The organism is Pseudomonas sp. GW822-FHT07A10 (assembly GCF_058798795.1).
The window spans coordinates 173,015-288,357 of sequence record NZ_JBXAKV010000001.1 but is presented as its reverse complement, the minus strand read 5'-3'; the positions used below and the strand labels follow the sequence as shown (position 1 = coordinate 288,357).

The 115,343-nt window shown below is 56.6% G+C and carries 95 protein-coding genes and 2 pseudogenes (2 of these 97 running past the window's edge); 48 read left to right on the top strand and 49 right to left on the bottom strand.

The genetic code is table 11. The features are described 5' to 3' along the window. The 4 genes in view from AC1RL4_RS01215 to AC1RL4_RS01200 are tightly spaced (at most 14 nt apart) and all read left to right on the top strand, a layout consistent with a single transcriptional unit that may run on beyond the window. A protein-coding gene (locus AC1RL4_RS01215; RefSeq protein ID WP_493118922.1) for an AAA family ATPase crosses the window boundary here: on the top strand, positions 1-181 show its final stretch. The gene continues 1,652 nt to the left of window position 1, outside the view; the window shows 181 of its 1,833 coding nt (coding positions 1,653-1,833); its start codon lies off the left edge, out of view; it ends in the stop codon at positions 179-181. Positions 182-183: 2 nt separating this feature from the next. Continuing rightward, positions 184-828 carry a 4Fe-4S single cluster domain-containing protein gene (locus AC1RL4_RS01210; RefSeq protein ID WP_493118920.1) on the top strand — a complete coding sequence of 215 codons (645 nt, stop codon included), beginning with the start codon at positions 184-186 and terminating at the stop codon, positions 826-828. Between the two features lie 14 nt (positions 829-842). After that, on the top strand, positions 843-7,151 hold the full coding sequence (locus AC1RL4_RS01205) for an AAA domain-containing protein (RefSeq protein WP_493118918.1): 6,309 nt from the start codon (positions 843-845) through the stop codon (positions 7,149-7,151). Then, positions 7,148-8,503 carry a hypothetical protein gene (locus tag AC1RL4_RS01200; protein WP_493118916.1) on the top strand — a complete coding sequence of 452 codons (1,356 nt, stop codon included), beginning with the start codon at positions 7,148-7,150 and terminating at the stop codon, positions 8,501-8,503. The genes AC1RL4_RS01205 and AC1RL4_RS01200 overlap by 4 nt, the downstream gene beginning before the upstream one ends. Before the next feature lie 235 nt (positions 8,504-8,738). Here the strand turns inward: AC1RL4_RS01200 and AC1RL4_RS01195 are convergent. From AC1RL4_RS01195 to AC1RL4_RS01175, 5 genes and pseudogenes are all read right to left on the bottom strand, one after another. Further along, positions 8,739-9,005, bottom strand: a pseudogene (locus AC1RL4_RS01195) (Arm DNA-binding domain-containing protein); the annotation flags it as partial. A gap of 733 nt (positions 9,006-9,738) precedes the next feature. Further along, entirely contained in the window at positions 9,739-11,157 is a 1,419-nt protein-coding gene (locus AC1RL4_RS01190) for an efflux transporter outer membrane subunit (RefSeq protein ID WP_461771745.1), read from the bottom strand. Continuing rightward, on the bottom strand, positions 11,157-14,348 hold the full coding sequence (locus tag AC1RL4_RS01185; RefSeq protein ID WP_461771746.1) for an efflux RND transporter permease subunit: 3,192 nt from the start codon (positions 14,346-14,348) through the stop codon (positions 11,157-11,159). The genes AC1RL4_RS01190 and AC1RL4_RS01185 overlap by 1 nt, the downstream gene beginning before the upstream one ends. Positions 14,349-14,359: 11 nt before the next feature. Then, the gene (mexE, locus tag AC1RL4_RS01180) at positions 14,360-15,604 is read right to left on the bottom strand and encodes a multidrug efflux RND transporter periplasmic adaptor subunit MexE (protein WP_461771747.1); all 1,245 of its coding nucleotides are present in this window, start codon (positions 15,602-15,604) and stop codon (positions 14,360-14,362) included. 128 nt (positions 15,605-15,732) lie between these two features. Next, on the bottom strand, positions 15,733-16,011 hold the full coding sequence (locus tag AC1RL4_RS01175) for a LysR family transcriptional regulator (RefSeq protein WP_008075261.1): 279 nt from the start codon (positions 16,009-16,011) through the stop codon (positions 15,733-15,735). A gap of 172 nt (positions 16,012-16,183) precedes the next feature. Between AC1RL4_RS01175 and AC1RL4_RS01170 the strand changes: the two genes are divergently transcribed. Beyond that, positions 16,184-16,762, top strand: coding sequence for a TetR/AcrR family transcriptional regulator (locus AC1RL4_RS01170; RefSeq protein WP_008075259.1), 579 nt, complete (start codon positions 16,184-16,186; stop codon positions 16,760-16,762). Between the two features lie 271 nt (positions 16,763-17,033). Here the strand turns inward: AC1RL4_RS01170 and AC1RL4_RS01165 are convergent, their stop codons facing one another. Then, complete coding sequence (locus tag AC1RL4_RS01165; RefSeq protein ID WP_461771748.1) at positions 17,034-18,062, bottom strand: GlxA family transcriptional regulator; 1,029 nt, start codon at positions 18,060-18,062, stop codon at positions 17,034-17,036. Positions 18,063-18,233: 171 nt separating this feature from the next. On the opposite strand from AC1RL4_RS01165, the gene AC1RL4_RS01160 reads away from it, so the two are divergent. Then, on the top strand, positions 18,234-18,842 hold the full coding sequence (locus AC1RL4_RS01160; protein WP_063321045.1) for an SCO family protein: 609 nt from the start codon (positions 18,234-18,236) through the stop codon (positions 18,840-18,842). Positions 18,843-18,917: 75 nt separating this feature from the next. On the opposite strand, the gene AC1RL4_RS01155 is transcribed toward AC1RL4_RS01160, so the two are convergent. Further along, on the bottom strand, positions 18,918-19,898 hold the full coding sequence (locus AC1RL4_RS01155) for a GlxA family transcriptional regulator (protein WP_008075254.1): 981 nt from the start codon (positions 19,896-19,898) through the stop codon (positions 18,918-18,920). A 102-nt stretch (positions 19,899-20,000) separates the two neighbouring features. Between AC1RL4_RS01155 and AC1RL4_RS01150 the strand changes: the two genes are divergently transcribed. Together AC1RL4_RS01150 and AC1RL4_RS01145 are read left to right on the top strand one after the other, a co-directional pair. Beyond that, positions 20,001-20,669 carry a DUF1326 domain-containing protein gene (locus AC1RL4_RS01150; RefSeq protein ID WP_461771749.1) on the top strand — a complete coding sequence of 223 codons (669 nt, stop codon included), beginning with the start codon at positions 20,001-20,003 and terminating at the stop codon, positions 20,667-20,669. Next, positions 20,666-21,499 carry a DUF2182 domain-containing protein gene (locus AC1RL4_RS01145; protein WP_008075252.1) on the top strand — a complete coding sequence of 278 codons (834 nt, stop codon included), beginning with the start codon at positions 20,666-20,668 and terminating at the stop codon, positions 21,497-21,499. Before AC1RL4_RS01150 ends, AC1RL4_RS01145 begins: the two co-directional genes overlap by 4 nt. Positions 21,500-21,580: 81 nt before the next feature. Here the strand turns inward: AC1RL4_RS01145 and AC1RL4_RS01140 are convergent, their stop codons facing one another. Then, the gene (locus AC1RL4_RS01140) at positions 21,581-22,627 is read right to left on the bottom strand and encodes a GlxA family transcriptional regulator (RefSeq protein ID WP_429571112.1); all 1,047 of its coding nucleotides are present in this window, start codon (positions 22,625-22,627) and stop codon (positions 21,581-21,583) included. Positions 22,628-22,730: 103 nt separating this feature from the next. On the opposite strand from AC1RL4_RS01140, the gene AC1RL4_RS01135 reads away from it, so the two are divergent. The 8 genes from AC1RL4_RS01135 to AC1RL4_RS01100 all read left to right on the top strand — a co-directional run bounded on the left by AC1RL4_RS01135 (position 22,731) and on the right by AC1RL4_RS01100 (position 30,281). Next, entirely contained in the window at positions 22,731-23,372 is a 642-nt protein-coding gene (locus AC1RL4_RS01135) for an HD domain-containing protein (protein WP_024777177.1), read from the top strand. Between the two features lie 109 nt (positions 23,373-23,481). Continuing rightward, positions 23,482-24,363: an NmrA family NAD(P)-binding protein gene (locus AC1RL4_RS01130; RefSeq protein WP_461771750.1), complete on the top strand. Its 882-nt coding sequence runs from the start codon at positions 23,482-23,484 to the stop codon at positions 24,361-24,363. A 208-nt stretch (positions 24,364-24,571) separates the two neighbouring features. Continuing rightward, on the top strand, positions 24,572-25,333 hold the full coding sequence (locus tag AC1RL4_RS01125) for an SDR family oxidoreductase (RefSeq protein WP_461771751.1): 762 nt from the start codon (positions 24,572-24,574) through the stop codon (positions 25,331-25,333). Between the two features lie 79 nt (positions 25,334-25,412). After that, complete coding sequence (locus tag AC1RL4_RS01120) at positions 25,413-26,534, top strand: alkene reductase (protein ID WP_461771752.1); 1,122 nt, start codon at positions 25,413-25,415, stop codon at positions 26,532-26,534. 102 nt (positions 26,535-26,636) lie between these two features. Further along, positions 26,637-28,043, top strand: coding sequence for an aldehyde dehydrogenase family protein (locus AC1RL4_RS01115; protein WP_461771753.1), 1,407 nt, complete (start codon positions 26,637-26,639; stop codon positions 28,041-28,043). Positions 28,044-28,121: 78 nt separating this feature from the next. Continuing rightward, positions 28,122-28,718 (top strand): SIS domain-containing protein, encoded by a 597-nt coding sequence (locus tag AC1RL4_RS01110; RefSeq protein WP_008071439.1) that lies wholly within the window; start codon positions 28,122-28,124, stop codon positions 28,716-28,718. A gap of 22 nt (positions 28,719-28,740) precedes the next feature. Next, positions 28,741-29,352 carry a LysR family transcriptional regulator gene (locus AC1RL4_RS01105; protein ID WP_461771754.1) on the top strand — a complete coding sequence of 204 codons (612 nt, stop codon included), beginning with the start codon at positions 28,741-28,743 and terminating at the stop codon, positions 29,350-29,352. Between the two features lie 308 nt (positions 29,353-29,660). Then, a complete protein-coding gene (locus AC1RL4_RS01100) occupies positions 29,661-30,281 on the top strand; it encodes a glutathione S-transferase family protein (RefSeq protein ID WP_461771755.1) in 621 nt (206 codons plus the stop codon). Positions 30,282-30,722: 441 nt separating this feature from the next. Here the strand turns inward: AC1RL4_RS01100 and AC1RL4_RS01095 are convergent, their stop codons facing one another. Continuing rightward, positions 30,723-31,760 (bottom strand): GlxA family transcriptional regulator, encoded by a 1,038-nt coding sequence (locus AC1RL4_RS01095; protein ID WP_024777169.1) that lies wholly within the window; start codon positions 31,758-31,760, stop codon positions 30,723-30,725. 463 nt (positions 31,761-32,223) lie between these two features. Here AC1RL4_RS01095 and AC1RL4_RS01090 point away from each other — a divergent pair, with 463 nt between their 5' ends. From AC1RL4_RS01090 to AC1RL4_RS01065, 6 genes are all read left to right on the top strand, one after another. After that, positions 32,224-32,763: a hypothetical protein gene (locus AC1RL4_RS01090; RefSeq protein WP_008433925.1), complete on the top strand. Its 540-nt coding sequence runs from the start codon at positions 32,224-32,226 to the stop codon at positions 32,761-32,763. A 96-nt stretch (positions 32,764-32,859) separates the two neighbouring features. Further along, positions 32,860-33,570, top strand: coding sequence for an SDR family oxidoreductase (locus AC1RL4_RS01085; protein ID WP_461771756.1), 711 nt, complete (start codon positions 32,860-32,862; stop codon positions 33,568-33,570). 1,816 nt (positions 33,571-35,386) lie between these two features. Next, entirely contained in the window at positions 35,387-36,688 is a 1,302-nt protein-coding gene (locus AC1RL4_RS01080) for an MFS transporter (protein ID WP_493118909.1), read from the top strand. A gap of 156 nt (positions 36,689-36,844) precedes the next feature. Beyond that, positions 36,845-37,447, top strand: a complete 603-nt coding sequence (locus tag AC1RL4_RS01075) for an SCO family protein (protein WP_461771757.1) — start codon at positions 36,845-36,847, stop codon at positions 37,445-37,447. After that, positions 37,447-37,935, top strand: a complete 489-nt coding sequence (locus AC1RL4_RS01070; protein ID WP_461771758.1) for a copper chaperone PCu(A)C — start codon at positions 37,447-37,449, stop codon at positions 37,933-37,935. Before AC1RL4_RS01075 ends, AC1RL4_RS01070 begins: the two co-directional genes overlap by 1 nt. A 312-nt stretch (positions 37,936-38,247) precedes the next feature. Further along, positions 38,248-38,937, top strand: a complete 690-nt coding sequence (locus tag AC1RL4_RS01065; RefSeq protein ID WP_429571066.1) for a haloacid dehalogenase type II — start codon at positions 38,248-38,250, stop codon at positions 38,935-38,937. Between the two features lie 78 nt (positions 38,938-39,015). Here AC1RL4_RS01065 and AC1RL4_RS01060 read toward each other — a convergent pair whose 3' ends face one another. Together AC1RL4_RS01060 and AC1RL4_RS01055 are read right to left on the bottom strand one after the other, a co-directional pair. Further along, the gene (locus AC1RL4_RS01060; protein WP_008071425.1) at positions 39,016-39,477 is read right to left on the bottom strand and encodes a MarR family winged helix-turn-helix transcriptional regulator; all 462 of its coding nucleotides are present in this window, start codon (positions 39,475-39,477) and stop codon (positions 39,016-39,018) included. Positions 39,478-39,528: 51 nt separating this feature from the next. Further along, on the bottom strand, positions 39,529-40,410 hold the full coding sequence (locus tag AC1RL4_RS01055) for an NmrA family NAD(P)-binding protein (RefSeq protein WP_008071423.1): 882 nt from the start codon (positions 40,408-40,410) through the stop codon (positions 39,529-39,531). Positions 40,411-40,953: 543 nt separating this feature from the next. Here AC1RL4_RS01055 and AC1RL4_RS01050 point away from each other — a divergent pair. Beyond that, positions 40,954-41,757 carry an HD domain-containing protein gene (locus AC1RL4_RS01050; RefSeq protein WP_461771760.1) on the top strand — a complete coding sequence of 268 codons (804 nt, stop codon included), beginning with the start codon at positions 40,954-40,956 and terminating at the stop codon, positions 41,755-41,757. A gap of 511 nt (positions 41,758-42,268) precedes the next feature. Here the strand turns inward: AC1RL4_RS01050 and AC1RL4_RS01045 are convergent. Then, entirely contained in the window at positions 42,269-42,862 is a 594-nt protein-coding gene (locus AC1RL4_RS01045) for a carbonic anhydrase (protein ID WP_193861952.1), read from the bottom strand. A gap of 137 nt (positions 42,863-42,999) precedes the next feature. Here AC1RL4_RS01045 and AC1RL4_RS01040 point away from each other — a divergent pair, with 137 nt between their 5' ends. From AC1RL4_RS01040 to AC1RL4_RS01030, 3 genes are all read left to right on the top strand, one after another. Further along, on the top strand, positions 43,000-43,617 hold the full coding sequence (locus tag AC1RL4_RS01040; RefSeq protein ID WP_461771761.1) for a TetR/AcrR family transcriptional regulator: 618 nt from the start codon (positions 43,000-43,002) through the stop codon (positions 43,615-43,617). A 602-nt stretch (positions 43,618-44,219) separates the two neighbouring features. Continuing rightward, positions 44,220-44,510 carry a type II toxin-antitoxin system ParD family antitoxin gene (locus AC1RL4_RS01035; RefSeq protein ID WP_461771762.1) on the top strand — a complete coding sequence of 97 codons (291 nt, stop codon included), beginning with the start codon at positions 44,220-44,222 and terminating at the stop codon, positions 44,508-44,510. 2 nt (positions 44,511-44,512) lie between these two features. Next, positions 44,513-44,869 carry a type II toxin-antitoxin system RelE/ParE family toxin gene (locus AC1RL4_RS01030; protein ID WP_461771763.1) on the top strand — a complete coding sequence of 119 codons (357 nt, stop codon included), beginning with the start codon at positions 44,513-44,515 and terminating at the stop codon, positions 44,867-44,869. 206 nt (positions 44,870-45,075) lie between these two features. On the opposite strand, the gene AC1RL4_RS01025 is transcribed toward AC1RL4_RS01030, so the two are convergent. The 5 genes and pseudogenes from AC1RL4_RS01025 to AC1RL4_RS01005 all read right to left on the bottom strand — a co-directional run. After that, positions 45,076-45,375 carry an Arm DNA-binding domain-containing protein gene (locus AC1RL4_RS01025; RefSeq protein ID WP_320394168.1) on the bottom strand — a complete coding sequence of 100 codons (300 nt, stop codon included), beginning with the start codon at positions 45,373-45,375 and terminating at the stop codon, positions 45,076-45,078. A gap of 944 nt (positions 45,376-46,319) precedes the next feature. Next, on the bottom strand, positions 46,320-47,438 hold the full coding sequence (locus AC1RL4_RS01020) for a PQQ-dependent sugar dehydrogenase (protein ID WP_304576086.1): 1,119 nt from the start codon (positions 47,436-47,438) through the stop codon (positions 46,320-46,322). A gap of 414 nt (positions 47,439-47,852) precedes the next feature. Continuing rightward, positions 47,853-48,431, bottom strand: coding sequence for a cytochrome b (locus tag AC1RL4_RS01015; RefSeq protein ID WP_095058179.1), 579 nt, complete (start codon positions 48,429-48,431; stop codon positions 47,853-47,855). Beyond that, positions 48,428-49,501, bottom strand: coding sequence for a catalase family peroxidase (locus AC1RL4_RS01010; protein ID WP_048393018.1), 1,074 nt, complete (start codon positions 49,499-49,501; stop codon positions 48,428-48,430). The genes AC1RL4_RS01015 and AC1RL4_RS01010 overlap by 4 nt, the downstream gene beginning before the upstream one ends. Before the next feature lie 516 nt (positions 49,502-50,017). Next, positions 50,018-50,354 (bottom strand): annotated as a pseudogene (locus AC1RL4_RS01005) ((2Fe-2S)-binding protein); the annotation flags it as partial. 969 nt (positions 50,355-51,323) lie between these two features. Between AC1RL4_RS01005 and AC1RL4_RS01000 the strand changes: the two are divergent. The 4 genes from AC1RL4_RS01000 (at position 51,324) to AC1RL4_RS00985 (ending at position 54,978) form a co-directional block, all read left to right on the top strand. Further along, complete coding sequence (locus AC1RL4_RS01000) at positions 51,324-52,298, top strand: alpha/beta hydrolase (protein WP_095058178.1); 975 nt, start codon at positions 51,324-51,326, stop codon at positions 52,296-52,298. 257 nt (positions 52,299-52,555) lie between these two features. Then, a complete protein-coding gene (locus AC1RL4_RS00995; RefSeq protein ID WP_231983783.1) occupies positions 52,556-53,140 on the top strand; it encodes a cyclophilin-like fold protein in 585 nt (194 codons plus the stop codon). Positions 53,141-53,224: 84 nt separating this feature from the next. Next, complete coding sequence (locus tag AC1RL4_RS00990; protein ID WP_304576085.1) at positions 53,225-53,968, top strand: SDR family oxidoreductase; 744 nt, start codon at positions 53,225-53,227, stop codon at positions 53,966-53,968. A 59-nt stretch (positions 53,969-54,027) separates the two neighbouring features. Continuing rightward, complete coding sequence (locus tag AC1RL4_RS00985) at positions 54,028-54,978, top strand: aldo/keto reductase (protein ID WP_048393012.1); 951 nt, start codon at positions 54,028-54,030, stop codon at positions 54,976-54,978. Positions 54,979-55,054: 76 nt separating this feature from the next. Here the strand turns inward: AC1RL4_RS00985 and AC1RL4_RS00980 are convergent, their stop codons facing one another. The 7 genes from AC1RL4_RS00980 to AC1RL4_RS00950 form a co-directional block, all read right to left on the bottom strand. Continuing rightward, positions 55,055-56,191: a metallophosphoesterase gene (locus tag AC1RL4_RS00980; RefSeq protein WP_095058176.1), complete on the bottom strand. Its 1,137-nt coding sequence runs from the start codon at positions 56,189-56,191 to the stop codon at positions 55,055-55,057. Between the two features lie 57 nt (positions 56,192-56,248). After that, positions 56,249-57,592 carry a c-type cytochrome gene (locus AC1RL4_RS00975; protein ID WP_048393010.1) on the bottom strand — a complete coding sequence of 448 codons (1,344 nt, stop codon included), beginning with the start codon at positions 57,590-57,592 and terminating at the stop codon, positions 56,249-56,251. A 13-nt stretch (positions 57,593-57,605) separates the two neighbouring features. Beyond that, positions 57,606-59,864, bottom strand: a complete 2,259-nt coding sequence (locus AC1RL4_RS00970) for a xanthine dehydrogenase family protein molybdopterin-binding subunit (RefSeq protein WP_095973903.1) — start codon at positions 59,862-59,864, stop codon at positions 57,606-57,608. 129 nt (positions 59,865-59,993) lie between these two features. Next, positions 59,994-60,440 (bottom strand): (2Fe-2S)-binding protein, encoded by a 447-nt coding sequence (locus tag AC1RL4_RS00965; protein WP_013692840.1) that lies wholly within the window; start codon positions 60,438-60,440, stop codon positions 59,994-59,996. Between the two features lie 272 nt (positions 60,441-60,712). Continuing rightward, positions 60,713-62,164: an aldehyde dehydrogenase family protein gene (locus AC1RL4_RS00960; protein WP_095973902.1), complete on the bottom strand. Its 1,452-nt coding sequence runs from the start codon at positions 62,162-62,164 to the stop codon at positions 60,713-60,715. 72 nt (positions 62,165-62,236) lie between these two features. Then, positions 62,237-63,877 (bottom strand): GMC family oxidoreductase, encoded by a 1,641-nt coding sequence (locus tag AC1RL4_RS00955; RefSeq protein ID WP_095058174.1) that lies wholly within the window; start codon positions 63,875-63,877, stop codon positions 62,237-62,239. A 16-nt stretch (positions 63,878-63,893) separates the two neighbouring features. Beyond that, positions 63,894-64,568, bottom strand: a complete 675-nt coding sequence (locus AC1RL4_RS00950) for an NADPH-dependent F420 reductase (RefSeq protein WP_048393001.1) — start codon at positions 64,566-64,568, stop codon at positions 63,894-63,896. Between the two features lie 189 nt (positions 64,569-64,757). Here AC1RL4_RS00950 and AC1RL4_RS00945 point away from each other — a divergent pair, with 189 nt between their 5' ends. Then, entirely contained in the window at positions 64,758-65,651 is an 894-nt protein-coding gene (locus AC1RL4_RS00945) for a LysR family transcriptional regulator (RefSeq protein ID WP_048392999.1), read from the top strand. 146 nt (positions 65,652-65,797) lie between these two features. On the opposite strand, the gene AC1RL4_RS00940 is transcribed toward AC1RL4_RS00945, so the two are convergent. The 4 genes from AC1RL4_RS00940 to AC1RL4_RS00925 all read right to left on the bottom strand — a co-directional run bounded on the left by AC1RL4_RS00940 (position 65,798) and on the right by AC1RL4_RS00925 (position 70,095). Further along, positions 65,798-66,775: a ketopantoate reductase family protein gene (locus AC1RL4_RS00940; protein ID WP_095058173.1), complete on the bottom strand. Its 978-nt coding sequence runs from the start codon at positions 66,773-66,775 to the stop codon at positions 65,798-65,800. Positions 66,776-66,896: 121 nt separating this feature from the next. Next, positions 66,897-67,685: an HpcH/HpaI aldolase family protein gene (locus AC1RL4_RS00935; RefSeq protein ID WP_048392996.1), complete on the bottom strand. Its 789-nt coding sequence runs from the start codon at positions 67,683-67,685 to the stop codon at positions 66,897-66,899. Positions 67,686-67,777: 92 nt separating this feature from the next. Continuing rightward, on the bottom strand, positions 67,778-69,229 hold the full coding sequence (locus AC1RL4_RS00930; protein WP_304575838.1) for an aldehyde dehydrogenase family protein: 1,452 nt from the start codon (positions 69,227-69,229) through the stop codon (positions 67,778-67,780). 41 nt (positions 69,230-69,270) lie between these two features. After that, positions 69,271-70,095: an SDR family NAD(P)-dependent oxidoreductase gene (locus AC1RL4_RS00925; RefSeq protein WP_493118898.1), complete on the bottom strand. Its 825-nt coding sequence runs from the start codon at positions 70,093-70,095 to the stop codon at positions 69,271-69,273. A gap of 582 nt (positions 70,096-70,677) precedes the next feature. On the opposite strand from AC1RL4_RS00925, the gene AC1RL4_RS00920 reads away from it, so the two are divergent. Together AC1RL4_RS00920 and AC1RL4_RS00915 are read left to right on the top strand one after the other, a co-directional pair. Then, positions 70,678-71,469 carry a hypothetical protein gene (locus AC1RL4_RS00920; RefSeq protein WP_197679442.1) on the top strand — a complete coding sequence of 264 codons (792 nt, stop codon included), beginning with the start codon at positions 70,678-70,680 and terminating at the stop codon, positions 71,467-71,469. 112 nt (positions 71,470-71,581) lie between these two features. Further along, positions 71,582-73,033 (top strand): NAD-dependent succinate-semialdehyde dehydrogenase, encoded by a 1,452-nt coding sequence (locus tag AC1RL4_RS00915; protein ID WP_197679452.1) that lies wholly within the window; start codon positions 71,582-71,584, stop codon positions 73,031-73,033. Positions 73,034-73,168: 135 nt separating this feature from the next. Here AC1RL4_RS00915 and AC1RL4_RS00910 read toward each other — a convergent pair whose 3' ends face one another. Beyond that, positions 73,169-74,107, bottom strand: a complete 939-nt coding sequence (locus tag AC1RL4_RS00910) for a LysR family transcriptional regulator (protein ID WP_095058170.1) — start codon at positions 74,105-74,107, stop codon at positions 73,169-73,171. Positions 74,108-74,275: 168 nt separating this feature from the next. Here AC1RL4_RS00910 and AC1RL4_RS00905 point away from each other — a divergent pair, with 168 nt between their 5' ends. From AC1RL4_RS00905 to AC1RL4_RS00890, 4 genes are all read left to right on the top strand, one after another. Next, entirely contained in the window at positions 74,276-75,655 is a 1,380-nt protein-coding gene (locus AC1RL4_RS00905) for an MmgE/PrpD family protein (protein WP_315865998.1), read from the top strand. A gap of 91 nt (positions 75,656-75,746) precedes the next feature. After that, positions 75,747-76,511, top strand: a complete 765-nt coding sequence (locus AC1RL4_RS00900; RefSeq protein ID WP_048392982.1) for an SDR family NAD(P)-dependent oxidoreductase — start codon at positions 75,747-75,749, stop codon at positions 76,509-76,511. A 176-nt stretch (positions 76,512-76,687) separates the two neighbouring features. After that, the gene (locus tag AC1RL4_RS00895) at positions 76,688-77,542 is read left to right on the top strand and encodes an MFS transporter (protein WP_304575835.1); all 855 of its coding nucleotides are present in this window, start codon (positions 76,688-76,690) and stop codon (positions 77,540-77,542) included. Further along, positions 77,543-78,439 (top strand): aldehyde dehydrogenase family protein, encoded by an 897-nt coding sequence (locus AC1RL4_RS00890; protein WP_304575834.1) that lies wholly within the window; start codon positions 77,543-77,545, stop codon positions 78,437-78,439. A gap of 93 nt (positions 78,440-78,532) precedes the next feature. Here the strand turns inward: AC1RL4_RS00890 and AC1RL4_RS00885 are convergent, their stop codons facing one another. The 10 genes from AC1RL4_RS00885 to AC1RL4_RS00840 all read right to left on the bottom strand — a co-directional run bounded on the left by AC1RL4_RS00885 (position 78,533) and on the right by AC1RL4_RS00840 (position 90,940). Beyond that, entirely contained in the window at positions 78,533-79,555 is a 1,023-nt protein-coding gene (locus tag AC1RL4_RS00885) for an SMP-30/gluconolactonase/LRE family protein (RefSeq protein ID WP_315865999.1), read from the bottom strand. Positions 79,556-79,685: 130 nt separating this feature from the next. Then, positions 79,686-81,059 (bottom strand): MFS transporter, encoded by a 1,374-nt coding sequence (locus AC1RL4_RS00880; RefSeq protein ID WP_048392973.1) that lies wholly within the window; start codon positions 81,057-81,059, stop codon positions 79,686-79,688. 142 nt (positions 81,060-81,201) lie between these two features. After that, complete coding sequence (locus AC1RL4_RS00875) at positions 81,202-81,945, bottom strand: SDR family NAD(P)-dependent oxidoreductase (RefSeq protein WP_304575832.1); 744 nt, start codon at positions 81,943-81,945, stop codon at positions 81,202-81,204. 84 nt (positions 81,946-82,029) lie between these two features. Further along, on the bottom strand, positions 82,030-83,607 hold the full coding sequence (locus tag AC1RL4_RS00870) for an aldehyde dehydrogenase (protein WP_304575831.1): 1,578 nt from the start codon (positions 83,605-83,607) through the stop codon (positions 82,030-82,032). Between the two features lie 301 nt (positions 83,608-83,908). Continuing rightward, positions 83,909-84,736 carry an IclR family transcriptional regulator gene (locus tag AC1RL4_RS00865; RefSeq protein ID WP_053078266.1) on the bottom strand — a complete coding sequence of 276 codons (828 nt, stop codon included), beginning with the start codon at positions 84,734-84,736 and terminating at the stop codon, positions 83,909-83,911. 254 nt (positions 84,737-84,990) lie between these two features. Next, complete coding sequence (locus AC1RL4_RS00860) at positions 84,991-85,281, bottom strand: putative quinol monooxygenase (protein ID WP_048392967.1); 291 nt, start codon at positions 85,279-85,281, stop codon at positions 84,991-84,993. 55 nt (positions 85,282-85,336) lie between these two features. Continuing rightward, positions 85,337-86,782, bottom strand: coding sequence for an MmgE/PrpD family protein (locus AC1RL4_RS00855; RefSeq protein WP_218232079.1), 1,446 nt, complete (start codon positions 86,780-86,782; stop codon positions 85,337-85,339). 36 nt (positions 86,783-86,818) lie between these two features. Further along, positions 86,819-88,288, bottom strand: a complete 1,470-nt coding sequence (locus tag AC1RL4_RS00850) for an NAD-dependent succinate-semialdehyde dehydrogenase (RefSeq protein WP_048392963.1) — start codon at positions 88,286-88,288, stop codon at positions 86,819-86,821. A gap of 44 nt (positions 88,289-88,332) precedes the next feature. After that, a complete protein-coding gene (locus AC1RL4_RS00845; RefSeq protein WP_048392960.1) occupies positions 88,333-89,970 on the bottom strand; it encodes a GMC family oxidoreductase in 1,638 nt (545 codons plus the stop codon). Positions 89,971-90,091: 121 nt separating this feature from the next. Further along, positions 90,092-90,940 (bottom strand): SMP-30/gluconolactonase/LRE family protein, encoded by an 849-nt coding sequence (locus AC1RL4_RS00840; protein ID WP_048392957.1) that lies wholly within the window; start codon positions 90,938-90,940, stop codon positions 90,092-90,094. Between the two features lie 750 nt (positions 90,941-91,690). Between AC1RL4_RS00840 and AC1RL4_RS00835 the strand changes: the two genes are divergently transcribed. The 4 genes from AC1RL4_RS00835 (at position 91,691) to AC1RL4_RS00820 (ending at position 96,417) form a co-directional block, all read left to right on the top strand. Then, positions 91,691-92,689, top strand: coding sequence for a sugar ABC transporter substrate-binding protein (locus tag AC1RL4_RS00835; RefSeq protein WP_082157790.1), 999 nt, complete (start codon positions 91,691-91,693; stop codon positions 92,687-92,689). 47 nt (positions 92,690-92,736) lie between these two features. Beyond that, positions 92,737-94,269: a sugar ABC transporter ATP-binding protein gene (locus AC1RL4_RS00830; protein WP_048392955.1), complete on the top strand. Its 1,533-nt coding sequence runs from the start codon at positions 92,737-92,739 to the stop codon at positions 94,267-94,269. A gap of 3 nt (positions 94,270-94,272) precedes the next feature. Next, the gene (locus AC1RL4_RS00825; RefSeq protein WP_218232077.1) at positions 94,273-95,535 is read left to right on the top strand and encodes an ABC transporter permease; all 1,263 of its coding nucleotides are present in this window, start codon (positions 94,273-94,275) and stop codon (positions 95,533-95,535) included. Positions 95,536-95,640: 105 nt separating this feature from the next. Beyond that, positions 95,641-96,417 (top strand): glucose 1-dehydrogenase, encoded by a 777-nt coding sequence (locus tag AC1RL4_RS00820; RefSeq protein ID WP_048392950.1) that lies wholly within the window; start codon positions 95,641-95,643, stop codon positions 96,415-96,417. 380 nt (positions 96,418-96,797) lie between these two features. Here the strand turns inward: AC1RL4_RS00820 and AC1RL4_RS00815 are convergent, their stop codons facing one another. Further along, a complete protein-coding gene (locus AC1RL4_RS00815) occupies positions 96,798-97,853 on the bottom strand; it encodes a tartrate dehydrogenase (protein ID WP_048393611.1) in 1,056 nt (351 codons plus the stop codon). A gap of 645 nt (positions 97,854-98,498) precedes the next feature. Here AC1RL4_RS00815 and AC1RL4_RS00810 point away from each other — a divergent pair. After that, positions 98,499-99,692 (top strand): MFS transporter, encoded by a 1,194-nt coding sequence (locus AC1RL4_RS00810; RefSeq protein ID WP_304575828.1) that lies wholly within the window; start codon positions 98,499-98,501, stop codon positions 99,690-99,692. A 38-nt stretch (positions 99,693-99,730) separates the two neighbouring features. On the opposite strand, the gene AC1RL4_RS00805 is transcribed toward AC1RL4_RS00810, so the two are convergent. Continuing rightward, positions 99,731-100,627 carry a LysR family transcriptional regulator gene (locus AC1RL4_RS00805; protein WP_304575827.1) on the bottom strand — a complete coding sequence of 299 codons (897 nt, stop codon included), beginning with the start codon at positions 100,625-100,627 and terminating at the stop codon, positions 99,731-99,733. Between the two features lie 130 nt (positions 100,628-100,757). Here AC1RL4_RS00805 and AC1RL4_RS00800 point away from each other — a divergent pair, with 130 nt between their 5' ends. The 6 genes from AC1RL4_RS00800 (at position 100,758) to AC1RL4_RS00775 (ending at position 107,893) form a co-directional block, all read left to right on the top strand. Continuing rightward, on the top strand, positions 100,758-101,843 hold the full coding sequence (locus AC1RL4_RS00800) for an AbrB family transcriptional regulator (protein WP_095973883.1): 1,086 nt from the start codon (positions 100,758-100,760) through the stop codon (positions 101,841-101,843). A gap of 1,061 nt (positions 101,844-102,904) precedes the next feature. After that, positions 102,905-104,236, top strand: coding sequence for a carbohydrate porin (locus tag AC1RL4_RS00795; protein WP_095973882.1), 1,332 nt, complete (start codon positions 102,905-102,907; stop codon positions 104,234-104,236). A 149-nt stretch (positions 104,237-104,385) separates the two neighbouring features. Further along, positions 104,386-105,285 carry a L(+)-tartrate dehydratase subunit alpha gene (gene ttdA, locus AC1RL4_RS00790; protein ID WP_172898744.1) on the top strand — a complete coding sequence of 300 codons (900 nt, stop codon included), beginning with the start codon at positions 104,386-104,388 and terminating at the stop codon, positions 105,283-105,285. Continuing rightward, complete coding sequence (gene ttdB, locus AC1RL4_RS00785; protein WP_048392943.1) at positions 105,282-105,890, top strand: L(+)-tartrate dehydratase subunit beta; 609 nt, start codon at positions 105,282-105,284, stop codon at positions 105,888-105,890. Before ttdA ends, ttdB begins: the two co-directional genes overlap by 4 nt. A 69-nt stretch (positions 105,891-105,959) precedes the next feature. Next, entirely contained in the window at positions 105,960-106,871 is a 912-nt protein-coding gene (locus AC1RL4_RS00780) for a LysR family transcriptional regulator (protein ID WP_095058162.1), read from the top strand. A 116-nt stretch (positions 106,872-106,987) separates the two neighbouring features. Then, the gene (locus AC1RL4_RS00775) at positions 106,988-107,893 is read left to right on the top strand and encodes a LysR family transcriptional regulator (RefSeq protein WP_095058161.1); all 906 of its coding nucleotides are present in this window, start codon (positions 106,988-106,990) and stop codon (positions 107,891-107,893) included. A gap of 168 nt (positions 107,894-108,061) precedes the next feature. On the opposite strand, the gene AC1RL4_RS00770 is transcribed toward AC1RL4_RS00775, so the two are convergent. The 8 genes from AC1RL4_RS00770 to AC1RL4_RS00735 form a co-directional block, all read right to left on the bottom strand. Next, a complete protein-coding gene (locus AC1RL4_RS00770) occupies positions 108,062-109,090 on the bottom strand; it encodes an alpha/beta hydrolase (protein ID WP_304575826.1) in 1,029 nt (342 codons plus the stop codon). A 498-nt stretch (positions 109,091-109,588) separates the two neighbouring features. Beyond that, positions 109,589-110,077, bottom strand: a complete 489-nt coding sequence (locus AC1RL4_RS00765) for a (R)-mandelonitrile lyase (RefSeq protein WP_304575825.1) — start codon at positions 110,075-110,077, stop codon at positions 109,589-109,591. A gap of 55 nt (positions 110,078-110,132) precedes the next feature. After that, entirely contained in the window at positions 110,133-110,417 is a 285-nt protein-coding gene (locus AC1RL4_RS00760) for a LysR family transcriptional regulator (RefSeq protein ID WP_259194248.1), read from the bottom strand. Continuing rightward, the gene (locus AC1RL4_RS00755) at positions 110,407-110,724 is read right to left on the bottom strand and encodes an antibiotic biosynthesis monooxygenase family protein (protein WP_060743005.1); all 318 of its coding nucleotides are present in this window, start codon (positions 110,722-110,724) and stop codon (positions 110,407-110,409) included. Before AC1RL4_RS00755 ends, AC1RL4_RS00760 begins: the two co-directional genes overlap by 11 nt. 461 nt (positions 110,725-111,185) lie before the next feature. After that, a complete protein-coding gene (locus AC1RL4_RS00750; protein ID WP_315866000.1) occupies positions 111,186-112,346 on the bottom strand; it encodes an MFS transporter in 1,161 nt (386 codons plus the stop codon). 206 nt (positions 112,347-112,552) lie between these two features. Next, on the bottom strand, positions 112,553-114,025 hold the full coding sequence (locus AC1RL4_RS00745; protein WP_095058157.1) for an NAD-dependent succinate-semialdehyde dehydrogenase: 1,473 nt from the start codon (positions 114,023-114,025) through the stop codon (positions 112,553-112,555). Positions 114,026-114,113: 88 nt separating this feature from the next. After that, complete coding sequence (locus tag AC1RL4_RS00740) at positions 114,114-114,293, bottom strand: rubredoxin (RefSeq protein WP_343226763.1); 180 nt, start codon at positions 114,291-114,293, stop codon at positions 114,114-114,116. Positions 114,294-114,468: 175 nt separating this feature from the next. Next, positions 114,469-115,343, bottom strand: partial view of a 3-hydroxyacyl-CoA dehydrogenase NAD-binding domain-containing protein gene (locus AC1RL4_RS00735; RefSeq protein WP_304575823.1) — the 3' end only. The gene runs 1,237 nt beyond the window's last position; 875 of the gene's 2,112 nt are visible here — the last part of the coding sequence; the start codon falls outside the window, past its right edge — the gene reads right to left on this strand; it ends in the stop codon at positions 114,469-114,471.

Below are 115,343 nucleotides of genomic sequence, written 5' to 3'. Positions count from 1 at the left end.
GACACTGCACAACCTCTGTCTGCAGGACCTGTCCAACGGTGGCCGGGGCATCCGCAACCAGTTAGAGGCACGCCTGCTCAATCCCCTGTCGCGGGCGCTGTTCGATCAGGACGCACAACCGGGCGAGCACTTCACGATCACCGAGTTGGACATCACCGGACTGAAGATGGAACGTCGCTGAACATGGACCTTAGCCTGTCGCGCATGCATTTTCCGGTCACTACCCTCGGCCCGGGGCGGCGTATTGGTATCTGGTTCCAGGGTTGCAGCATCCGCTGTCCAGGCTGCATCTCTGCCGATACCTGGGGGCCCGGGCACCGACGCTTGTCGCTTGAGCAACTGATTGAACAGATAACCCCCTGGCTGCACGAGGCCGAAGGAATCACCATTTCCGGAGGGGAACCGTTCGACCAGTTCGACGCCCTGCGATCGCTGCTCGAAGGCCTGCGTCGGCTCAGCGAGCTCGACATCCTGGTCTACAGTGGCTACTCCCTGGAGCAACTCGACGAGCCATTGTTCCAGACCAAGGGCTTGATAGATGCCTTGATCAGCGACCCCTATATCGAAGCACTCAGTCAGACCATGGCCTTGCGCGGCAGCGACAATCAACGCCTGAGCCTGCTCACGCCACTGGGCCGGGCACGCCTGGGTCATTACGAACGCCTGCTCGAACCCACCGACAAGGCGCTCGACTTGATGTTTGACGAACGTGGCAGCGTCTGGATGGCCGGCATCCCACGACGTGACGACCTATGGCGCTTACGCGATCTGCTGCATGAACAAGGCCATCATTTACAGATCAGCGCACACGCGTCGCGACGCCGCTGAGTGGAGCACACCCCATGATACGTTTCTGCCCCAACTGCAAAACCGAACGCGCCCTCCAGGAAATGTTCTGCGAAGGGCTCATTCAGGAACGACCCTGCGGCTGGGACCTCGCCGGCGAACCCATTCATGCCACCGGCTGGCGGCCGCAAGCCGTCTTCACTGAGGAACCCCTCCCGCCGGTCAGTCCGGCCCAGGGGAATGCCCCTGACCTGCTCTGCGAAAATGGTCACCCGATGGTCGATGGCGACCTGATGTGCCTTGAATGTGGCAGCTCACCTGCGCAAGCAACGTCCTACGACGCCCAGCCAGACGGCAGCGAACCAGAGAGCATCCCCCAGACCCTGATCGATGGTTGGCGCCTGATCCGTCAAATCAGCAGCACCGACGGTGTGCGAGAACGATACCTCGCCGAGCACGAGGAAACCGCACAGCAGGCGGTCCTGACCCTGTATCGACCCGGCGCCGAACCGGACCCGGCGATCTATGATGTGATCCGCCGACTGCCACGCGAGCACGTACCCGAAATCATTGCCACCGGCCGTTGGGATGACCGTGCCTATGAGGTCATTGAAGAACTCACCGGCGGGACCCTGGCAGAACTTGGCAGTGTGATCCGCGACAGCGACAGCGTGCACCATGTGGTCAACGAACTGGGCCTGGCGCTGCATGCTTTCAACGAGGCTGGTCTGCGCCATCGTGATCTGCGCCCGGCCAGCCTGCTGGTACGTTCCCGCGAACCGCTGGACCTGGTCATCAGCGGCTTCGGCTCGGCACGCCTGTCCGAGTTCGACCTGGACATCGTGTCGCCACTGGAAACCAGCCGCTACATGGCGCCCGAAGCCATCGCAGGCGGCGTTGCGGCTGCCTCGGACTGGTGGAGCCTGGGCATGATCCTGCTCGAGCAACTGACCCAGGGCGCCTGTTTCGACGGCATCAATGCCAATGCATTTCTTATTCACGTGCTGGCCAACGGAGTACCGATCCCCGACGACCTCGACCCGCGTCTGAACCTGCTGCTGCGAGGTCTGCTGGCACGCGACCGTCATCAACGCTGGCAATGGCCGCAGGTCGAAGGCTGGCTCAACGGCATTGCGGTCGAGGCTCCAGCCTCTTCCGTCCAGCAAACGGACGGTGGTGAAGGCGCCACCCTACTGCTGGGCGAGCGCCGCTTTCACAAGCCCGGCGTATTCGCCCTGGCGGCAGCGCAGGCGGATAACTGGCAACAGGCCCTGGACCATTTGCTGCGCGGTGTGATCGTGACGTGGGCCGAGCAGGTCGGTCTCGCCCCTTCTCTGGTCGCCGGCTTGCGTCAGGTCGTTCAGCACGAGGGGATTGAGGACGACTTCCGTCTGATGCTGGCGCTGAGAATCCTCAATCCGGAAATCCCGTTGATTCATCGTGGTGACATCGTCACACCAGGATGGCTACTGGAGCACCCACTGGAAGGCTATCGCCTGATCAGCGGGTCGGTCCCGGACCTGCTTGAGCAATTGCAGACCGACAACTGGCTGTCGCGTCTCAAATCCCGCGCCGAAAACGTGCGTCAGCGTGCCCTACACCAACACATCGAGTTGGTCGAAGAGCAACTGCGGATATTCCTGCTATCGACCTCACGCGCCAAGCTGTCCACGCAATGGAAAGAGCGCCAACGCCTGTTTCCAGACACCGACCATCCGGGACTGACCTCACTGTCGGAGCGCCGGGTGATCGCCGAAGAAGATCTGATCGTGCTGCTCAGCGCGGCGATCAGTCAGTTCCGTTCGGGGGCCTCGATAGTAGAGGCCGCCGCCGAGCTGGCCAGGACTGTCGATGTCGGTTGGTTCGACTCCGAAGCGGCGACCCAACTGCTGTTGCATTCGCGACTTGAGCTGTACCGCAGTGTCGATGAACGCATCCAAGGCTTTGCCCGTTGTGGCGTGCCGGCAGTGGACGAGTGGGCCGAGCAGTTCCGACTGGAGCGACGTATGCCGTTGGCCCAGGCGCTGGTGTTGCTGGCCATTCCGTCCAGCCATTGGCTGGAACCACAGAAACAGCAGTACGTCTCACAGATCCTCGACTTCTTCGAGAAGAAGGTAGTGACCGCAGTGATGCGCGGGCCACTGGTGCGTATGAGTATCGGCAAGACCACCGCACGGGTCGACATCAATGAACTGAACAGCGAGCGCAGTCCGGCCGCGGCGTTGCTCGATCACCTGCTGCAACGTAATGCCCGGGAAGTGAACCTCGACCCAGAGAGCTTTCAGCTCAACGGCCAGCTGGAATCGCGCCTGCATGCCCTGTACCGTCAAAGCGCGCTGTACAAACGTGACACCGGCATCGACGGTCTGTACCTGGGCTTCCCTTTCCTGCTCAATCGCGACCCTCGCGGCACCACGCGTACGCGGATCATCCCGCTCCTACTGTGGCCAGTGAAACTGCTGCTGGAGCTGGGTGCTCGTGGTCACGCCGCCTTGGCGTTTGACAGTGAGCGTGAGGAAGTGCGGCTCAACCCCGCGCTGGAAAGCGTGCTCGGCGCCGAAACCTGCAAACGCTGGCGCAAGACCGCCGATGAACTGCTCGGCCGCTCGTCAATTCGTTCGGCGGATGTGATGGACGCCTTCGGCATGCTCGCCACCATTCGCTCACGTGCCCTTGGCAACCTGCCCGCCAGCACGGTGGAGATCGCGCCCTACCAAGACGAACTGGACTGCGCGGCGGTGCTGTTTCACGTGACCTTCATGGGGCAAGCCATCGGCGAAGACTTGCGTCAACTGAAAACCCTGTCTCCCGCCGGTACCGGCCTGGAAACGGCGTTGCGCCTCAAGACCGCCGACGAAACCACGCACGGGGCACCTCCAGGCGAGCTGCAACGCTACTTCACTGTGGCCAGCGACCCCTCCCAGGAAGCGGCCGTGATCCAAGCCCGACAAAGCCCGGGACTGCTGGTCGAGGGGCCGCCCGGAACCGGCAAGAGCCAGACCATCGTGAACATGGTCGCGGACGCCATCGGCCGCCAGCGCAGCTTGCTCATCGTCTGTCAGAAGCATGCGGCGCTGGAGGTCGTGTACAAACGCCTGGTCGCCGAAGGCCTCGGCCAACGCATCGTCATGCTCAATGACGTGAACCGAGACCGCGAGCCCGTCATCCGCGGTATTCGCGAACAGCTGGAAAGCCTGTTCACGAACGGCAGCCAGGCGCAGGGCTGGCAGCGCCAGCGCGAACAGGTCGCGGCCCGCATCGAGGCCCTGGAGGGCGAACTCGACCGCTTCCACCAGAGCCTGCATCGCCTGGATGAAAATACCGGCCTCAGTTATCGCAGGCTGCTCGGCGAGTTGATTGAATTGGAATCCGGCCCGGCCCCGCTCGAGTTTCCGGCCCTGCGCCAACGCCTGGCCTCCCTGGACCTCGCTAGCCTGACCCGTTTGGAGGAAAGCTGCGCCCCTCTGATTCGCCTGTGGTTGCCCGCACGCTACGAAGGCAGTCCATTGGCCCAGTTGCAGTCGTTCGCCGCCGACCGGGCGACTTTGCAGGCTTTCACCGACAATCTGCACAGTTTCACCCAAGCCGAACACAACCGTCAGGCCACGCTGCAAGCACACCCTGCCAGCTTCGAAATCGACGACCCGGCGCCGTACCGTAACTGGATAGCGGCCCATGTCGCTGCCCTGCTCGACCTGAAGCAAGAGCAACGTCTGCGCCTTGCGCGGTGGCTACCGCTTTTCCGCAGCCCCGAAGCGGGCCAATCCCCACGGGGAGAGTCGATTCTCGGCGAACTACAGCAACTGGACCAGCAACTCGGCCAACTGGATCAGGACCACTACGCCCCCGCCTTGTCACCGGCCCTCTGCCTGCTCGAAAACAAGGCCCTCAGGCATCTGGATCAAGACTGTACCAAGGTTATGGCTGCCCGGTCCTGGTTGGCGAACATCAATCCGCTGCATCTGCTGCGGCGCAAGCGACTGCGCAACTTCCTTCAGGACCAGGGGGAAAGCCGTGTTAGTGAAGCGCTACCAACCCTACAGGCAGCCATCCGCCTTGAAAGCCAGTGGCGACCATTGCGCGCCGAGCTGAGCACCCTGCACCTGGCGTTGGAACTAGAAGCTGTGAGTCGGCAAGCCCGCCTGGAATTGATCAGCTTCGTGAAGAGCGACATCCGTCACCTGCTGGAAATCCAGGCGCTGGCCATGGCGTTGGCGCAATCGCCTCGCGCCCGGCAGGCCGACGAGGCCGCCCTCGCCGGCGACAAACAACATCTCGAGGCGCTGCTCAGCGATCTCGATGCTTCGCTAATGCGCCATGGCGTTCGCCAATCCAGCCTCGAGCAACTCAAGATACTCGGCGACTGGCTGGGCGAAGAACTGGTGCAGCAGCTGCAGCACGCGATCGAGCACAATCTGAGCAATCAACTATCTCTTGATCGGCTGCATGAAGCGCTGCCCTTTCTGGCCGCCTACCAGACATTCCGCGGGCGCGTTGGTCAGTTGACAGCAGTCGACATGGAGCTGCTCGCATTGCTGCGCCAACGCCAGGGAGAGTTGGACAACATTGCGCCCGAGCAGCTTGAAGCCGCAGTGCGGCGCCTGCTTAACCGCGAAGCTCGACTGGGTTGGAAACACCGCGTCGAGCAAACCAATCCTGAACTGCTGTTCAGCCAGGACGAAGCCCGCGCCAAAGTCGCCAGCCTCGCGCAAGCCGATGCGCAAATGCGGCTGCTCAATCGCGAGCTGCTGGCCAAAGCCATCAACCTCGATCACCTAGGTAATCGCAAGCAATGGGAGGATGTCACCCGCCTGACTGGCAAACGCTCGCGGCGCCTGCGCGAATTCATTGAACTGGGCAGTAACTTAGGCCTGATGAGCCTACGCCCGGTGTGGTTGATGAACCCGGACGTCGCCAGCCGTGTGCTGCCGCTCAAGGCAGGTCTGTTCGATACTGTCATCTACGACGAAGCCTCACAGATGCCGGTTGAGTTCGCCCTGCCGACCCTGTTCCGCGGCCAAGTCACTGTTGTCAGCGGCGATGAGAAGCAAATGCCGCCGACGGCATTCTTTTCCAGTCGCATCGAAAGCGACGAAGCCGAAGTGTTCGACGGCGACGAACCTGACGAAGACGCGGATGAGGAACAGCGTGAAGCGTTCGAAGACACTTGGAACCGTCGCGAGATCAAAGATTGCCCCGACCTGCTGCAACTGGCGCGCAACGTCCTGCCCAGCACCACATTGCAGATCCACTACCGTTCGGCCTACCGGGAACTGATAGGTTTTTCCAACGCCTCGTTCTATGGCAATCGCCTAAACGTTCCAGTCCGTCACCCGCAGGCGAGCATCCAGCGCATTAAGCCGCTGGAGCTGATCCAGGTCGCTGGGCTGTATCAGAACCAGAGTAACGCCCAGGAAGCCGAACGGGTCGTCGAGTACCTGGGTGAATTGTGGCAGAAGCCCTACGACCAGCGCCCCTCGGTGGGTGTCGTCACCTTCAACCGCAAGCAGGCCGACCTCATCGAGGAGCACTTGGAGCAGCGTGCAGAGCAGGATGAACTGTTCCGCGCCGCCTACGCCCAGGAGCGCGAGCGCAGCGAAGACGGCGAGGACATGTCGATGTTTGTCAAGAACGTGGAGAACGTGCAGGGGGATGAACGCGACATCATCGTCTTCTCCTCCACCTTCGGGCGCAACAGCCAAGGCACATTCCGCCGAAGCTTCGGCGTACTGGGGCAGACAGGTGGCGAACGACGCCTGAACGTGGCGGTGACCCGCGCGCGGCGCAAGGTGGTGATGATCACGTCGATGCCGATCGCCGATATCTCCGACATGCTCAACACGCACCGCCCCCCCAACAGCCCGCGAGATTATCTGCAAGGCTATCTGGAATATGCTCGCGCGCTCTCCTCGGGCGAGTTCAGCAACAGCACCAAGTTGCTGGAGCGCCTGCAGACCGACCGCAGCAGCCAGCATCGTGAGCAAAGTCAGCAACGTGATGGCTTTGTCAGGCTGGTCGGTGAATTCATTCACTCCCTGGGATGGCAGGCCGCTCCCGCCAGTGAAGGCGACGCTTTCGGTCTCGATTTCGCCATCGAGAATCTAGGCACGGGCTTGTATGCAATCGGCATCGAGTGCGATGCGCCTTGCCACAATCTGCTGGAACGTGCCCGCGCCCGGGAAATTTGGCGCCCGTCCGTGCTGCACCGCGCCATCCCGCACATCCATCGTGTGTCATCGCAAGCCTGGTATCACAGCGGCGACAGCGAACGCTCACGACTGCGTGAAGCAATCGAACACGCCATGCAGATCGAGCAGACGCTGCAACCCAGCCCTACTTCAGTTGATACGGAAATCTGCCAATGAGTGGTCCCAAGGTCGTTCGCATTGTTACCCGCGAAGAAATCATCGCCATTTGTGAAGGCCACCTGCAACGCCTGGAGCGCGCCGTGGGTCGCTGGCAAACACAGGCCACAAGGCTTGGTGAGCTCAGTGAACAGGAGCGCTCCGCCTCCCTGGAGCGACACGCTCGCCTTCGCGCTCTGCTGGCAGAAGACCGATTGGCGGAACTGCAGAAGGCCGTACCAGTGGAGATCGAGCACCTGCGCCGTGACTTGGAGGACCGCGAAGAACGCGCGATCATTCGTGCCGCCGAGCGACGCCAACGCGACCGACGCGTCCAGGAAAATGCAGAAACCCTGCTTGACGCTTTGCAAGCCAACCCCGAAAGCGTCGATCAAGCCTTGTTGAAGTCCCTCTCACGATTGGCCAGCGGTGCCAGTCGGGAAGATGCCGAATGCCTGCTGGCCGACGGTTTCGCCCACTTGAGCAAGGCAAGCGAGAAGCCAACCCTGAGCGATACCCAACGCGCCCTGGCGCAGCAACTCAAGGTCGACGAACCCGAGGTTTCCCTGCGCGAATGGATTGCGGCCCGGGAACTGGATGCAACGCGCGACGTACGGCTGCTACGCATTGACCGCCACATAGTGGAGCTGCAACTGCTGCAAGGCGCTGAGCGTGCCGCGCCGTTCCTCCTGGCACTGGAAAGAGCTGAAACGGAAACCGATGCCAAGCGGCGTAACCTGCTGCTCGACAGCCTAGTACTCGACCTCGCCGCGTCCACCCGAAACTTTCGACGCCAACGCGAGTGTCTCGAACAACTGCAGGATCTGGCCAGCGAAGTCAAAACCTACACAGGCATCGAACACGCGACCTTGCTCGGTCATATTGACGCTTGTACAACCGACACCGAGCTCTCGGTAACGACCGGACTGATCGAGCAGTGCAAAACGCTTATCGCTTCCCACTTGCAGGATCAGGCCGCCCTCGCCCGCCGCGAAGCCGTGCTCGACGGCTTGGCCAGCCTCGGCTACGAAGTGCGTGAAGGCATGGCGACTGCCTGGGCAGAAAACGGCAAGGTCGTGCTGCGCAAAGCCGCTACCCCCGGCTACGGAGTGGAAGTGGGTGGCAAAGCCGACAATGGCCGTCTGCAGGTTCGCGCCATAGCCCTCAGCAGCGATCGCGACAAAACGCGGGATCGCGACATTGAAACCATCTGGTGCGGCGAATTCCAACGGCTGCAAGCCTTATTGAAAGACAAGGGCAGCGAGTTACTCATCGAGCGTGCGCTTTCGGTAGGTGAAGTCCCACTTAAAGAAACGAATATTTCCGAGCCGGGCGTAGAAACAATCGCTGATCAGCAAAAGACACTTCATTAGCGAATCACTCACTCTCATCCCACCACAAGCTATTGCCAACCTGCTCTGCCGCCAAGGACTCAGAACTGCGCCGCTATGGCGGCACAAAACAGTGAGAAAGCGAGCCAGCTTGGAATGAACGGCGTGCTCAGTTCCGGCCACACCAACCGCAAGTGATCGATGGACTGGGGACTTGCATCGCATCGACGCTAAAACAACGCTCAGGGGTACTTAGCGGGGGCAACGGTTTGGCATTGCGCTCAAGACGTCGCTGGTCGCGAGGATCGATTCCCTTCGCGATCAGCGCCCTGGCAACATCACGCAGAACGCGAGCATCGCGTAAACCAATTTCAGGATAGGTGCCGAGCGAAATACGAGGCTGCTTGCCCGCCCAAGAAAAGCGGAAGTGCGAGCTCTTGGTGCCGTTCGTATTCACAAAAAGCGCGAGACCATCAAAATCAGGAAGGGTGTAGTTTTTGGTGCGAGGCTTGGCGTGTCGGACCGCCGTAATGGTAAGGACCATCGTACTAACTCCACTCATAAGAATGAAGGAGTGTTGTACGGTTTTCAGAGGGCCAAGCAGCTCTAAAAACTGATTTAGCAAGCGTCGATTTGATGTACTAAATAATGTACTGAAAAATTGTGGCTATTGATGTATCAGAATGGACTTTACTGGAACAAAAAAAGAGGCCGAAGCCTCTTTTTTGGGTTTCTACATACTTCAATGGAAGTCTATAGAAAAATAATTGGAGCGGGAAACGAGACTCGCATCTGGCGTCCGACCTATTGAAATCTAAGGGGTTTCTTTTCTTTCCGAAGCAGGAAAAGACTCAATACTGGACTTGTTTTTGGGGTGTTTCAAGAGCGAAAAAAGGGGTAATTCTAAGCAAGGCTATTGGAATCTACCCATAGCCAATGGACGAACGATCATCAAGCTGGCGGTGTCATTTTCACAGGATCAACAGGGCATGAGTCCCCTCCGAAAAGACGTCCCAACCTCCCCCGCTCGCAAGTCAACTCACAACCGACGAATATCGGCCACCGCAGGCAACTCTTCTGACTGGTAGACCATGAGCAGATACTCTCCAGCCCTCTCCCGCTCGGGATCGATGGCCGCTCGGATAGAACCCACACAAGCGCGACTGGCAGACCGGGCTACGACAACAAAGGCCAGGACGCGGTTCGGTAAACGCAGGGGACGGCCTGGCGATGGATGGGGTATAGTGGAGTCTGCGCTGAGGCCTGCTGGCGATCGGTCAATTGATCCCCCCTACCTTGCCAGCACTGCTGTCCCAGCCACCTCCCAAGGCTTTATAGATCGCGACGATTCCACGGTACTGATCTGTTTCACCCAAGGCTTGGGCATCTTCGGCGTTGAGCCGCTCGCGCTGCGCATCCAGCAACACCAGATAATCCACCGTCCCTTCCTTGTACTGGATGGCGGCGAGGTCGGCGGCGGCACGGCTCGACTCGCTTTGCCTGATCAGCGACAACAGCCGTTGCTGACGCTTGCCATAGTCGCTGAAGGCGTTTTCCGACTCTTCCAGCGCCAGCAACACTTGCTGTTCATAAGTGGCCAGGGCGCCTTCGGCATTGGCGTCGGCCCCCCGGATGCGCGCCCGCACGCTGCCCAGGTCAAACGCCGCCCAAGTAATGCTCGGGCCCAAGCTCCAGGCCCGGGCGGCGCTGGAGCCAATCTGTGAACCTCGACCGGCGGTGAAGCCGAGGAAGCCGCTCAGACTCACTCTCGGAAACAAATCCGCGGTGGCCACGCCGATATCCGCCGTAGCGGACGCCAGCCGGCGTTCGGCGGCGAGCACATCGGGGCGCCGGCGCAGCAGTTCGGCGGGATCACCGATCGGCAGCGCTTTGGCAATGGCCGGCAACTTGGCGGAACTCAACGACACGCTCAAGGTATTCGGGCGCTCCCCCAACAGCGTGGCGATGCGGTTTTTCTGCCGCACCTGCTCCGCTTGCAGTTGCGGCACCGTGGCCTCGACCGCCGCCAGACGTGCATCGGCACGCACCACATCGAGTTCATTGCCCACACCGGCGTCCCGTAAGCTGACCGTCACGGCGCGCGAGTCCTGCTGATTCTTCAAGTTGGCCAGGGCGATTTTTTCCCGCAGTTGCGCGCCCCGTAGTTGGCCATAGGCGTCCACCAGTTCGGCAATCATGGTCACCCGCAGTTGATACAAGTCCGCTGCGGCGGCGTCTTCCTGAGCATCGCTGGATTCCAGTTGACGCTGAATCCGCCCAAACAAGTCGACCTCCCAGGCCATGTCCAGGCCTAGGTCGTAGCGTTCCTGATTGACGCGGCTCTCGGTCTGGCCGGGCACTTGTCCCTTGCCCTGCTGGCTGCTAACGCGGCTGGTGACGACCGGCAAATTGTCGTTGCTGACGTCATCCCGAATCGCCCGGGCCGCTTTCCAGCGGGCAAAGGCGACGCGCAGATCGCGGTTGCCTTCCAGGGATTTGCTCACCAACTGGTTGAGCGTGGGGTCATCGAACTGCTGCCACCACACCGTTTCAAACCGCGACTGATCGTAGTGCCCGCCCTGGACCGACACGACAGTGGCCGGCGCGGTGTCAGGTGTTTTGTAGTCGGGGCCCACGGTACAGGCGGCCAACGCAACAACCAGAAGGCTGGGTAAAAACAGCTTGAAAGCGTTCATCAGTGAGCCTCCGAATTCAGCGAATGGATTGGGTTAACACGAGCCGCTTTACGCGCGTTTTTGCGCTCGATGGCGCGACGAATCAGCACGAAGAACACCGGCGTCAGCAGCAAGCCGAAGAAGGTCACACCGAGCATCCCGGAGAACACCGCAACCCCCATCGCCCGGCGCATTTCTGAACCGGCACCGGTGGAAGTCACCAGCGGAATCACGCCCATGATGAACGCGAAGGACGTCATCAGAATCGGCCGCAAGCGCATGCGGCAAGCGTCCAGCACGGCATCCAGCGGCGACATGCCCTGCTCCTGTTTGTCCTTGGCGAATTCGACGATCAGGATCGCGTTCTTGCACGCCAGGCCCACCAGCACGATCAGGCCGATCTGGGTAAAGATGTTGTTGTCGCCCTTGGAAATGATCACCCCGGCAATCGCCGACAGCAGGGTCATCGGCACAATCAGGATCACCGCCAATGGCAGGCTCCAGCTCTCGTACAGCGCCGCGAGGACCAGGAACGCCAACAGCACGCAAAGCGGGAACACCAACAGCGCGGTGTTGCCGGACAGAATCTGTTGGTAGGTCAGGTCGGTCCATTCGTAGGTCATGCCGTTGGGCAGTTCTTCTTTGAGCAACTTTTCTATCGCTGCCTGGGCCTGGCCGGAGCTGTAGCCCGGCGCGGCGCTGCCGTTGATTTCCGCGGTGACGAAGCCGTTGTAGTGCGAGACGCGGTCAGGTCCGGAGGTCGGGCTGACCTTGACGAACGTGGCTAGCGGAATCATCTCGCCTTTGTTGTTGCGTACTTTCAACTGACCGATCTGTTCCGGCTCCTGACGGAACTGCTGTTCGGCCTGCACGTTGACCTGATAAGTCCGGCCGAAGCGGTTGAAGTCGTTGGCATACAGCGAGCCCAGGTACACCTGCAACGTGTCGAAGATGTCGTTGATCGCCACGCCATGGATCTTGGCTTTTTCCCGATCAATCGCAGCGTCCACCTGCGGCACGTTGACGGTGTAGCTGGTGAACAAATTGGCCAGCTCCGGAACACTGCGGCTCTTGCCGATGATGTTCATGGTCTCTTTGTACAGCTCTTCGTAACCCAGGTTGCCCCGGTCCTCGATCTGCAGGCGGAACCCACCGATGGTGCCTAAGCCTTGCACCGGCGGCGGCGGGAACACCGCGATGTAGGCGTCCTGGATGCCACCGAACTTGGCGTTGAGCGAGGCGGAAATCGCCCCGGCGGACAGGCTCGGGTCTTTGCGCTCGTCGAAGGGCCGCAAGCCGATGAAAGCGATGCCGGCGTTCGGGCTGTTGGTGAAGCCGTTGATCGACAGGCCCGGGAACGCTACGGCGCTGTCGAAACCCGGCTCGTTCATGGCGATGGTGCTCATGCGGCGGATCACCGACTCGGTGCGATCAAGGCTCGCCGCGTCCGGCAATTGCGCAAAGGTCACCAGGTACTTTTTGTCCTGGGTCGGCACGAAGCCGGTTGGCGTGGTGCTGAAGCCCACGTACGTCATTGCGATCAGGCCGGCATAGACCAGCAAGGCCACGCTGCTGCCCCGAATGACCTTGGCCACGGCAATCACGTAGCCATGGCTGGCCTTGTCGAAGAAGCGGTTGAAGGGTTTGAACAGCCAGCCACCGAGCAGACGATCCAGCACTTTGGAGAAGCGGTCTTTCGGCGCTCCGTGTGCCTTGAGCAACACTGCGGCCAATGCCGGCGACAAGGTCAGGGAATTAAACGCCGAGATCACGGTGGAGATGGCAATGGTCAGGGCGAACTGCTTGTAAAACTGCCCGGTCAGACCCGAAATAAAGGCTGCGGGGACGAACACCGCACACAACACCAGCGCCGTAGCGATGATCGGCCCGGTGACCTCGCCCATGGCTTTTTTGGTCGCCTCGACCGGTTCAAGACCTGACTCGATGTTTCGTTCGACGTTCTCCACCACCACGATCGCATCGTCGACTACGATCCCGATTGCCAGGACCAGACCGAACAGCGACAGCGCATTTAACGAGAACCCGAACAGGTGCATCACGGCAAACGTACCGATCAGCGACACCGGCACCGCGACCAGCGGAATGATCGAGGCGCGCCAGGTTTGCAGGAACAGAATCACCACCAGCACCACAAGGATCAACGCTTCGAACAGCGTATGGACCACCGCTTCAATCGAGCTGCGGACGAAGATCGTCGGGTCATAGACGATTTCATAATCCATGCCTTCCGGGAAATTCTTCTTCAGTTCGGCCATCTTCGCCCGCACCTGGTTGGAGATGTCGATGGCGTTGGACCCCGGACGCTGGAAGATCGGCATCGCCACCGCTTCCTCGTTATTGAGCAAGGCGCGCAAGGCGTACTGGTTGGAACCCAACTCGACCCGGGCAATGTCCTTGAGACGGGTGATTTCGCCGTTAGGGCCGGCTCGAACGATGACGTTCTCAAACTCTTCTTCGCTGACCAACCGCCCCTGGGAGTTGATCGACATCTGGAAGCTCGTGGCATTTGGCGCAGGCGGCGAACCCAGCTGCCCGGCGGCGACCTGACGGTTCTGCTCGCGCACCGCGTTGACCACATCGGTCGCAGTCAGATTGCGCGAAGCGGTCTTGTTCGGGTCGAGCCAGATACGCAGCGAGTAATCGCCGATGCCGAACATCTTCACATCGCCAATACCGTCCAGGCGCGACAGCTCATCCTTGACGTTGAGGATCGCGTAGTTCGACAGGTAGAGCATGTCGTAGCGTTTGTCCGGCGACACCAAGTGCACCAACAAGGTCAGCTCGGGAGACGCCTTGTCGACGGTGATGCCGATACGCGTCACTTCCTCGGGCAGCTTAGGTTCGGTGCGGGTCACACGGTTCTGCACCTGAACTTGGGCGTTGTCCAGATCAGTGCCCAGGGCGAACGTCACGGTGAGGGTGAGTCGGCCATCCGCCGTGGATTGCGAGGACATGTACAACATGTTCTCGACGCCGGTGATGGCTTGCTCCAGAGGCGCCGCTACAGTTTCACCAATGACTTTCGGGTTGGCGCCGGGGTAGTTGGCGTGGACGACCACGGTGGGTGGCACCACTTCTGGGTATTCGCTGATCGGCAGCTGGAACAGCGAGATCGCGCCGGCAATCAGGATAAGCAGCGACAGCACCGCCGCGAAGATCGGTCGCGTGATAAAGAACTGGGAAAACTTCATGTTGGTGCTCCTTATCCGCGAGGTGCGGCGGCTGCTTCCGCTTTCACCAGTGCAGGTGATTGCGTGGAAACCGGCTGATGGGAGGCTTCAATTGCCTGACGTTTTTGCTCAAGGATCGACACGACTTCAGGACTCGCCATTGGCGCATCCTCAGGACTGATCACCGCGCCGGGCCGCACGCGCTGCAGGCCGTTGATGACGATACGATCGTCTTTTTGCAGACCGCTGCGCACGATGCGTAAGCCTTCAAGTTTCGGTCCCAAATCGACGCTGCGATAAACAGCCTTGTTGTCCTGATCGACCACCAGCACGAATTTTTTGCCGAGGTCGGTGCCCACCGCTTCATCTTTGATCAGCTGGCCGGGATAGGCGGCGCTGCCTACCAGTTTCAAGCGCGCATACAGACCGGGGGTGTACTGCCCGTCAGCGTTATCGAACACCGCGCGTCCACGAATGGTGCCGGTTTTCGGATTGACCTGGTTGTCGACAAAGTTCATCTGCCCGAGGTGACTGTTGCCCTCCTCGTTCGACAAACCCATGTACACCGGAGTGGCTTGACCGCGCTGCCCCTGGCGGGAAAGCAGGCTGTATTTGAGGAACATGCGTTCGTCCGCATCGAAATAGGCGTAGACCTTGTCGGTGGAGACCACGCTGGTCAGCGGTGTGGTGTCGGCGGTCACGATATTGCCGGCGGTGATTTCCGCCCGGCTGACCCGGCCAGTGATCGGTGCGGTGACGCGGGTGAAACTGAGGTTCAACCGCGCCAGGTCCAACTGCGCCTGAATGGCGTCGACCCCGGCCCGGGCTTCCTGGGCTGTGGTGGTGCGGGTGTCGGCCAGCTCGGCGGAGATCGCGTTGCTGCTCAACAAGCGCTGGCCGCGCTGCGCTTCGTTGCCGGTACGGACCAGCGTGGCGCGGGCCTGTTGCAGCTGCGCCTCGATACGATGCACTTCGTGCTCGAACGGACGTGGATCAATCTGGAATAGCAAATCGCCCTTCTTCACCAATACGCCATCGGTGAAGGCTACACGTTCGATCTGGCCGGAAACCCGTGGACGAACCTCAACGGTTTCCGGTGCTTCCAGGCGTGCGGTGACTTCATCCCATTCGGTAATGGGCTGCTCCAGCACCTTGGCCACGGTGACGAGCGGCGCACCCGGCGCCTGGGCGGCATTGGGTGTGCGTTCACACGCGGTAAGCACTACCAGCGCCAGTGCAGCAAGGGGATAACGCAAAGGTTTGAGTGACTGTTCCATAGGTAGTGTCCGCCAGACGGTTTGGGAATTTCCGGATTCTCGGCGTCGCGCGAGGTCGCGACGAATTGAACGGAGTGAAGTTGGCTATCACCAATAATGATGACCATCATGTTTAAGGGCAAACCCGCTTAAACCTTGGTATTGGTGAGCACGGTACAAACGGAATCCAGCGCCGGCCCCAACGCCTGCGCAGCATTCAACGCTCGCTCAGTGGGCACCATCCGGCGACCGATGCGCTCGAACAAAGGGTCGTTGAACAGCTTGCGCAAACGCACCAGCGCCGCGCTGACCGCAGGCTGGCCCAAGGATAATTGCTTGGCGGCGCGGGTGAGATTACGTTCCTGGATGAGCGCCTCGAACACCACTAACAGGTTCAGATCGATACTGCGCAGATCATTACGATTCATGAGTCCGGTCCACGTAGAGATTTTCAACTTGAGCCACAGGCTCGGGATCCGCCAGACTTGCGTCGTTTCGGGCAAAGCCATTGCAGCGACCTTATATGACGATCATAATAAATACCAGCCTCTCAGCGACGCTTTTACCAAGTGCAACCGACTGGGCCACAGGAGCAGTCTCATGAAAGTCACAAAAGACCAGGCCGCCGCGAACAAAGAAGCGATCCTCACGGCTGCGTCCCGGCTGTATCGGGAAAAGGGCATCGATGGCATCGGTATTGGTGAACTGTCGCGCTCCGTGGGCCTGACCCATGGCGGCTTCTACGGACAGTTTCCGGGCGGCAAGGAACAACTAGCCTCAGAGGCCGTCAGTCGGACGTTCGAGTCCAATATCCGGGACTGGCAAAACGCCAAATCCATTCCCGAACTGATCAAGGGTTACTTGACGCAAGCGCATCTTGATAACTGGACCGAGGGCTGCCCTATCCCCGCGCTGGGCGCCGACGTGGCCCGCACGGGTGGGACCGTCAGTGTTTCCTTCACCAAAGGCGTCGAACGCTTGATCGAAACGTTGATGGCGTTGGTCGATGGGGAAAGCCATGACGAGAAGTATCTGGAATCGCTGCGCATCCTGTCATCGATCGCAGGGGCTATGCTGATTGCCAGGGCGTTGAACAAGCCTGAGTTATCCGAGCAGTTTCTGCAGTCGGTGATCAGTGCTTGGCCTACTGCTCCCGCACCAAAAGAGCGGGCTGCGTAGCGCCATTCAATTTTTTTCATATGGGGACAAGCTAAAACCATCCTCAGCCCTGATCGAAGACTCTCGCGAAACACCTCTGAAACGTGGGCGTCTGATCGACTAGCGGCAGATCAAGTTAGATGGTACGGCAACTTGGGTGGGCTGGATTGCAGTATCACCTGCTGGACTGCACTGCCGAGCAATCCAATGACGACGCTGAATCCATTGGCATAAACGACAATGGGAAACTGGTAGAGATACAAGCCCCTAAAGCTCTGACTATTTACAACGCTTAGGTCAACTCGCCATTTCGGGAGAAACGTTGTGCGTATTCCGTTGGGCTAACCCCAAGACGTCGCACAAATGCATTCCTTAGGACATCCACGCTGTGGTAACCACAGCGACGTGCGACTTCTGATATCGACTGCCCTCCAAGCTCAAGTTCTCTACAGGCTGCTTCCACCCTAACGTCCTCGACGTACTTTGCCGGCGAAGTCTGCAGCTCTTGCTGGAACATGCGTAATAACGTCCTGATGCTTGTGGAAAGCCTGCCGGCCAGTGCTTCGACTGACAGTTCCGAATTTAGATTTTCCCTGATCCACTGGCATAGCTCACCCAGATTCGTACCGGGTACATCCTGCGACCGACTGGTGACACTGAACTGTGCCTGTCCACCAGGACGCCGCAAGAACAGGAGCAGGTTTTTCGCAATGTCCAAAGCGACGTCATCGCCTAAATCCTCGCTGACCAATGCCAGTGCAAGATCGATCCCGGCGGATGTGCCAGCCGACGTGTACACATTACCGTCTTTGACCCAGATCAGATCTGGATCAACCTGTACATTTGGATAGCGCTCAGCCAGCGCGCGCGTCATCTGCCAATGCGTCGTGGCCTTGCGCCCCTCCAGGACTCCTGCCTCGGCAAGTGCGAACGCACCTACACTTATCGAACACAGGCGCCTCACCGTCTCGGACTGCGAGCCAATCCATGTGATAGCCGCCTCATCAAGCTGACCCATTACTTCCCAGCCCGCAGCCACGATCAACGTGTCGATTGCTTTGTTTTCGAGGCGCTCTTGCGCAAGCGTCCTGTGCGCTGTGAGTTTGAAGCCGGTGCTGTTCTCCAGATGTTCATTAGCATCCGAACAAACCAACTCAAGTACGTAGGGGGCAGCCTCCCTGTCGTACAGACTATTCGCAAAGGCGAACACATCTGCGGGTCCAACCACGTCGAGCGCATCTATGGGCGGCATGGCCAAAATCACCACTCGCTTTTGCGTCCGACCTACAGTTGGATGAGTTGCACTGGTCTTTTTCTTCACGGCCCGCTCCCGCCTTTGTCATGGGCGCATATTGGCACAAATCATTGTAAATAGTTAATATTGCCAAACTGAAAGACACGTTAAACATCTGGCGACTTCATTTTCAAGGAGCAAAATTCGAGTGAGCGGCATTTTTCGACACCGTGCCAGTGACCGAACGAGGCTAGACGAATGAGTGTTTTGGTAAGTCGCCGCAAGGTTATTGCAGGCTTAGGAGTATTGAGTCTCAGCCTACTGGCCGGCTGCGATTCTGGAGGTAGGCCGCTGTACAAGTACGGCAAGGATCTGAGTGATCAGATACTTGGGCGCACATTCAAGTTAACGGATACCGACGGCTATGAGACGTCGCTCTCAAGCTTTCGCGGCATGATGCCAATGGTGATATTTGGCTTTACCAAATCCCCTTCGATCGTCCCCACTGCCTTGGCTCGCGCGGTAGAAATCAAAAAAATGATGGGCAAAGACGGCGAGCGTTTTCAGGTCATATTTGTCACCTTAGACCCCGAACGGGATACCCCAGCGATATTGGATGCCTACGTCAAATCCTTTGATCCGTCATTTGTTGCCCTTTACGGCACGCCGAAGGAAACGGCCGCCACCGCGAAAGAGTTCAATGTGGCCTACGAGAAAATTCCCAGCGGATCGACGTACACACTGTCTCACTCAACCACGAGCTATGTTTATGACTACAGGGGAACGCTGCGCCTCGGCCTGTCTCAATCGCTTTCTGCGCAAGAGTGCGCGGAAGATTTGCTGAACCTTATGGAGATCTGCGAATGATCTCCAGTGCGCTCCCTTCGAAATTGATGAATGACATACCGACCAAGCACTTAGGTCTAAGGCATTGAGCTCAAGTTAGATTCGATTGACGCTAAACCGCTGCCTGTATTCGCCCGGGGTCAACCCAGTAACCCTGATGAAAATTTTGCGGAACGCGCCAGGGTCGCTGTAACCAACTTCCCACGCAATAGCCTCGATCGGCAACGTACTGAATTGCAGCATCTCACGGGCACGGCCAACTCGCAGCCTCTGACAATAATCGATGGCGGTGAAGCCTGTGGCCTTGCGAAAACGCCGCAAAAACGTTCTTTCTTCCAGGCCGGAGCGCAGAACCAGCGACGCAAGGGCCGTATCTTTCGCACCCGTCGCCTGTAGCCAATGCTGGACTTTCAGAACCGGGGCGTCGCCATGAGTCAGGTTTGGAGAAAAAGCACTGTAGTAGCGCTGCTCTCGGCCGGGCGGATCTACCAGCAAATAATGTGCGGTTTCCGCCATGATGACCGGCCCTAGAAAACGGTCGACCAACTTCAAACCGAGATCAATCCACGCCATCAGCCCCCCCGCGCTGATGATATCGCCGTCATCAATGACAAGCCGATCGATATCAAGATGCGCATCGGGAAACCTTTGCCGAAACAAGTCGGCATGGTCCCAGTGCGTGGTGACCGATCGCCCCGCCAGCAGACCGGTTTCAGCCAACAGGAAAGCCCCTCCGCAGACAGAACACAACGTTGTGCCCGCGCGATGATGGCCGAGGAGCCAGTCAACAAACGGTGCAGCTTCCTGCGACGAGACTTGCGTACCCAAGCGAGGTGGCATCAATAGCACTGTAGGAGAGCCGCCGGCCTCCCCCGCCTTCTCCCCGACTCTGACAGGTGTGCCACTGGGTCCCTCAACCTGCCATTGGCTGACCTGCAGGAAAACGCCCGCCTCTTTGTAGTGCTGCGCCGCAAAGCGATCCGCAACCCCGAATAGATCAATCAAACCGTGCACGGCCGCAAGCTGTACGCCAGGAAAAAGGACGATGCCGATTTCAATTGTGAGAGGTCTGGTCATGTGTCGGTATTCACCCTGTTTATGTCGATATCGCCACGAGACACTATCACGCCTGCGAATCATCATGTCAAAAGTTTCACCACCAAACGAAAGGGGTAGGAGATGACAAACGAAGTAGCAACAGCCGCAACTCCAGAGTGGCGAATTGCAGGTGAATGGCTGGACGTCTGTTCGTGCAACTCACCGTGCCCATGCACGTTCGCTCAACCTCCCACAGGCAATCATTGCGAAGTGCTGTGGGCGTACCGAATCAATGAGGGTCACTACGGTCCGACACCCATGGCAGGCCTGAAAGTGGTCCTGCTCGCAAACTTCACCGGCAACCTTTGGGACGGCGCTTGGCTGGATGCAGGCGTATTCCTCGACTCTGCCGCCGACGATGCACAGCGAGCGGCCTTGGCGGCAATTTTCACCGGCCAGGCCGGCGGCTGGATGACACAGTTCGTACCAACGCACGTGCGTGAGCTCAGGGGTGTCGAGTTTGCGAAGATTTCAGTCGACATCGAGAGCACGCTCGAACACTGGCGGGTGACCGTCGATGACAAGGTCGAAGCGAGTGGCCAGGCCATGAAGGGGCCGACCTCCGATCCGACCAAACTGCTGCAGAGCTTCAATCCACCCGGCAGCGAAGTCGGCCCCACCGACGCGCCCGTGACTTGGGGCAAAAGCGTTGCGGGCCGTTGGAAGGCATTTGGGTTCGATCAAAACATCCCGGCCGGCCAAGCGAGTAAGCATATCCCCTTCGACTGGCACGGACCGGACGCACCATGATGAAATCGGTCCTCTCCGCCTCACGATCCGCAGCTTCTGCGCTCGGGCGGGGTCAAGCGGGCTTAGGCTGGACGATAGTTGTCGTTGCGCTCAGCCTCGCCGCCTGGTTCGAAATGCTGGTGGTCATGGGTGACATGGATGAAGGGCCAGGAACCCCGCTACACGGCTTACCCGCCTACCTTATTGGTTGGGTTGTCATGTTGACAGCAATGATGCTGCCGTCAGAACTCAACTACATTGCGGCGTTTGCCGCCATGCTGAAGTCCCGCGGAGGAAAATCACTTGCACGAACGCGGCGCATGGCTTGCTTTATAGCGGGCTATGGCGTCGCCTGGATTGGCTACGGTTTGGCGGCCTATCTGCTGGACTATGCGATTCGTGCCCTCAACCTCGAGTTTCTTGCGTGGTACAGCGCTGGTCCCTATTGGGCTGGCGCTGTTTTGATTATCGCGGGAATCTTCCAGGTCTCGGCCTTGAAAAATGTTTGCCTTACGGGATGCCGTTCGCCGCTGTCTTTTTTCGCTCAATATTGGCGAGGGGGCGATTTCGGGGCTGTTCTGATGGGCGCGCGACACGGCATGGTCTGTGTGGGCTGCTGCTGGGCGATGATGGCGGTGATGTTCGCTGTCGGCGTCATGAGTCCTATCTGGATGGCATTGCTGACCCTGTTGATGTTCGCTGAAAAGGTACTGCCCAGTGGGCATAAGCTCGCGATTCCAATCGCCGTGTTCCTCGGAGCCATGGGGATTTGGATGGCGCTGTCACCCGACACAGTACCGTTTCTGAAAAACCCTATGACAGGCACCATTTGCAAGCCGCATGTGCACTGACTTACGGAGTGAATTCGTTTTCCGTAATGGGGACGGCGGCATTTTATGCCGCCGCCCTAGTCTTTTGCCCATCGCAGCGAACTACGCCATCTCGCCATTGGGCGAGAAGCGTTGTGCATACTCCTTCGGGCTCACGCCAATCCGCCGCACGAAGGCTTTTCTCAGGACATCCACGCTGTGGTAGCCACTCCGCCGCGCGACCTCTTCCATAGACCGTCCACCCAGTTCAATCGAGCGACAGGCAGCTTCTATTCGTACGTCCTCGACATACTTCGCCGGCGTGGTCTGCAACTCTCGTTGGAACAAGCGGATTAACGTCCTGACGCTGGTGGAGAACTTGTCCGCGAGTATTTCTACTGTCAGGTCCGAGTGCAGGTGTTCCGCAATCCACAGGCACAACTCATCCAGATTGGAACCAGGAACATGCTGTGATTGAAGAGCAACGCTGAACTGCGCCTGCCCGCCAGGACGCCGCAGAAAGAGGACAAGATTTTTCGCGATCTCCATAGCCACTTCATCGCCCAAATCTTCGCTGACCAACGCAAGCGCAAGATCGATGCCGGCGGAAATACCGGCTGACGTGTAGACGTTGCCGTCCTTGACCCAGATCGGATTAGGATCGACCTGCACCTGGGGGTAGCTATCGGCCAGGCTTCGCGCCATACGCCAATGAGTCGTTGCCCTGCGACCATCCAAAAGTCCTGTCTCAGCCAGAGCGAACGCCCCGACACAGATCGAACACACCCGCCGAACACTCTCGGACTTTGTTCTTATCCAATCGATAGCGGACTCGTCCACCTGCTCCCGAGCTTTCCAGCCCGACGTCACGATCAACGTGTCAATTGCTTCGTTGTCACTACGTTCTTGGTCAAGCGTCTTGTGTGCCATCAGCGCGATGCCCGTGCTGCTCTCCAGGTGCTCGTTGGCGCCTGCAGAGACCAGCTCGAGTAGATAGGGTGCGGTGTCACCGCGATGCAACCGATTAGCAAAGGCAAACACCTCAGCTGGGCCGGTCACATCGAGCGAGTCCACTGGAGGCAACCCCAAAATCACCACTCGCTTTTGCTTGGCACTGATAAGCGGATGGCTTGCTTTCGTTGACTTGCTCACGGCTATCTCCCCACACATACGAGATAAGCATATTGGCACAAAAAGACCGAAAATAGTCAATTACGCCAAGCAAAAATACCTAGACTGAACTTCAACCCGATTCAACGCTGAGGAAGCAATCATGAGTACACCAATCATCATCGGTGGCTTCAGTGCTCCAGACTCTGAACTCGCCCGTAAAGCATCTGCCCTCGTCGAGCGCGTCCACTCAAAGGCGCTTTTGCACCACGTGCACCGGACATGGTGGTTTGCCGAATTCCTGGGCCAACAACGTGGCCTGAAATACGACCGCGAGACGGTTTACCTCGCCGCGCTTTTACACGATCTGGGACTGACAAACGAATTCTCTGCCGACCAACGCTTTGAAGTCGACGGCGCAGATGCCGCTAGCCGCTTCCTGCTTGAGAACGGTTATTCGAAGTCGAAAACTGAACTCGTGTGGGATGCAATCGCGCTTCACTCGAGTGCTGGCATCGCCGACCGCAAACAGCCGGAGATTGCCCTCATTTACCTCGGCGCCCATGTCGACGTTATGGGGCTGAACATTGAGCAGATCACGCCTTCGCTGATCGAAGATGCCCTCGCACTCTACCCTCGTATCGGGATGAAGGCCGCCTTTACCGAGGCAGTTGCCGAAGTCGCCCGGAAAAAACCTTTTACTGCCATCGGCACCGGGCTCGCTGATGTCGGACGTCGCCACATCCATGGTTTCGATTGCCCGAACGTGTGCGACCTGATTGATAACGCCCCCTTCGACAGCTGACAAACGACGTTGCGCAGCAGAACGCTCTACGACACTTCAGTCTTGATAAGACCTGACGCAGTGTCCTCCGCCGAGCAACGTGCGTATCACCAACACCGGAGAATTTATCATGCAGCAACGTAAGTATCTCGTCACCGGGGCCACCGGAAAAACAGGCGTGTATACCATTCGTTATCTCCTCAACGGAGGGCACGCGGTACGAGCTTTCGTTCACAAAAAAGACGAACGTAGCGAAGCACTAAAGAATGAGGGCGCCGAAATATTCGTTGGCGATCTCTTGGAGCATGACGACATCATCCGGGCGATGGATGGGATCACAGGTGCTTATTTGTGTTACCCCGTTCGGCCAGGCTACATCCAGGCGACTGCCTACTTTGCAGATGCTGCTAAACGAGCGGGCGTCGAGGTCGTCGTGGAAATGTCGCAGATTTCTGCTCGTGAAGACTCATTGAGCCACGCGGCCCGCGACCATTGGATTGCCGAGCGCATTTTCGACTGGTCTGGTGTGCCGACCGTCCATATCCGCCCGACGTTCTTTGCTGAATGGCTGATCTTCCCGTGGGTCCTTGATCAGATCGTTAAAGAAGACAAGATCACGCTGCCATATGGTGGTGGAAGACACGCGCCGATTGCCGCTGAAGATCAAGCTCGATTTATCGCCACCGTTCTCACGCAGCCTTCTGGTCATATCGGAAAGACCTACCCACTTTATGGCCCGGTCGAACTGGACCACGAAGAAATTGCCGATGAGATCAGCAGCGTTGTAGGCCGAACTATCACCTACAGCCCATCGACCATCGAAGAATATAGCAAGCACTTGGAGACCTACAATCTGCCGGACTTTTTGATCCAGCATTTCCTTGCCGTTGCTATCGACTACCAGAACGGAATTTTTGCTGGTGAAGATGGAGTGATTGGCGAGGTAACGGGTCAGCCTCCACAAACAGTTAGCGACTTCGTTCGTGCTAATAAAAAAGCATTTGAGTCGTGATTTTTTTTGGCGCATGCGTTGGGTGTTTGTTGTCTTCGCATGCGCCATTTTTAACTCTTGGATTGACTGGGTGCAGGCGTCATCTGACTGGCTGCCGGCTGTATTTCACTTCCTGCGGCCAAACTAAATCAGGTAAGCGTAAACATTTTCATTAAGGTTTTTTCGACGAAAAAATTGCTAACCACAACTCTCCACAGAGGTACCTGCAATGAAAATCAGTGGCAATACTATATTTATTACAGGAGCAACTTCTGGCATTGGACGCGGGCTTGCCGAGGCCTTTCACAGTAAAGGAAACAAGGTAATTATCGGCGGCCGCCGCAAGGCACTGCTGGATGAAATCACCCAAGCCAACCCTGGTATAGATTCGGTAGAAATCGACGTGAGTAACCCGGCGGAGATCGCCAGCGTCGCGGCAGATCTCATCCATAAGTACCCGGAATTGAATGTCGTAATCAATAACGCCGGCATCATGCCGTTCGACGATGTAACGGGCCCGCTCGACGATGCACAATCCACTTACCTGGTAGACACGAACCTGCTGGCACCGGTACGTATCAGTGGCGCGTTCATCGAACACCTGAAACGCCAACCACTGGCGTACATCATCAACAATAGCTCCACGGCTGCTTTTATTCCGATGGCAATGTTCGCGCTCTATTCCGCGACCAAAGCCGCCATCCACTCTTATTCGCTTTCCCAACGCTTCGCGTTGCGCAACACCAGCGTGCACGTCCTGGAAATTGCGCCACCTTGGGTTGATACCGACCTCGTTTATAAAAGCGGTGACGAACGCGCCTTGCGACTGGAGCCCTTCATCGAGCAAACGATGGCGTTGCTGGAGACTGCGACAACCGAGGTCGTCGTTGATGCTGGCCGCCAACTGCGCAATAGCGCAGGCCCGGGCGAACACGATGTCGTGAACTATCTCAACCAAATGTTCATTGACCATCCACTTCCGAAACCTTGACCTCGGGTCGGCAGGCCATCAAGCCATCGATGGCCTGCTGGTTGCGCCAACGTCAACATTCCACGCGGGAAATTTTACCTTGAGTCTTTTTAACGATTTCAAACTGGGCGACCTGGTTCTGAAGAACCGCTTCGTCATGGGCCCGATGACACGCTCCCGTGCTTTTCAAGACATCGCCACTGAACAAACGGCGCTGTACTACACCCAACGCGCAACAGCTGGCTTGATAGTTACCGAAGGTACGCCTATCTCGCGAGAGGGCCAGGGCTATCTGTTCAACCCAGGCATTTACACGCCAGAGCAAATTGCTGGCTGGAAACTCGCCACTGATTCGGTGCACAGCGTCGGCGGCAAGATTTTCGCCCAGTTGTGGCATGTGGGTCGCGTCTCCCACACCTCGCTTCAAATCGACGGTGCCGCCCCTGTCAGCGCAACCGGGAAGGCTGCAAATGGCGCTACAGCCTACGCCTACACCGAGAATGGTGAGCCAGGTTTTATGCCGACATCCACGCCCCGTCCCTTAGCGACCGACGAAGTACGCCGCGTGGTCGAAGACTTCGCCCAGGCCGCTTCTAATGCCATAGAAGCTGGCTTCGACGGTGTTGAGCTGCATGGCGCCAACGGCTATCTGCTCGAGCAGTTCATCAACCCGATGGTCAACGACCGTACCGATCACTACGGCGCGCAGAACCTGGAAAACCGCCTGCGGTTTGTTTTCGAAGTGGTGGACGCTGTGTGCGAGCGCATCGGCGCAGATCGTGTGGGCATCCGTATTTCGCCTTACGGTCAGTTGATGGACATGCCGCTCTACCCGGAAATCGACGAAACCTACATGGCCCTCTGCGCGGGTCTGGGCGAGCGAAATATTGCCTACGTTCACGTCATGGATCAAACACACTTTTTCCTGGCAGCTGAGAATTCGATAGCCCGCGAGGATGCATTGAAGGCACTCCTACGCAGCTGCCGCAAAGGCCTGAACACGACCGCATTGATCCTGGCTGGAAACATGACACTGGAGCGTGCCCGCGAATTGGTCGAAGCCGATCTGATCGACTTGCCGGCGTTCGGCCAACCCTTTATCTCCAATCCCGACCTGGTGGCGCGACTGCAAAATGGCTGGCCGCTGACGCCGCCGGATCGTGACACCTACTATCAGGGCGAAGCCGAAGGCTATATCGACTACCCGCCGTACGCGGGATAGGTTACCGCTTGGATGATTGCCCCCCCAGACCAGAGTAGGCGGCGAAACCTGCTCACTTTGGCTAGGGGCATTGCGTATCGCGTTAATGGATAGGTGAGCCCAATGTCTGAACAAACCCTGGCTGTACACTCCCCTTACGATGGCACTGTCATTGGCAAAGTGGAGGTCTCTACCCTGGCAGATGTGGAGCAGGCGCTGGCTGTCGCGCATAGTATTTTCCGCGACCGTAACCAGTGGCTGTCAAAGCCAAAGCGCATAGAAATCCTGCACCGCGCCGCCGAGTTGATCAGTACGCGCAAGGTACAGATTGCGACCCAGGCCGCCAACGAAGGCGGCAAACCGTTGAAGGACTCCATCACTGAAGTAGAGCGCGGCATCGACGGTATCCTCAACTGCATCGAAGTACTTCGCACTGAAGCCGGTCATGTTGTCCCCATGGGCTTAAACGCTACTTCCGCAAATCGTGTGGCGTTCACCCAATATGAACCTATCGGCGTAGTCGCCGCGGTCTCGGCGTTCAACCATCCGTTCAATTTGATTGTGCATCAGGTGATACCGGCCATTGCTGTCAGCGCGCCAGTGATCGTAAAACCCGCAGCCAACACTCCGCTCAGTTGCCAGACCCTGCTCGATATTTTGGCTGAAGCTGGCCTGCCAAAAGGCTGGGCTCAAATGGTGCTGCCAACTGATAACGCTATTACCGGCAAGTTGGTTTCTGACCCGCGAGTAGGTTTTTTTAGCTTCATTGGGTCCGCTGCCGTCGGTTGGATGTTGCGTTCGACCCTTGCCCCAGGCACTCGTTGTGCTTTGGAGCACGGCGGCGTGGCGCCGGTGATCGTCGCTGCCGACGCTGACCTTGACGACGCCCTGCCACGTATCGCCCGCGGCGGTTTCTGGCACGCCGGACAGGCATGCGTCAGTGTGCAGCGAGTTTTCTGTCACCGCAGCATCGCCACACAGGTCGCGGTGCGTCTAGGCCATATAGGTAATGCTTTGATGGTCGGTGATCCAGCTAGCATCCATACCGACGTCGGCCCACTGATCGCTGAACGCGAAGTTGAGCGAGTTGGCCAATGGGTCGATGAGGCCATTGCCGGTGGTGCACGCTTGATCACAGGCGGTAGTTCGCTGAGTCACAACTGCTATGCGCCCACGGTGTTGTTAAATCCGCCGATTAACTCGAATGTGATGCAGAAAGAAGTGTTCGGACCAGTGATCGCGGTGTACGCCTACGAAGACCTCGCAGATGTAATTAAGCTGGCTAACGCCCTGCCGTTTGCCTTTCAGGCCGCAGTGTTCACCCAGGATCTGGACACCGCCATGCAGTGTTACCAGAACCTTGACGCTACTGCCGTCATGATCAATGAGAACACACTGTTCCGAGTGGACTGGATGCCGTTCGCCGGAGCGCGGTTGTCCGGTCATGGCGTAGGTGGGATCCCGCACACCATGAAGGAAATGCAAGTCGAGAAGATGATGGTCTGGCGCTCTCGGGCAGTACTCGGTTGAAAGCATGATGCTTGGCCAGACAAGCTTCTGGCCGAGATTCCCACCGCATAAAACTTCCATAGGCGCGAGGTACTCGCCATGAGCCAAAGACTGAATAGAATCAAAGGTATTTTGGCTGCAGAAGCCAAGGCTATCAGCAGTGTTGAAATCGACGATCGTTACGACCAAGCCATTGAACTGATGAAAACCTGTGAGGGAAAACTGATCATCACCGGCATCGGCAAAGCGGGGTTTATCGCTAAGAAATTCGCGGCGACGCTTTGTTCAACGGGAACCCCTGCTGTCTACATTCATCCCGCAGAGGCCGCTCATGGTGATCTCGGCGTCATCGAGAAAAATGACCTGATTTTTGCGTTTTCTACCAGTGGGAAAACTCGAGAAGTCATTGAACTGATTAAGTTCAGCCGGCACCTTACTTCCGGGAAAGTTATCGCTATCACTTCTCATCCAGAAAGTGAACTCAGGGACAACGCTGATCTGGTTCTCGATATGGGAATTATAGAAGAACCCTGCTACTTGGGCTTGACTCCAAGCGCGAGCATCGCAGTCATGAGCGCGATTAGTGACGCTATTACTCTAACGCTGATGGAGGAAAAAGGAATCACGCGCCACGATTATGGTATTCGCCATCATGGTGGTTACCTAGGCCATAAGGCCAGGCTGGACAATGAATAAAAACTTAAAGCGACCGTAACCAATGAATCGTAGCAATCTGTACGGTATCGATTTTAATTTGTTAGTCATTTTTGAGACGCTGTTTCAAGAGCGGAGTATGGCTGGTACCGCGGAGAAGCTGTCGCTAAAACAACCGGCTGTCAATGCAGCGCTGAAGCGCTTACGCACACTGCTTGACGACCCCTTGTTTGAGTACATTGGGCGGAAGATGGAGCCCACAGCCATGGCAATACGCGCTGCACATATGCTTACCCCAGCTCTGGATTCAGTCTGTACTGCAGTGAGTGCGATGAGCAACGTTAAGCCAATGATCAGCCCTGTTGAGTTTCACATCGGTGTCAATCTTGACATTGCACCCGCTCCGCTCTTTACGTTGACCAAGAGAATCACGTCAGCAATGCCTGGTGTAGGGTTAGTCGTACGGTATACAAGTGCCGAACAAATGTCTGAGATGTTAATGTCTGGCGACATTTCAGTGGGTGTAGGCCACGCACCCAATTTAGCGCCTGAACTACAGAAAACCGCACTCGGAAAAACTGCTATCTGTCTTGTTTGGCGCCGCGCAGATGAATCTGATCCGGCCGAGGTCTGGCTTCGAAGTGAACTATTGAAATGTTTCAACGAGAAAACCTAAACCCCATAGCCCTTACGAGATCAGAAAAGGAACGGATGGCCAATGTCGATCTCAAGATGATCACAGCACTGCACACGTTTACTCGCTCGTTCAACATGATTGGCGGACCATCGGTAACATTGTCTTGTGGCGTGGGTGAAAGCACGACTCCTATTGTGTTTCAGCTGGTAGGAGCGCAATTTTCCGAGGGCAGGCTACTGAATCTTGGCCACGTGTTTCAGCAGAGTACCGAATGGCATCGCCGTCGCCCCGACCTCGCATCCTGAGGCAGCGCGTGCCTAACCAAATCCCGCGCGAGGGAGTGTCTGATGAACGCTGTTATAGAGCTGTACGGCGCCCAAACCGGCAACAGCCTGAGGGCTGCAATCGCCTTGGAAGAAGCAGGTGTGCCGTACACGGCACGCCTATTGAATCTGCGGGCACTTGAGCACCGCGACCCGGCGTACCTGGCGCTCAATCCCGCTGGAAAAGTCCCAACTCTGATTGATAACACATCAGTACCGGCACGGATCATCAATCAATCAAACGCAATCATTCAGTTCGCCGACGCTAGTGCTCCCGGCCGGCTAGCCCCCGCACAACTTGGATCGGAACGTGATCGGGTTTTTGATCGGTATTTCTTTTTCGTGACTGACGTCATTGCGCCTAGCCACGCAGCTTTCTTCTTGCGCCAAACTGGACTTGACGATGCAGCTGCAAAGATCGAGCGGCTTGTCATCGAGCAACTGGTCTATTCGGAAAGTTTTCTTACCGACGCCTTCATGGCTGGCGATCATTTCTCCATGGCAGATATCTCAGCGTTCACCATTGCTGCATCAGTACGTGACAAATTGAACTGGGCAACGCTGCCTCGCTTATCGCGGTGGTTCAATGCAGTCGATGCTAGACCTGCCGTACAACGGGGAATAAGAGCTTTCGAGAAGCCGTAGTCGCAATCTTGGGGAGCACTCCGACAACCAGATTCTCGGCCCACGTGCAAATTCTAAATTTGGCAGGCTATCGCGACTTTCGCAGCAGGATTGTCGCGCGAGATACTGCTGAGCTATCTACCCGCGTTCTTTACAGGCTGCGTACTTTGCTTGATCGCCGCTATTGGCATATTGACGGTCAGACAGAAGGAAAAGAAAGCTGCATTAGTCCAGAACGCGTGATGAATCATGCCTATGACTCCGAGGGAACTATAGGCTTGGACGGAGGCTGTCGTTCACGGAAGCAGAATGTGTGGAAGTTTAGGGTGACCGGTCGGAAGTCGTCCGGATCGACGTCGCCATAGAACCCAGCATATCGGCCGATGATTTTCTCCAGCCTGCTCGGTTCATGCCTCAGAAGGTAGGTTTGGGGGTATTGCTTGTCGGTGCTGGAGGCCAATATCAACCAGACTCCGTCGGCTCGGTGCCTTTGCCGAAATGGTGGGAATATTCCATTGGGCTCAAGCCGAAGCGGCGCGTAAATACCCTCCTGAGCACGTCGACGCTGTGGTAACCGTTCCGGCGACTGATGTCGTGCATCGATTTCTCGCCAAGCGCAAGCGAACGGCAGACAGCCTCCAGCCGGACGTTTTCGACGTATTTTGCAGGTGTGGTCTGCAATTCTCGCTGAAACATTCGTATCAACGTTCTGACGCTGGTTGAAACTCTGGCTGCCATTATCTCGACTGTGAGATCCATATGCAGATGCTCACTGATCCAGAGGCATAATTCGCTCAGACTTGAATTGTGCGCATGCTGTGACTGAAGCGCGAAGCTAAACTGCGCCTGTCCGCCCGGACGATGCAAGTACAGAACCAAATTCTTCGCTATCTCCATGGCGAAGTCGTTTCCAAGATCTTCACTTACCAGCGATAGCGCGAGGTCGATTCCGGACGATATGCCAGCCGACGTGTAGACATTGCCGTCTTTCACCCAAATGGGAGACGGATCGACCTGTACCTTGGGATAGCGCTCCGCCAAGCGTCGTGCCACGCTCCAATGAGTCGTCGCCCTGCGGCCGTCCAGAAGACCCGCGGCAGCCAGCGCGAACGCCCCAACACATATAGAGCACACGCGCCGCACAGTCTTCGAGCGCGCTCGAAGCCACTCTATGGCTTCCTGGTCGATCTGTTCGAACGACCTGGAACCCATTGTCACGAGCAAGGTGTCAATGGGTTTGTTCGCACGCCGCTCTTGCTCGAGTGTGCTATGCCCTCTGAGTGCAATACCTGTTTCGCTCTCGAGGTGCACATCAGCGGCAGAGCTAACTAGTTCGAGCAAGTAAGGGGCAAGTCCACCGCGGTCCAGTTGATTCGCCCACGCGAATACTTCCGCTGGGCCGATCACGTCGAGCGCGTCCACCGGTGGCAAACCCAATATGACAATCCGCTTTTGCCTCATGTTCGCAGGCGGAGCGGCTGGTTTCGTAAATTTTCTCATTGGAGGAGGCCCCGTGCGTCCGGGCTTAGAGTGAACATTTGTGGCAGAAATAGTCTTGGATCTGTCACTTGTGCTCCGTCCGAACAGCTTAGACTGAAATTCGCTGCCCCTCGCATTGCCTCGGCGAACCTGCCATTCGTGAGCACGTAGATAGACGCGGAGAACGGAAATGTTTGGCACTGGACACCTGTCACCACTCGAAAGTCCCGAGGCGGTCGCAACAGCTATTCGCCAATTTATGCAACATCTGAGGACATAGCTCTAAGGAGATGCCTGAAGGGCTGTTCGCCCTATGACCGTCGCTTGTGGGCCAAGTGGACAGGCCGGTTGCTGCAGAGGCTTGTGGCGTGGGTGGGAGCCAAGCGCACTATAACGAACCTTACCCAATCGGGGTAAGACGGAACGAGCGAACCGAGCATTCGCTTTGCAGTGTCAGTGCTAACTATTTGTTTAGGAGGTAAAGATGCGCTTCTTTCCGAAGGTAGTTGCTGCGCACAAGATTGATCCCGATAAGCGAGCGAGTGCAGTTGATTTCGTCAACCGAGTCAATTGGCTGTTCGAGACATGGGATCTCGAGGAAATGATCAGTTCATTTACTGCTGATGCGAAGGTCATTCATTTCAAGGGTGAAGTAAGCGGCGAATCCAACATCCGCCATTTTCTCACTGAGATCTATCCTTATTTGGTTCCAGGAATCAGTCGTTGCGGCTCGGGTCATATTGTTGATGAAGAAGAAAATGGACTCGTTGCAGTCCGATATCACAACCTTCTTGTACGCTACGCGGTACCGGAAGACGCTCCGAAAATGAGCGACGGCGAGCTGACCGAGAGCGATTATCTACCGATGATCTGGATGTATTCGCCAATGCTTGATCGACTTCGCGAGACCGAAAACGGTTGGAGGATCGCCGAGCGCTACATCGGCGGCTCAACGACGAATCGCCGACTGACGCCGCCAGATATCTCCGCCGCTGCAATACGACCTTTCCTGCCTGGTACTTAAGGAAAGCCAAGAGCTGGCTGCTCGGGCTGGCCAGCACTGGACATCCCGAGCAAGGGCCTTCGATCCTTCTGTTGCACTGCTCCTGGAGTTTTGAATATGAAGATCAAGAATTCAGTCGTGTTCGTCACGGGAGCGAGTCGCGGACTCGGCCTGGCATTTTCCCGTGAGGCACTCGCTCGCGGTGCTACAAAGGTCTATGCAGGGATCCGCAATCCCGAAGACTTCAATGAGCCCGGCCTCGTTCCAGTCAAGCTCGACGTCACCGATCCAGAGTCCGTCATCGCGGCTGCAAGGATCGCTTCCGATGTGACTCTGCTGGTGAACAATGCCGGGATTGCCGAGATCACCGAGTCGCCTTTTTCCGAAGGCGCAGATGATCAAACGCGGCGAATCTTCGAAACGAATTTTTATGGCCTTATGCGAACGACTCGTGCGTTTCAGGCTTCCCTTCCCAGCAATGGCACGGGCGGTATCATAAATGTATTGTCCGATGTCACTTGGAGAAGCGTGCCAATGCTTGCACCGTATTCAGCATCGAAGGCAGCGGCATGGAGCTATACCAACAACATCAGGGTGCATCTTAAAGAAAGAAGCATCCAGGTGGTCGGTTTGCATGTTGGCTTCGTGGATACCAACCTCACGAAGGGTTTCGACGTGCCGAAGGCGAACCCGATGGACGTAGTCCGCCAAGCCTACGACGCCCTTGAGGCGGGCGAAAGTGAGGTTCTGGCGGATGAAGGTACTCGTGCATTGAAGCAAACGCTTTCGTCCAAGGTTCCAGCGTACATCGATCCTGAAATTCTCTAGTCGAGGGACGCATGAACTGAATCTCACTCGAGACTCAGGCACTTTACGATCAAATTCAGCTCATTAAAACTTTGAACCAGATTCGCGCCACGTGCTGGTTGCACGTGCAGATAGTGAATGCTTCAGAAATGTCGTTAAGGGCCCTGTCACCTAAGAGCATCAGAGGAATGAAGATCAATGTCGGCAGTGCGCAACAGTGCATTCCGGGCCCGTCATTGAAAAACTCGACGTCTGTCGGAGATTGCTGTGGAGTACCGCTAAACGTTGTGTTGTCTCTCAGTCGTCAGATATCCCAACCATGTCACCGACTTTCACCCGAACCAGATCCTGCGGTAGCGAGGCGACTTTTTCAGTACCGTTCAATTGCTCAGACTGTCGCTGGGCGACTTGCCAGAGGAGGCGGTCCTTTTGAACAAACTCATGCCTTCCTCGGTTAACGCTATGAGGCAACTTCTACCATCTGACGGTGAGGGGCTGATCGAAATCAACCCTCCCCGCTCCAGGAACCCGCCATTTTTCCCATCGCCGTGCGCTCGATATCGGGACGCTCAGCAAGAGTATTGATTGCAGCCGCCCCCATTTCATGGAGAGCTGCCAAGGTAAGGTACTGGGTGATTCGGAGACCCGATGGCTCAAGCTGAGCATCGTATAAGCGAGTGATCTGCCGACTCGCCTTCCTTATTGCGGAACAATTGCACTGATCGATACCTAACGATTGGCTAACCGGCAGCACCTCTATATTGACTCTCTGCTACTGATGATTACTTAAGCCCTTGCGTACTGGCTACGCATAGACATCTCGGTATTTTTCAATGAAAGCCTGCACGGACAACGCGGGCGTGCCGGTGCCCCTTTCCACTACGTCATTCACACCCGAGAAAACGCCCACTTAGTAGTCCTGAGCGACTTCAACCAGATGCCGTACCAAGGCTGGCGGAAACTTGTAATCCTGCGTCAGGCCCGCTGTGCAGCGGGGATTAAAAGCGTTCGAGGATCTGTAACGCTGCCGGCTGAACTGTTGGACTCCGGGTTTTCTCCTGAATAACGCATGGGTTTCGATCTTCGCAGCCCCCCATAGACGAATGTGTTTCTTGAGAACGACCGGTGACGCTTGGCAGAGGCACGTGAGCGGCAGTGAACGTCGGGGCCCGCGCGTGGAGTGATGATTCGGTATGCCTACAAGGCCAGAATAGATCCGCCTCAAAATTTGGCACAAATCATCCAGAAACAGTCAATTCTTACCTATGAAAAACACATAGAGTCGGTTTCGGCTAGCTCCTACTGGTGGATGCAAGATATCCGGTATCCAGACCCACCCCCAGTAGCGGCAGCCCAGGAAATCAGCCGTAGAAACCGACCTGTCGGGTCGGTTCGGAAAAGATCCAAATACTCACGGAGGAGGCTTTCTGGTTCGCCAAACGCGATGTGATACATCGCTTTATATGACGATAATAATTTAAATAACAAGCTCGCCATTGACAGTGACTAGGCTGGGTAGAAGTTCAAACCGAGGTAACGCGAGCGATGCCTTTTGCGACAAGCACTTCGCTCGGAATCACCCGGTTGCGAAAAGAAGCAGCCAGTCCCGTCCGTAGCTGTATCGGGCGCAGGCTAGGAGCCGGCAGGCCGCTAGTTCTCCTGTTGTTCAGCGATGTTGAATACCTCGGTCGAATGAAGACTGACGAGTGATTCCTTGGAGCTTGAAACGCACGGTACGCGAGGCGAGAGCCGCTAAAAAGCTGTTGAATTCATCGTTCGACAGCTCTCACTTTCTTGCAATCGTAGTGGCGATGAGTGCCACAAAAAAGGAGTACCTATGATTTCCGGATGGCTCTCGAGCGTTCTCGCCCGTCGTAACATTCACTACGGCTGGGCCATGATCGCGGTCACTTTCTTAACCGCCCTGATCAGTGCTGCATCGGTAGGTGCACCGGGTGTCTTCATTGTGCCGATGCAGATGGAGTTCGGCTGGAACACTGTGGAGATATCCTCCGCCCTTTCGATCCGTTTCGTGCTCTTCGGGCTGATGGCTCCTTTCGCCGCCGCACTGATGAACAGATACGGCTTGCGCCATGTCACCCTCACTGCATTGACGATCATTGTGGTCAGCCTATTGCTTTCGCTCGGCATGACGAAGGTCTGGCAACTGGTGGTCTTGTGGGGCGTCGCAGTCGGCATCGGCGCTGGCATGACAGCGTTGACGCTCAGCGCCACAGTAGCGTCGCGTTGGTTCAGTGCCCGTCGAGGCCTCGTGGTTGGCGTTCTCACCGCCAGTACAGCGACTGGGCAGCTTATCTTTATGCCGATTCTCGCAAGCATCACCGACCAATGGGGATGGCGCTGGGCTCTCGGTTTGATGTGCGTCATGTTGGTGATTGCTGCATTGGCGGTGCTGCTGGTAATGCGCGATCGTCCGAGTGATATGGGCTTGAGGCCCTACGGAGATGTCGGAACTGATCCGATCACTGTACCTACGTCAAGCAGCGCGTCGATCATCGCCGCCTCAATCAGCGCCCTGCGCGACGCCGCAAAAACCAAGGTGTTCTGGATCCTGTTCGGAACATTCTTCATCTGTGGCGCGACAACCAACGGCCTGGTGCAAGTTCACTTGATCCCGATGTGCGGTGACTTTGGTATTTCGCAGGTGAAAGCTGCCGGCTTACTCGCAGCCATGGGTGTATTCGATCTTGTCGGCACCATCGCGTCCGGCTGGCTGTCCGATCGCTTCGACAACCGCCACCTGCTGTTTTGGTATTACAGCCTTCGTGGTTTGTCATTGATCGTGCTGCCTTTCACTGACTTCTCGATCTACGGCCTTTCATTGTTCGCTGTGTTTTATGGCCTCGACTGGATCGCGACCGTTCCTCCAACCGTGCGTCTTGCGGCCTCCCGTTTTGGTGCGGAGCGCGCAGGACTTGTATTCGGGTGGATTTTTGCCGGTCATCAAATCGGTGCGGCCGCCGCCGCTTTTGGGGCCGGTTGGTCACGGGTAACACTCCTGAGCTACCTGCCTGCATTCTTTACGGGCGGTGCGCTTTGTCTGATTGCCGCGGTAGCCATCATGACGATCAGACAGCAGGAAAAGAAAATCGCAACGGCTGTCCAAGCTGCGAGTTGAACAACTCTAGATAGGTCAATTCATGCGGTTGGTGGCTCCGTTCGCGCCAACCGTTAGGGTTTCGAATTTTGACGCTTTTCGTTAAATCACCAGCTCAGGGAGGAGCACACACATTGAAATTCGGCGGCACATTCATCTTCATATAGGTACCTGCACATGAATACTCTTTTAACTCGCCGCAACGTGATCGCAGGTATGGGAGTGCTCGGCCTAGGCATTTTTGCAAGCTTCAATAGCTTCGCTTCGACCTTTAAAAACGGATGGGATTTGAGAGGTCAGGCTCGCGGACGCGAGTTCACCTTGAACGACACGCAAGGCAATCAAAAGACGCTGTCGAGCTATCAGGGCTCGGTCGCGATGATTTTTTTTGGTTTTACCCAATGCCCAGCTGTCTGCCCTATCACACTGTCCAAAGCCGCAAAAATCAAAAAACTTTTAGGTCCTGATGGCGATCGACTGAAGGTCGTCTTTATTACGTTAGATCCGGAGCGCGATACGCCAGCCGTCCTGGACGCCTATGTAAAAACTTTCGATCCAACGTTTGAGGCACTGTATGGAAGCCTCGAAGCCACGGCGGCAACAGCTGCAGAATTTGGCGTTATCTATGAAAAAGTCCCCCTCGGCGAGACCTACACCATTTCTCACACCGCAATGAGCTATGTCTATGACTCCAAGGGGACGCTGTGTCTTGGGTTGAGTCAGTCGCTCACGGAACAGGAATGCGCGGAAGATCTACTCACTGTCATGAAGGTCAGCTAATGAAATCTCAATCCTACAAAAAATCGCTCATCAAGCCTCTGGGACAAATCGTGGTACTTTTTTCTTTGCTGGGGATGGCCTGGCAAGCGAGCGCTCAGACCAAAATTGAAGACGCATGGATTCGGGCAACCGTGCCTGGGCAGCAATCGACTGGCGCGTTCTTGAAGGTGACGTCCAGTACGGACAGTAAACTGGTTAACGTTCAATCGCCGGCGGCAAAAATGGTCCAGATTCACCGAACGACCATGCAAAACGAAGTGATGCACATGGATCCCGTTGATTCGGTCACGTTACCTGCTGGCAAAACCGTCGTCTTTGACCCAAGCGGCTACCACGTGATGTTCATAGAGTTATCCGCCCAAGTGAAAGAAGGTGACAAAGTGCCTCTGACACTGACAGTGGAAGACGCTACCGGCAAGAAGGAGTCAGTCAAGCTGGACGTCGATGCACGAGCACTGAATGCGTCTGACAGCGACGACATGAAGTAACCTCTCCCCTTCTTACTCGACGAAATTCAATCCTGGTAGTCAGGCTACGATTGCCAGGATCTGCGGCAAAAAACTTACTGCGAATACTCAGCGATAGCCGAAATCCGTCTCACGCCCACGCAACTGAGAGCGCTTTACGCCCCCCTTCAGTATCTAGGGCACAGTAGAGCAGCGACGCCAACGAGTTTTCAGAAACAGCCCAAGGCTTTGATGCATCGATTAAGCGCTTTAACGCTACAGAGGGAGCTGCACGATAAGCAAATGCGCGAGTTCCAAACCCTGTTAACCAGTTAAGAATGTTTAGGGGCAATCATGACCACACCACGAATCTCCGCCTGCGTGTTTGATGCCTACGGGACTCTTTTCGACGTCCATTCTGCGGTCGCAAGACATGCCGATGAGTTGGGTAAGCACGCTCGCGAAATATCGATCCTATGGCGCACCAAGCAACTGGAGTATTCGTGGGTTCATACCCTGATGCGGCGCCATACAGATTTCTGGACGTTAACCGAGGCAGCGCTCGACTATGCCCTGGCTTTTTACAATGTGAAGAATGAGCGGCTAAAACAGACGTTACTAACAAGCTACCTGACGCTGGACGCCTACGCTGAAGTCCCAGCAGCATTGCACAGCCTTCGCGAAGCAGGCGTACGAACAGCGATCCTTTCGAATGGATCTCCCCGGATGCTGGAAAGCGCGGTTCGGTCTGCGGGTTTGGATATTTTGCTTGATGAGTGCCTTTCCATTGAGCAGGTACAAATCTACAAGCCGGATCCGGCGGCCTACGAGATTGCAGTAGCAGCACTGAATGTGTCGTCGACCAAAGAGATCGCTTTTTTCTCATCCAACGCTTGGGATGCCATAGGGGCTCATGCGTTCGGTTTCCACGCGTTTTGGCTTAATCGATCCAGGCAGCCCGAAGAATATGGGTTGTACGATAAGGCAACGAAGCTCGAATCATTGAGCGGCATAGCTTCGCGTGTGACTGCACAGATCCGCTAATTGATACGGAGGCAGGAGTCGGAGGAATCTGTCGGTGATTATTGTGCCCGGGTTCCCCCTGGAAGGCAGTGCGATAACTCAGTCGTTCGATACGACGCGCTCGATATCACCGACCACCATAGCAGCCAGCCCCTGCCGCAACGAGCTTACTTGTTCCGTGCCGTTCAACTGCTCAAATTGCCGTTGAGCCTCTTCCCATAGAGGCGCTGTTCTTTCAAACAAGTCTCGCCCCGCCTCGGTTAATTTAACCAGGCGACTCCTGGCGTCGGATGGCGAAGGACTGATCGAGATCAATCCATCGCGCTCCAGCAGGCCGGTCATTTTTCCCATCGCCGTGCGCTCGATGTCGAGCCGCTCAGCAAGGGTATTGATTGCAGCACTTCCCAACTCATTAAGCGCTGCCAGGGCAAGGTACTGAGTGATTCGAAGCCCCGAAGGCTCGAGCTGCGCATCATAGAAACGGGTGATCTGCCGGCTCGCCTTCCTAATGGCGGAACAGTTGCAATGGTCGATCCCTAGTGGTTGTTTCACCGGCAGCATCTCTACTTCCTCTTCACTACTGTTTGATTTTTTGTGCCCTGGGTATTCAGGTCACACATACACGTCGCGGTACTTTTCCACGAAGGCCTGCACCGACAGAGCGGGCGTACCGGTAACCTTCTCTACTACGTCGTTCTCACCCGCAAAGACGCCCTCACGGTAGTTCTGAGCAACCTCGACCAAGTGCTGCACGAGAGCCGGTGGAAACTTGTACTCGTGCTCCATCTTATGCTCGAACGCCTCGATTGATGTCGGTGCGTACTGGATTTCCGCGCCAAGCACTTCGCTCATGGCGGCGGCGATTTCGGTGTGGTTCATTTCGACCGGACCATGAAGGCTGTAGATCTTACCTTCGTGCCCCACTGGGTTGGCCAGGATATGGGCAATCACCCGGCCTTGGTCATCAGTAGCAATAGGCGCGTGACGGCCATTTTCAAAGGGGAACTCGATTTTTTTCTTGGCCCAGATTTCTTTTGCAAAGTGAGGATACGCCAGCCAGTCTGCGAAAAAAGTGGGGCGAAGATGCGTTGTCGGTACGCCTGACCAGTCGAAAACGCGCTCTGAGATCCAGTGATCCTGCGCCAGGTGACTTTTGGAATCGCGGCGCGCGGAGATCTGCGACATGTTCACGATTGCCTTTACCCCAGCCTCTTTCGCTGCCTGGGCAAAATAGGCTGCACCTTCGACGATCCCAGGTGCAAGTGGATAAAGGAAATAGGCCGAGCGAATTCCTTCCATTGCTGCACGAATAGCATCGATGTCGGTGAAATCGCCAATAGCAATTTCAACTCCGCGCTGGCGCAGAGCAGCAGCCCTTTCGTCGTCCGAACGCACGTAAGCGCGGACGCTCTTGCCCAATTTAAGCAGCTCATCGATTGCTGCTGCACCAGTTCGCCCGGTTGCACCGCTTACAAGAATATCCGCTGCGCTCATGTTCGTAGTCCTCTCAATTGATTGGAGCATATGCTCGTTGATTCACGGTAGGAGCATATGCCCCTATGTGGAATTCAAGATAGGTGCATACGCTCCTATTGTCAATTAATGATCATGCCCGTTCGGCGGGTCGACCAGTCTGGGGACCCCCGCTGCCTCTTTGCTACCGGACGCGTGGCCCTGTACTACATGGGGTTAAAGCCTATTTAGTGGCCGATACAATGGGTCCGCGAGCAGCATGCGACAGCGCACGAGGTCATCGATGTCAGTTAGCCAGCGAAATCAGGGAGTGTCGATATCGACTCCGATTATGTCGATATCGCCAATGGTTACCACAAACCTCCCCCCGTATTCTCAGTCTCAAGCAGGTAGCTCTAAAGCCCGCGGGTAGCTGTCGCGAGATCGGAGCGCAGACCCAGCGAGGTTCTCGGACCATTTTGCTTCGGCAGGACAGTAAAAAATCAAATCCCTACTTACAGCACTTTGCTGAATTGCAATAAGTAGTAGTTGCAACACCGTGACGAAAACGTCCAGGAGTTAAGAATGAAGATTGTGTCTAGCTCATCAAGCGCACTCGATGTTTCAGTCGGATCCGTGGAATGGGGAGAATCCACCAAAGGCATTCTCCGTGAGAGTGAACAAGTCCAGCTCATCGAAAATTTGAAGTACATATTTAGCCAAGAGAAACTGGATGCAGAACGCCACCGACTTGGCCTTCTGAATCCAAAGTACATTTCCATAGATGACCTTTTACCGCCTGATACCAAAATGGTCAGAGAGTCTCTAGCCTATGTTCAGGACTTGTATAAGCCGACTCTAATGCGACACTGCTGGCGCACCTACTACTTCGGATCAATGATCGCGTTGCACGATGGTATCGAATTTGACCGTGAACTAGGTTTCGCCTCGGCCATGCTTCACGACCTTGGCCTAACACCCACAGCTGACCCGCGACCGTGTGACTGTTGCTTCGCCGTCAACGGTGGCGTGCACGCACGAGACTTCCTGCTAGGACAGGGCTTCGCGCGCGCGCATGCCGATACGGTGGCGCACGCCATTGCAGTGCATCTTAATTATCACGTTCCGGCTGAGGAACATGGTGCAGAGGCATTCTTGGTTACGCGCGGCGCTATCTGTGATGTCTTCGGCACAGGTGTGTCACGAATGTCTCAACAATCAGTAAAAGATGTGCTTGCCAAGTACTCCCGAGACGAACTCTACAGCGTATTCAGCGCGAAAGCATTTGAACACCTCGTCGGCACGCGATTTGAAGTTTCGTTTAAGGCCGTGACAAGTGGGCTGGTGGAAACAGTTCCGCACGCACTTGATTTACCTCCTTTCGTTTAATCTGCTTACAGAATGTCCAGGCTGCGACTTACTTAGTTAGTAGTTCCCAGCTTGGCTTCTGCCCTTCCGAAACATCTTATAAGCCAACTGACGTTGTGATGATCTTAATCAGTGTTCAAAATACAAACGAGTTGGACGCTTACAAGGAAAAGCTCTGTGGATACTTGTCGAGCATGCGATAAAGCGGAGCGCAGCGAGATCGTCAGCAGTAGGCTAAGGGAGAATACTGTAGCGAGTCGCCTACCAGACCTTCACGTGCGTGGTTAGCACAGGCGAGATGTCAGGGACCCAAGCGCCGGGGTTTTCATCGATCGCCTAAAACAGCTTAACAATTAAGTAAATAGTTCAACGTTGCCGTTCCACTCCGAGCGAGAGTCGGCAACGGCCGCACCGCCATTTATTCGGCGGTCGAGGGCTGTTCAATGAGAGACGTGCAGCCACCTGGGGGCTGAAGACCACATCCAACTGCACGTAAATACGGCGACCAACAATGTCAGTCGCCGCTCTGAAATCAGGCCTTGGCCTGGTCAGGAATGTCGCTCACTACCTCAGTCAGTTCCAGCGTATCGATATTGTAGAAGAAGCCGTAGATCTTCACGTGCGCTGGCACCCCTGGGTTTGCTCGAACAACTCCGACATCGTATTTGAGCGAGGTCTCGAAATCCGAAATGCAGATGCTGTCATGGTCAAACGCCGAGGAAATATCGCTGCCGTGCTCATGTTTGAACGCGTCAATGATGCCTTCGTTGGTGAAAGACGTAGCACCGCAGAATGAGTGGTGCACAACCACTACCCTTTCGATGCCGAAGAGATGGACCATCGTAGCGATCGACTGCACACCTGCGACAGCACGACCACCAGCGACAGACACTGGGAATAAGGTCGTCGTATGTCCTACCCGATTTCCAGCTTCATCAAGAACGTTCTCGCCTGGGTAGACCTCACCAAAATGCTTGGCAACAACGGCCGGTATTTCCGAAGCACGTGGATCGAAGCAGTGGATGACGATGGTGTTGAGACTCACCGCCTTGGCGAAGAGCGGACGGAACTCCGCTTCGTTGTACCAAGGCTGTGCTTTGAAAGAGAAATCATTGAAGTTGGGCATTTTGTGTCTCCAGCGCTCTTGAATATTTTGTGACTGGGCCGAGCCAGTCAGCTAAAAGTACACAGATCTGTCTACTCTTTCAAGAAAAAGTAGACAGATCTGTGTACCCCTGCTACGGTGCAGGCTGGAGGATTTCCATGACGAATTTTGCTTCAAGTTTCAAAGACCTTCGCTTCGAGGACATTGCATCTCTCAAGCCACGGGATCGTATATTAAAGACGGCAATCATCCTCTTTAATGAACGTGGCGTGCACACCGTCGGAATTGATCGAATTATTGCTGAAAGCGGTGTATCGAAGAGAACCTTCTATAATTACTTCCCTTCAAAGGCTGATCTGATTGCTGCCTATTTGGATTTTTGGCATTGGCTCCGTTTTACGAACCTGAACAAGTTCGCCGCGCGAGTGAGTGGCGATCCAAAAGCCGAACTCTTGGCGATCTTTGATTTCCTTGAATATTGGTTTTCTGAACAAGATTTCAGAGGCTGCGCATTTGCTCGCGGCTTAAATGATTTCAACGATGACGCATCACAAACTTTACGCGCAAAGGTAGGCTTGCACTTCGATGAGTGGGCCAATTTCATCAAAGCGCGTTTGTCTCAGCTTGTGGAGCCAGACAGGGTAGAGATACTTCTCCCACAGTTTCTAAGTCTTATTACCGGCACAACCGTCGTTGCGCACGCTTCCGGAAACACAAATATTGCGCAACTGAACAAGCAAATAGCTATGGCGTTACTGAGTGACCGTGCAGTCTGATGCGTACAGACACGACCTATTAATTTACTCGAAGAATACTTGAGGTTAAGCCGCGCCGTTTCTCGATTTCACCTGAGTATGTCGCCGCGTGGTCATATTTGGTAATCGTCAAGAATAGCGCAGCCATAACTTTGCTTTGAGGGCCGAGAACTGGATGTGGGCCGCTCCGTCAAGCAAACAGCCGCACCAAGTTATCGGCAAGGTTTGGAGAAGTGCTGATGATACCTGCTTTGGGTCGACAGTCGCCCTCCCCACTGGCAGCTACCGCCGGCCCAGAACGCCAAGGTGCGACGGATATTGGCGACAATGTCCGCGGCGCGCCTCACACGATCGGTGAGAACGCCGGACACATCAAACAAGGCTTGGCCAAGCGGAGGGCCGAAGGCACACACTAATCAAGTAGCCCCCGACGTCCCGCCTGCAACAGCCTCTTTTGGACTTTGTGCACATGCAATCCGGAGCCAGTACACGCTGTTTGGCGCGAAGGATGGCCCCGTACGCCCAGTTCGTCAGATACAGCTCTCAAGCTATGTGCTCCTGGGTAAAATGGCATAATATGCCAATGATCGAAAAAACCTGTTTACCCAGAGCTGGAGCTAATTATGGCGACGCGAAACGTTGTGCTCACCCCTCACCAGGAACAGGTTATCCATGACCTGGTTCAGTCCGGCCGTTATCAGAATGCCAGCGAAGTGATGCGAGAAGGTTTGCGTCTATTGGAACAGCGCGTCGCCGAAGACACCGCCAAAATTGAGGCCCTGCGCCAGGCGACCTCGATCGGCATCATGGACCTTGAGCACGGGCGCTTTACTCAGTTGAACGAAGGGGATCTGGAGCACTACCTTGAGAGCTTGAGCCTGGAAGCAACCCTCCCCGCGCGTGAGAAACACTGAGCATGTCGCAGTATCGGATTTCCAACGCGGCGCGCGCCGACATTGTCGACATCCTCAGGCTCTCCCAGACGCAGTTCGGCGATCAAGCACGCCAGCGCTACCAGGCACTGATCCTCGCGGCGCTGCAAGCGATTGCCGACACGCCTTATCGCATTGGCAGCCACGACCGCGATGAGCTTGCACCGGGCCTTCGCAGCTATCACCTCATCTATTCACGCCAGCAGGCCAAACAAACCCATGGAACGGTCAAAAGCCCACGCCATATCGTGTTCTATCGTGTGGCAAACGACGACGTGATCGAGGTCGTCAGACTCCTTCATGACGCCATGGAAGTGCAGTTGCACTTGCCTAATGACTGATCACCGACCTAGCCCAAAGGCTTAACTGGCCATAAACAGCGAAGGTAAGGCGCCCCCTTTACATCGCAACCTGAGCGCCCTCGCTGCCAGCCGACTCGACGGCCAATTGAAGCGGGAGGTTCTGGCCCGACCGGACCCGAGACCCCACGACCAGAAACGCGATGTTCAACTTTGCGCACCACTTTTCAATGCTGAACAACCGCTTCTTAGGCGTTTTCCGTGGCCAGGCGCCTGGCATCACGCTCCATCTGCCTATGGACACGCGGATCGATGCCCCTAGCGACCAGTGCCCTCGTTTCATCACGCAGAGCACGAGCATCTCGTAAGCTAATTTCAGGATAGGTACCGAGAGAAATACGGGGTTGCTTATCCGCCCAGGAAAAGCGGAAGTGCCAGCACTTGGCGCCTTTCGTATTCACGAAAAGGGCGAGGCCGTTGTAGTCAGGGAGGGTGTAGTCCTTGGCGCGGGGTTTGGCGTGCCGGACTGCTGCATTGGTGAGAGCCATCGTACAATCTCCGTCTCGTTTGAATAGAGGAGATTTGTACGGTTTCCAGAGAGGCGAGTCCCACGGAAAAGTGATCTACCAAGCACCGGATTAATGTACTAAAAAATGTACTAAGAAAACGTGGATGGTGGTGTTTTCGAGTGGAGCTTACTGGAACTAAAAAAGAGGCCGAAGCCTCTTTTTTCAGTTTCTGCAGACTTCAATAGAAGCCTGTAGAACAATAATTGGAGCGGGAAACGAGACTCGTATCTGGCGTCCGACCCATTGAAATCTAACGGGTTTCTTTTCTTGCCGAAGCAGGAAAAAACTTAATTCTGGACTTGTTTTTGAAGTATTTCAAGATCCAAGTCTGGTATGACACCAGCGTTGGAGTGGATCAATCACTGCACGCCGCATTCGATGCCCGCGCCGTTTACGCGGGGCTGACCATGGACTTCTAAGGGACATAGGTCAGGGAGCGTTATCGCAGGATGATCCTCCTCTTGGCAGACCTATCGGCGGTTGTCACCTTCTGCCGGTACAGTCTTACCCCCTGAAAGCACCGTCAATGGAATGCTCCATGAGCTCCTGCATTCGTATCAGAGCAAGCGCAAACCCAGCTGATTTCTTCGATGAGGTTATTCCAGAGGAGGTCTTGACCTGAACGGTTGGCGGTTGGAGTGATCAATACAAGGCCTGGGACGCTCCCGCCTGGTTCGAAAATGTGAGTTGACGGCCTCTCTGTTACCCTGAATGGGCTTCTCGCTTCTGTTTCCAGCGCTGGTGTCGAGATCCTGAAACACATTTCCCCACAGAACCGACCTGGCTGGTATCGTTCTCGACGATCAGCTTGATATCGCCGAGTTCCTCCTTGGGAGGCGGCGAGCGCAAGCCGTCGAAGAGGTTGCGGGCAGGCGTCGCGGCTTGCCGACGCTGCAGCTGCGCAATGCCTGCCCTGATGGCGCTCAGCGCGGCTGAAGACGCAGCAGTTTGCCATCCTGTTCGTCGGTGAGCACGTAGAGCAGGCCGTCAGGGCCCTGCCTGACATCCCGAATGCGGGCATGCCCGTCCTCCAGCAACTTGTGCTCGGCCACGACCTTACCGTCTTTCAGTTCGATACGGTCGAGGTAACCGAACTTGAGCGAACCGACGAAGAGATTGCCCTTCCATGCCGGCCCATAACGGTCGCTAGTCAGGAAGGCCATGCCGGACGGCGCGATCGAGGGCACCCAGTAATGCAGCGGCTGCTCCATGCCGTCCTTGGCGGTCAGGCCGTCGCCAATCTTCCCGCCGCCATAGTTTTCGCCGTAGGTGATGACCGGCCAGCCGTAGTTGCGCCCCGCCAGCGGAACGTTGATCTCGTCGCCGCCCTGCGGACCGTGATCGTTCATCCAGAAGCGGCCGTCCGGACCGAGCGTAGCGCCCTGGCTATTGCGATGGCCATAGCTCCAGATCTCCGGCAAGGCACCGGCGCGGTCGACGAAAGGGTTGTCGGCCGGTACCGCGCCGTCCTTCTGGATGCGCACCACTTTGCCCAAGTGGTTATCGAGTTCCTGCGCATCCTCCTTCCGGCTGTAACGCTCGCCCAACGTGACGAAAAGCGTCCCGTCCTTCGCCTCGACGATGCGGCAGCCGAAATGCGCGGAGCTGCTCACCTTCGGTCGCTGACTGAAAATCACCTGCAGGTTGTCGAGGCGCACCATGTTGCTCGACAGCGTCGCGCGTGCCACTGCCGTGCTATTGCCCGCGCCACCAGCGGCCGGTTCGGAAAAGCAGAAGTAGACCATGCGATTCACGTCGAAAGCACTGTCGGTCACGACATCCAGCAGCCCGCCCTGCCCGCCTGCCGCGATCGCCGGCAGCCCCTCAACCGGCGGGCCGATGCTCCCATCGGCACCAACCACCCGAAGCCGGCCCGGCCGTTCTGTCACCAAGTAGCGATTTGCCGGCAGAAAGGCCACTGCCCAGGGATTCTCCAATCCGGTTGCCACCCGCTCAGCCCGCACCTCGGCGGCCAGCGCGCTGACAGCAAAACCCATGGCAAGAAATGCTGGGACCAGAACCCACTCAAGTTTCAGATTCATGTCTGTTCCGATGGTTGATTTGACAGCCGCTAGCACACCCTACGAAGAAAGATATAAATTAGTAAATCTTTGCGCTACGCATGTGCATCCAGATATTTCTCTGCTTTTGCGATCCCGTTCATGCGCCGAAGTTTCTGTATCGTGAAGGCGCCCCCCTGCGTCCGAACGCCAATGGCGGGAGGCTTCGACGCCAGGTGTTTAGGCACGGCACCTTAAGTCGGCGGCTCGCTGAACTTGGCGACGAACATCTCTATGAAGCTCGGTGATCCGGCGAGGGTCAGCGTCACTTCGTGCCAGCCTCCCAGCCCGACGGTCACTGCAGGTCGTGGTCCCACAGTACATGCCCACTGAGGTATTTCATCTCGCCCCACCGAGAACGCGCGCGCCACGGCGCCCGTGGTAACGGAGCCTGCGTCAGTCAGCGCACTTGGTCACGACCCTGCCGTCGACCGACGGATGTACCGGAAATGGCGCCATGGTCTCGAACACGCCGTCGCGTCGCACCAGCGCGTGGAACAGAGCGGCCCCGAGGTGCAGCAGGATCAGCGCGAAGAAGCAGAACGAGAGGAACTTGTGAGCGTTCCACAGCCAGCTGTGCAGGCCGGCGTCGGGCGACACGATGGCGGGCAGACGCAGCCCGGCGACGAGCACCGGGTAGTCCGCCGCCGACAACATGGCCCAGCCAAGCAAGGGCATCGCGAGCATCAGCACATAGAACGCGACATGCGAGAGTTTGGCGGCGAGCTTCATCGGCTCGGGCATGTCACGCGGCAGCGGCGGCGCACCAAGGCGCCAGCGGACGATCAGGCGCAGCACCGCGAGCACGAGGATCGCAATGCCCAACGGCTTGTGGATCGAGACCAGCATCAGGTACGCGGGCGTGATCGTCGAGACCATGCCGACGCCGATGAACAGCATCACGAGGATGCAGATCGCCATGCCCCAATGAAGCGCCCGCTGTAACGGCGCGAATTGCTGGTTGACTTGGCTCATGGCTTGGCTCCGGCGGTGGTGGTGGACGGGGTGCGCGGATAGTCTTTTTCTTCGGCGGTCCGGCGGTTGTACGAGACCGAATAAGCGGCCGAACGTGCGGCGGGGAAAGGGTCGTCGGATGTGCGCATGCCGGCCGGCAGCACGGTGGGATCGAAGTTGATGTCGCGGCATGAGCCATCGGCCTCGGGCTCAATTTTCGTCACCGACAGGGTGCCGACGCCGACGCTGCGGCGATCTTCCGGCCAAACCTTGCTCGGGTCGGCGGTCGGGTCGCCCGGGTCGGCGACCATGACCGTCATAGCCCAGCGCTGCGTCGCCTTCGCGACGCGCTCGGTGATGTCTGCCAGCAGGAAATCGGGCTCGCGCTTCTTGAGTTCGTCGCCCGAGACCAACACAGGTTTGGCGGCCGGCTTAAAGGACCAGCGCACGGCCTGGTCTTGGCCCTGCGCGTTGGTGAAGACGAAGCTGTTGATGCCGTTGTAGCGGTCTTCCGCGTACGAGCTGGTGAACGGCGCGCTGCCGGCCCACTGGCTAAACGCGCCGATCTCGGGGTGCACAGCGGCGAAGCTCTTCAACGCATCCGGATGGCTCTTGTCGGCGGAAGCCACCTGCAAGTCGTAGAAGGCCTGCGGCGTCGCGACTGGGAAGAACGGCGCATTGATCATTGCGGAACGCCACTCCTGGCCGTCGGGCGTTCGGATGCGCAGGCTCAGGGAGCGCACGCGCGCGCTGCCATCGGGCGCCTTGAGGTCGGGCGAGGCGAGGTTGAAGCGGCCGGTCACAGGATAGGTGCCGGCGGCGAACATCTGTGCCTTGGACAAATCGCTGCCAGTGCCGTTGGCCTCGAAGGTACCAGTGAAGCAGATACCCTTGGCATGGGCGCGGCGGAAGCCGAGCGCCGGTCCGGCGGGCGGCGCCAGCACCTCGACGATCTTGGTCGGCGTGAGGCGTGCGGGTGTCAACCAACCGGCTGTGTATGCGAACGCGGCGCCGACGGCGACAACCACCGCCGCGATCAGTACGAGCGGCCCGAGAAAAGACTTATTGGAGTGAGGATGTCGCTCGTTCATCGAAATTTCTTCCGGAGTGCGGGGTGGAGAGTTCTGTAACGAATTTAACGCTTTACTCTAAACCTTGTGCGAAGTCGCTACGGCGCTGAAGACTTCTATACGCACCGACCAGCAACATTACGTTGCCGCCGGCCGCGCGGCTCGGCGAAGAAGCAGTACAGGTGGCGACGATCCTATTCCCCCAGGCAAAACTGCACAGCGAGGTGATGGTGAATCTGCATCCGGGCTCCAGAGTGATGCTCTGCGACGCGTTTTGTCTGCACCCCCTCAACGGGGTGCCGGCTTCTTTGATTTCTACCGTGCCGACCTGAAAGTACGCTGGCCGGAGATAGCTTGGCGCTTAATGGGCAAGACATACTGCGGCAAATGCCGAGTGTCAGTCATGCCTTCCAAACGCTGGCGACGTTTATGCTCGTAGATCAGGGCTTGCCTGTCGAAGCGCCGAAAAGTACCTGCGTATGCCCTTCCCGCTCATCCCGATCTGGGGATCAGCGCATTGCCCAACGATTGCGGGGTTGCAATCACTTTGCCAGACTGGCAATAACCGCACTGTGCCACTTGGTGTTTGCCCCAAGAGGCGACGACGCGTTGGCCAACATCATCCTGCTCTATCGCCTCAATCGTGGTGATCTTGCGGCCGTATATACCTGCAATGAGGATGACACAGGAACGCGCCACAACGCCGTCGATCAAGACGGAACAAGCGACGCACTGAGCGAGACCACACCCGTAATCCCCATTGCAGGTATAGTTTGTTCCCGTCATACCGATTTCGTCACGAATCACCCACAGCAGCGGCTGTGTCGCCCTCAGCTTCGACCTGATAGGTCTTATCGTTAATCTGAAGCTCCATAACTCTCCAGCCATCTTGGCTCTAAAAAGCGCTATTAGCGAGGCGTCGCGTAATCGCTATCTATACATGGTTTGAAAGTATCACGAGCTTAGTGGGCTCAATCATGCAGCCACGTGCTAGGCCTTATGAATAAAAGTACGCAATACAAGAAATCACCGCGCATCGATGGCACATCAACACAGTGATTTAGTGCCCGCTCAACTACGAGCGAGCACGACTCACAACTAAGCAACATGCTTGAGACGAATACCGTTACCGATTCAGGGCTTTGCATTTTTTCTTTTGGAAAAACCTACCAGCCCACAACCTGGATGAAGTATTACTTTTCGGTCAGCGGCTAATTTTTCAAATGGTCTCTTGCCCCTACAGACCTGAAGAACGGGTTTAGAAGCAGCTTCAGCAGGAAGCTGCCGGAACGGAAACAGAGGTTGTGATCTCTCTTTCGACGCAGCCCAACAAGCCTTGACCAAACAAGCTTTCACGTCCGTTAAGCACTTGGCCGATTTCCTCTACAAGGTCTCGTCCATCGCCTGTCCCAGACCGAGTCACTCGAATCGGCTACCAACGCAGCCTGCGGCGGGTTTTCCGCCGGTCATATAGCGAGGCTGAGCTGATGCAGGCGGACCGAATACTTCCATGTACGGGACTCGATGATCAATGGTCATCGCAGCGTGGTGATATGTCATTCGAACAAGCATGAACTCATCGGGGTAGTTTTCCATTTCGAACCGCCTGGGACTTGGGGGCGCGATTATCCAATAGCGTGCATAGATGCTTGCAATTTCATGGGATGTTTTGGGGCAGTGACAGGCATACATTAGCTGGCAAAGCCGATCCCGACGGGCGACGTCATTCACGAAACATGTTCCCCATGGTTCTAAAAGCCTATGACGCTGACGACAAGCCCCCCGCTGCTCGACGGGTATTCAGGCTGGCAGGAACAATCTCAACTACATGTAAGGCACGCACATGCAACTGACACAGGAATGGGACAAGACTTTCGCCAAGAGCGACAAGGTGGACCATAAGAAGATCACCTTCACGAACCGCTATGGCATCACCCTGGCGGGCGACCTGTACCAACCGAAGAACGCCAGCGCAAAGCTGGCAGCTATTGTCGTCTGTGGCCCGTTTGGCGCGGTGAAGGAGCAGGCCTCCGGGCTTTATGCGCAAACCATGGCCGAGCGCGGTTTTGTCACGCTGGCCTTCGATGCATCCTACACCGGGGAAAGCAGCGGTGAGCCGCGCAACGTCGCCTCGCCAGACATCAACACCGAGGATGTGAGCGCGGCAGTTGATGCTCTTGGCCTGCAACCCTCCGTTGATCGCGAGCGGATTGGCGTCATCGGCATCTGCGGTTGGGGTGGCATGGTGCTGAATGCCGTGGCCTTGGATAAGCGCGTCAAGGCGGTTGTCGCCAGCACCATGTACGACATGACCCGCGTCATGTCCAAGGGCTACAACGATAGCGTAACCCTCGAACAGCGCACGCAAGGGCTCGAACAACTGAGCGCACAACGTTGGGTCGACGCGGAAAATGGTGCCCCTGCTTACCAGCCCCCCTACAACGAACTGAGGGGTGGGGAAGCGCAGTTCATGGTCGATTATCACGATTACTACAGCACGACCCGCGGACACCATCCGCGCGCGGTCAACTCGGGCAACTCGTGGACGATCACTACACCCCTGTCGTTCATGAACATGCCGATCCTGACCTACATCGCGGAAATTTCTCCACGCCCGGTCCTGTTCATCCACGGTGAAAACGCCCACTCGCGCTACTTCAGCGAAACCGCTTACGCGGCCGCGGCGCAGCCGAAGGAGCTGATGATCATTCCAGAGGCCAGCCACACCGATCTGTATGACCGTGTGGACGTGATTCCTTTCGACAAGCTGACGACCTTCTTCACGCAGCACCTGGCCACGGCGGCACGCGCCGCTTGACGTCTTGAGGCAGTCGCATCCAGGCGGACAATGCATCTGGATGCGACTGAGCGGGATGACGCGCCCTACGGTATGGATTCATGCCACTCAGCACTTCTGACTTTCCAGTGAGGATCGCAACCAGAACTGGCAATAGGCCACTCGCTGAGGAGCATCTGCGCCATATTGCTGCGCTAATTCGCGCTCGAAACCTACGAATTCAAGTGCAGGCGCGGCAACGCGTCTGGCCCATTTTTCGCATTGCAAAGGAGAACAACATGCAGGGCAAAACCGTTGACGTCGGTACAGGCGGCGCTCTCTCCTCTCTTGGCGCTGCAAGCCGTAGGCATTCCTGGCACCGGCGGGCCATGCAACAGCTTGGAATGCCGTTGCTTCTCCTTGCACTGTGCAGCGGCCATCCTGCCCACGCCGCCAGCACTGCGCTGCCCGTGGCCGCTGAGCAGGATGTCACTCAAGCACCCAAGAAATCGGATGAATCACGCCTGTGGATGACCGTCGGGGAACGTCGCTTCGCCATCACACTGGCCGACAACGAGGCCACTCGCGCATTCGCCGCCACGCTGCCGCTGACACTGGACATGGAGGACCTCCACGGAAACGAGAAGAAAAAAGAGCTGCCTGACGCGCTGCCCACCAGTGAGAGCCGGCCCGGCACGATCCGCAACGGAGACCTTATGCTTTGGGGATCGCGCACCGTGGTCATCTTTTACAAGACCTTCGACTCAGCTTACTCATACACCCGTCTAGGCCGCGTGGACGATCCGACTGGCCTGGCCCAGGCGCTCGGCCGTGGCGATGTTCGGGTGGTGTTCTCCCAAGAGCAGCGTGCGCTGACAAAGTAGTCGCCCCACGCTCAACACCGACCTGAGATACCGCCTCATCATCTGCTGCGTCTCCTTCGCAGCCAGAATCCAGAGAGAGAAATCATGATCAAAGGCAAAGTAGTCATCATCACCGGCGCATCGTCCGGAATCGGCGAGGCAACCGCCAAGCTGCTCGCGAGCAAAGGCGCCAAAATCGTGCTCGGTGCGCGACGCGAAGACAAGCTCAAGCAGATCGCGGACGAGATTCTCCTGAGCGGTGGACAGGTGGTTTATCAGATGCTGGACGTGACAAAGCAAGAGGAAAACGACCGCATCGTTCAACTGGCCAAAGAAACATTCGGCCGTGTGGACGTCATTTTCCTGAACGCAGGGCTGATGCCGAACTCGCCGCTGTCCGCCCTGAAGACCGAAGACTGGCACCAGATGATCGATGTCAACGTGAAAGGTGTTCTGAATGGCGTAGCGGCCGTGCTGCCCGTGTTCCTGGCACAGAAGTCCGGGCACGTGATCACCACCTCGTCGGTGGCGGGGCTCAAGGCCTATCCGGGCGGCGCCGTCTATGGCGGTACGAAGTGGTTCGTGCGCGACTTCATGGAAGTCTTGCGCATGGAGTCCGCCATGGAGGGCAATAACATTCGCACCGCGACGATCTACCCGGCCGCAGTCAACACTGAACTGCTGGCGACAATCAGCGATAAGCAGGCGCTAGACCAGATGCAGGGCATCTATGACAAGTACGGCATTTCTCCAGACCGGATCGCCAACGTTGTCGCCTTCGCAATCGACCAGCCCGATGACACGACAATCAACGAGTTCACAGTTGGCCCCGCGAACCAGCCTTGGTGAATGCATTGCAGTCACGCAAGGCGTCCGACAGCCCACCACTGCCCTGATAAGGAGCTCTCATGAAGACCGTAGCACTAGGATCAACCGACACTCGGGTTCCCAACGTCGTCGCGGGCATGATGCGCATCGCCGGCAGCACCGATGACCAGATCCGCGCGCTCTACACCACGGCGCGCGAATCGGGCATCAATTTTTTCGATCACGCGGACCTCTACGGATTCAACCATCCCGGCGGTGGCCCGCATTTGTGCGAGCGCCGGTTCGGCGAGGCGCTGCGACTAAGCAGCGCTGAGCGCGAGCAGATCTTCCTCCAGTCCAAGACCAGTATCGTTGACGACCCGTGGCACTATGATCAGTCGTACGAGCACATCGTGGAATCGGCCGTGAGGTCGCTGAAAGCGTTAGGTACCGACTACCTGGATGTGCTGCTGCTGCACCGTCCCGACGCACTCGTAGAGCCGGAAGAAGTCGCCCGCGCGTTCGACCATCTGGAGTCCACCGGCAAGGTTCGCGCGTTCGGCGTTTCCAACCATACTCCCCGTCAGATCGATTTGCTCAAGACGGCCGTGACTCAGCCGATCCTGGCGAACCAGGTCCAGCTTTCGGTGACGCATTCGACGATCGTCGCTCAGGGCCTGTCGTCGAACATGACCGGCTTCGACGACTCAATCACTCGTGACGGCGGCGGCATCGTCGACTATGCGAGGATCAACAAGATCACACTGCAGGCGTGGTCTCCATTCCAGAAAGCTTTTCAGGATGGGGTGTTCTTCGACTCTCCCGACTACCCGCAGCTGAATGCCGAACTCAAACGATTGGCTGAGAAGTACGACGTCACTCCGACCGCAATCGCAACAGCCTGGATCACCCGTCACCCCGCCGGCATCCAAGTAGTGCTGGGTACCACGAGACCCGAGCGCCTCGTCGAGGCAGCCGCGGGCTCGAATATCCCGCTCACCCGCCCCGAATGGTACGGGCTTATCCGAGCGGCTGGTCACAACGTTCCCTGAACTGCCCGGCCGTCGAAAGCGGCGCCCGTCTCCTGATGCGAGCCTCTCGCCTCTCCTGACTCGAGTTCCGCTTGGATCATGCCCGACGAAGCGTAATGATCGAAATTTCCCGCGGCACACCGATACGCAAGGGTAGCCAGTGGCCGAGTCCCGAGGTCACATCAAGAGACGCTGCGCCATCACGATAGATTCCATGCATATAGTCGTAAGCGACGATTACTGGCCGCCCGAAAAGTCGTACCTGTCCGCCGTGTGTATGGCTGGACAGGGTCAATACCGCACCACGCGAGGCAGCAATGGGAAAGAACTCAGGATGGTGCGACAGCGCAATGAGCGTATCGCCAGGCGACGCCTCGGCGAACGCCAGGTCTGCGAACCTGCGCATGGCAGCATCCTGCTCGTCCCGCGGAAGCATGTGACGTCCATCCGAGGCGAGCGGGTAATCTACGCCAGCAATGCGCAACGGCACGCCGCGCGGGTGCACTACGACACTGTTGTTGATGAGTACCTGGATACGAGGGTCGCGCGCACGCAAAGCGGCGACTACGGCGGCTTCGTTAGGGTACTTGTCATGATTTCCCAGGATGGAGAGCACAGGCAGCGCGTCACTTCTCTCCAAAGCGTCCAGCGTCGGCTCCAGCTGGCTGAGATCGTCGATGAGATCACCCGTAATCGCCAGCAAGTCCACCTTACGCGAATTGACGATGTCGATGGCCTGGGCAAAGTCCTCGGGCACGATGAAAGGCCCGATGTGGACATCACCTATGTTAGCGACCCGCAGTCCGTCCAAACCTTCGGGCAGACCGTTCACATGGACCACTTCTTCGCGAACCACTGGGCCTCCGACGGTGCCGAAGCTCACACCAATCCCAACGATCAGTGAAACTGCGACGAAAGTCAGAGGAACGCGCATGCCGACGGTCGAGCGCCGTCCAAGAAGGCCACGCGCAACAAGAAACAGCCCGACGGGCAGAGTCAGGAACAAGGCCGTCAGCACCGCACCGACCCACGCACTGACCAGCCAGCGACCGGCTTCGCTCCATCCACCTTTGAGTTCGGGTAGACACCACCAAATAAGGTGTACCGCGGCAGCCAATACGCAGAACGCCACGATGCAACCCCGCTTGCGGGCGGCGCGACCAGTCACCAGGAGAAACAAGCCTATGATGATCGTCAACACAATCGAACGAACGAACACAAACTCGTAACTCATAGCCGACTCACTCCGTTTCTATAGCGAGGGTCTTGGCGGGACCCTCGCCCTACTCTCTCAACGCATCTGCAGGATGATCGGGTTGCTGCTGGCCGGATTGGTTCGCTCACGCAGTTCCTTCACCTCGTCAGCCTTCACTGCGCCTCCCTGATTACCCCATGACGTGCGAACGAAAGTCAGTACATCGGCGACTTCCTGATCAGAGAGTTGGTTGCGGTACGGGGGCATGCGATACGAATCCGGAATGCCATTGGCAACGACACGTTCGGAACCGTTCAAGGTGGCATTGATGCTCGTAGCGCTTTCCTTCACCATCGACGAAGATGCGCCTGCCAAAGGAGGTATCCATGGCGCCTGCCCGCTGCCGTCACTGCCGTGGCAACTGCTGCACTTGGCCATATAGTTGGCTGCCCCAGGTGTCGACAAGGGTGGTGATTGTTCAGCCGCCAGTGTGGCCGATGGCTTCCATGGCGGCCCGTCACGCTTTGGGTCGCCCGGCAACGACACCAGGTAATGCGCAATGGCTTTCAGGTCCGGGTCGGACATGTATTGCGTCGAGTTGTTGAAGACTTCCGCCATAGTGCCCACGACCACGCTGTGAGCGTTACGTCCGGTCTTCAGGTAGTCGACGATTTGCTGCTCACTCCAGCGACCCAATCCAGTGTTCGGATCCTGGCGCAGGCTCGGCGCGTACCACCCATCGAGCAGCGAACCGCTGAGGAAAGTAGCGCTGCTTTCATCCAGCGACTTCTCGTTCATCGTCAAGCTTCGTGGGGTATGGCAACTACCGCAATGCCCCGCGCCCTGGACGATGTAGGCGCCGCGGTTCCACAGCGCATCCTCTGACGGCTTGGCCTGATAGGCATCGTCATCGACAAACGCGGTATTCCACAAAGCCAGCGGCCAGCGCATGTTGAGCGGCCAGGGGATGTGGCTTTGCTGATTCTGCTGCTGCGCCGGCTTAACGCCGGCCATGAAGAACGCATAAAGCGCCCGCACATCATCATCGCTGAGCTTGGCATAGGATGGATACGGCATAGCCGGATACAGCCTGTGTCCGTCAGCCGCGACTCCGCTGCGTACTGCGCGATCGAAGTCGGCCAGGCTGTAGTTGCCGATGCCCGTTTGTTTGTCCGGGGTAATGTTGGTGGCATAGATCGACCCCATCGGGGTCGCCATCTCTAACCCACCGGCAAACGGCGCACTTTTTGGCGTGCTATGGCAGGCCACACAGTCGCTCAGCCTGGCAACATATTCACCGCGTTGGACAAGTTGTGCATCTGTCGACGGGGGAGCTGTCTCATCAGCAAAAGGCGAAGATGGCGTGCGATTGACAAACCAGCCCAAGCCAGCTGCCACGACGATGCCTGCTGGCAGCAGATACTTTATAGTTTTATTCACGAGCCATTCCTCATCAGGTGTCGAAGCGGTACTGCGATAGAGGCATGCTGCGAATTCGTTGACCGGTCAGTCGCGAGACGGCGTTAGCAACCGCCGGTGCCACCGCAGGCAGAGGCGGTTCGCCGATTCCGCCCATTGGCGCGCCACTTTCAACCACGCGGACATGGACCCTGGCCATCATCTCCGGTGTGAGAATGCGGTAGAGGTCGTAATTGCGCGCTACCGGCGTGCCACCTTTGTAGATGGCTTGTTCGATCAGGGTTTGAGACAAACCGAGGGCCACGGCTGAGTTGACCTGAGCCTCGATGATGGCGGGATTGACGATGCTACCCGGATCGATTGCCTGCCAGATATCGTGAACCTTCACGGCTCCGTTGCTGATGGAAACCTCTGCGATCACCGCCGTTTCGGTACCAAATGGCGATGCCATTGCAACGCCTCTCGCTCGCTTGGTGCCGTCTTGCGCCGTGAACGGCCCTCGTTTCCACCCCCCGGACAGGTCGGCCACTGTCTTGAGCAGGTGGCTTAACCGATCGTTGCCCTGCAGCAGCTTGGCCCGCAGCTCATAGGGGTCTTGACCGCCGGCATCCGCCACTTCATCCAGAAAAGCTTCATACATAAAGTCATTGATGGAGTTCCCGACTGAACGCCAGTAGCCCAGCATCACGGGGGTCTGCGAGTACAGTTGAGCGATCCGACGATGCGCAATGGCGTATTTTTTACCGGCCAGGCCCTCGACGGCGGTCGGGTCGATTTTGTCTCCTTGTTTGTTAGCGATACCCTCGGTTGGCCCTTCCGTGGCACTAATTGCTTCAAAGGCCACCGGTATGCCCTGTTCATCCAGGCCGGCGCGAAAGCGCACTACGGCGGAAGGACGAAGCACGTCACGCAAAAATTCTTCCTCGCGACTCCAGATCACCTTGATCGGTCGACCTGTGGATTGAGCCAGCTGGATAGCCTGAGGGTAAGGTGATGCATTCGGGTATAAAAAATGCCGGCCGAAAAAGCCACCCAGCAGCGGAGAGTGGAGAGTGATTTTGGAAGGGTCCAGACCGGTGCGCTTGGCGACGTCGGCCAAAAACAAATCCGGGGCCTGGTTCGGCAGCCACAAATCGAGATTGCCTTCAGCCCCGAAGCGCGCCAGGGCCGAGGGCGGCTCCAACTGGGCGTGGTTGAGGTATTGGGTATGATAAGTCGCGCTGACGATTTTCTTGGCGCCGGCCAGCCCTTGCTGCAGGTCGCCCTCACGTTCGGCCTCATCCCCAGCGTCGGTGGTTTTACTCAGTTGCTCCGCATAGGCCTGGGTGTCGAAATTAGCCGGCATGTAGCGCACGGTTGAATCGCCACCCGGCTCCGTCCACTCCACTTGCAGAGCCTCGACGGCACGCTTGGCCACCCACCAGCGTTGCGCAACCACCGCCACTGCCCCTTCAAGACGGTGCACCGAATGCACGCCTTTGAGGTTTCTGATCTGATCCTCGTTGCGCACCAGCCCCACTTGCAGACCCAGGCGCGGCGCATGCTGTACCGCGGCGTGGAGCATGCCTTCGACACGAGTATCGATGGTGTATTGCGCCTTACCAGTGGATTTGTCGTAGACGTCTATTCGCTGGACCGGCTTACCGATCCAGCGGAATGTGGCAGGGTCGCGCAGAGTAACGGTTTGCGGATCGGGAATGGGCAAATCGAGCGTTAGCGGCGCGAGTTCACCGTAGGTGATCGATCGATTGGAAGCGGCATGAATGACCCGCCCTGGCTCGGTAGTTAGCTGCGCCAGAGGCACCTTCCAGTGGGAAGACGCGGCCTGCAATAGCATCAGGCGCGCCGATGCGCCCAGTCGGCGCATGGTCATGTAGCTCGCGCGCATCGACCGGCTACCACCCGTGAAGCGCATGCCACCTTCCATGACTTTGAAGTCACTCCCGGGCGCCGCGTTCTCCACCAGAAAGCTGGCTGGATCTATATCGAGCTCCTCACCCACGACCTGTGCCATGCCCGTGAAAATACCCTGCCCACCCTCGATAAAGGGGCTCTGCAGGCGAACGGTATTATCCGGACGAATCTCCAGGAACGCCGGTACACGGGCGCCAGGCGGCAATGCCTGGGCACGCTCGGCAGCACGCAACGGGCCAAGGGGAATTCCGAAGCTGATAACAAGCGCACCCGCCGTGACGCCAGCCGATGCCTGCAAAAAACGGCGGCGAGAGACGTTCACAGGTTGCGCGTCGGAGAGTACGCCGCGCTCGGCGATTGAATCATCCAGTTTTGACATAGTGTTCCCCTGTGTTTGCATTCAATGCTCGGCCTGGCAGCAGACCAATCCCTGCTCCATTAAAGGTGGTCAGGATTAGCCGTCGGCATTGTCACCAGGCACGTCGCAGCTCAGTCGAATTGCGCGTGCTCAAGCACCAGCAAGCTCATCGACAGCAGTCTTGATCGCGTTATAAGTGCCGCAACGGCAGAGATTCGTCATGGCGGCAGCAATATCGGCTTGGGAAGGTTTGGGAATGCGCTGCAACAGCGCAGTGGCGGCCATTACCTGGCCAGACTGGCAATAGCCACACTGGGCGACTTGATGCTTGACCCAGGCGGCCACTACGCGTTTGCCCAACTCGTCGTCTTCAATGGCTTCGATTGTGCGAATCTGTTTGCCCTTTACACCTTCAACCGGTGTAACGCATGAGCGAAGCAGCACGCCGTCCACCATGACCGAACAGGCGCCGCATTGCGCCAAACCGCACCCGTACTTGGTTCCGGTCAGGCCGATATCGTCGCGAATCACCCATAACAATGGTGTATCCGCATCCGCCTCAACCTCATACACAGTGCCATTTACGTTGAGTTCCATTGTAAGAATGCCTCGATTGAAAACAGTGTGAAAAACCTGGCCGAGCACGACCTGCGGATAATCTTTGGCAACTGACCATTCGCAATAACAACAACTGCAACGTCGTTTTTTTAGACGAGCCTTACCCTACTGGGCTCGTCCGTGGCACAGCAAGCGAACCACGTGAGCAAGCTCGCAAGGTGCTATTAATCAGATGAATAAATACTCTCTTCAAACAGCAGGCGTGCCGCGCCAATCATCGGTGCGGCAGCGTTTGGTCTTGGATAGTCGTATCAGGCCTTCAACGACGGCAGTGCTGCGGCTTCCTCGTCAAAGCCATAGACCGATTTGATTTCCAGATACTCTTGCAACCCGAAAACACCCATCGAGCGGCCAATGCCGGATTCCTTGTAACCCCCCATAGGCGTCAGCGAGTTAGTCGGCGCACCGTTAAAACAAACACGCCCGGCACGCAGGCCGCTGGCGAACTCATACGCCTTGCGCCGGTCCCCACCGAATACATAGCCACCCAACCCATAAGGCGAGTCATTGGCTATTTCCAATGCCTGCGCCTCGGTGGAATAAGGCACCACCACCAAGACCGGCCCGAAAATCTCTTCCCGGCAAATAGTCATCTCCGGCGTCACATCGACGAACACGGTCGGACGGGTGAAAAAGCCACGTTCGAAGCCGTCGGGGCGCCCCAGTCCGCCAACAATCAGCCGTGCCCCCTCATCGATGCCCGACTGTATGTGACGCTGGATGCTGTTGAATTGTGCCCGGCTGACAATCGGCCCCATGGTCGTGGCGGGATCTCGCGGGTCTCCGAGACGGAATCGGTTTGCTTCGTCGACCAGAAACGGAATGATCTGCTCCACCTGGCTTTCATGCACCAGCATGCGACTCGGCGCGTGGCAGGATTGTCCAGTATTGAAGAAGCCGCGCTGAATGTTCCAGCGCGCGGCCTTTTCCAGATCGGCGTCTCGCAGCACGATATTCGCCGACTTCCCGCCCAGCTCCAGACACACGCGCTTGATGGTGCGTGCCGCTGCCTCGCCTACCTGCGCACCGGCACCGGTCGAGCCCGTGAAGGAAACCATGTCGACATCGGGATGCCTCGACATCGCCTCGCCAATCACTCGCCCCGAGCCGTTGAGCATGTTGAAAACGCCCTTGGGTACGCCCGCGGCATCCAGCACCTCTGTCAGCAAAATAGCGCTGACCGGAGAGTTGATACTGGACTTGGATACGACTGTACAACCGGCGGCCAGCGCATAGATCAGCTTGATGACGGTTGTCTGGATCGGCCAGTTCCAAGGCGAGATCAGTGCGCAGACACCCAGGGGTTCACGGCGAACGATCGTATTGCCAATTCGCGCCTCGAACTCGTACGTCTTCAACAGGTCGCGAGCGACCTTCATATGTTCGATTGGCCCCATGACCTGAGCACGGGCGCTGCAGGGAATACCCACCTCTTGCGCAATGGCCTGTACAAAATCATCGGCGCGCAATTCGTAGGCTTCGATGATACGGTTGATCAGGTCGTAACGCTCATCGAGGGAAGACTGCGAATAGCTTTTGAATGCACGCCGAGCTGCGGCCACGGCAGTGTCCACCTCTTCAACGGTCGCCATGGCGACCGTGGCAAACGCTTCTTCGGTAGTCGGATCAATCAATTCCTGGCGCTGGGAGGTCGCGGCCTCTACCCATTCACCGTCGATATAAAACTTCGCGTAATCGTGCATCTTGCTGGTGCCTCCAGTTGTTGTTATTCGGTGAGGATTTTCGTGACAGGTGGCAACACGGTACCCGCCGATTCAACCAACAGTTTCGACCGGCGAACTGCTTGCCCGGCGAGCCATTGCATCTTCACGAATCAGGTCGGCGGCTTTCACACCAATCATGATGGACGGCGCATTGGTGTTGCCCGACGTGATGAATGGCATGATCGAGGCATCCACCACCCGCAGTCGCTCGATACCGCGGACACGCAGTCGTTCGTCCACCACCGCCATCGCGTCGTTACCCATCTTGCAGGTGCCGCCCTGGTGGTGGGCCGAATTGCCGGTTTCGACCAGATAGTTGTAGATATCTTCATCGGTACGAATGTGGGGCCCCGGCAATTCTTCCGAAACCACGCGAGACTTGATGGGCTCGCTGTTCATGATTTTGCGTATCCAGCGCACACCACTGATCACGGCATTGATGTCGTAATCGCTGCTCAGGAAATTTGGTGTGTAATCGGCCGGGTCAGACGGGTTGGTTGAGCGCAGCGTCACTGTTCCCGTGGTGCTGGGACGCAACTGATAGACCGACACCCCGAGCCCGGGATGCTTTTCAACGTCAACCGTGCCGTCAGGGAAGTATTGAAAGGTCATGGGCCGAAAGCTGATTTGGAGATCAGCGTAGTCCTCGTCCGGGCTACTTTTAACAAACGCCGCGACCTGGGAAGAGCCAAGGGCAAGATACCCTTTGCGGGTCATCAGGTAACGGAAGCCTTCCCAGTACTTTCGCAGGCCTACGAGGTTGGCGTTGTACGAACTGTCTGGGGTGCAACGGAAGGCTGTGTGAATATAAAAATGATCCTGCAGGTTTTGCCCTACTCCTGGGGAATTCAGAACTTCGGGAATTGCGTGTTTTTCCAGTTCAGCCCTTGGGCCGATGCCGGACAACATCAGCATCTGCGGTGTCTTCAGCGAGCCTGCTGACAGAATCACTTCGCGCGCCGCATAGATACGCTCCAAACGGCCACTCTTCAAAACCTCTATACCGACAGCGGTACGCCCCTCGAATAAAACGCGCTGCAGCTCGCATCCGGTTCGAACCGTCAGGTTCGGCCGTTCAATGACAGGCTCGATAAATGCCCGGTAAGTCGACATCCGTTGCCCGTCCTGGATGTTGTGCTGCATGAAACCTACGCCATCGTGCAAGGCGCCGTTCATGTCCTCGGTCACCGGGATACCGATACGGTTAGCGGCCTCTATAAAATCGTAGCTACTCTTTTCTTTGACGACCGGATCACTGATCCATAGCGGACCATTCGCTCCGCGATATTCATCGCCGCCCCGCTCAAAGTGCTCCATCTTTTTGAAATACGGCAAGACATCTTCATACCCCCAGCCTGGGTTGCCCAAGGCACGCCAGCCGTCAAAATCTTTTTGGTGACCTCGGATGAATACCATGCCGTTGATGGAGCTGGATCCACCGAGCAATTTGCCCCTAGGCCAGTACATCCGACGCCCTTGAAGCTTCTCCATTGGCGAGGTGCGGAAATTCCAGTTCAATGACTTATTGAAATAGAGCTTGCCCATTCCCGCGGGCGTATTGACCCAGAAACGATCTGAAGCAGGTCCCGCCTCAATAAGCAGGACGTTGTTCCGGGGATCGTCAGACAAACCGCGCGCAACCGGACAGCCCGAAGAACCGGCACCGACAACGATGTAATCATAAATCTGCATGTACCCGCTCCTCCCGCTATTTCCCGACGCGGGAAGTGCCTTTGAACAACCTGTCAAAACGCTCGAAGCGATAAGCCCATTCGGGCCCCTGGTCCGTTTCGTAAGCCAACACTGCGGAGAGCATCGCGAAAGGCTCTATATAACGGGCAACCTTCAGAGCCCCAGCGTCCACCGGATCAAAGCCCACCTGACTGATAAGATCCGAAACTGTGGCTTTACTGGCTTCGTCCTCGCCACAGAAGATCAAACTGGGACGTAACGCCTCGCCCCTGGCCGCGAACACATCGAACAGAACTTCACTGGGCGTCGACTGGAAGGCCGCAACGACATGGGCCCCAGGTATCATCTGTGCCAGCGTTTCCGCACCGGAAATCGTGTGGCCGATGACAAGCTCGGTGTCCTCTTCGTTTAAAGGATTGCAGCAGGTCATGACGATTTTGCCGCTCAAGTCATCCACCTGGCTGAGGACGTCAGGCACTTGAAGCCAATGCACAGCCAGGAGGACCAAGTCAGCATTTAATGCCGCGTCTGCCGGTGTGCTGGCCTGTGCATTTTTACCTGCCGACGCAGCCAGATCGGAAAGTTTCTGCTGATTACGCGAGTAACTGAAGGAGACCTCATGGCCAACCCGGGCGAACATGGTGCCCAGATGACTGCCCATTCGGCCGGAGCCCAGGATTCCGATTCTCATGAAAGGCCTCTTGCTATTTTTTCGATTAAAAACACGGATGGCGTTCGGGTGAAAGGCTCGACGGCGAATAGAGGTATGATCCAAATTGATTAATCCCCTACACGATCGGCATGGCCAGCTCATGAACATAGATCCTTGGCGCGGGCGCTTGAGCTGATACAGTATTCGCCCCCACGCAGAGAATGATGAATGGCAAAGGAACACTACAGCGACCTGCTCGCGCTCATTGCAGTTGCACGAGAGCAAAGTTTCACGCGAGCGGCCTCCCAGCTGGGAATCTCTCAATCGATGCTCAGTCATAGCATCCAGAGACTGGAAGCTCGGGTCGGGGTACGTCTGCTCACTCGAACGACCCGCAGCGTATCCGTTACCGAGGCCGGTGAACGTCTGCTCAATACCGTTGAACCGCGGTTACGGGAAATCGAAACCGAACTGATCGCCGTGGCCGAACTTGGCGACACCCCCGCCGGTAACATTCGCATCACCGCAACCGACCATGTCATCGAAACGGTTCTTTGGCCGAAATTGGCGCAAGCCCTGCCGAAATACCCACAAATAAGTGTAGAAGTCGTTATCGACTATGGCTTGACGGACATCGTGGCCGACCATTTCGACTTTGGCATCCGGCTCGGGGACGGATTGGCAAACGGGATCGAAGCCGTTCGTATCGCTCCCGACATGCGTTTTGTAATGGTGGGCGCGCCGTCCTACATGGAGTCTCGTGCCATGCCCACCAGACCTCAGGACCTCATGGAACATGAATGTATAAATATGCGCCTGCCAACACGTGGAGGCCTGTACGCGTGGGAGCTGGAAAAAGACGGCCAGGAAATCAATACGAGAGTCAAAGGCAGGCTCGTATTCAATGGCATCAATCAGATTTTGGATGCCGCTGTATCGGGTTTCGGACTGGCCTATGTTCCCGAGGACATCGCCCATCCCCATCTGGTTGATGGCACCCTGGTCCCTGTCATGGAAGCCTGGTGGAGAACATTTCCGGGACTGCACCTTTACTACTCAAGCGAGCGCGAGAAGTCTCGGGCGATGCAGGTTCTAATCGATGAGTTACGGTACCCCGGATAGTCACCGACGCTCTGAGCCTCTTCCTTCTTCGCATCTGAAAGTGCCATGCAGGGGCACTCAGGGGCAGGTCCCGATCAGTAGAGACCGACTCATACCAATCACTAATGAGGTTGCCGCGCCGGGCATCGGCGCGGGCTTTACCGAACTTAGTTGTCGTACAGACCGGCGGCTTTCGCCCGCTGCACAGCCAGGTCAACCACCAGATCAAGCGCAGGCGTCTCGACATCAGCCAGCCGTGCGAGCTCCAGCGGGGCCCTGAGTATCGTGTCGACTTCCATTGAGCGCCCCAGCTCGAGGTCTTGAAGAATGCTTTGTTTATGCGTCGAAACGGCCAATCGACGAAGCCCCTCCTCGACATCTCCCGGGTCGCATCCCAGCTTCCGAGCAATCGAGGCAGCCTCGTTTGCCATAGCCTGGGCAGTTTTCGAAATTGCTGGGCTAGCCAGGGCTTGCTTCATCGTCGACGCAGTCAGAATGGCCAGCGATCCACCCGTCAGATTGATGACCAGCTTAGTCCAGATAGCGTCCCGTATCCTGTCGGTGACTTCAATTTCCAGCCCCCCTCTGATCAAACACTCGGCCAAAGCATCCAGGCGCGCATCCGATTTCCCATCCGGGCGCCCGAGAATGAGCCGGTTACGTGGATTTTCCGCCTTGATCACTCCCGGCGCGGTAACCGTGCAAGCGGTATAAGCGACCGCACCCACTACGCGCTCGGGGGCAATGGCAGCCGTCAGGAGCGATTGCGGATCGATCCGAGGAAGTGATGCCCCCTCAAGCATTCCTCCTTGGCCTTGCAGGTACCACCAGGGAATGCCATTCAAGGCGAACAACACCAACGTTTCATCGCCCAATAATGGCTTGATACCTGCCACAATCCCGGGAAGCGCTGGTGCCTTGACCGATACAACCACGACGTCCTGTCGACCCAGCGATGAGGGATCATCGGTGGCCACTGGCTGACTCACGAAAACGCCATCCTTTGTTTCCACGCGCAATCCATTTGCGCGGATAGCAGCCAAATGCTCTCCCCGAGCGACCAGAGAAACCTCGGCTCCCCCCTCAGCAAGTCTCGCTGCAATATGCCCGCCGACAGCGCCGGCTCCGTAAATGCAAACTTTCATTCTTCTGCTCCGCTGCACGCACTCCAGCGGGCGAATCAAGGCATCACGCACGGACGCCTTGAGTCACCCTACGTTCGTGCAGTACCGATAGTTGTTGAGGCTTAGCTGCAGATCAGCCGGGTTATGCAAACTGTTGGCGTTTCTGTATCGCCGCCGCGAGAAGAAATGAGATGTCGTTGCCGGTTGAAACATATCGTGCGCCCAACGCCACGAGCTCTTTGATCAAGTCGGGCCGGCTGCCCAACCCTCCTACACCGAGAACCTTATTGTTCGCCAGACAGGCATTCAACACGCGCCTGTAGGCGTTACGCACCAGTTCATGGTCCATCTCGCCAGACACACCGAGGGCGCTGCTGAGGTCGTTGGCCCCCACCAGCAGGATGTCGACGCCTTCTACTGCTGCGATTTCCTCAACCGCTTCAAGACCTTCCAACGATTCGATCATGGCAATAATCATCGTCGCGTCGTCGAGTTGCTGCGTAGCGTCTACTGCGGGCAGGGATCGATAGTGAAATTGCGGCGGCGCGCCGGCCACCGACCGTTCGCCCAGCGGGGCATGCTTGGCCGCTCGTACGATAGCCCTGGCATCTTCCGCCGACTGCACACTTGGAACAATGATGCCCAAGGCGCCGGAGTCAAGCACGCGCGCGATGAAGTGCGGGTCTGTGCTGGGCACGCGCACGAATGGAGTTACGTCCAGACCGAGACACGCCATGCATACTTGCCCAGCAGCTTCCAGGGAATAGCTGCTGTGTTCCATGTCGATGTAGATCGAATCGAAACCTGCCGTATAGGCAATGCTGGCGATGTCAAAGGTTCTGACGAGCCGAGATGTCATCGAATACACCGTCTCGCCCCTGGCGAGCTTTTCTTTGACCCCGTTTCTGAGTGACGCATTCGAAGCATTCATGTTTTTGTTCTCTGAAAAGATTCATAGGCAAGCACTGCACTATTGCCAGGGCTGTGCACAGTAGTGCCGTGGCCCTGGATGGAGCATGGGTATCAGGCCTTCAATGACGGTAGCGTCGCGGCCTCTTCTTCAAAGCCATAGACCGACTTGATTTCCAGGTACTCTTCCAACCCAAATACCCCCATCGAGCGACCGATTCCGGATTGCTTGTAACCCCCCATTGGGGTCAAAGAGTTAGTCGCCGCGCCATTGAAGCAAACACGCCCGGCCCGCAGGCCGCTGGCAAACTCATAGGCTTTGCGCCGGTCCCCGCCAAATACATAGCCACCCAATCCATAAGGCGAGTCATTGGCGATTTCCAGTGCCTGCGCCTCGGAGGAATAGGGCACCACCACCAGGACCGGTCCGAAAATCTCTTCGCGGCAAATACTCATGTCCGGCGTCACGTCGACAAACACGGTAGGGCGAGTGAAGAAGCCACGCTCAAAGCCTTCGGGGCGTCCCGGACCGCCAGCGATCAACCGTGCACCTTCATCGATTCCCGCCTGGATGTGACGCTGAATGCTATTGAATTGAGCCTGGCTGACAATCGGGCCCATCGTTGTGGAAGGATCACGCGGATCCCCTAGACGGAACTGGTTTGCTTCGTCAGCCAGGAACGGAATGATCTGCTCCACTTGGCTTTCATGCACCAGCATGCGGCTCGGTGCGTGGCACGATTGCCCCGTATTGAAGAAGCAACGCTGTACGTTCCAACGTGCGGCCTTTTCGAGATCGGCGTCTCGCAGCACGATATTCGCCGACTTCCCGCCCAGCTCCAGACACACGCGCTTGATGGTGCGTGCAGCTGCCTCGCCTACCTGCGCACCGGCACCGGTCGAGCCCGTGAAGGAAACCATGTCGACATCGGGATGCCTCGACATCGCCTCGCCAATCACTCGCCCCGAGCCGTTGAGCATGTTGAAAACGCCCTTGGGTACGCCCGCGGCATCCAGCACCTCTGTCAGCAAAATAGCGCTGACCGGAGAATTGATACTGGACTTGGACACGACCGTGCAACCAGCGGCCAACGCATAGATCAACTTGATGACGGTTGTCTGAATTGGCCAGTTCCACGGTGAGATCAGCGCACACACGCCCAGGGGTTCGCGGCGAACGATCGTGTTGCCAATCCGAGCTTCGAACTCATAGGTTTTCAGCAGGTCCCGAGCCACCTTCATGTGTTCGATTGGCCCCATGACCTGAGCCCGAGCGCTACGAGGAATACCCACCTCTTGCGCAATGGCCAGGACAAAATCATCGACGCGCAGTTCGTAGGCTTCGATGATGCGGTTGATCAGGTCGTAACGCTCATCGAGGGAAGACTGCGAGTAGCTTTTGAATGCCCGTCGAGCCGCGGCAACCGCGGTGTCCACCTCCTCAACGGTCGCCATGGCGACTGTCGCAAACACCTCTTCAGTGGTCGGGTCAATCAACTCCTGCCGATGGGGCGTTGCGGACTCTACCCATTCACCGTCGATATAGAACTTGGCGTAATCCTTCATCTTGCGGGTGCCTCCAACTGGTATGCGGCGAGCGTCTGGAATCAGCTGCTGTGGGTGTAGCCGCCATCACAGGCAATGGTCTGGCCGGTGATGAACGACGCCGCCGGGGTGGCCAGGAACAACATGATTCCGACAAGGTCGGTGGGCAGCATTCCACGGGAAATGCACTGCAAGGCTGCCGCGCGCTGACGCAGCTCAACTGTGGGATTGGCGACCCGCTCCACTTCCGTGGCAACGCTACCGGGACGAATGCAGTTCACAGTGATGCCGTGTGGTCCGAGCTCTCGAGCAAGCGAGTTGGTCATGCCGATCAGCGCCGATTTCGACGTGACGTAGTGCAGGTAATTCATCGTGCCGCGGGGCACGGCGTCTGAGGAAATATTGATGATTCGGCCGAATTTCGCGTCACGCATGGCCTGAGCAACGGCGCATACGCACAGATAGGTCCCAGTGATATTGACGTGCAGGACCTTCTGCCATTGTTGATATGGAATTTGATCGAACGCGCATTTTTCCAAGGCTGCGAAAATGGATGCATTGTTGATCAAGACGTCGATACGCCCATGAACCTTCAGGACCTGCGCGACCATGGCGTCAACCGAGGCCTTGTCACCCACGTCGACTTGCACTGCCAAGGCCTGACCACCCGCGACCTCAATTTCTTGCACGACCGAAGCCGCCTTGTCGAGATTCAGATCAGCGATAACCGGAAAGGCACCTGCCGCCGCGTACTGCCGGGCCAGTTCTCGGCCAATGCCCTGGCCCGCACCGGTGATGATCACAACCAGTTCCTTGACGCTGAAATCACGGGCCTGCAGCGGAACGCCGGAGTCGGCGGGGGCGTGGGTAATGGATGATTCGCTCATGTCTATTCCTGGATTGAATTTTTTGTGAGGCCACAGGGACCTTTTTTTAAGTTGTTGTGAGTCACGCTTGGCCCTGGCAGAACCCAAACATCCTGCTCGCCCTCAACCGCTGATCAAGGGGGCTGACCGGCAACTGCCCGCCCTCCCCCCAAAAGTCCCGGTCATCGACGATTGATGCAAAACGATGAAACCACCAACCTGCGAATAGAATTATGTCGAATTGTGGGATTTGTCAAGCCAATCGACATCCTAGGATTCCGACTAAAAAAGCTTTATTAACGTCCCTACTCCAGCTCATACCGCCTTTATAGAGCTCATCTCTACCGTGAAGCACCAATGAAAAAGCCGACAACGCCAGCTTGTCCTCCCGCCCAATTCAAAATTTGACCATATCTCACAGTGCGGGATATATTTAATCCGTGGTCACAAATCGATCTTGGGGTTCCCATCACTACACGGGCGCCGAAAAACATCCCGCTGACAGGATTGAATAATCCAGCCACGACCAACATTCAGTTAAACGAGGAATGAAAAATGCGAGTAGGCAAGGCTGCAGACACGAACAGTGAAATGGTTGGAACCATGCGTGAAGGCAAGCTCGCGCAAAAGCATCTGCTGTTTGGCGAAGACGGTTCACCCAACAACTACGACTTGAACATGGGTCGGGCTGGCTCCGGGGGCTGGAGAACGCCACGCCATCGTCATAATTTCGATCAGATCCGCTACGTCATCAAAGGCGTCCTGCCTTACGGCGAGAACCAGTTTCTCAAACAAGGCTGGGTGGGTTACTTCCCGGAAAGCGTTCCCTACGGTCCTCAAGATCGTTCCGAGGGGCTTGAGACGCTCGTGCTGCAACTCGGCGGCGCCAGCGGCTTCGGCTACCTGAGCGTCGCCCAGCGTGAAGCGACAAATGCGATCCTCAACGAGAAAGGCGAGTTCAGGAAAGGCCTTTACTACTGGAAGGATGAGAACGGCAACGAGCAAAGCATGGACGGCTCCGATGCCTGCTTCGAACATGCGACCGGGCGCAAATTGCAGTTCGCCGAGCCTCGCTATACCGATGTGATCGCAATGAACCCCGATGCCTTTGACTGGCTGCCAGAAGGTTCGGAAGGTGTCTCGGTCAAGTGGCTCGGCACCTTTACCGAACGAAACATGCGCATCGGTTTTGTTCGACTGGACGCAAACGCTGTGTTCGGGGCCGGCCAGCACCCTTCCCTCCAGGTTCTCTATCTCACAAAAGGCCGACTCGCCGTTGGCAATGATGAATATGGCCCTGAGACCGGCTTTGAATTGCTGGCAAACGAAGGTCCCGTCGCCATGCGCGCGCTCGAACCAACCGAGCTGCTTTGTGTGGTCTTCCCGCAATTCTAAAGACGATAGCCGCGCGGCTTGTGCTGTGAGCAGCTCGTAAACAGCGCTGCGGTCGGATAGGACTGCAAATAATTATTCAAGGGATACTCCAATGTCTAATGCAAACAATAAGATCACCCTCAACGACCCTGAGCTGCTGAGAAACCAGAACTACATCAACGGTCAGTGGGTGTCCGCCGATAGCGGTGCCGTGATTGAGGTACGCAATCCTTCGACAGGTGAGCTCGTAGGCACTGTCCCATCCATGGGCGCGGAAGAAACCCGCCGGGCAATCGAGGCCGCCGGAGCAGCGCTCCCGGCCTGGCGCGCCATGACTGCCAAGGCTCGTGGCGCAATCATTCGTCGAATCGGCGAACTGATGCTGATCCACAAAGACGACCTGGCTACCATCATGACGGCCGAGCAAGGCAAACCCTGGGCGGAAGCCAAGGGAGAGATCGAATATTCGGCTGGTTTCCTGGAGTGGTTTGCCGAGCAAGGGCGCCGCGTGTATGGCGAAACCATGCCTGGGCACGTGCCGGGCCGGCGTGTCTTGATCACCAAAGAGCCGATCGGGGTTTTCGCTGCGATCACGCCGTGGAATTTCCCGTCAGCGATGATCACCCGTAAAGCTGGCCCCGGCTGGTCGGCAGGCTGCACCGGGATTATTCGCCCCGCCTCGCAGACGCCTTTTTCTGCCCTTGCCATTGCAGCGCTCGCCGAGCGCGCCGGCATGCCCAAAGGCGTTTGTAATGTCATCACCGGCCCTTCAGGTGCGACCGGTGGCGAACTGACCGGCAACCCGATCGTACGCAAGCTGTCTTTCACCGGATCTACCGAAGTGGGCCGTGTGCTGCTGGAGCAATGCGCCAAGACCATCAAGAAAACATCCATGGAGCTCGGGGGCAATGCGCCTTTCATCGTTTTCGACGATGCGAACCTGGATGAGGCGGTCAAAGGCGTCATGGCGTCCAAGTTCCGTAACACCGGCCAAACCTGTGTATGTGCGAACCGCATTCTGGTTCAGGATGGCGTCTACGATGCCTTCACCGAAAAATTGAAAGTCGCCGTGGAAGCCTTGTTCGTGGCGGATGGCATGGAAGAGGGAGCCACCCAAGGACCGCTGATCAACCAGGCATCAGTGCTCAAGGTCGAACAGCACATCAACGATGCCCTGGCCAAAGGTGCATCGGTCATCACTGGTGGTGCCCGACACGCAAGGGGTGGCAACTTCTTCCAACCTACTGTGCTGGCCAATGTGCCGAAAGATGCGTTGATCTTCCGCGATGAGACCTTTGGCCCGGTCGCCCCGCTGTTCCGCTTCTCGACTGAAAAAGAAGCGATCGATCTAGCAAACGACACACCGTTTGGCCTGGCGAGCTACTTTTACGCCCGAGACCTGGGCCGCGTTTTCCGTGTGGCGGAAGCTTTGGAGTACGGCATCGTCGGTATCAACGAAGGCTTGATCTCCACCCCTGAAGTACCTTTTGGTGGTGTCAAGGAAAGCGGCCTGGGTCGGGAAGGCGGCCATAACGGTATCGAGGAATACCTCGAAATTAAATACATGGCGCTGGGCGGCCTGTAAGCCAATAGGCCTCGCCATTCTCTAAAAGCGCGGGCGCGTTATGCGCCCGAAGCCCTACGACGGCTATTTTGCTGACCACATATCAACCCTGCCAATTCGTGATGCGCGAAGGCTCATGTTCGCCTCGAAAACGCGTCACCTCAATCGCCAAACGCCTCCTACCCCCAGCTCGTCGTTGCCTTTGAGCTGCTCCTCCAAAAACTCACAGAAACCTTGTGCTGCCGGAGACATCGCACGTGTGCTTGAATGGTAAATACACACCTGCCTGGTGACTTCCGGCTGAACAATCGGCCGCATCGTCAACCCGAGTAGTCGGGCCAGTAATCCCACGTATGCCGGGCCCAGTGTGGCTGCCATGCCCTGTGCTGCAATCCCCAACGCCGTACTGACATTCTCAACAATGTCCACGGGGATGATTCGTCCTTGCTCGAACTGTCCCCCGTGAGTGAGCGCGACGGTGCGTTCATAGTCGCGACCCGCGACAACAAGCGGTTGATGCCTTAACTGGCTCCACGGAATGCTTTGATATCCCGCGAGCGGATGGCTTGCCGAGCACCACAGCACCCAGGGACTCTTGAAAAGATCCTTGCGCACAATGTCATCTCCCACCGGCTGATCTGCGCCGATAGCAAAATCGGCGTCTGCATTGCTCACCCTATCTACCAGGCCATCCACGGGTGCGTCGCGTATACGAATTACAAGCTTAGGCCGCGTCCGGGTGTACTCCTTGATCAACGCTGGAAGCACCGAACTGGCCATGATCAGTGGAGCTGCAATCCGAACGACACCTGAAGCCCTGTTGCAGATGTCGTCAGCGGCGTTCTGTGCCAATTGCATGTGTTTGAGAACGCTCGTGGCTGAAGGAAGAAACTCCCTACCTGCCGGGGAAAGGACGACGCTGCGCGTCGTTCGATCAAATAAACGAAGCTCTAGAGCCAACTCCAGATCACCTACCAACTGGCTGACCGCAGAACTTGAAAGACTCAGTTGCTCACCAGCTTTGCGAAAACTTCTTGCCTGCGCCACAGCAACGAACGCAGCCAGCTGACGCGGGGTGAAACGTGGATGCGGCATCGGGCGGCCCTTTGATTATCCAGTTTTGCTTAATGATAGTCCGTAATTCATTGCTTGTTGATTGTAAGTCTCACCGGCAGATTGAAGGCGCTCACTAAGCCCACGGACGGGCTGCACAGGTGCTCAAGGAAGGTCCCAATAACAATTTCCCCGAGTGAAAGCGCCACTATGTCAACGATCGATTTAAGCCATGAAATTGCGCGTCATGTCGCTAATACCCGCTATGAAAATCTACCTGCTGAAGCCATTGAGGCGGCCAAAAAATCCATTCTGGACACCTTGGGCGTCATCCTTGCCGGCAGCGGAATGGAGCCTGCAGTCCAAGGCGTAGCCGATATCGTGCTGAACGGCGGCGGACGTCCAGACTGCTCCGTCCTGGGATTCAACAGCAAAGTTCCTGCCCCGATGGCCGCCTTCGCCAACGGGGTAATGGCCCACTGCTTGGATTACGACAACCAGACCCCATGGGGTGCGCACCCTGACAGTTCCGTGGTACCTGCCGTTCTCGCCATCGCACAGCACAAGGGCGGTGTCAGCGGCATGGACCTGATCACTGCGGTAGCCCTGGGCGAGGACCTTTTCGTCCGGCTGCGATGCAACGTGCGCTGGAAGCAGGATTGGAACCTCTCCTCTGTCCTCGGAGTGTTTTCCGCCGCCGCAGCTGCGGGCCAGATTCTGGGACTGAATGCAAAACAACTTGCTCATGCCCTCGGCATTGCGAGCATGCAGTCTGCCGGGACAATGGAAGTCATCTTCGGTATCGGCAGTGATCTGCGCGGCATGTACGCAGGGTTCACAGCCCAAGGCGCAGTGCTTGCAGCGCTGATGGCGGAGCGAGGGATAACTGGAATCAACGATCTGTTCGAAGGCAAGGCCGGCATTTTCAACGTCTACTTCGGCGGCGAATATGATCGCGCCAAAATGGTTGAAGGACTGGGCAAGACATTTTTTGGCGCTTCGATGATCTACAAAGCCTGGCCTGCGGTCGGCAACGTGCATACCTATATTCACGCAGCGATTGAAATGATGCGTGAACATTCCCTCAAGGCCAGCGAGATCGAGCAGATCTACGCCTACGTGGGCGACTTCCATATGCGCATGTGCACTCCCCTCGACGTGCGCCGCGCCCCGAAAACTCTCGTGGATGCGAAATTCAGTCTTCCTTACTGCGTTGCCTTGGCCCTGGCACGCGGGGAAATCCGAATCAGCGATTTCAATTCGGCAGCCTTGGCCGATCCGGAAGTGCTCGCTTTAGCGCAAAAAATCGTTCCGATTGAGGACAGTGATCTGGACTGGAAAGTGACGATCCCCGATGGCCGCCTGGAAATCCTCATGCGCGACGGCCGACGGCTGCAACGCAAGGGCGACAACGTCCCGGGCAGCCCGGAAACGCCATTGCCCTGGGATCGACTGATTTCAAAATTCCGGGACTGCGCTTCGGTCGCTGCACATCCTGTGGCACCGGATGCCATCGATGCGGCTGTGCAGATGGCGCGAAATCTGGAGTCTTTGGACGACTGCGCCAAATTGCTGAACGCACTGAGCTAACCGCAAAGGCTTCCTCCTCGGCAGCCGGACGTTCGACTGCTTTTCCCAACGTTGAAATCTAGTCACTCATCCAACAATAAGAGGTGCATTCATGAAACGGTTCGAAGGCAGAGCAGTTCTGATAACGGGCGCAGCCAGCGGGATTGGCGCGGCTTGCGTGCAACGCTTGTACGACGAAGGTGCAAGCGTCGCAATCGCGGACATCGATCAGGCTCGAATCAACGATATAGCGGCTCGGTTCGATGAACCCGAGCGGGTTTACGCAGCAGCACTCGATGTATCTGATCCCGAGCAGGCGAAAACATTTGTCGCTGAAGCTCAAAACAAGTTGGGCAACCTGCATGGGCTGATCAATTGTGCCGGGATCAAAGGTGTCGGCAACGTTCTCGACTGCGATCTGGAAAACTGGAAGAGAGTGATGGCGGTGAATCTGGATGGCACGTTCTTGATGTGCCAAGCCTTCGCACGCGCGGTCCGAGACGACAAGAGCCCGCGCGCGATCGTCAACATTTCCTCAGGTGCCGGCATCCTCGGCGTTCCGAATCGTTTGCCCTATGTCGCGTCGAAGTTTGGCGTTTCCGGCATCACCCGCACCATGGGCGCGGAACTCGGAGCCTTCGGAATCCGCGTGAATGCCATTGCACCTGGGATGATCCGCACTCCGTTCACCGCCTATATGTTCGAAGACCCCGAGAAGACCAAGCGCATTCGAGCAGCGCACGCGATCGGTCGCGAAGGCGAACCAGAAGAGATCGCAGCAGTCGCCGCGTTCCTGCTGACCGATGACGCAAGCTTCATGACTGGAGCGGTGGTCAGCGTCGACGGAGGCCAGACCGCCTGCATTCCGCCGGTGTAACGCCGGGCTAAAACCGGCACCTCCCGATGGCGTTTATCTATCAGAAACGCAGGGAGAGTGCCGTCAGCCCGGCGAACAATACGCATGCGAATCGCGGCCCCAAAAAGAGCCTTAGAAGACCTAAGCAATCCAGGCGCTGCGCAGAACAACGCTGAATAATAATAAGGGAGAACACCATGACAACTGCCGATGACACCGCGGCAAAAAAGGCATTTCGGCGACTGATGCCGTTAATGATTGTCTGCTATTTCGTCGCTTATCTGGATCGCGCAAACGTAGGATTCGCCGCACTTCACATGAGCAAAGACATCGGCCTCACCGCTGCCGCGTTTGGGCTGGGTGCCGGGCTGTTTTTCCTGACTTATTTTTTATTCGAGATCCCCTCCAATCTGATGCTGGCCCGCTATGGTGCACGACGTTGGATAGCGAGAATATTATTTACCTGGGGCCTGATGTCCGGGGCCATGGCCTTCGTTACCACGGATACGGAGTTCTATGCTCTGCGCCTGTTATTAGGCGCAGCAGAGGCAGGATTTTTCCCAGGAATCACTTACTTCGTGACACTCTGGTTCCCCGCCCGTTATCGCGCCCGGGTTATGGGAACGTTTCTGTGCGCAGCTCCAATATCGCTATCACTCGGGGGGCCGGTCTCCGGTGTGCTTCTGGAGCTCGACGGAACCCTCGGCATTCCAGGCTGGCGCTGGATGTTCTTTCTCGAGGCGCTGCCGGCGATTGTTCTTTCGTTCGTCGTTCTTCGGTATTTGACCGATCGCCCCCACGACGCAACCTGGCTATCTCCTCAAGAGAAACAAGCGTTGGCTGCACGTCTGGCCGAGGATGCCGACGCCTGCCCTCCTTTGCCCCATGACAGCCTGTTTCGTGCATTGACCAGCGCACGGGTTCTGCTGCTGGGGCTGGCCAACTTCGCGATCGTCGTAGGCGCCTATGGCGTAAGCTTTTTCCTTCCCAGGATCATCAAGGAATTTGGCCTTGGCGATCTGCAGACCGGATTAATTTCTGCCGTGCCTTAATTGCCGGATGGCGTCCTCAATGTGGTAACCGGACTTGGTTCGGATATCGGCGCGCCCCTCGTCGAGCACCCGGACGTTGCGATGGTCACCTTCACCGGCTCTGATCTGACCGGGACAAAGGTATACGAAACTGCTGCTCGCCATATGAAACGAGTCGCCCTGGAGCTGGGCGGTAAATCGCCTAATATTGTCTTCGAAGACGCTGACCTGGAGCTGGCCGTTGCCGGGGCGGTTTCCGGTATCTTCGGTGGCGGAGGTCAAATGTGCACGGCAGGCTCACGCCTGTTGGTGCAGAGTTCGATTCTTGAAACCTTCACTGAGCGGTTGCTCGAAAGCGCTCGGTCCGTGAGGCTCGGTAACCCCATGGATCCAGCCACCCAAATGGGTCCCATGTCCACCGCACCACAATACCGAAAAGTACTGGAATACATCGAGATCGCCCTGGGCGAAGGGGCGCATTGCATTCTGGGTGGCAAGCCCGCAACCGGACCCGGCCTCACGGGCGGCCAATTTGTCGAGCCCACAATATTTGTCGGCGTTTCAAACGGTATGCGTATCGCCCAGGAAGAAGTATTCGGTCCAGTCTTGTCCGTCATTGCCTTCGAAGACGAAGCCGAAGCTATTTCGATCGCGAACGACATCCCTTACGGATTGGCTGCAGGCGTTTGGACGCGCGATACTGGACGATTGTTCAGGATGTCCAAAGCACTGGAGGTTGGAACCGTCTGGGGTAACACTTACCGCACCTACAGCTACATGATGCCGTTTGGAGGCATGAAGCGTTCAGGCATCGGTCGCGAAATGGGGATCGAAGCCGTCGACGAGTTCCTGGAGACGAAAAGTCTCATGATCTCGATTGCAGATGCGCGTCCGGGTAACAATTTCATCCCACGCTAAAGCATGACCAAGTTGCTGTTTACCCACTCACTTGGGCGCTAGTCAAACTGGAAGCGGGCACTCAACAAAGCCGCTTCCAGCTCATGCCCCCCTTTACTGATGGGAAAACAGTGGAAGTGCCTGCGCAAACCCTCGCGCCCGGAAAATCATCGACCCTTGCCCCCGATCACCGTCGTTCGCCACAAGATACACTTCCCGGGTGCCTGGCTTGAGAGCCATGCTGGTAGAGAACAGGAAATGCCCCGTTTCTCTACCCGGTAGCAGAATCTGTCCGATTGGTAGACCGTTGGGATTAAGTACCAGTACGCGCCCCTGACTGTATTGCGCGACATAGACGTTGCCGTCTGCATCCACCCTCATCGAGTCAGGCGACGGCCCATGGAAGCGGTAAACCACCACCGCCCCGAACGGCGCAATTGACTGTGCGTCCTTTAGCTCAACGCGGTGCAGCAACCCCGTACCAAACTCTGTGACCCACAATCTCTTCCCATCCGGAGAGAGAGCTATGCCGTTGGCGTTCGCCATATTAGGCAGGATTGGCACAATGCTCTTGTGATCGGCTGGCACGTAATATACGCCGCCAGTGGGCTCCGTGGAGGTGCCCTTAAGGTCGGTAAAGTAGAAGCCGCCGTGAGCATCGAATACCAGATCATCGACCAGGAAACCCTTATTCGCGTCGATAATCACCTCAGGTTTTTTACCGTTGGCATCGTAGACCGTAAGATTGCCTGTATCGACGTAATTCCCCAGCCCGGCGACAAACAAGCGCCCGTCCTTGTGTATGGCGAGGCCCGCAGAACCACGCGCGTTTTTCGCCACCACCACCTGAAGCTGGCCTTGAGTGTCGACCTTCAGTACCTGTCCGCCTAATACTTCCACAAATAACAGATTGCCTTGGCGATCGAAGGCGGGTCCTTCCAGTTGCCATGCCTCGTCCGTCACTTTGAACCAAGGCTGCGCGGTGATTGTAAGCAGATCCTTTTCTGCTGCGGCTGTGGCGTAGAACTGTTGGCCCTGGGTCGGGTAGTTCAACGTGGGTAAGGTGTCCGAATTATCTGCCAGTGACAATCTGGAAGTCAGCGCTATGGCAAGGGCTACTAAGGTCGATTTCTGCATGGAACAACACCTCTGTACTTATTTTTGGAGTGGAGTGCCTGGGCCTGCGTACTTTGGATATGAGTGAATAAAACACAGGGACGTAAGCGCTTTTGACATACACCACGGTCCCAAGAATTTTCCTCTTCGTTCAGCTTGCCAAATCCCGCCCGCGGGTTTCTTTCACCAGAAACCGCACAGCCAACACCGCGATAAGTGCCAGCGTCATGAAGTAGAAAATAAAGGCATTGGGCGAAACATATGCCGTCAGCCATGACTTCATGTAGGGCGCGGTTCCGCCGAATATGACGGCTGAAACAGACGAGGGAATGCTGATCACCTGGGCCCGGACCCGGTTGGGGACCAGTTCACTCATAAAGGCGACCTCAGTGGAGGCCACCGCCGCGAAGAAGAACAAGCCGATCGCCATGGGCAGCAGAATCTGCAGAAAGCTTGGACCCAGTAAAAAATGTTGTAGCGGGTAAACGAGCAGGAAAATGGCCCCGAATCCAACTGTGTAGTTGAAGCGCCGCCCGCGACGGTCAGAGATATAAGCCCAGACGGGCAACATGAACAGGTACATGACCTGCGCGACGAGGACCGCCCAATAGGCATCCTTTGGCTTGGCCCCAAGCATGGTGATGGCGTAATCGCCAAAGGTTACGAGCATGGTGTATGAAGCGACATAATTGGCGGGCCAGATCAGGAACAAGATCAGCACCGTCTTTCTGTATCGCCAGACATTTCGCCAATAGCCGTTATCCTCGAGATTCGCCTGGTGCTTGGCATCCTCGTAGGTGGACGATTCGTCCATTCCGTGGCGCAGGAATACCGTCAAAAGCCCATACAGAACGCCAATCGCGAAGGGAATGCGCCAGCCCCAGCCCTGCATGTCTTCTGCACTGAGGACCGAGCTGAGGATCGCGCCGAACAGCGTTCCTTGGATGATGCCAAGAATCAGTCCGATCGGATAAGCGCAGCTCTGCAGCGTTCGCCATTTAGGGTCGGCCATTTCGCCCACATAGACGAACGCCGAGATACTCTCCATCCCATGGGCAAGCCCCTGCATCAGCCGAGCCGCCACAAGCACAAACGCCGCAGTGGCCCCGATGGAACCGTAGGTCGGGGCGCAGGCGATGACCAAGCTGCCCAGGGTGGCAAGCATCAAGGCGCACAGCATGATCGGCTTGCGTCCGAAACGGTCCGCCAGTCTGCCGGCCAGCATCGCTCCAACCGGCCGCGCGAGAAAGCCGATGGCGAAAATGCCGAGCACATTGAGCGACGCGGCAAGCGCGCTGTCCTGAGGGAAAAACAACCTGGAAAAATAAGGAGCGAACGTCGCATAGACGACGAAATCGTAATACTCGAACGAAACCCCCAGCACGCCTCGAATCAGCGATTTTCGACGAGCCTTTTCAGCCGACAAGGTTGCGTCCGAGGGGCGGATCGGATGTTGTTCTTCAATAGGTTTTGCGTAACGCGGAGATGAGTCGGCCGTCTGGCCAAAGGAGTCTGTACCTGCCATTTTTATTGTCCTTGTGATGACCGTAAGACGGCCGCCTTCCATCGCGAAAGACGGCATCCAGGGATACTTCACTCACTGATGATCGATCCAGCTGGCGGGCACGTTGCCAGCCGGCACCCACGTGCCCTGATGTCGCTACCTCTCAATGAAAGGAACGACCACCGTCAACGGCCAACGCCGTACCGGTGACGTAGGAAGATTCCGTAGAGGTCAAGAAGAGGATGGCCGCGGCGATCTCCGATGCATCGGCCAAACGCTTGAGTGCGTAATTGCTGACGTTGGCCCGGTAGCCGTCCGCCATCGGCGTGTCCACCATGCCTGGGCAGACGCTGTTGACCCGCACCCGTGGCGCCAACTCCGCTGCCATGCATCGTGTCAGGTTGATCACTCCACCTTTGGATGCCGCATAGGCGGTAAGGCCCGGCGCATTGGGTAGCAGGCCCGCCGCTGAGGCAATGTTCACGATCGTTGCAAAGGGCTCATCCGTCATCCATCGCAGACAGTTGCGCGAAACGATGTAGGTGCCCACCAGGTTGATCTCGATCTGTTGACGAAACTCATCGGCAGGTACTTCAAGGATGGAGCCCTTGCCCATGATCCCGGCGGCGTTGACGACGCCGTCGATACCGCCCATGTCCCGCGCCGCTTGCTCAGTGACTTGCGCTACAGCCTTCTCGTCGCTGATATCGACAGCGAAGCAATGGCCCCTGCCCTTGAACGCCGAGTTCAATGCCTCGCCATTCCTGTCAAGCAACGCGACGCTGGCCCCTTCCACTAGAAAGCGCTCCGCTGTCGCTCGCCCGATACCCGATGCAGCGCCAGTGATTACGATTCGCCGTCCGTCCAGACGGGCGTGGCTGGATTGATGAGAAGCCTTATCGGTCATTTTCTTGTTTTCCTTTTTTGTTCTGTAAGGACAAACAGTCATGAGCGCTGATGTCGTCACTCGCTCATGCTGCTATCAGCCGGCTCAACGCGGAATGAAGTTGTTTTGCGGGCGTGCATCTGCGATGGAAATCATCAGGCTTTTGGTTTCGAGGAACTCATCCACCGCCTCGATGCCCATCTCCCGTCCTATGCCGGACTTTTTCATGCCGCCGAAGGGCATCGTGTAGCTGTAGGTGCGGTATGTGTTGCCCCAGACCGTTCCGACCTCGAGCGCCTTGGCCATGCGAAACACGCGACCAATGTCACGGGTCCACACCCCAGCTGTCAGCCCATAAGCAATGTCATTGGCGATGGAGACAGCTTCAGCCTCGTCCTCAAAGCCGATGACGGACAGCACCGGGCCGAATACCTCTTCCTGAGCAATGCGCATCGAATTGGATACGTGGGTAAAAATCGTCGGTTCGACGAACTGACCGCCGCGAATGCCCGGCCCACTGGCAGGCTGACCGCCGAATACGCAGCGCGCTCCTTCTGCCTTGGCTATCTCGATGTAATTGAGCACTTTCTGATATTGCGGAGCGGTGGACATGGGTCCCATCTGGGTGGCCGGGTCCATCGGATTGCCCAATTTTACCGAACGCGCACCGGCAATTAACTGCTCGGTAAAAGCCTCCAAGATAGAATTTTGAACCAATAGCCGGGAGCCGGCCGTGCACATCTGGCCGCCGCCGCCGAAGATACCGGAGACAGCTCCGGCCACAGCTAGCTCCAGGTCCGCATCGGCGAAAACGATATTGGGTGATTTGCCGCCCAGCTCCAGAGCGACTCGTTTCATGTGGCGAGCCGCGGTTTCGTAAACTTTGGCGCCCGTTGCGTCAGATCCGGTAAAGGTGACCATCGCAACGTCGGGGTGCTCAACGAGCGGAGCGCCAATGCCAAGGCCCAAGCCTGTGACCACATTCAGGACGCCGTCCGGCAGACCGGCTTCCTTGGTCAGCGCTGCGAACTCCAGCGAACTGACCGAAGAAAACTCCGAGGGTTTAACCACCACTGCGCAACCTGCGGCTAATGCGGGGGCACACTTAAGCGCCAAAAAATTCAAGGGCGCATTCCAAGCAGTCAACGCAAGCACCACCCCAACCGGTTCCCGGGTAGTCATCGCAACGATGCCTTCTTTCTCGATCGGCATCACGGAGCCTTGGATCTTGTCGGCAAGGCCCGCGTAGTAATACCAAATCTCCGCCACGTTGCTGATCGCGCCGCGCATTTCCGCCAGCAACTTGCCGTTGTCGCGCACCTCAAGTTCGGCCAGACGATCAGCATTCTCCAAGGTCAGGTCACCGATACGCCGCATGATTTTTCCACGCTGGGTTGCGCTCATGCTTGCCCAGGGCCCGGACGTCATCGCGCGTTTGGCCGCAGACACCGCCGCGTCGGCATCAACTGCCACTCCCAGGGGAATTCTTGCCCATGCCTCGCCCAGATAAGGGTCCAGGGTGTCCATCCATTCGCGCCCCGCCGGCTCTTGGTAAGCTCCATCAATCCAATGTGCGTAGGTCTTCAACTGCCATTCTCCTTTCTGCTGGTTTGCGCCCTTGCAAAGGTGCGCGAAAATGCCGCACAGCAAAATAAAACTATCTCGCATAGTGGGATAAATCAACAATAAATCTATAGCTGACTTTATTGCCGTCGAGTTCAATATCGTAGGATCAGACAGGAACGATCCTGTCTGACTACGTTAAAAACAGGTGCAAGCACGCAATGGCGCACCGAAGACTCGGTGTTCCGGAGGGCGGGAAAAGCGATCAGTGGGAGGGAAGTAAACCGATAGACGGTGGCTTACGAGCAAAACTCTCTTAGTGGTAACGACCCATCCAGGCGGCCAGAATCAGGCGCCTGGATTCACGTAAGAAGGATGACCTTGGCTGGTCGGAGAGACCATTCACTCTGAGTTGGAACGGCTAGATGTTTACTTCTGCCTGGGCAAGGCGACTGGAGATCTCTCGCGCCGCGCGCTTGACAGATACCACCGCACGCTTGACGTCGACATCGCGCCGCTCCTTTTCATCCCAAGCAACGCCAATACTGCCCAAGACGATATTGCTCTCATTGATAATAGGCGCCGCCACACCATAGACACCGGGATTGAATTCGCCCTTGGTGATGAGATAGCCGTCTTTTTTGATTTTGCTGAGCGTGCTCCGGAACTCCTCCCATGTGTCGCCTAGGCCCGCTCGCTGTATATCGGGTTGCGCACGGCTATAAAGGCTTTTGAGCCGATGATGAGGGAAATAAGCAAGGATGACCTTGGACACGGCGCCTTGGAACAGTGGCCTGCGCTGCCCACGTCGAAAGCGATTTTCGGGACTCAGAGGCGCACGATGCTCCCGAATACATAGCACCGAGTCCCTGAACGCCGTACACAAGAGCGCCGAGTGACCGATCGTATCGACCAATTCCTCCAGCACACCCTTACTGGCCTGCAGCAGCGGATCGGTATTACGGATTTGTAAGTCCAGCTCGATAATGCGCGAACCCAATACGTAGTTGCCATTTCCAACGGTACTTAGCAAACCTGCAGAGTGCAGCGCCTTGATGTAGCGATACCCTGTAGACCGAGAGGTTTCGAGTGCTTCGATGATGGCAGTGGTCGATAACACAGCCTGATTGGAACTGAACAGATCGAGGATGCTGAGCATCTTTGTAAGACTGCTCGCGCCGTCGCGAGCATGCTCTTCTCTCTCGTCTTCAATGGCCGGGTTTTCCCCCTGAAGCGCTTCTATGTCCATTACCCACTCTATCCTACGTTAAAGGGTCCCTCGGAATACCTCAGGCCCCCGTGAAAACCATGATTGCGTTGCGCGCAATTCGGAGTGCGCTGGCTTTTGATCATAGTCTCAAATTGTAGGATCGAGCAAGAAACAGACAAACAACAAAAACTTTAATCCCATAATATGAATAAAATTCGAGATACACAGGAAAAGCCCGAAGTGACGATTGAACGTCATCGGGCTTGCCCTTAACGGCTCGTTTGACCTGTTGCCTATTTGTGGAAGGACAAAGGATGAAAGAAGTTTTCTTCGATCAAACCTTCTGTTTTTCGCAGAAACTCTTTCACATGCGGTGCGTGCACATGAGCCTCGAAATCCTCGTAGGTTTCCCATTCCTCGATGAACACGAAGCGTCTCGGCTCAGTGCGATCACAGTACATTTCATACTGGATCATGCCCTTTTCCTGATGAACAGGCTCGATCAACGCTTCAAGCGCCGCCTTTACCGCATCCAGATGTTCAGGCTTGGCCAGCGTTACAGCTACGCAGTGCACTCTTTCCATCGTACGGACCTCATTTTTGTGGTTCTTCAAAATAGGCTGCGCAGGTATCAACCCGTCATTGCAACGTGCGCATCAACTCGGCAACATCCTCGACGTCTTCCAGTAACTGCACCAGCCGCTGGACTTCTGCAATCCTGTGAGAGCTCAACGGACTCACCGCCACCGCTGCGCATTCGGCGAATTTCGAACAGAGATCGGCCCAGGTCATTGGGTTGTCCGCATTACCGGGAATATGGGTACCGGACCTTTCCCAGCGACGACCATCCGCTGCTACCACTTCGACACGCCCTAGTGGCAGTTCCAGCTTCCAGTCCAGTGACGCATCGGCGACCAAGGAAATTTTGTTGGCGGTGGCCAGGACCTTCGTATCACGCAGGCCCGACTCGGTGAAATCCAGCACACTCATGCCACGACGCACAGCTGCAACCGCGACGAGAAAAGGTAGGCTGAACTTCGCATCCGCCAACGTCGCCGGCGCCTTGCGTACGTCCAGCGGCTCGCACATGAGCGCGTGATAGTCGCCCACGAACAACCGGATTTCGGCGATATCGTCGGGCGCAAGATCGTTGTCCGAAACAATGTCGATAATTGCTTTCATATGACTGTGCGCGGTACCCACCGAGGGCCAGCGCTTGTACAAGGTGACGCTACCCTTGTAGTCGACACCGATATCCTCAAGGATTTTGTCTCGATCGTAACGGCCGTCGAAATAGGTGTTGAAAAACCCGTACCCGCCTTCAAAAAGACAATCGATACCAGGCACGCCTTTTTCCGCCATGAGCGCTGCTAGCACTGCGCCTTTGGCCGAAAAGCCGGCATATAAGCCGCGCAGGTCGCTACCCGTACCACACACCATCTCCATGATGCCCGAACACTGCATACTGGCGATGCCCAGGGCGTTGGCGGTCTGCTTCGCATTGAAGCCCATGACGCGCCCGGCAGCCGCGGTGGCAGCAAACACCCCCATAACAGTGGACAGGTTCCAGTCTTTCTTCCAACCGACATTGCACCGCAGTCGCGCAAAGATGTCCTGCCCGGCAGCCACGGCGGCAATCATGTCCTTGCCAGTCACGCCCCCCTTACGTTCGGCCAAGGCAAACACCGCTGGAATGATCGAGCTCGCCGCGTGCTGCCCCCAAGGTGTTTGATCGTCGTAGTCCAGGCAGTGCGCCAGCGCCCCGTTGGCCAGGGCCGCCATCGTCGCTGGGACGCGCCCCCCAAAGCCCAGAATCGACGCCTGGGGGGTACCTGCAGACTCCTTGACCACCTCGATGACCCCCAATACCGCAGGCTCCATCCCGCTCGCGGCGAGCATTACCCCAAAGGTATCGAGAATGCTTTTCTTCGCGGCTTCGCGTGCGGCCTCAGGCAAGTCTTCGTAACGCAGCCCGGCCGCCAATGCAGAGAAGTGATGGACGATGTCGGCGCTTATGGCCACGTGTTTCGCATTGAATATCTGTTCTGACATGAAACGGTCTCCCGTCGCTGCAACCAAAATCACGGCCCCGTACGCTGATCACAAGCTGGGGCCCCTTGCTTAGACGCGGACCGTCTTTTGCAGCACTGTCTTGCTGACCATGTAGGACTCAAGACTCCACGGCCCCCCTTCTCGACCAATCCCACTGTCCCTCATACCCCCGAACGGCGTATCGGGATCCGGCGCACCGAAATGGTTGATCGACAGAACTCCCAGGTCCAATTCGCGACTCAGCCGCTCGGCCTCCTCGAGAGTATTGGTGAAAGCAAACGCGGCTAAGCCCACGGAAAGGCTGTTGGAGATTTCGATCGCCTCATCAAGGGTCTTGAACGGGACGGCCACCGCGACCGGACCAAACGGCTCTTCGCGCATGATTTCGCAATCGAGCGGGGTATCGACCAGCAGCGTTGGCGCAAAAAAGTAGCCACGATCACCGACGCGATGACCACCCACGGCAGCCTTGCCACCGCGCTCGAGCGCGTCATCGACGAAATGCTGCATTGCCGCCAGCCGTCGCCCGCTGGTGACGGGTCCCATATCTGCCTTGAGGTCTAGCCCATCAGCGACACGCACCTGCTGCGCCGCTGCAACGAACCCAGCGACAAATTCCTCGTAAAGACTTTCGTGAACCAGGAAACGTCCCGGCGCGGCGCACCACTGAGAATTGATACGGATCTTGCTTTTGAGCGCCATCTTGCCGATTTCGCTCGCATCAACCCCAGCACAGACAATCACCGGCGCATGACCACCAAGCTCCATCAGCACCGGTTTCATAGCGGCTCCCGCCAAGGCGCTGAGGTGTTTCCCCACGCCGACCGAGCCAGTCAGCGTGACCATGCGAGTCACTGGAGAGTCAATCAGCGCCAGGGAAACCTCGGCGGGGTTACCAAACACCAGATTCAGGACTCCCTTGGGCAAGCCGGCCTGCTCGAAACATTGAACCATGGCGACAGCCGCCCCAGGCGTTTCTTCCGGAGCCTTCAGGATAATCGAGCAACCCGAACATAACGCGCCGCTGATTTTTCGACCTGGCGCGCTAAGCGGCACATTCCAAGGGGTGAAGGCAGCTACCGGCCCGATCGGTTGGCGTAGAATCAGCTTTTGCATCTGCGCTTCGCCCGGAACAATGGTGCCGTAAGCACGTAACGCCTGCGCCATGTCCCAATCAAAGAAGCTCGCCGAGCGTTCAACTTCGGCCCGCGCATCTGCGATCAACTTGCCATTCTCACGGGTAATGATCTGTGCGATTTCCTCGGCGCGCTCACGCACGCCAGCGATGGCACGAGCAATAATAAGGTTGCGCTCAACCGGTGGCGTCGCTCGCCATACCTTAAACCCCCGCTCCGCAGCGACCAATACGCGCTTCAAATCTTCGGAGTTGGCGCCGGGTACCGTAGTGAGCACGGCTTCGGTGCTTGGATTGCGGACTTCGAAACATGATGGACGATCAAAAATCCATTCACCATCGATGAACAAGCCAACTTGCGGATGCGTAGCATCGGCGACGTGACTTTGAGTTTCTGTGGACATGGGATTTTCCTCTGCAAGTGGCGACACGGTGTTCACCGACTCGCTCAATTAGTTTCGGCCAGGGAGCTGCTTGCGCGGCGCGCCAGCGCATCTTCACGAATCAGGTCGGCGGCTTTCACACCTATCATGATGGACGGCGCATTGGTGTTGCCCGACGTGATGAATGGCATGATCGAAGCATCTACCACCCGCAGTCGCTCGATACCACGGACACGCAGTCGTTCGTCCACCACCGCCATGGCGTCGTTACCCATCTTGCAGGTGCCGCCCTGGTGGTGGGCCGAGTTGCCGGTTTCGACCAGGTAGTTATAAATATCTTCATCCGTACGGACATGGGGCCCCGGCAGTTCTTCGGCGACCACCCGGGACTTGATGGGCTCGCTGTTCATGATTTTGCGTATCCAGCGCACACCACTGATCACGGCATTGACGTCGTAATCGCTGCTCAGGAAATTGGGTGTGTAATCGGCCGGGTCCGACGGGTTGGTCGAACGCAACGTCACTGTTCCCGTGGTGCTGGGACGCAACTGATAGACCGACACCCCGAGGCCAGGATGCTTTTCAACGTCAACCGTGCCGTCAGGGAAGTATTGAAAGGTCATGGGCCTGAAGCTGATTTGGAGATCAGCATAGTCCTCGTCCGGGCTACTTTTAACGAACGCCGCTACCTGGGAAGAGCCGAGGGCAAGATAACCTTTGCGGGTCATCAGGTAACGAAAGCCTTCCCAGTACTTTCGCAGGCCTACGAGGTTGGCGTTGTACGAACTGTCTGGGGTGCAACGCCAACCTGTGTGAATATAGAAGTGATCCTGCAGGTTCTGCCCCACCCCCGGGGAATCCAGGACCACAGGTATCGCGTGCTTTTCCAGTTCAGCCCGTGGGCCAACACCCGATAGCATGAGCATCTGCGGAGTCTTCAGTGAACCCGCTGACAAGATCACCTCACGCGCCGCATAGATCCTTTCCAAACGACCGCCCTTCAAAACCTCTACGCCGACGGCGGTGCGTCCATCGAATAAAACGCGCTGCAGTTCGCATCCGGTTCGAACCGTCAGGTTCGGTCGTTCAATGACCGGCTCGATAAATGCCCGGTAAGTCGACATCCGCTGTCCGTCCTGGATGTTATGCTGCATGAAACCCACGCCATCATGCACAGCGCCGTTCATGTCCTCGGTCACCGGGATGCCGATACGGTTCGCGGCCTCTATAAAGTCGTAGCTACTCTTTTCCTTGACGATCGGATCGCTGATCCATAGCGGACCATTCGCTCCCCGGTATCGGTCGCCGCCCCGCTCGAAATTCTCCATTTTTTTGAAGTAGGGCAAAACATCTTCATAGCCCCAGCCTGGGTTGCCCAGGGCACGCCAGCCGTCAAAATCTTTCTGATGCCCGCGAATGAATACCATGCCGTTGATGGAGCTGGATCCACCGAGCAATTTGCCTCGAGGCCAGTACATTTCGCGCCCTTGGAGCTTGTCCATCGGCGCGGTGCGAAAGTTCCAGTTCAACAGCTTGTTAAAATACAGCTTGCCCATTCCTGCCGGCGTGTTGACCCAGAAACGATCTGCCGCGGGACCCGCCTCGATTAGCAGGACGCTGTTCTGTGGGTCGTCAGACAAGCCGCGCGCAACCGGACAGCCGGAAGATCCAGCACCGACAACGATGTAATCATAAATCTGCATTGACCCTATTCCTCGCTCTTTCAAACCTGGTAGCAACGAACAGGCGATGCCTGCCCGGGCTCAACCATGGGATGCCCTAACCGCAAACCGTTGTTATCAGCAGCCGATCTGGCTTCGTTGTTCAGGATCCAGCACGAGGAATGTCGACTTGCACTTGGTTAAGCGCCCCAAGTCGCTTGCGCGCTTGCTGGTCAGGGATCGTGCCATCATAGGTAGTAATAAAGAGGGTATGGCCGTCCTCACCGCCCAGTTCGCAGGCAACGGCGCTACCTGGGAAATGCAAACGATGTGTGATTTCCCCTCCCTCCAAGACCCGCAAAACTTCCCCTGTATTGAACGAGCAAACCCAAACACCGCCTTCTGCATCGGCGCACATACCGTCCGGCTCTCGTCCTGCGATGTCGGCAAATAGCCGGCGATTGGACAAAGATCCATCCAGCGCACGATCAAATGCCGTCAGCCGGCCGCGCCAGGTTTCTGCGACCACCAGCGTTCGCCCATGATTAAGAATTACCGCGCCATTGGGGAATTCGACGCCATCGCTACCGTGGCTGACGGTGCCATCCAGCTCGACGATATGGAGAGAGGTTTCGCGCTTCTCTTCGCCCATGAACAGGTCATAGCCAAAATTGCCGACATAGAGACAGCCATTGTCGGCCACCGCGAAATCATTCAAATCACCAGTGGCCCACTTCGAGAGGTCAGCGTGTACAAGCAACTCTCCATCCACCAGCTTCAATATCTGGCGAGCGACGGATGACACGATAAGAGGAGTTCCATCAGACAGGAATCCGAGACTATTAGGCCGCGGTGGCAAATTGTCTTTCAGCACAAGCCGGCGCCCGCTCACGTCGACTTGGTAGAGAATCGAGTCAAAGACGTCTGGCACCCACAGGCAACCGTCGTACCACCGAGGAGCCTCAAGGAAGACGAAATCATCAGCGAAGCGATGCGCCTTTAGCTCTTGCATGTTCTGCCTGCCCTTTCTTTTATTTTTAGATGAAAAACGGTAGAGCGAATGCGATCTGTGCAGACCACCGAGCGAAGCCCAATGAAAACCACCTGCTGTCACAAACCCTATCGAACAATAAAAATTGTGTCAATAAATGGGATTAATTAATTTACAGACATCCAAAGCTGGCCTGTAAATCCGGCAAACAGGTGAGTTCTGCGTAGGTTATCGGCATCGTGGACGGCTCATTATCATTGTCCTCAAAGGCCCGGCGAGACGCCTGAAGCCACACATCACTCGTGCTTCGGTGTGATCGTAAAACATGATTGGGTTGCCTGTTCCCAAGGCTTGGCACCTTAATCGTTGGGAATGACTGTAGGACTCCCGACGCCAACCGCCTCTTACAAATAGCGAGCGCTCCGATGGTGCAGCGATTCGGCGCGGCGCTGTGCCCCGCCAGACGGTAGACCCGAACCAGGAAATGATCGAATCAAAATCTGTTGCGCAATCCCACAATCAGGGATATGTTGATTTTGAGCAACGCAAAATTGACTCGAATGTGCCTAGCGAGAAATCCACCCTCCAACCGGTAGGGCAGGTATTCACGCAAAAGCGCCTGCAGATCGGATGAATGTGTCGTGCGCATCACGGCGGTTCGCCCTCTGAGTTTCGTGATTGGAAATGCGTGCTTTACCAAGGCAAAACCAAGAAAGACCTGACGCAAAACACAAAAACAACAACGTTTCGACAAGTTTCAGGGAGCTATAAATGCCGAATAAGAATTTCAGCGTGCGCCAAAACCACGCTATCCGTGCGCTTTTCAAACACATGATCCCCGCCGTCCTGGCAGTGACTGCCACCGTCAGTAACGCTGCCGAGCTGACCTTCGGCTATGTTCCAGGCAACCTCGCCTATCCCTACAACGTAGCGACCGCTAAGGGCTTCGAAGCCGCAGCCAAAGCTGCCGGCGTAAAAGCAGTCATCATCGACCCGCGAGGCAGCGTCGAGAAGCAGGGCAATGCGCTCGACGACATGATCGCGCAGCGCGTCGACGCTATCGGTTTTCTGCCCCTGGATTCGGTGGTGGCGCAATCTTTCGTCGACAAGATCGTAGACCACGACATTCCCGTGGCTGCGGTTGCCGTGATGGTAGGTGACCCTCAGGAACGGGCGATCAACAAGCCCTACGAACAACTTGTTGCCTTGGTTACCACCGATGACATCCGCGCTGGCGAAGTGGCCGGTGAGCACGCAGCGACGCTGTTGCCTAAAGACCGTGTCGCAAAAATCGCAGTCGTCGAAGGCGTACCTGGCTACGCCGTGGTCAAGCAGCTCACCGAGGGCTTCAAGACGGGCCTGAAAAAAGCCGGCGCGAAATATGAAATTGTTGCGTCTCAGCCCACCGACTGGACGCCTGAGCAGGGCGAGCGCGTTTGCCAGAACATGCTGACTGCCCATCCAGACCTCGACCTCATCTTTAGTCAGGCCGAGGACATGGCCATTGGTTGCGCACGCGCCTTGGCTGCCCAAGGTTCAGAAATCGCCCTGGTCGCAACAGGGGGCGGTTCCAAGGTCGGGTCTACCGGGATCGCGGCTGGCGAAATCAATGCATCGGTCTGTGTGCGTCCCAAGCTGCTCGGCGAACTTCTCTTCAAGTCTCTTTATGAGTCTGTGACCCATCCGGAAACACCGAAAGGCAAGTACGTGACCTACGACCTGCCATTGCTGACCAAAGACACGCTCAACGCCTGCCCCGACAAGTGGTAAGCCGCTTTATATAAGCCGATAACAAAGAACAAAAACGGATTATCGAGATGACTCATCAAGAAACGCTTCTCATGCGGCTCCAAGGGGTTGCGAAAGAATACCCAAACGGGACTGTCGCACTGCGCGGCGTCGATCTCGACATTGCGAGGGGCAAGGTTCACGGATTGCTTGGCGCCAACGGCGCTGGCAAGTCGACCCTGATAAAGATCCTGTCCGGCGCGAATGCTCCCACGAGCGGTGAAATTGTCTGGCGCGGCAAGCCAGTGACGTGGGCGAGTCCAAAGGTGGCCAACGACATGGGCGTAGCCACCATCCACCAACATATACCGCTCGTGCCCACCCTCTCCGTGATCGAAAACGTCTTTCTCGGAAAGAACGGCACGTGGCGCTATCCCAATTCGATGCGCGAGCGCTTTGATGAGCTCTGCCAGCGCGTCGGCTACAGACTGGATGCCGATAGCAAGGTGTGCGACCTCTCGATAGGTCAGCGCCAGATGGCAGCGATTTACCAAGCCTTTGCCACGGGTGCGGACTTGATTGTCATGGACGAGCCAACCGCCTCTCTGGCTACAGAGGAGCGGGAAATTGTCTATGACACTGTCCGCCGCCTGTCAAAAGTAGAAAACAAAGCGATTCTCTTCGTCTCGCACTTCCTGGACGAAGTCATAGCTCTGACAGACTGCGTCACGGTCCTGCGTGATGGGGTCGCAGCCATGCGAGCCAACACCTGCGATCTGGACGAAAATCTTTTAGCCGAAGCCATTGTCGGCAAACCCATTGCCAAACAAGCGCGTGCGACCGCTCAACGCAACAGTTGCGCCGATCCATCCCGAACCGTGCTGGAACTGCAGAACGTCTCTTCCTCGGGCAAGCTGCACCCGATATCGCTGAAACTCGCAGCAGGCGAGGTCATAGGGATAGCTGGTCTTCTGGGCTCAGGTCGAAGCGAACTGCTGCACGCAGCATTCGGCGCCGACCCGCATGCCTCAGGCAAGGTCATACTCAATGGCCGGGAGATTGGGCGCAGCACCGGGGCTTCCGTGAAAGCAGGCATAGGCCTGGTGCCGGAAGATCGTATAAAGCAGGGCCTGGTACCGGATTTCGAGATCTGGCGTAACACTTCCCTGCCCGCCTTGAATTCCGTGTCGGCATTCAATTGCCTTCCCAACGAGCAACGTGAACTGAACCGTGGCTGGGATGCCATCCAACAACTCTCCATCAAGGCCAGTTCGCCTGACATTCTCGTCAGCGAACTCAGTGGCGGCAATGCCCAGAAGGTGACGATCGCGAAGTGGTTATTCAGCGACGTCAAGGTGCTTCTTTTGGACGAGCCAACCGCCGGCATCGATATCGGTGCAAAGACCGAGATCATCTTCCTGATCCGTCGGCTTGCCGCAGAAGGCAAAGCCATCATCGTCGTGTCGTCAGAGTTTGAAGAACTGCTCGCCGTCAGTGATCGCATCATCGTCATGCGCGATGGATGCTGTGTCGCGGAGCGCCCCGTCCATGAAACATCGGAACATGAACTGCTCCTGCTCGCTGGCGGTAAATGCGTTACTCCTGAAAGCAGAGGTCACTGAGCAATGGACAATCTAGCTATAGAGATAAAAACAATGAGTACAACAACTCAACCAAAAATCGAACCGGTGCGGCTCGCCAGTCAAAATGTAACACCGCCACCGCCCGCGCCTGTCTATCGTCAGGTTGATTGGCGACGCCTCTTCAGCCTGCGTGAAATGGGTGTCTATTATGCATTGCTGCTATTGCTGGTTGGCCTATCGTGTATCACGACTTACCTGGGGAAATCCAACTATCTCAGCGTTTTGAACATTACCAATATCGTCTATCAGTCCTCACTCATCGCCATTATGGCCGTGGCCATGACGGTCATATTGATCAGCGGTAATTTCGATTTGTCAGTCGCGTCGGTCGCGGCGCTTTCGGCCGCGATTCTTATCGGTTTCGCCGATCAGCTGGGCTTCTGGCCCGCATGCGCCTTTTCGATGACGGTCGCCATTTGCGCCGGCTTGCTGAACGGGTCCATCGTGCAATTCGTGGGTATCAATGCTTTTATTGTTACCCTCGGCACCATGACTGCGCTACGCGGCGCGGTTTTGATTTTCACTGACGGCCAATCTCTGTCTGTGCAAAAACCCGAAGTCATCGAAGCCATGAAAGCGTTCGAGTCGGGTCGCCTGGACGCTGGCGTGGTTGCAATCCTCCTGGGTGCGGTACTGCTCGGCATCAGCACCCTGCAAGCGGTGCGGGCACGAAAAGCGGCGAGACCCTTGACACCAGCCATGCTCGGAATGGCTCTGGGCGGCCTCTGCCTGCTAGCAATGAGCTGGGGCGCCGGGGGCAAAATCATGCTGCCGAAACCGGTCATCTACATGGCGATTTTCACCACCATCGTTTGGGTGACGCTGAGTTTCACCATGGTAGGCCGTCGCCTTTACGCCGTCGGCGGCAATGCCGAAGCCGCCCGCCTCTCCGGTATCAATGTTGTCCGTTACAAGTTGGTTGCCTTCGTGTTGTGCAGCGCCGCGGCGGGCTTTGCCGGGATCCTTTTTGCGAGCCGCCTGCGCTCCATCAACCCCGCAGCCCTGAGTGGTGCTGAATTGGCTGTTATCGCGGCGGCAATTCTGGGCGGCACTTCGCTGTTTGGCGGCGCCGGCAGTGTTATTAAAACCCTGGCTGGGGCACTGCTGCTTTACTCGCTCACCAACGGCTTCAACATCTTGAATCTGGGGGCGAATTATCAGGGGTTGATCGAGGGCATCGTGCTCATTGGTGCTGCCGCGCTATACACCGTTGGCAACAGCCGAAGCAAAGCCAAATCCAAGTGACCCTATGACCGAGACCGGAGCCCCGCCGCTGTAACAGAAGGCGAGGCACTGGCCCCAATCTCTGCTCGAACCCTTCAGTAAAAAACAAATCAAGAGGACAGCACCATGACCCTATCTACCGCAGGGACCTATACCGGCAAAGTTGCATTTGTTACCGGCGCCGGTAGCGGCATCGGCCGCGCCACGGCCATCGCATTCGCCAAAGCCGGTGCCAGCGTTACGGCTGTAGACATTTCAGAAAAAGGTCTACAAGAAACCGCCGCACTCATCGAAGCGTTTGGTGGTCGGGTCCTCACCATCCCCTGCGATGTGACGAGCAGCAAGGGTATCAAAGCGGCTCTGGATAAAACCGTGGCGACTTTTGGAGGGCTCGACTGCGCTTTCAATAACGCCGGCATCGAGCAACCCGTGAACAAGCTCAAAGACATCGACGAAGACCTCTGGGACCGCGTGCTCGCGGTCAACCTGAAGAGTGTCTATCTGTGCATGAAGCACCAGATCGATATCATGTTGACGAATGGAGGCGGTGCGATCGTTAACACCTCCTCTGGGGCCGGAGTATTGGCGATCCAAGGGCAATCGGCTTACTGCGCTTCAAAGTACGGCGTCACCGCCATCAGTAAATGCGCAGCTCTGGAACATGCCTCCCAAGGTATTCGAGTGAATGCCCTGTGCCCTGGAATTATCGATACCGATATGATCTCTCGCTTCACTGGTGATACCGAACAAGGCCGCGCTCGCGTGATTGCACAGGAACCGATTGGTCGTATGGGTCGCCCCGAGGAAATTGCCAATACCGTCCTGTGGCTCTGCTCCGAACAGGCAGGTTTCGTCACCGGCCATGCCATGGTCATTGACGGTGGTCAGACTGCGGGAATCTGAAGCCCACACATCGTCGCATTGAGATTTCGCTGCCGGGCCTTATGGTTCGGCAGCGACGCCATTCATGGCCCAGCGTCACGTTCGCCAGAACCCAAATGACGCCCGCCCCAAACCGCCCCTGGCCGCCGCCCCGTTTCGTCCGAAACCGAAACCGAAACCGAAACCGCCGCATATATCTCTGAGCTTATCAACGCGTCCCAGCGGTTTTTGCCGATATAGAACTCGTCGATGCCACGGGCTGACTTCGCATTTGCGTTTTGTCTGAAGAGGGACGCGAGTGGAGACTTGAGCGAGGAGCATATAAATCAAACTGCGGATAAGCCAAGGGCGGATCGATGATCCGCCCTTGGCTTCCGGCTGCAGTTTTACCAGTAGTGAAATCAGCGATTGATCAGTTCAAGTACCGCGTCGGTGATCTGCCGAGTAGTGGCTTTACCACCGAGATCAGGTGTATGCAGGCCGCTTTCAGTCACCGCTTCGATGGCCGACATCAAGCGGTTTGCGGCGTCCACTTCACCCAGATGTTCGAGCATCATCGCTGCCGTCCAGAACGTTGCAATCGGGTTGGCCACGCCTTTGCCAGTGATGTCGAAGGCAGAGCCATGGATCGGCTCGAACATCGATGGAAACTTGCGTGAAGGATTAAGGTTAGCCGTCGGAGCGATGCCCAGGCTACCGGACAACGCCGCAGCCAGATCGGACAGGATGTCGGCGTGCAGATTGGTCGCCACGATGACGTCCAAGGTCGAAGGTTTGAGAACCATGCGAGTCGTCACCGCATCGACCAACTCTTTGTCGATTTTTACGTCCGGAAAATCCTTGGCCACTTCGTAAAAAATCTCGTCCCACAACACCATACCGTGGCGTTGGGCATTCGACTTGGTGACCATCGTCAGGTGCTTGCGTGGACGGCTCTGGGCCAACTGAAAAGCAAAGCGATGGATACGCTCAACACCGGCCCGCGTGAAGACAGACACTTCAGTCGCCACTTCTTCTGGCAGACCACGGTGGACACGACCGCCATTGCCGGAGTACTCGCCTTCGGAATTTTCCCGGACCACCACCCAATCAATTTGGTCGCCGTTGATCAGCGGGCTTTTTACCCCTGGCAACACACGGGCTGGACGCACATTGGCGTATTGGTCAAAGCCCTGGCAAATCGGCAGGCGCAGGCCCCAGAGAGAAATGTGGTCAGGCACATTAAGCGCACCGACAGCGCCAAAGAAGATGGCGTCGAATGTTTTCAGTTCCTCAAGGCCGTTCTCAGGGATGTAGTAACCGTTTTTCAGGTAATTGTCCGAATTCCAATCGAAGTGTTTGAACTGCAAATCGAAACCGGATTTTTTTGACAGTGCCTCGAGCACCTCGACGCCCGCTGCAATGACTTCAACACCAATGCCATCACCGGGAACTGCAGCAATTTTGTACGCGCTCATTTTCATCTCCGCTCTTGTTTTGGCTCTTGCAACCCGCCATACCGGACTGGCCAGGCGGGGTCGTGAGCCAATTATATGGAGCGCAAAAAGAAGCAGAGTCGACTCAAAATCACTACATACATAACCTTGAGTTACGAATCAGAATCTTAACTGGGTTCCGGTAGGTGCAAGTGATGCTCCCAATCCTGGAAGTGTCTTGAACAACCTCCCGAAATGCCCAACGCGATAATCACAGGAATAACTCAGTCGGCGCTCAGTCGTAGCATCCAGAGAAGGAAGCCTGGGTTAGCGTTCGCCTTCTCACACGAACGAACCGCAGTGTTTCCATCACAGAGACTGGGAACGTCTGCTTCAATCTGTAGAACCCCGACAGAGGGAAATCGAAGCCGAACTGATTGCTGAATATGCGTCCTTTACGCAGCTGAATTATTCGCCAGCATTCATAGGTGCTTTCGGATTTCAGATCATTACAGATCATCCTTAGCACCCTATCATTCCACCTCAAACAATTCGCGATGAGGCAGTGACCCATCGCCCGCCGGGTCAATCCCTGGCGTTCTCAATTTCCTTGCATTCATTCGTCCATTTGCGCAGTGCCCCAAACGTTTGGGGGCGTTGTGTATTGGCTATTTCATGGGAACAACGATGACTACCTCAACTTTTACTTCGGCCCAGGCCGATAGCCGGATCTGGAGCGCCGTGGGGTCTTTGACACTCTGCGTCGCTCTGTTGATCGCGGCAGAGTTCATGCCCGTGAGTCTGCTGACTCCAATCGCCAACGACCTTCATACTTCTCAAGGGATGGCTGGACAGGCGATTTCCATTTCCGGTTTCTTTGCGGTGGTGGCAAGCCTCTGCATCGCCTCTATCGCCGGACGCTTCGATAGACGTCATGTCCTGATTTCAATGACCGTGCTGATGCTTGTTTCGCTGGTAGTCATCGCTCTGGCGCCTGGCTTCACTTGGTTGATGATTGCCCGAGCCTTCTTGGGGGTCGCCATCGGCGGCTTCTGGGCTTTATCCACTGCCACTGTCCTGCGAATAGTCCCCGAGGATTCGGTGCCTAAAGCCTTAGGCATGATTTACATGGGGCATTCGGTGGCCGCTGCATTTGCCGCGCCGATTGGGGCTTACGTGGGAGGCCATTTGGGATGGCGCTTCGTGTTCGCTGCGCTGGTGCCGATTGTCATCATTAACGTGATCTGGCAATACAAAAGCTTGCCCAAGATGCAGCCAGAAAAAACCATTCCCCTTTCCAGGCTGTTCGGCGTACTGAAACGCAGAAATGTAATGTTCGGTCTGCTGGCCGCCATGCTGACTTTCGGTGGTACGTTTACCGCCTTCACCTACTTGCGCCCATTTCTGGAACAAGTCACTGGCGTTGACTCGACCCAACTGTCGGTTTTGCTCTTAAGCCTGGGTATCGCCGGTTTCGGAGGTACATACCTCGTCAGTCGGCTGCTGGAAAAACAGTTTCTCTTTCAACTGTTGCGCTGGTTGCCAGTGGCCCTGGCTGTCATGACGGTAGCTTTGGCCGAGCTCGGATACATCTTCGCTGCCGCCGCCATCATGATGTTTGGCTGGGGGATGCTGTACTCAGCCATCCCGGTATGCTGGTCGACCTGGCTGGCCAAAGAAGTGAGCGATGAGCCAGAAACCGGCGGTGGGTTGATGGTTGCAGCTATTCAGATGGCGATCATGATCGGCGGCGCGTTCGGCGGGAGCCTATTGGATCATGTGTCGGTGGCTGCCCCTCTAATCGGCGGCAGCGCACTGCTCATCCTGGCAGCACTGGTGGTTGGAAACGGTGAGCGGCTCACCCAGTCCTCGCCGGCTTGATAGGCCCGATCGATGCAAGCGGCTGCCAAGAGCATCCGCTAGCCCAATAAAATGGTTCCATCGTCTTTAAGGACGCTCAGCAACATTTGTGCGGCCGGCGATAAATAGGCGCCCGCGCGGACGAACACGACGATAGTACGTTTCATCGTGGTTTCCTTCAGTCTCACCTCACGAAGGTGCGTGACCCCCTTGACGTCTTCGAGGGTCTCCCTGGCTAGAAAGCTCAGCAGGTTGGTTTCGCCAATCAGGCGTGGTAACAAAGAGATTGAGGTGGTTTCGATCTGTACCTGAGGTAAAGGCAGATCCCTGGACTGGAACGCATTGTCTATCCAGCGCCGCGCCGGCACAGTGGAGGCCGGCAACACCCATTGGTACTGACACAAATCGCGTAACTCATAGCCGGCGCTGAATAATGGATGATGACGGCTGGCGACCACCACCGCCTCGTCGTCAAACAAGGCATGAAACTGCAATAGCGGATCCGCTTCGTATTGTGGGCAAATCACCATATCCAGCCTCCCGGAGAACAGTGATTCGCGCAGTAAATCGTCTTGGCCGATCACCAAGTTCAAGGTGATCTGCGGCGCACGCGAAAGCAGTGTCGCGGTCAGGTGTGGGAGCAGGTGATCAGCCATGGAGGCAGCGCAGCCCAAGCGAATGTTTCCCATCACACCGTTTGCAAAATCACGTATTTCTCGCTGGGTTTCGGCAACGCTCTGCTGCAGCTGTTTGCCACGCACTTTTAGCAACTCTCCCACTGGGGTGAGCTTAATCCGCCGCCCATCGCGCTCGAACAGCCGGGTCCCTAGAGACTCCTCAAGCCGCTGGATGCTTTTAGACAGCGCAGGCTGACTGCGGTTGAGCTTTTGCGCAGCCCGGCCCAGGTGCCCCAACTCGGCGATGATTTCAAAATAGGCAAGATCACGCAGATCCATATCCATCAACCAAAGTTATCAATCAATCGATATTAGAAAATAGACTTTATCAAACCAGGTATCAATAATTATCAGCACATCGATAGCGATGCCACGCCCCCGCGGCGACCAGCGTTTTGGAGTACGACTCTTGTCTTCTTCTGCCAGATTTTCCCTGCATATCTACCCCGCGCCGCTTCAATGGTTGGCGCTTGCACTGTTGGCTGGAGCGGGCGGTCAGTTGCTGAGGTTTCTAGAGGTGCCCGCAGGCCAATTCCTGGGGCCTATGCTGGTTGCCATCATGTTCGGCGTATGCGGTGCGAGCATTCGACTGCACCGCTACGCCTTCAAGCTTGGCCAGGGCTGCATCGGCATTCTTGTCGCTCATTCGATGACACTCGCCGTACTCGTTTCGATAGCACAGTCCTGGCCAATGATGCTGTTTGCGACCGTGGTGACGGTCAGCCTTAGCGCGCTGGTGGGGCTTGCGTTGGTGTGGATGGGCATCCCGGCCAGTACCGCAGCTTGGGGTACATCGCCAGGCGCAGCTTCTGCCATAGTCTTGATGGCTGACGAATACGGTGCCGATTCCCGAGTAGTCGCCACTATGCAATATGTGCGCGTGGTGTGCGTGGTAATGATCGGTGCGTTGGTGAGCAACTTGCTGGAAGCACCGGTCGGAGGAAGCGAGGTGCATGCTGCAGACGTCGCGTTGCAAAGCTTCGGCCTGCTGCATCTGGGCCTCACAATCGTCACTCTACTAATCGGTGTGGCGTTGGGAAATCGATTGCCGGCCGGTGCGCTGCTGATGCCGCTAATGTTGGGCGGAGCGTTACAGATCAGTGGCCTGTTGCATATCACCCTGCCCAGTTGGTTACTCGCTATCGCCTACGGCGCTATTGGTTGCTACGTTGGCTTGCGCTTTGATCGAATGACCGTCAAATACGTCTGGCGGCGATTGCCGGCAATGATACTGGGAGCGCTCCTGATGATCGCTTTGTGCGCATTGTCCGCATGGCTGTTGGCAGCAGTGTTGAACAAGGACTTCCTCTCGATTTACCTGGCCACGAGCCCAGGAGGGCTCGATACGATGGCAATCATCGCGGTGGACACGCACTCCGATGTAGGACTGGTATTGGCCATGCAGACCCTACGACTGTTTGCGGTCATCCTGACGGGAGCTTTTGTGGCGCGACTGATTATTCGCTTGGGCAGTTACCGTCGGATAACGTTATAGGCTTGAGCCTCACCGCAACGATCTCCAGCGCAGAAGCCAGCGTCCGCGGCTCTGCTCCTCCCCTTCCCTTCTCCAAGAGGCGGCAGCGTATGGCTGCCGCACATCTAGCACTCTTGCGCATCATTGAAAAATCCGTTTCGGCCAGGTGTCAGCCACTGCATGCCAGGCTGCGCTCTGCGCTGACAACGCATCTCCAACGAATGAGCGCCTTGGGTTAGACGCGCCACGACGAGCTCACTGTGGTCCAGCTCATGAATTCATACTTCAATTTCATCAAATAAATCCCACAATAAGATTTTTTCAAAAAAATAAATGCACAAGCATTAGCTTTTAGGCATCAGCCAGATATTTTACATATTATAAAATATATAACTAATTCAATAATTTAAGAGATTTATTTGTCTATATGGTCAGTAAAAACATCAGACTCTTCGCTAAAAACGGAAACCAGACAAAAAACAGCCTGTTGACTAAAAATCCCACCATGTGCATATTTGCCACAACGACGCAAGCGAATGGCAGGTGACAGCCTGATGTCGAGCAAAGCAAGCATTGCTGCTTGGGCGCATGCCCAATGCTGACTGATCAATTCCGTTCTTGACCGACCATCAAGGGCCCATGAGCGCGAATCCAGCAGAACTCGGCTGTAGGACGCCGACCTGAGAATTTTCGATAACGCTAGCCAGCACAGCGTGAAAGTTCATAGGTATTTATAACGAAGTCACGAATGAATCTTCTCCATAACAATCAGAATCGGAGAGTCGCTCCATGGCCAAGGTAAATATGAGCACACGTTCTCTTGCCCCCTATGAGCTGTTGCGCCCAGCCCCATCAAAGCCACTTCTAAAATCTTCTGCCTGTCTTCCCAAGCCCGCTTAGCTAAGCGTTTCGCCCCCCAAATATCCAATTAATAACCCTAGAGGTCGCTATCGCCGAAAAACACTAGACGCGTCGTACCACTCAATGCCATTGCACAACACCCTTAGGCCGATACTCAGTATTCGGTCGACAGCGGGGTGCGCTCAATTATCTGACCAACAAAAACAAAAGCAGAGATCAAGATGATTACCCACTCGAACCGCATTACCCGGAACAAGATATCAATGGCACTGCTGCTGCTTTGCGGAGCGACCAGCAGTCAGGCGCAAGAAGCCTTCAATCCCGAGTCCCCCTGGATGTTGGGAGACTGGGGCGGCCTACGCTCAGAATTACTGGAAAAGGGTTATACCTTTAACGTGCTCTACACGGGCGACGCCGCGACGAATCTGGCCGGTGGCTACGACTCGCACACCACGGCGCGGTATACCGACCAACTTGCACTGATGAGCAATTTTGACCTTGAGAAAATACTCGGTTGGGAAGGCGCTGATTTTCAATTCACGATATCGGATCGTAACGGGCGCAATCTCACCAATGATGTCATCACCGATCCTCGGGTAGGCGGCATCAGTCAGGTTCAAGAGGTATACGGACGCGGCCAGACCTGGCGCCTCACGCAACTCTGGTATCGTCAGAAATTCTTTGACGGCGGGCTGGATATCAAACTGGGCCGCATGAACTTTGGCGAGGACTTCGGCAGCTTTCCCTGCAAGTTCCAGAACTTGGCGTTCTGCGGCGCGCAGCCGGGTAACTGGGCCGGCGATATCATTTACAACTGGCCAATCACTCAATGGGCGGGCCGGGTCAAGGTTGCATTGAGCGATAACACTTATGCGCAAATTGGTGCATACGAGCAAAACCCGTCCTATCTGGAAATAGGCAACGGTTTCAAACTCAACAGTAGCGGCAACGAAGGAGCCCTGATACCCATCGAGCTGGTCCATACCACGTCGCTGGGGGCCGGGCGGCTGCCAGGGGAATACCGCGTGGGGGCCTATTACAGCAGCCGTAACGCAAACGACGTCAACACTGAAGAAAATGGCGCGCCCAAATCCCGCGATAGCAAACACGGCGCATGGATTGCTGCGCAACAGCAAGTCTGGAAAGACCCAGACTTCGCCGCTCGCGGGGTGTCGGTGTTTGCCTATGCCACAGTGCATGACAAAGCCGCCAGTATGATTGATCGCTCTGTGCAAGCAGGCGTCTTCTATACCGCGCCGTTCAAATCCCGTCCAAATGACGAGATCGGCGTCGCCATCTCCAATATCCATGTAAATGAACGTTACAAGGATAACCAGCAACAAATGAACGACCTGGCGGGCGTCAGCGACTATGACGATCCTCGCTACACGCCGACGCAAGGTTCGGAAACCAACATGGAAATCTACTACGGGTTCGGCGTCACCAAATGGCTGACCGTGCGCCCCAACATCCAGTTTGTTGGTAACCCCGGCGGTGTCAGTGAAGTCAAGGACGCGTGGGTCGCAGGTTTGAAGTTTGAGACCAGCTTGTAATCCAAATCTGAACCCAGATGAAAGAGTTAAACCAGCACAACGCGCTGGTTTAACTCTCGATTAGGCAGCCGACGATAATTAGAAATTCTTCAACAGGCCCACCAGCCATACAAACCAATAAGCCTAGTGATGCGATGAGGAAAATAGAAGTGGATAAAGAAGCAGCCGTTGAATCGTTGACTGACGTCATGGCCAAGTTTACTGCCTATATTGGTAAGCGCTTGCCGACCGACGTAAAAAAGAAGACCGCCCAACTGCGCGCAGCGGAAACCAATCCGCTGGCCATCGCCGTCTACGACTCCATGGCGGAAAACCAGGACTATGCTGACAAGCTCGACAGACCGAGCTGCCAGGACACCGGCGTGATTCAGTACTTCATCGCAGCAGGTGCTAAGTTCCCGCTATTGGGGGAACTTGAAAACATTCTGGAAAATGCAACTCTGGAAGCAACCATCAAAGGCCCGCTACGTCATAACGCCGTAGAGACCTTCGTCGAAAAGAACACAGGGACCAACACGGGCTCCAAAATTCCGTGGCTTGACTGGGAGATTATCCCGGACGCCGATTACGCAATGATCGATGTTTACATGGCTGGCGGCGGTTGCACACTACCGGGCTCCGCTAAGGTTTTGATGCCTGGTCAAGGCTACGAGGGCGTAACGGAATTTGTTTTCGACGTCATTACCTCCCGCGGCGTGAACGCTTGTCCGCCGTTGCTGGTGGGCGTCGGCGTGTCCACCTCCGTAGAGACAGCCGCCCGTTTATCCAAGCGGGCCATCCTGCGACCAGTCGACTCCAGCCATCCCAACGAAAATGCAGCCTTGATGGAACGGCTTCTTGAGGAAGGCCTCAATGAGGTCGGCATCGGCCCACAGGGCCTGACCGGCAACAGCAGTGTGATGGGTGTGAACATCGAGTCTTCAGCGCGCCATCCATCGACCATCGGCGTTGCCGTCTCCACCGGTTGCTGGGCACATCGCCGCGGCAAAATCCGCATCAATGCCGACCTGTCCTACGACATCCTCTCCCATGAAGGAGTAGTCCTGTGATTAAAGTCCTCAACACACCTATCAAGGACGAAGATCTCGCAGAGCTCAATGTCGGCGACGTGGTTTACCTGACTGGGCAATTGGTCACCTGCCGCGACGTGGCTCACCGACGCCTCATCGAGCTCAAACGTGAACTACCGGTAGATTTGCGCGGCGGGGCAATCTTCCATGCGGGCCCCATTGTGCGTAAAAAAGATGATGGCAGCTTTGAGATGGTGTCCATTGGCCCAACTACCAGCATGCGAATGGAGAAATTCGAAAAGCAGTTCATCGAGGAAACCGGCGTCAAGATGATTATTGGCAAAGGTGGCATGGGGCCCGAAACCACCGCAGGCTGCCTGGAGAACAAGGCCGTACATGCCGTATTCCCTGGCGGTTGTGCGGTCCTTGCGGCCACCAAGGTGGAGGAGATCGAACGCGCTGAATGGCAGGATCTTGGAATGCCGGAAACCCTTTGGGTTAACCGGGTCCGGGAGTTCGGTCCGCTGATCATCTCCATCGACACCAAAGGCAATAACCTTTTCGAACAAAACAAAGCGCGATTTAACGAACGCAAAGGTGCAATCATCGATAAAATCAACGCTCAGGTTCGCTTCATCAAGTGACCTGGTAGATCGGCCGCGACCTGGCAACGTGGCGGCCGTTCTTTATCAGAAAACACTTTGGAATCAAGCATGAACAATGCTCAAGACTTGGCTTTTTTTCACTTGCTAGCCAAACAAGGCAGCCTTGTCGCAACCGCCAGAGAGCTTGGCGTTACCCCTCCCGCAATTAGTAAAAGACTTTCCGCGCTGGAGAAAAGGTTAGGGGTGAGGCTGGTTAATCGAACTACCCGCTCGATGAGCCTTACCGCAGAAGGTGAACTGTATTACACCCACATCGCCCGCATCCTGACCCAGATCGACGAGGTAGAACAGCTCGTCAGCAGCCGTCGCGCTACGCCCAAGGGCCTGATACGGGTGAATGCATCGCTCGGTTTCGGCCGTCGCCACATCGGACCCGCCTTGGCCGCCTTCTACGCCCTGTACCCGGAAGTGGAGATTCAGCTAGAGATCAGCGACCATCCTTTGGACCTAGCTACCCACGGCTTCGATTTGGGCATTCGCTTCGGTACGTTGCCAGACGCTGCCTTCCACGCGCGTAAAATCGCCTCCAACCGCCGCCTGCTTTGCGCCTCCCCTATCTATCTCGAAAAGTACGGAACGCCGCAAAAACTGACGGACCTGCAACACCACAACTGCATCTTTATTCGTCAGAATGAATCGCCCTACGGCGTATGGAAATTCGCTAACGGCGAACGCACGGAAAATATAAAGGTACACGGCGCCCTGTGCTGCAATGACGGCGAGGTTGCCTTGAACTGGGCCCTGGAAGGTTATGGGTTATTGCTCAGAGCGGAATGGGATATAGCTCGTTATGTGCGTAGCGGACGACTGCGCCTCGTACTGGAAAACCATATGCCCACCCACGCGGACGTCTATGCAGTCTATCCACAGCAACTGCAACTCTCGGCACGAGTCCGGCACCTGATCGACTTCTTGATTGAACGCTTCAAACAGATCGACCACATCGACGATCGGGAATAGCCCTGCCGCCTCGCCACGACCATCTCAGCGCATAGCAAGGCCTGCGCGCTGTAAGCTCTGCGAACAATGCACCAGAATGTTATTGTTCATGCGCACTCACGAAGATCATTCAAGCCATGCAAGACGACATCCTTAAGCAATCCTTTGGTGGATTGATGGCCTTTATTGCCGTCGCCCGCGAAAAGAGTTTTACTCGAGCAGCGGCGCATCTTGGCCTGTCTCAATCGGCGGTCAGCCATGCCGTCAGCTCACTGGAGCGAAATCTGGGCACGCGCTTGCTTGCGCGCAACTCCCGCTCAGTCTCGCCAACGGAAGCCGGTGAAAGGCTACTGGCAACGGTCGGTCCCCGTTTCGAAGAGATAGACGCTGAATTACTGGCATTGTCAGAACTGGGCGAGAGCCCAACCGGGACCGTACGCATCACCGCATCGGATCACGCCATCCGATCGATCATCTCGCCAAAGCTAAAGAAATTCCTACCGAAATACCCTGGGATAAAAGTCGAGCTGTTCGCAGACAATGGACTCATCGACATCGCTGCGGATCGTTTCGATGCCGGCGTTCGATTGGGTGAAGCGGTGGCCCAAGACATGATCGCCGTACGCATCGGTCCCGACATGCGATTTACCGCAGTAGCGACCAGGCGCTACTTCGCCAGTCGACCAAAACCAGAGACACCCGAAGACCTGATGCAGCACAATTGCATCAATCTGCGTCTTCCCACCCATGGTGGATTGTGGCCTTGGGAGTTCGGGGAGGATGGTCGACAGCTTAACATTCGGGTTGACGGTCAGCTGATTTACAACAGCATTTATGATTGCCTTGACGCAGCCATTGCCGGTTTGGGTATCGCCTATGTACCTGAAGACATCGCCGAGCCCTACGTCAAGGCCGGCCACCTGATTCCGGTACTGAAGGACTGGTGCCCCCTGTGGACAGGACTTCATCTCTATTACCCAAGCCGTAGGCAACCCTCAGGGGCTATGACCTTATTGATCGCCGCCTTGCGACACGAGTCATGACGGATAAAAAAAGGCCCTGCACAGCGTGCAGGGCCTGAAAGAGCCATGAAGACTCAAGGGATGAACGTTCCACCAAGGGCAAGTCAAGCGATGCGCACTACGACCTACGTTCAGACTTGAAGCCACAACATCCTGTACAAACCGGGCAGTTGCGGCTTCAAAGATGGGTTACTTCAGGTTGGTCCGGAAGAAAGAAGTCAGCTTGTCGAACGGAATGAGATTCACCCGATCATACAAGTCCACGTGGCCTGCGCCTGGCACGATGACCAATTCCTTAGGCTCACCCGCCAGCTTGAAAGCCTCTTGGCTGAATTCCAGCGAGTGTGCTTCAGAACCTGCGATGAACAGCATAGGACGAGGCGAAATCGACGCAATATCGTTGAACGGATAGAAGTTCATGAACTTCACGTTGCTGGTCAGCGTTGGATGCGTCGTCACGTCAGGCGACGACCCGGCTGGGGTGAACTCACCGCGTGGGGTGCGATAGAAATCGTAGAACTCACGCTGGATCGGATGGGTGTTAGCGTCCAGTTTGTGTACCGTCCCGCTGGTGTACTTGGTCTCACCACCAGTGAACTCTGCATAACGCTGTTCAGCCGCCTCTGCGATGATCTGCTTGCGCTGTTCAAGGGTCTGCGAATGCTTGAGGGCATCGCGATTGGCCGCTCCCATGTCATACATGCTGACGGTTGCAATCGCCCTCATCCGTGGGTCGATTTTTGCTGCACTGATGACGAAGCTGCCGCTGCCACAGATGCCCAGTACACCGATACGGTTACGATCAATGAACGATTGGGTGCCCAGATAATCGACCGCCGCGCTGAACGCCTCGGAGTAAATATCCGGCGCCACGGCATTACGGGGTTGCCCCTCGCTTTCGCCCCAGAATGATTGGTCTATCGCAAGGGTTACAAAGCCTTGTTCAGCGAGCTTCTGGGCGTAAAGGTTTGAGCTTTGCTCTTTGACCGCACCCATCGGGTGGCCAATGATAATCGCAGGGCTTTTGTTGGCCTTATTCAAATTCTTCGGCACATACAGATTCCCAACGACTTTCATGCGGTACTGATTATTGAAGGATACCTTCTGCTCAGTCACCTTATCACTCTTGAAAAAGTTGTTCGCGCCGTTGGACATATCGGCTGCCATTGCAGTAAACGAACTCGCCAGCAGGGCCAGCGTTAAAAATAATTTCTTCATGGTGTTGTTCCTAATTAAGAACCGATGTGTGGACATCCAGAACGACCGCGGCCTGACCCAGGCTCGATGAACGCCAGTAGAGTCCAATCCAGTTGGCCAGCTACGCTGAACGAGGCATTCGGCTTTTATGCCGGGCACTTCCCTTCATGGCATTACGTCTAAGCCCACAAAGGATCAATTCGTCGACGTCAATGTATTCGAGGCGCTGCCCGAAAAACACCACATCCAATTGAATGGAACCATGCATAAAAGTAATTAATAGAGATCGAATCGCCTGAGACCGAGGACTGGTGCACTGACGATTTTATTAGCGGCAGCTCAGGGACCGCCCACGGAGTCCGGGAGGCTCATCGACCTGCCCTTCAATCAATAACAAAAAAGATACCGGCGACCCACTGCGCCAAGCATCAATGTAACAGAATAATGCAAACCTAGTTGTCGACTTTTCCATCCCAGTTTCAAACTAGACCGCGTGGAACCGCAGATGCCTGGAGGGCTTCATTGCAAGTGCCCGTACTGCTCATCAGTAACCGGTTCCAGCCACTCGACATTTTTCCCGTCCTGTACCTCTTGAATTGCCAAATGCGTCAAGCCGGTGGAGTTCGTGGCCCCATGCCAATGCTTTACACCCGGAGGTGTCCAAATCACATCGCCAGGCCTGATGACGATTTTCTCCCCCCCTTCTTGCTGGATCCATCCAACGCCGGCCGTGACAATCAGATTCTGGCCCGCAGGATGAGTGTGCCAAGCTGATCGGGCCCCTGGTTGAAAGGTTACAGCACCTGCCGTAACCCTTGATGGCGGTCGCGCTGCAAATAATGGATCAACCCTGACGGTGCCGACGAAATTGCTGGAGGAGCCCAGGACAGAAGGTTGCTCCCCGTTTCTGGCAATTTGCATCGTGTTCTCAGGCTCATCGGCAGCGTGCAACGAACTTGAAATCATTAAGGTTGCGCTAAGCACTGACACGGCAAACGTTATTCTCATCGATAAGCTCCTGCTTGAAATGGGTACTCAAAAAAAGAAGGGACGGTACTGCCGATCATCCTCCAGAGGGGCGTATAACGTCCTGGATCCTCATCAATGCCGGCGCCAACCCCCGCACGATTTCGTTGGCCTTGGCCGTGGGCACCAGCTCCTTCGAACGTCGGATAAACAAGGGGTCTTTAAAGTGGACGCGCAGTTTCGCCAGCGTATTGCTCACCGCTGGCTGCTTTACGTTCAGTCGTTCGGCTGCCCGCGTCACGCCTCGCTCGCGATAGACCACCAAGAGAATGAACAAGGCATTGAGATCGATCGCCGTAAATAGCGCTTCATCAAGCTTCATCGTGCGGTCCCCTTCCGATTTGGGGCGTGAAACTGGCAAACGTCAGGTTGGAACATGACGTTACCAAATGATTGACCAACGCCGTCATCGACTCACTCTCAAAGTGCTCAGTCATCATCGATGCCGCGCTCCAGTAGCCACTGAAGACCCACAAACCAGGATCGCGGGAGCTGCGAATCACGCTATAGCCCAGGCATCCGTGTACTTTTTCAAAAGTCTCCGCGTACGCCTTTAAACGCTGTTCAAAGTGTTGGTCAACCTCTTCGATCACTCGAATCTCCAAGGTATTAACTGCGGCGATATTCATATCCGGCCCTGCTTTGCTTGGGTAATAAAATTAAATTACGACTGCGTGCAATGCCTGTGGTGCGCGCGTTCAAGTCTCGCATCCAACGAAAGCATTTCTGCTGCAGCAGCGAGACAAACCTAGCCCCGGCATCGACCGCTGGCTATACGGCACCTTGTTGATACGCTCATGAACTTTTCTCAACAGTGCTCGTGCTTGAACTGCGCCACCACGAGTCCCGTTGAACGACGGTAGCTAAGCCATGAGCGGCACGTCCTGCAAAGACAGATGTCGCCGAATCAAGAAGGCACCTATGAAAACAACGAGTTAAGAGCTATCGCGATAAACAGAATGGCATCACTTGAACATCGTCGGGTCGCGATCCGGTGAATGCCGACTGAGCATTTGGCAGCCATGAAACGCGGTCGAGAGGAATGCATCTACGCCGCGCGCTCTTCCAGGGAGATATATCCCGCAATAATTTACTGCCGTGGAAAGGCGTGACACCTCCCTCCCATAACCACCACGAGGGAAGCGCTAACGATGAGCAGCGCAAACCCCGAGAGACTTACTATCCCGAAGTAGCTTAGGAGCAAACCACCTACGGCACCTCCGCCAAAAATCCCCAAGTTGTAGATGGTCGTCAATATCGCCGTTGCCAGCTCCGCATTATCTTCTGCCACCCGCCCCGTCGCTGATTGGAAAACAGTAGGCATGCCGCCGAACGAAGCCCCCCACACAAATATCGCAGCCGAAGCGATCATTTGATACGGAGCCGCTATCAGAACAACCATCGTCACAGCTGTGCACGTCAACGCGGTGGTCGCTATAAGCCGCAGCCTCGTATCGACGAAACGTCCGGCGATCAGTACGCCCAGGATGGCGCCCGTACCGAACAGAAACAGGCCCTGAGCGGTCCCGCCTGACAGCCTGGTTTTTTCCGCGAGCGGCGCCATATAGGTGTACAGCGTGTAATGAGCCAGGATCGCGCAAAAAGCCGACAGCAAGATCACTCTCAACCCCGGGGTGCGAATGACGTCATGAATCGAAGTGCCGTCCTTGCGCTCCTCTCCCGGCATGGGCGGCACGACCAGCAAAACCCAAACGATGACAAGCAGCGCGAGCAGCGAAAGCAATCCATAGCTGAAACGCCATCCAAGCAATGAGCCCAGCATGCTACCCAGGGGCAAACCGGCGACCATGGCCACGGTACTCCCCGCCAGGGTAATCGCGACAGCCCGTCCCATGTCTTTGCGATCGACCAAGCGGATGGCATAACCACAGATGACCGGCCAGACAACTCCTGCGGCCAGGCCAGCCACCACCCGTGACGCGACCGTCAGCGCATAAGACGTCGAGATGGCGGTAATACCGTTAGCCACTGCAAAGCTCAGCACGAGCATGATGTACAACGATTTGCGAGGCAGACTTCGAGTGAGCGCCACAATGGGGATTGCGGCTGCAGCGGAGGCCAATGCATAGATGGAAACCAATAAACCGATACCAGCGGGGGGCTGTTCAAGGCTCTCCGACATCGCAGGCAGAACCGCTGCCGGCATCGTCTCGGTCAGAATGGTGAGAAACGCTGTAGTGGACAGGGCAAGTAGCCCGATCATAGGCAGGCGACCACTATGGGCACTCATGGCCAGACTCCTTAGTCGGATGCGTTCTTGCGAAGGCGCATTGATGCCTTGCGTATCAAAAAAACTCCGACGTTAGCAGGAAGCTGCTTCAGGAAATGCCTGCCTCAGTGAATGCTCCTATGAATCCAAGTGGTCACTGGATTGGCCTTGATCATCAAATAAAGCCAAAGCCCCCAACGCCCGTCACGGAAACTGGGGGCACTGAGTCAGACGCGAGCAGTTTTCTGTAGCACGGTCTTGCTGACCATGTAGGAGTCCAGGCTCCACGGCCCCCCCTCTCTTCCAATACCACTGTCCTTCACACCGCCAAACGGCGTGTCAGGATCCGGCGCACCGAAATGGTTAATCGACAGGACTCCAACATCCAGCTCACGACTCAATCGTTCAGCCTGTTCCAGTGAATTGGTGAACGCAAAAGCAGCCAAACCCACGGATAGACTGTTGGAAATCTCGATGGCCTCCTCAAGGGTCGAGAAACGAACCGCGACAGCGACCGGACCAAAAGGCTCATCGGTCATGATGGCGCAATCCAGTGGAGTGTCGACCAGCAGAGTCGGCGCAAAATAATAACCACGCTCACCTACACGATGCCCACCCACGGCAACCTTGCCGCCACGCGCCAATGCGTCATCGACAAAATGCTGCATCGCGGCGAGGCGCCGGACACTGGTGACCGGCCCCATGTCAGACTTCGTATCCATGCCGTTGGCCACACGTACCTGATCGGCGGTTGCCACAAACGCAGCGACGAACTCGTCGTAGATGCTCTCGTGTACCAGGAAACGACCTGGCGCAGCACACCACTGAGCGTTGATCCGAATTTTGCTCTTGAGTGCCATCTTGCCGATTTCCGCGGCATTGACCCCTTCGCAAACGATGACCGGGGCATGGCCGCCGAGCTCCATCAGCACCGGCTTCATGGCCGCACCCGCCAGCTGGCTCAAATGCTTGCCGACTGCCACCGACCCCGTCAGGGTCACCATGCGGGTCACTGGCGACTCGATCAGGGTCGAGGACACTAGCGCCGGGTTGCCAAACACCAGATTCAATACGCCCTTGGGCAAACCGGCTCGCTCGAAGCACTGAACCATGGCTACTGCCGCGCCAGGGGTTTCTTCTGGGGCTTTCAAAATGATGGAGCACCCGGCGCACAGTGCACCGCTGATCTTTCGCGACGGCGCGCTCAGCGGCACATTCCATGGCGTGAACGCCGCAACTGGACCGATTGGCTGACGAAGAATCGATTTCTGCATTTGGGCTTCGCCCGGAACGATGGTCCCGTAGGCTCGCAGGGCCTGTGCCATGTCCCAATCGAAGAAGCTCGCCGAACGCTCCACCTCCGCACGCGCATCTGCAATTAATTTGCCGTTCTCTCGGGTGATGATCTGCGCGATTTCTTCGGAACGTGCACGCACGCCTGCGATGGCACGACTGATGATGATATTACGCTCAGCCGCTGGTGTGTCCCGCCAGATTCTGAACCCCCGCTCAGCGGCGGCCAACACGCGTTCCAGGTCAGCGGTCGTGGCCCCAGGAACGCTGGTGAGCGATGCTTCGGTGCTGGGGTCCAACACTTCAAAGCAAGAGGGGCGGTCGAAAATCCATTCACCGTCGATGAAGAGGCCGACGCGCGGATGATCAGCATCGGCGATGACATTATTATTGGTTTCAATGGACATCTGAATTCCCTCTACATTTGGCGCCAAGGGGCTCGGTTGATATCGCCCTCAATCACCAAAAAAAACACTGCGCCGGAAAGGCTATTAATCAAATCTCGACCATCTCGAAGTCCAGCTTCGTCGCCGAACACTCAGGGCAAATCCAATCCTGGGGAACATCTTCCCACCGAGTTCCGGCAGGTATGCCCTCTTCCGGAATACCTTCGGCTTCGTCATACATGAAGCCGCATAAAATGCATTGCCAAATTTTGAATTCGCCCTCGGACAAGGCTTGTGTGGACGTGTCACTGCTCATGATTTTTCTTCCGTTTCGTTTCTACTTGTTGGCCCCTTTGCCGACCATGGGAAGCGTTTCGTAACCCTTGGGGGACAGCAACCAGGGCGTTGCTTTCATTAAAAGAACAACCGTTACCGGCCGCACACGGCCATCGTTGCCGTGCTTTTCATATGACTGATTTCAGCTCTCTCAGGGACAGCCCTTCATTGGCCGCTTTCGACAGCAGCGGACTAGGAGTCCAACGCCTGCCGTATTGCTCATGCCATTGCTGCACTTGCAGATGGATTTCCTTGGCCCCGATCGTGTCAGCCCAGTACAGCAGCCCTCCTCGATGGCGAGGAAATCCAAAGCCGTACAACCACATGACATCAATGTCACTGGCTCGATATGCCTTGCCTTCATCCAGGATCTTGCAGGCCTCGTTGATCGAGGCGAATAACAGACGTTTGAGGATTTCACTGTCGGTAAAGGTACGCTGAGGCGTGCCAAGCTCATGGGCGACGGTCGCGATGATCCGCATCACTTCTTCATCGTGACGAGGTGTGCGGCCACCTTCTTCATAGCGATACCATCCGACCCCATTTTTCTGGCCCTTGCGGCCCAGCTCGACCATCCGATCCGGGACATGGAGCTTCCTGTATTGAGGGTCAGCTGCCGCGCGACGCTTGCGCGTGTCATAGCTGACATCCAGACCGGACAGATCGCTCACAGCGAACGGCCCCATCGGATAGCCAAATTCAACCATGACCCTGTCGATCTGCTCAGGGCGTGCTCCCTCCTCAAGCAGTAGCATCATTTCCGTGACCAGCGGCGCGCGACTGCGATTTGCCGCGAAGCCATCGCACGTCCCGGAGACCGCACAGACTTTTTTAAGATCGCGGCCCATCTTCATGGCCCGCACAACTGTCTCGATCGAGGTTTGATCACCCTTCACGATTTCGCACAGTTTCATCGCGTTCGCGGGAGCGAAGAAATGAGCGCCGGCGACGTACTGCGGTCGGCCTGTCATGTTGGCCATGACGTTGATATCAATCGCGGAAG

Bases quoted from the DNA above. Each gene is read 5' to 3' on its own strand.
- AC1RL4_RS00910 (WP_095058170.1), bottom strand. From the start codon at position 74,107: ATGCCGCATCCACGTTTCACCCCGCGTCAGCTGGCTGCGTTCGTTGCT.
- AC1RL4_RS01160 (WP_063321045.1), top strand. From the start codon at position 18,234: ATGAGTGTTTTGGTAAGTCGCCGCAAGGTTATTGCAGGCTTAGGAGTA.
- AC1RL4_RS00920 (WP_197679442.1), top strand. From the start codon at position 70,678: ATGCGTGAAGGCAAGCTCGCGCAAAAGCATCTGCTGTTTGGCGAAGAC.
- AC1RL4_RS00900 (WP_048392982.1), top strand. From the start codon at position 75,747: ATGAAACGGTTCGAAGGCAGAGCAGTTCTGATAACGGGCGCAGCCAGC.
- AC1RL4_RS01000 (WP_095058178.1), top strand. From the start codon at position 51,324: ATGCAACTGACACAGGAATGGGACAAGACTTTCGCCAAGAGCGACAAG.
- AC1RL4_RS01125 (WP_461771751.1), top strand. From the start codon at position 24,572: ATGAAAATCAGTGGCAATACTATATTTATTACAGGAGCAACTTCTGGC.
- AC1RL4_RS00775 (WP_095058161.1), top strand. From the start codon at position 106,988: ATGCAAGACGACATCCTTAAGCAATCCTTTGGTGGATTGATGGCCTTT.
- AC1RL4_RS00765 (WP_304575825.1), bottom strand. From the start codon at position 110,077: ATGAGAATAACGTTTGCCGTGTCAGTGCTTAGCGCAACCTTAATGATT.
- AC1RL4_RS01030 (WP_461771763.1), top strand. From the start codon at position 44,513: ATGTCGCAGTATCGGATTTCCAACGCGGCGCGCGCCGACATTGTCGAC.
- AC1RL4_RS00965 (WP_013692840.1), bottom strand. From the start codon at position 60,440: ATGGAACTCAACGTAAATGGCACTGTGTATGAGGTTGAGGCGGATGCG.
- AC1RL4_RS01135 (WP_024777177.1), top strand. From the start codon at position 22,731: ATGAGTACACCAATCATCATCGGTGGCTTCAGTGCTCCAGACTCTGAA.
- AC1RL4_RS00950 (WP_048393001.1), bottom strand. From the start codon at position 64,568: ATGAGAATCGGAATCCTGGGCTCCGGCCGAATGGGCAGTCATCTGGGC.
- AC1RL4_RS01185 (WP_461771746.1), bottom strand. From the start codon at position 14,348: ATGAAGTTTTCCCAGTTCTTTATCACGCGACCGATCTTCGCGGCGGTG.
- AC1RL4_RS00860 (WP_048392967.1), bottom strand. From the start codon at position 85,281: ATGGAAAGAGTGCACTGCGTAGCTGTAACGCTGGCCAAGCCTGAACAT.
- AC1RL4_RS00990 (WP_304576085.1), top strand. From the start codon at position 53,225: ATGATCAAAGGCAAAGTAGTCATCATCACCGGCGCATCGTCCGGAATC.
- AC1RL4_RS01020 (WP_304576086.1), bottom strand. From the start codon at position 47,438: ATGAATCTGAAACTTGAGTGGGTTCTGGTCCCAGCATTTCTTGCCATG.
- AC1RL4_RS00905 (WP_315865998.1), top strand. From the start codon at position 74,276: ATGTCAACGATCGATTTAAGCCATGAAATTGCGCGTCATGTCGCTAAT.
- AC1RL4_RS01075 (WP_461771757.1), top strand. From the start codon at position 36,845: ATGAATACTCTTTTAACTCGCCGCAACGTGATCGCAGGTATGGGAGTG.
- AC1RL4_RS01175 (WP_008075261.1), bottom strand. From the start codon at position 16,011: ATGAATCGTAATGATCTGCGCAGTATCGATCTGAACCTGTTAGTGGTG.
- AC1RL4_RS01105 (WP_461771754.1), top strand. From the start codon at position 28,741: ATGAATCGTAGCAATCTGTACGGTATCGATTTTAATTTGTTAGTCATT.
- AC1RL4_RS00770 (WP_304575826.1), bottom strand. From the start codon at position 109,090: ATGAAGAAATTATTTTTAACGCTGGCCCTGCTGGCGAGTTCGTTTACT.
- AC1RL4_RS00755 (WP_060743005.1), bottom strand. From the start codon at position 110,724: ATGAATATCGCCGCAGTTAATACCTTGGAGATTCGAGTGATCGAAGAG.
- AC1RL4_RS01080 (WP_493118909.1), top strand. From the start codon at position 35,387: ATGATTTCCGGATGGCTCTCGAGCGTTCTCGCCCGTCGTAACATTCAC.
- AC1RL4_RS01060 (WP_008071425.1), bottom strand. From the start codon at position 39,477: ATGCTGCCGGTGAAACAACCACTAGGGATCGACCATTGCAACTGTTCC.
- AC1RL4_RS00805 (WP_304575827.1), bottom strand. From the start codon at position 100,627: ATGGATCTGCGTGATCTTGCCTATTTTGAAATCATCGCCGAGTTGGGG.
- AC1RL4_RS01100 (WP_461771755.1), top strand. From the start codon at position 29,661: ATGAACGCTGTTATAGAGCTGTACGGCGCCCAAACCGGCAACAGCCTG.
- AC1RL4_RS01010 (WP_048393018.1), bottom strand. From the start codon at position 49,501: ATGAACGAGCGACATCCTCACTCCAATAAGTCTTTTCTCGGGCCGCTC.
- AC1RL4_RS00930 (WP_304575838.1), bottom strand. From the start codon at position 69,229: ATGAAGGATTACGCCAAGTTCTATATCGACGGTGAATGGGTAGAGTCC.
- AC1RL4_RS01210 (WP_493118920.1), top strand. From the start codon at position 184: ATGGACCTTAGCCTGTCGCGCATGCATTTTCCGGTCACTACCCTCGGC.
- AC1RL4_RS01130 (WP_461771750.1), top strand. From the start codon at position 23,482: ATGCAGCAACGTAAGTATCTCGTCACCGGGGCCACCGGAAAAACAGGC.
- AC1RL4_RS01035 (WP_461771762.1), top strand. From the start codon at position 44,220: ATGGCGACGCGAAACGTTGTGCTCACCCCTCACCAGGAACAGGTTATC.
- AC1RL4_RS00925 (WP_493118898.1), bottom strand. From the start codon at position 70,095: ATGAGCGAATCATCCATTACCCACGCCCCCGCCGACTCCGGCGTTCCG.
- AC1RL4_RS01040 (WP_461771761.1), top strand. From the start codon at position 43,000: ATGACGAATTTTGCTTCAAGTTTCAAAGACCTTCGCTTCGAGGACATT.
- AC1RL4_RS01065 (WP_429571066.1), top strand. From the start codon at position 38,248: ATGACCACACCACGAATCTCCGCCTGCGTGTTTGATGCCTACGGGACT.
- AC1RL4_RS01025 (WP_320394168.1), bottom strand. From the start codon at position 45,375: ATGGCTCTCACCAATGCAGCAGTCCGGCACGCCAAACCCCGCGCCAAG.
- AC1RL4_RS01045 (WP_193861952.1), bottom strand. From the start codon at position 42,862: ATGCCCAACTTCAATGATTTCTCTTTCAAAGCACAGCCTTGGTACAAC.
- AC1RL4_RS01050 (WP_461771760.1), top strand. From the start codon at position 40,954: ATGAAGATTGTGTCTAGCTCATCAAGCGCACTCGATGTTTCAGTCGGA.
- AC1RL4_RS00980 (WP_095058176.1), bottom strand. From the start codon at position 56,191: ATGAGTTACGAGTTTGTGTTCGTTCGTTCGATTGTGTTGACGATCATC.
- AC1RL4_RS00760 (WP_259194248.1), bottom strand. From the start codon at position 110,417: ATGAAGCTTGATGAAGCGCTATTTACGGCGATCGATCTCAATGCCTTG.
- AC1RL4_RS00835 (WP_082157790.1), top strand. From the start codon at position 91,691: ATGCCGAATAAGAATTTCAGCGTGCGCCAAAACCACGCTATCCGTGCG.
- AC1RL4_RS00815 (WP_048393611.1), bottom strand. From the start codon at position 97,853: ATGAGCGCGTACAAAATTGCTGCAGTTCCCGGTGATGGCATTGGTGTT.
- AC1RL4_RS00830 (WP_048392955.1), top strand. From the start codon at position 92,737: ATGACTCATCAAGAAACGCTTCTCATGCGGCTCCAAGGGGTTGCGAAA.
- AC1RL4_RS00955 (WP_095058174.1), bottom strand. From the start codon at position 63,877: ATGCAGATTTATGATTACATCGTTGTCGGTGCCGGTTCTTCGGGCTGT.
- AC1RL4_RS00845 (WP_048392960.1), bottom strand. From the start codon at position 89,970: ATGCAGATTTATGATTACATCGTTGTCGGTGCTGGATCTTCCGGCTGT.
- AC1RL4_RS01140 (WP_429571112.1), bottom strand. From the start codon at position 22,627: ATGTGTGGGGAGATAGCCGTGAGCAAGTCAACGAAAGCAAGCCATCCG.
- AC1RL4_RS00840 (WP_048392957.1), bottom strand. From the start codon at position 90,940: ATGCAAGAGCTAAAGGCGCATCGCTTCGCTGATGATTTCGTCTTCCTT.
- AC1RL4_RS01170 (WP_008075259.1), top strand. From the start codon at position 16,184: ATGAAAGTCACAAAAGACCAGGCCGCCGCGAACAAAGAAGCGATCCTC.
- AC1RL4_RS01110 (WP_008071439.1), top strand. From the start codon at position 28,122: ATGAGCCAAAGACTGAATAGAATCAAAGGTATTTTGGCTGCAGAAGCC.
- AC1RL4_RS01205 (WP_493118918.1), top strand. From the start codon at position 843: ATGATACGTTTCTGCCCCAACTGCAAAACCGAACGCGCCCTCCAGGAA.
- AC1RL4_RS00935 (WP_048392996.1), bottom strand. From the start codon at position 67,685: ATGAATGCTTCGAATGCGTCACTCAGAAACGGGGTCAAAGAAAAGCTC.
- AC1RL4_RS00780 (WP_095058162.1), top strand. From the start codon at position 105,960: ATGAACAATGCTCAAGACTTGGCTTTTTTTCACTTGCTAGCCAAACAA.
- AC1RL4_RS00985 (WP_048393012.1), top strand. From the start codon at position 54,028: ATGAAGACCGTAGCACTAGGATCAACCGACACTCGGGTTCCCAACGTC.
- AC1RL4_RS00945 (WP_048392999.1), top strand. From the start codon at position 64,758: ATGGCAAAGGAACACTACAGCGACCTGCTCGCGCTCATTGCAGTTGCA.
- AC1RL4_RS01070 (WP_461771758.1), top strand. From the start codon at position 37,447: ATGAAATCTCAATCCTACAAAAAATCGCTCATCAAGCCTCTGGGACAA.
- AC1RL4_RS01145 (WP_008075252.1), top strand. From the start codon at position 20,666: ATGATGAAATCGGTCCTCTCCGCCTCACGATCCGCAGCTTCTGCGCTC.
- AC1RL4_RS00745 (WP_095058157.1), bottom strand. From the start codon at position 114,025: ATGTCCATTGAAACCAATAATAATGTCATCGCCGATGCTGATCATCCG.
- AC1RL4_RS00970 (WP_095973903.1), bottom strand. From the start codon at position 59,864: ATGTCAAAACTGGATGATTCAATCGCCGAGCGCGGCGTACTCTCCGAC.
- AC1RL4_RS00750 (WP_315866000.1), bottom strand. From the start codon at position 112,346: ATGAGTGCCCATAGTGGTCGCCTGCCTATGATCGGGCTACTTGCCCTG.
- AC1RL4_RS00960 (WP_095973902.1), bottom strand. From the start codon at position 62,164: ATGCACGATTACGCGAAGTTTTATATCGACGGTGAATGGGTAGAGGCC.
- AC1RL4_RS00795 (WP_095973882.1), top strand. From the start codon at position 102,905: ATGATTACCCACTCGAACCGCATTACCCGGAACAAGATATCAATGGCA.
- AC1RL4_RS01085 (WP_461771756.1), top strand. From the start codon at position 32,860: ATGAAGATCAAGAATTCAGTCGTGTTCGTCACGGGAGCGAGTCGCGGA.
- AC1RL4_RS00895 (WP_304575835.1), top strand. From the start codon at position 76,688: ATGACAACTGCCGATGACACCGCGGCAAAAAAGGCATTTCGGCGACTG.
- AC1RL4_RS00850 (WP_048392963.1), bottom strand. From the start codon at position 88,288: ATGTCCACAGAAACTCAAAGTCACGTCGCCGATGCTACGCATCCGCAA.
- AC1RL4_RS01115 (WP_461771753.1), top strand. From the start codon at position 26,637: ATGTCTGAACAAACCCTGGCTGTACACTCCCCTTACGATGGCACTGTC.
- AC1RL4_RS01200 (WP_493118916.1), top strand. From the start codon at position 7,148: ATGAGTGGTCCCAAGGTCGTTCGCATTGTTACCCGCGAAGAAATCATC.
- AC1RL4_RS00880 (WP_048392973.1), bottom strand. From the start codon at position 81,059: ATGGCAGGTACAGACTCCTTTGGCCAGACGGCCGACTCATCTCCGCGT.
- AC1RL4_RS00940 (WP_095058173.1), bottom strand. From the start codon at position 66,775: ATGAAAGTTTGCATTTACGGAGCCGGCGCTGTCGGCGGGCATATTGCA.
- AC1RL4_RS00875 (WP_304575832.1), bottom strand. From the start codon at position 81,945: ATGACCGATAAGGCTTCTCATCAATCCAGCCACGCCCGTCTGGACGGA.
- AC1RL4_RS00865 (WP_053078266.1), bottom strand. From the start codon at position 84,736: ATGGACATAGAAGCGCTTCAGGGGGAAAACCCGGCCATTGAAGACGAG.
- AC1RL4_RS00810 (WP_304575828.1), top strand. From the start codon at position 98,499: ATGACTACCTCAACTTTTACTTCGGCCCAGGCCGATAGCCGGATCTGG.
- mexE (WP_461771747.1), bottom strand. From the start codon at position 15,604: ATGGAACAGTCACTCAAACCTTTGCGTTATCCCCTTGCTGCACTGGCG.
- AC1RL4_RS00995 (WP_231983783.1), top strand. From the start codon at position 52,556: ATGCAGGGCAAAACCGTTGACGTCGGTACAGGCGGCGCTCTCTCCTCT.
- AC1RL4_RS00820 (WP_048392950.1), top strand. From the start codon at position 95,641: ATGACCCTATCTACCGCAGGGACCTATACCGGCAAAGTTGCATTTGTT.
- AC1RL4_RS01150 (WP_461771749.1), top strand. From the start codon at position 20,001: ATGACAAACGAAGTAGCAACAGCCGCAACTCCAGAGTGGCGAATTGCA.
- AC1RL4_RS01155 (WP_008075254.1), bottom strand. From the start codon at position 19,898: ATGACCAGACCTCTCACAATTGAAATCGGCATCGTCCTTTTTCCTGGC.
- AC1RL4_RS01090 (WP_008433925.1), top strand. From the start codon at position 32,224: ATGCGCTTCTTTCCGAAGGTAGTTGCTGCGCACAAGATTGATCCCGAT.
- AC1RL4_RS01055 (WP_008071423.1), bottom strand. From the start codon at position 40,410: ATGAGCGCAGCGGATATTCTTGTAAGCGGTGCAACCGGGCGAACTGGT.
- AC1RL4_RS01095 (WP_024777169.1), bottom strand. From the start codon at position 31,760: ATGAGAAAATTTACGAAACCAGCCGCTCCGCCTGCGAACATGAGGCAA.
- AC1RL4_RS01015 (WP_095058179.1), bottom strand. From the start codon at position 48,431: ATGAGCCAAGTCAACCAGCAATTCGCGCCGTTACAGCGGGCGCTTCAT.
- AC1RL4_RS00825 (WP_218232077.1), top strand. From the start codon at position 94,273: ATGGACAATCTAGCTATAGAGATAAAAACAATGAGTACAACAACTCAA.
- AC1RL4_RS00885 (WP_315865999.1), bottom strand. From the start codon at position 79,555: ATGCAGAAATCGACCTTAGTAGCCCTTGCCATAGCGCTGACTTCCAGA.
- AC1RL4_RS01190 (WP_461771745.1), bottom strand. From the start codon at position 11,157: ATGAACGCTTTCAAGCTGTTTTTACCCAGCCTTCTGGTTGTTGCGTTG.